Origin of the sequence: Ochrobactrum sp. MYb379, from assembly GCF_037479515.1 — a bacterium.
Classification (GTDB): Bacteria; Pseudomonadota; Alphaproteobacteria; order Rhizobiales; family Rhizobiaceae; genus Brucella.
The window spans coordinates 170462-285804 of sequence record NZ_JBBGYW010000001.1 but is presented as its reverse complement, the minus strand read 5'-3'; the positions used below and the strand labels follow the sequence as shown (position 1 = coordinate 285804).

Below are 115343 nucleotides of genomic sequence, written 5' to 3'. Positions count from 1 at the left end.
CCCACTTCGAATCGCCCTGAAGAACAGCTGGTCCGAGTGGCTCTTTTGAAATGATTTCTGGTAGAACGACATGATCGTCAGGATTTGCCAGTGTCAAACGAATTGAATAAAGGCCCGACTGATCAGTCGTGTAAGCATCGCAACGGCCAGAGTCATAGGCAGAGTTTGCTTCTTCAACCTTTTCGAAAACGACCGGATTATATTCCATCTTATTGGCGCGGAAATAATCGGCCATATTCAATTCAGTTGTTGTGCCTGCCTGAACGCAGATCGACGCGCCGGATAGCTGAAGCGCTGAATTGATGCCAGAAAGCTTCTTTGAATTAATCATGAAGCCTTGGCCGTCGTAATAATTGATGCCGGGGAAATCGAGGCCCAGCGATGTATCGCGACTGATCGTTGCCGTTGTATTACGAACCAGGACATCCACTTCGCCTGATTGCAGCGCTGTGAAACGTTCCTTCGCATTTAACGGCGTAAACTTTACCTTGGTGGGATCACCAAAAATCGCAGAAGCAATTGCACGGCAATAGTCGACATCGAAACCCGACCAATCACCTTTGTCGTTTGGGGCAGCAAATCCGAGCAAGCCGGTATTAACACCGCACTGCAGGAAGCCCTTGCCCTTAATATCGCTCAGCTTATCAGCAGATGCCCCTGAAGCTGCGCCGAGCAACGCCGCCACACCCAATACCCCTGTCAAAACTGTATTTTTCATCTGGCCTGCAACCTTTTTTATGTTCCCTGAGATCGCCAGAAAATATTCCGAGCGCCTCTGTTGCTTTATTTTTAGCAATAAGTTGAAAAAATAAGAGCTTAGCTCCTCCCCCAACCTATGCATTACGCAGACTGCCGCTCACCCGAAGCCGTTATCGGCTTTCTATATTTTATAGGTCAGCGATGCCTGTCGCCTTCACAGCCCTATCGAAGGCGAAATTTTGGCTTTGGTCAAGCGATTAACGTTGAGGAAAAAGTCTGAACGACAAAAATAACCAGTTCTAACACGCGCGTTTTTACATGATTTCCCAATTTTCGGGTAATGCTATTCAATGAGATGAACAGCATTATCCATAAAATTATCTTCTGTAAAATATACATATATATCAATGCATTATCGATATAATGACTCTATATCATTTAGGTCAGGAATCATAATTTTAGCTATTTCAGATGCACGGCATCAACTTATCATCTTCTAGCGAAAAAATAATATTTCGCGTCGCCATAAAGCGAGCAACCCACCATGTCGCGATGAAGCCAATTGCCAGTCCGGCAACGACATCGGTCGGATAATGTGCGCCTGCTGCGAGCCTGCTGATAACAAAAAGCAGGCAAACGGGAACCGTTAGAAATCGCCATCTTGGCAAGAAAATCCATAGCGATACGAGCATGATACCCGCCATCATTGAGTGCCCCGAAGGGAAGCTTTCATAGGAATGTTCACCGCGAAAAGGCGCGAAATACGCAGAACCTAAGTCATTCAGCAGCAACGGACGTGCACGTCCAATGACCAGTTTGCCGATTTCTGTTGGAAAGCTTCCAACAACGATTGAGGCCAGAACCAGCGTTGCCCAGCTATGAAAACGAACGAGCGTCTCATGTGCGACAAGACGCATGGATGGGGAAAGCAGAAAAACAGTCCCTAACCAGACGATAATCGCCACACCGAGCCATACGAGTGTGCGAATCAAATCGGTAATGGTTCGAAGAATCTCCATAAGAAAGAAATCGCTGTTCATTGCCGACCGAATGATCTGTGCATCCCAAATATGAAGCACCAGAAGTACAAAAGGCATCAAAACGACAATCGCTGTCATTTCCATTGTCCAGCTCGATGGCGCTCCGGGATAGGCAGGTTTTACGAGCGCCTTTATCAGTTCTAATGCCGCGCGGGCCGGATAGAAAATCGTGTTTACGGCCTTACGCTCATTCAAATCGGGCATACCGGGATTACACTTCCTCTGGTTTACATTATCACTGTTACAAAGCTGCATATTGCATCCGCAACATGCGGGCCTTATCCAACTAAATAGGATCATCCATCAAAGCGGACACGAAACCTGTTTTTGCAAATTTGATCAGCAAACTTGCAGAAATCTCCGAAAGAGATTTGATGGATCAGCATGCAACATGGCCTGGAGGCAATTTCGTGACTAACAAACAGGACAAGACAGAAAAGCTGGGCATAAACACGCGTTTGACACGCGATGGCTATAATCCACGCGATTATCACGGCTTTATCAATCCACCCGTTGTGCGCGCTTCCACAGTGCTTTTCCCGGATGCCCAGACGATGGCAACTGGCAATCAAAAATATACCTATGGTACGCGTGGAACGCCGACCAGCGAAGCATTGTGCAAAGCTATCGATGCACTGGAAGGCTCAGCAGGAACTGTTTGTGTACCATCCGGTCTTGCAGCTGTCACAGTTCCGCTGCTCGGCTTTTTATCGCCTGGCGATCACGCGCTGTTTGTCGATTCGATCTACAATCCGACCCGTCATTTTGCCGATACCATCCTCAAGCGCATGGGGATTGAAGTCGAATATTACGATCCCGAAATCGGTGCGGGTATAGAAGCACTCATGCGCCCCAACACCAAAGTGGTGTTCACCGAATCGCCTGCCTCCAACACGTTCGAAATTCAGGATATTCCAGCCATTGTCGCAGCCGCACATCAGGCTGGCGCTATTGTCATGCTGGACAACACATGGGCGACGCCGCTTTACTTTAAGCCGTTGGATTTTGGCGTCGACATCAGCATTCATGCTTCCACAAAATACCCTTCCGGTCATGCAGACATTCTGTTCGGGACGATTTCCGCCAATGAAAAATGCTGGCCACAGCTGCTTGAGACCCACGGCACGCTCGGTCTTTGTGCGGCCCCTGACGATGCCTATCAAATCTTGCGCGGTCTGCGCACGATGGGCGTTCGTCTCGAACATCATCGCAAAAGTGCGCTCGAAGTTGCCCATTGGCTCGAAAGCCATCCAGCAGTTGACCGCGTTTTGCACCCTGCCCTCGAAAGCCATCCCGGTCATGAGCTCTGGAAACGTGATTTCAAAGGCTCATCAGGTGTCTTCGCTTTTGTTTTGAAGACTGGTTCGCGAAGCCAAGCACATGCTTTTTTGAATTCGCTTGAAATTTTCGGCCTTGGCTATTCATGGGGCGGATATGAGAGCCTCGCAAATGAAGTTGGGCTGAAAGACCGCACCGTCGCTAAGGGCGATTATCCGGGTCCTGTTATTCGCTTGCAGATTGGCCTTGAAGATGTGCCAGACCTGATTGCGGATCTGGAAAAAGGCTTTGCAGCGATCTGATTTCGCTCTGAACTCAGTGAAACTGAAACCCATCGCAGTCCACATTGGCTGCGATGGGTTTTTATTAGATATTACTGGATATTAATCTATAATTTGCGGGCAATCTTAGCGGATTATCGGCTTCCCTCACCGCACGAAACATTTATACTTGCGGCCATCGGCAATGGAAAATGGCTTAGGTCAGTGCAATTTTGTAACTTTATCAGAAATCAATTCAGCTTTTTTCTGAAAGCTCTCATTGCGCTTTTTGTCCTGACTTTGTCACTGATCCCAGCGAATGCACAGGATGCACCACTGCGACAGGTCAAAGTTGGCGTCTATGTCAGCGAACCTTTCGTCATCAAAGAGGGTGACACCTATAACGGCATGGCTGTCGATCTCTGGCGCGACATCGGCACGCGCCTTGGATTGGTTTCGCAATTTGTCGAATATCCAAATTACAATGAACTTGTGAAAGCCGTTTCTGAAAATCAGGTTGATGCGGCAGTAACCAATCTCACGATCACGGAAAGCCGTGCAGAAGTCGTGGATTTTACGCATCCCTGGTTCGATGCCGGGTTACGTATCTTGATTCATACCGAGGCCGGAAATGGATGGGATGACCTCATCGGTGGGCTTGAGAATGCCGGACACCTTGCAACATATGCATGGATTGGCATTGTTATTTTGATCGCCACGATCGCTCTCACTCTTTTTGATAGACGGTTCGACGAGCACTTCCCACGCCGTTGGGTAGAGGGACTCTCCGAGAGCTTTTATCATGTCGTTTCACTTGCAACGTCGGGGAAAAGTTCGCGCAAAAACCTGTTCGGTTGGGCGGGTCGAATATGGCAGGCGTTCTGGCTGGTTTTCGGTATTGCCGTGGTAGCCTATGTCACGTCATCGGTCACAAGCGTCATGACAGTTACGCATATCAACAACAAAATCAATAATTTGGCAGATCTGCAAAACAAAACTGTTGGTGTGCGTACCGGTAGCATTGCGCAACAGCTGCTTACATCCCGATCCATTTCCACCGTCACCTTTGACCACCTGCCAGAGGCCGTTTCTGCGCTCACAAATGATGAGATTTCAGCGATAGTTGGCGACAGTCCGGTCCTGGAATATTACGCTCATAAAAATCCGGATGAACCCGTCGAAATGGTTGGTAACACGTTCAGCCCCGACAAATATGGCTTTGCTTTTCCAAGACACAGCGATCTCGTAAAACCAGCTTCAGTGGCGATCATCAGCCTTCAGGAGAATGAGACCTTGCATGCCTTGAAAGTGAAGTATTTCGGGCCGGAAGAATGAGCTAGAAATGAAGTCTAGCGCTTTTGTGAGCGCCTTCACTTGTCCATTTCGCTTGTGCGTAAAATACGATAAAGAACCAGCCAGCTAATTACATTCTGACTTCAGGTGTGTTTTACACCAAAGGATACTGCCATGATGAACTGGGTTTTTGTATTGCAAGGCGTTATTGCTATCGGCCTCGCTGGGCTCGCCATTGCTGTTATTGTGCGTCATCGCAAATCCAAATAGATTTCATACACAACGGAACTTACTTCCCCTGTTCATCGTTTATTAACCAATGAAGTTGTTCAGGAGAACCCGGATGAAACTTACGTTCAAAGCGGCACTCATAGCCTTGGGTGTATTCTCCGCAGGCGCCGCTCAAGCAGCAAACGCAATCGTCACAACAAGTCTTAATGTGCGAACTGGCCCCGGAACGGGCTATGCCTCTCTGGGAAGCATTCCAAGCAGAGCCCCTGTGAATGTGCAAGGCTGCACATCGGGCTATGGATGGTGCCAAGTCAGCTATGGCGGCCTTAATGGTTGGGCGTCCTCGCGCTACCTCGCAATGCGTGAGGGTGGCAGCAATGCATCGTCCGATGATTTTAGCCGCAACGCAGCGCTTATCGGTATTCCGCTTATTGCTGGCCTAGCTATTGGCGCTGCGGTCAACGATCGAAACGACCGTTGGGACCGTCGTGACTACAACCGTCGACATTGGAATCGTGGGGATCGTGGCCGCTGGGATCGCAACAGAAACTGGGACCGTGGTCGTCATTGGGACCGCCCACGCGGAAACTGGGATCGCCCTCACCGTGACCGTGGTCAAAGGTGGAGATCAAATTCCAGCGATCGTGGGAATGGCCCACGAGGACATTAAACACACGCTAAAACAAAACGCCGCGTAATCCGCGGCGTTTTTTCAATTCTGAATGATGTAGTTTCGATAAGAGCCATTCGCGAACGCGCAATAGCTTTTTGAACTCTAAAAATTACGAGTTTGAACTTTTGAACTTTAATGACGCTAAGTCATTGTTTTGATGGCGATCCCGACTGGATTCGAACCAGTGACCTACGGCTTAGAAGGCCGGTGCTCTATCCAGCTGAGCTACGGGACCTCACCATCAGAAACCGGCCATAGCACAAAGCATAAGGCCGGGAAAAGCTGTTAATGCGTCCAAGGCTGTGGACGATAGAAGCTAAAATTATCCGAATAGGACACTTTACGACGCGCCACTTCATGCGGCTCAATCACGCGATAAGCGATGCCATTGCGGGTAGCATATTCAATCGCATCTTCGCGACTGTCAAAAGACAGGCGAACCTGGCTCTTCATATCACCGGAAGAGGTGTAGCCCATGAGCGGCTCGACCTTGCGAGCGCTTTCTGGTTCATATTCCAGAAGCCAGTTATCCGTTTTGGCTTTACCAGACTGCATCGCTGTCTTAGCTGGACGGTAAATACGTGCAACCATTTGAAGAACCTTGATCTATATTCTTAAGCCCAGTGACGGGCAGTAATTTCAACAAGGGAATAGTTCACGCGCCATACCATGTCAACGCGATAAAGGCGCACGTCACAGCATAGAGATGCGACATTGTTACTTCACAAATTGTCTTGAAAAATGGTCGGAGTGGAGAGATTCGAACTCCCGACCCTCTGGTCCCAAACCAGATGCGCTACCAGGCTGCGCTACACTCCGATGCTTTGTAAGCGGCTCTTCCCTAGATAATCAGCGAACATAAAGCAAGTGCTAAAAGGAAAATCTCGAATCTTTATTCACACACAGCTTGTTACGGGCCTTTGCTAACATTTCAACATGCGTCAGGAACCAACAATCCGCTTAAGCGTTTTAACTGCATCGTTAGAATTTCAGGAGTTCCAGAGTGAATCGCAACGGTCTTTATCTTATTATTGGTGCTCTTATTGTCGTCGTGGCGGGTTTTGCAATTTACACCTATCAGGAAGAAACCAAGCCTTCCGGTATCGAAATGAAAATTGGTGAAGGCGGCGTTTCCATTGAGGAGAACTAATCCTTTAGCATGAGAAATATGCGTCAACGTGGCGAAAAGTTGTGAGTCTAAATCGGTTGTAAACATATAAACCGATTAAGATTTCAAATGCTTACGGTTTGTGATGCAACGATTCTTTGCACTCCATGTTATTTGCCTGCCAAGCCAATGGAGGATTGCATGGACATCCAGACTTCAGATGCACTTTATCGCCGCCACGAAAATGAGTGGGCCGCAATTCGAAATGCGTTGCAGCAAAAAGAAGCCAGTGAGAAACGCGTCACTTCTGCTTCGAGCGTAAGTTTTTCGACGGAAAAGCCATCCGTACAGGAATAGATTAATTTAACACTTTCATTCAAAAACGCCGCATTAGCGGCGTTTTTTATTGGCCGAACAACGCCATGAAATCTTAAATTCAAGAAAATTCATTTGGGATTTTGTTACTGTCCGCTACTTTCTCCATATTGAAACAATTTCATCACCTTAGGATCAGGAAATGTCAGAGAAAAAAGTAGCAATCATCACAGCAGGCGGCAGTGGTATGGGTGCAGCCTCTGCCCGGCGTCTGGCCGCAGACGGCTTTGCTGTCGCCATCCTTTCATCGTCGGGTAAAGGTGAAGCCTTGGCCAAAGAGCTGGGTGGCATCGGCGTTACCGGCTCTAATCAATCAGTTGATGATCTCAAAAAGCTTGTCGATCTGACAGTCGAAAAATGGGGCCGTATTGATACGCTTGTTAACAGTGCAGGCCACGGACCCCGCGCACCGATTCTCGATATTACTGATGAAGACTGGCACAAAGGTCTGGACACCTATTTCCTGAATGTCGTGCGCCCTAGCCGCCTCGTGGTGCCTTATATGCAAAAGCAGAAATCCGGTACGATCATCAACATCTCGTCCGCATGGGCATTTGAGCCGAGCTCGATGTTCCCAACATCAGCTGTATTCCGTGCTGGCCTTGCTTCGTTCACCAAGGTATTTGCAGATACCTATGCCGCGGACAACATCCGCATGAACAACGTGCTTCCAGGCTGGATCGACAGCCTCCCCGCAACCGAAGAGCGCCGTGACAGCGTGCCGTTGCAGCGCTATGGCAAAAGCGAGGAAATCGCTGCTACTGTCGCTTTTCTTGCGTCAGAAGGCGCTGCCTACATTACGGGCCAGAACCTGCGCGTGGATGGCGGCCTCACGCGTTCCGTCTGATATTAAGCCCCGGTAACCAAATGCCAAGGAAGACATATTAGTGTCTTCCTGTAGCGATTCGGACAGGGGACAAGACATATGGCAACACGGAAACGGAGTTCCCGCCCTGCAAAACGCTCTACCGGGCGTTCGACCAGAGGCAAGGGTAATTCAGGTTCATCCGCGCCAATTCTGGCACTTGGCGCCATTCTTGCGCTGGGTGCGTTCAGCCTGTGGGCCACGGCACAGCATAAAAGCCCACAAGCTGCATTCACTGCGCTCTTTCAGCGACCTGCGGCGAAAGCCACTCCATCTGCTCCTGACAGAACCGAAGCCAGACAATCTGTCGAGAGAAAGTCTCCCGCTAAGGATTATGCTGGCGCCATTGGACCTGTCCCGCGCCCCGCAGTTGCTGTTGCGCCCACGCAATCTAAGCCTGTTCAGCAAGCCGCTATTCAAGCTCCAAAGCCACCGATGCCAACGCAAAAAATAGCGCCTCCGCCGCCACCTCCGGCGTCTGCACGCGCACTGCCGATGCCACCGCGCGGCACAAATACAGCAGCGCATTCGCCGTCTGTGATTTATGCCCGGACGAAACTCACCATTCATAAGAATGCGTGGGATAAATCACCCGCTATCGGTACGGTCGAAAGCGGACGCGAAATGCGCTCCTATGGTAAGACTGGCAAGTGGCATCGTGTCGTCGTTCCATCAACCAATATGATTGGCTGGGTGCATGAAGACGAGTTGCGCGGTGGCCGTAATAAGCCAGATACTGCACAAGTGATGACAACGGGCTCAATTGCAAAGAAGTCAGAACCAGCAACACCTGCACAGGTTCTGACACAGAAGGCTCGCATTCAGCCACCAATGGCCGTGGGGCAGAAAAACTAATTCTCTCGAGCGGCCTTTGCCATAGCAGCGATTTGCGTATCACCCCGCAGATATTTGAATCCAATCGCAGTCAATGACGACGTGTCGGCGACCATGTCGCCGAACAATTGCTCATAGAGCGTTTTTCTGCCGACCAGCGTCAGCAATGCCTTCATTATAAAAGCTGGGACAGGAAGCAGCCTTTGAGGACGGCCCAGCGCTTCGCGGACTTTTGAAACCAGTTCGCGGGTTGAACGTGGTTCCGGCTCGGCAAGATGAAAGATTTTACCCGACACATGATCCGATTGCGCTGTGGTGAGAAATACGAGCGCGCGCGCAACATTCTCAAGCGAGACAAAGCTGCGCCGATTATTGGCCAAACCAAACGGCAGCGGCAAAGCTGTGTCACAGAGTTTCATCAAAGCACGTAGATTGGCACGCGCATCTGGTCCGTACACGAGCACTGGCCGCGCAATCACCACTTCTATGCCCGTCATGATTAGCAGCGCAGATTCTGCTCTTGCTTTGGCACGACCATAATTATCGCGCGGTGATAAAGGCATATCCGGTGTCAGCGGCGATGGATTGCCTGCAACTGTGTAAATTGTCGACACGAAGATGAAACGACGAACACCGGATTGCTTCGCTCTCTCTGCAAGCGCAATGGTCAGACGGTGGTTAACCGCATCAAATTCATCCGCCTGCGGGCGTTCGGCGCCAGTTCGATGCGCCAGAGCAGCGCAATGAATAACAACATCAATGTCAGAAAAATCCGGATCAGCCAGATCATGCCGCGAAAGCGCGACGACCTCATGTCCCTCGCCCATCAACTGCTGAACAACAGCGCCACCGATAAATCCACTGGCTCCGGTGACAGCTACCTTCATGCCTTATCATGACCAGTTTCTGATAAAACCTGTGCAGCGAGCGTGCGGGTGATACGGGTCTTTTGCTCCATCGCCACGCTATCAAGGCGATCAACAATTTGGATCGCAGACAAAAGCGAACGCTCAATACGGCTGACCAGATAGCTCACAACATGCGGCTCGACACTGATCTGACGATCCGCAAAAAGCTTGTGAATGACGCCGCCAAGCAACATATCGTCCGGCTCTGCAATTTCTACAACCGTTGCTGCCTTAAGCCGCGATGCAAGATCGGGAAGTTTGACTTTCCAATTGGCTGGCAAAAGACGCGATGTCATTAACAGCGATGGTCCCGGACCAAGCGCTGCATTCTGACGAACACTATTGATGAGGTGAAACAGGCCCGTTTCATCAAAACGCGCACCACCGATATTATCAATCAGTACAGGATATTCCGCAGCACCATGGATCACACTCTCGCTGATTGATTTTGGATCAGCCAATAGCGCGCCTGTAGCGTCACGCCAGACTTCCGCCAGATGTGTTTTGCCCGCACCTGTCGGACCAGCCAAAATAACAACCGGCGCAACCCAGTGAGGCCAGCGATCAATAAGGTCTACCGCCGCGCGATTTGACCCCGTGACCATAATGTCCTCACGGTGATAACCGGGCTGATGCTCAAGAGCGAGCGGAATCTGACGCGGTGCGTCACTCATCGCTTGCTCCTGAAAATCTCACCCGGTTACGTTTTAATTTCATTTCTCTTTGCCTGCATTATCGCCAGCTTCGATCAGCAGCCCCTCATCGGGTTCAGAGCGCTTATAAACCGGATCGTACATCGGAGAATGGAGATAGCGATTAAGCGCAAAACGCACAAGCACCCCTACTGCTGCCGCGGCAGGCACCGCAACCAGCATTCCGGTGAAGCCAAACAGGGAACCGAAGGCGAACAGAGCAAACATAAGCCATACCGGATGCAGCCCTACGGACGAGCCAACGAGCTTCGGCTGCAGGATATTTCCTTCCACAAATTGACCCAGGAAAAACACGCCTGCGACAGCGACAATCATGATCCAATCCGGCCAGAACTGCACCAGTGCAACACCGATTGCGAGTGCCAGTCCGACGAAGGAACCAATATAGGGAATAAAGCTGATAAGACCGGCAAAAAAGCCTATCAGCAGGCCGAAATTAAGTCCCGTTAAGGTCAGGCCAATGGCATAATAAGTGCCAAGAATGAGGCACAAAGTACCTTGCCCTCGAACGAAGCCGGCAACTGCTGCATCCATGTCACGCGCAATACCGCGAACGGTGTAAAGCTGCTTGCGTGGAACCCATGAATCGATACGGTCAACCATGCGATCCCAGTCGAGAAGCATGTAGAACGCAACCACCGGCGTAACGATGAAAAGACCCGCAATATCAATCAGAGATTTCCCCGAATTCCACAGGGACTGAAGCAATGTGGATAGAAAACCAGCCCCTTGCTGAAGCAGCGCGCTGAGGTTTTCCTGAATGACAGAGCTATCAATGCCGATGTAGCGCTTGAGCCATTGCGAGTTTTCATTCGCCATAAGCGCTTGGAGCTGGGAGATATAATCCGGCAGCTTAGAAATGAAATCGACAAGCTGGGTCGCAAGGATCGGAATGATGATCATCAAGCCAACGACGAGTATCATTAAGAAAAGTAGCAAAATAAGAATGGTTGCAGCTAACCGCGAAAGCCCCAGTTTCTCTAGCCTGTCCGCAACAGGATCAAGGAAATAGGCCAGCGCCATACCCGCCACGAAAGGCAGCAATACCGGGCTAAAAACGACCAGAAACAACAGGAATACGATCAGTGTTCCAGTCCAGAACATAGCCTGACGACGCACGCCCGATCCTGTGAAGCCGCCGACTTCCACATTGACGTGAATATCACCATCACGCGCTACAGCTTCGGATTGCTGTATCGACTTGCTCGCTGTATCGCTCGTTTTCGCGCTTAGGGCCGCGGGTTTCTTGACCATGATAATCCATTCTCTGCAAAGACAGGCCGGTAGCACTATTTGATCATATAGCTATATTACTATTTTTGAACGATGGCTGAGAAAGATAGTCGGGCCAACGCACAAACAATGCAATGCACATGCGACAGACAAGTTCCAGTGCAAACGGGTGTGGTGACTATAAATCCTCACGGCAGCAATTTTCCGCAGATTCCTGCGCTGTTTTGCGCTTTTCCGGCACTGTGGCCTTGCAGCATAAGCAATCTCATGTCATTGCGCCCTTAAACATCCACTCCCAGTTTCAGGAGCAGGTCATGACCGTTGAAAATAACTCCACCCAAAAAAATGGACTGACCTATGCGGAGGCCGGTGTCGATATTGATGCGGGCAATCTGATGGTCGACAAGATCAAGCCGCTGGTTCGCTCAACACGTCGTCCCGGCGCTGATGGCGAAATAGGCGGCTTTGGTGGCCTGTTTGATTTGAAAGCCGCAGGCTTTACCGATCCTGTACTCGTCGCCGCCAATGACGGCGTCGGCACCAAGCTCAAAATTGCTATCGATGCAGATAAACACGACACTGTCGGTATCGACCTCGTCGCAATGTGCGTCAACGATCTTGTCGTTCAGGGTGCAGAACCACTGTTCTTCCTCGATTATTTCGCAACCGGCAAGCTCTCACCTGATCAGGGTGTGGCTATCGTTTCGGGTATTGCAGAAGGCTGTTTGCAAGCTGGTTGCGCGCTGATCGGCGGTGAAACCGCTGAGATGCCGGGCATGTATCGCGATGGCGATTATGACCTTGCAGGTTTTGCTGTTGGTGCAGCTGAGCGCAATCGTTTGCTCCCACAGGGCGATATTGCTGAAGGCGACGTCATTCTTGGTCTTTCGTCATCGGGCGTTCACTCTAACGGCTTCTCGCTTGTGCGCCGCATTGTTGAAATTTCCGGCCTTGGCTGGAAATCCGATGCACCTTTCGCAGAAGGCAAGACACTCGGCGAAGCGCTGCTGACACCGACCCGTATTTATGTGAAGCCGTTGCTTGCCGCGATTAAAGCGTCTAACGGCATCAAGGCGCTTGCACATATCACTGGCGGCGGTTTCCCGGACAATATCCCGCGCGTTCTGCCGGAAGGTCTTGCAGCCGAAGTTAATCTCGATGCAATCGATGTTCCGGCCGTATTCTCATGGCTTGCTAAGACCGGTGGCGTCGAACCGCTCGAAATGCTGCGCACGTTCAATTGCGGGATTGGCATGATTGCCGTTGTCTCACCAGACAAGGTTGATGAAGTGGTCGCGGCTCTGGCCAACGAAGGCGAAAACGTCGTCACGCTCGGTCGCATGGTTAAGCGCGAAGGCGAAGGCGTCGTTTATCAGGGTACGCTGAAACTATGAACCGCAAGCGGGTCGTCATTTTCATCTCGGGCGGCGGCTCCAATATGGAGGCGCTGATCCGTGCTGCTCAGACACCCGATTTTCCAGCTGAGATCGTTTCGGTTTTCTCTGATAAGTTAGATGCGGGCGGACTGTCCAAAGCCCAAGCCGCTGGCATTGCAACGCAAGTGTTTAGCCGTAAAGATTATGCCTCCAAGGATGCACATGAAGATGCAATCCTTGAGGCGCTTGCGCTGCTGAACCCGGATATTATCTGCCTTGCAGGTTATATGCGGCTGTTGTCGGCTAAGTTTATTGCACCTTACGAGGGTCGCATCCTCAATATCCACCCTTCTCTGCTGCCGCTTTTTGCTGGCCTGCACACGCATCAGCGTGCGCTTGATGCTGGCATGAAACTCGCTGGCTGCACCGTGCACCTGGTGACGGAAGGCATGGATGAAGGCCCCATTCTCGCACAAGCTGCCGTCCCCGTTATTGATGGCGACACGGAAAGCACGCTTGCCGCGCGCGTCTTGAAGACAGAGCATAAGCTTTACGCGCTTGCGCTTAGCAAGTTTGCCAGTGGCGACGCAGAAACTGGCTTGTCGCAGGATGCTATGGTTATCAGCGCATAGCTTTTCGCGATACATAAGCGGCAATTTCATCACACCCTAATTTTTTTGTTAACAAAACTTTAATTCTCGCGAAAATGCCCTAATTGAGGTTCGTAAGGGAAGCTGCTTCGGCAGCCCTTGAGATTCGCATAAGCGTTTCTTCCAGTATGTGTTTATTTTTAGAGGACAAAATCATGTCTCTCCGTTTTTCGACTTCCTTCCTGTCGGTCATGGCTGTTGGTTCAGCTATCGCGATGACTGCTCCTGCCATTGCTGCGGATTATGTCGCTTCGCCTTCATCGGCGCGCACACAGCCGCGCTCCGAAGTCGGTACGCTTTCCTGCGAGCTTTCACCTGCGATCGGTGTGATCATCGGTAGTCAGCAAGATGTTGATTGCGTGTTCAAGCCAGTTCGCGGTCAAGGACCAGTAGAACGCTACACCGGCAACATCACCAAGCTCGGCGTTGATGTCGGCTTTGTAAATGGTGGACAGCTTGCATGGGCCGTTTGGGCTCCAACCGTTCGTCCAGAAGGCGCGTTGAAGGGCCGCTATGTCGGCGCATCAGCAAATGCTGCTATCGGCATTGGTGCTGGCACCAACATTCTGACCGGCGGTTCGTGGAAGACAATTTCGCTTCAGCCGATCTCGTTGCAGGGCCAGAAAGGTCTTAATGCAGCTGTTGGTCTTTCAAAGCTCAAGCTTAACTACGCAGGCTAATTCAGCTCTATAAATTCAAAGCCCGCGCCGAACGTAAATTCGGCGCGGGCTTCGTTTTAGATATTTAACGCGCATCTTTCCTGAAAACCGATTCTCACTTTTCAGGATGCGCTTCAAGCGACTTTTCTCACCCAGATTTTCGTGTCGTGAACCGCCAAGCCACCATAAGGGGCGGCAGGCTCAGCACCGATCAGAGTATTAATCCCCTCACCGCGCTCAAATGTCGAATTTGGGAAAATACCCTCAGACACAACAACACCGCGCTTTTGACCAGCGCGCAGCACGGCGTGAAGAACTACTTCGCCGCGATGGTTGCCGATTTCAATCCGCTCACCATCCGTAATATCAAGTTGAGCCGCATCATCGGGATGAATGAGAAGCTCTGGCCTAATTTCTTTGGCGAGCGACGTTGCGGTTTCGGCAAATGTAGAGTTCAGGAAATTATGCGCTGGTGACGTTGCAAGGCGGAAAGGATGCTCAGCATCCACTGCCTCGATTACATTCCAGTGGTCCGGAAACTCGGGCATGTTGTGATGTGGACCTTGCAAGCCCATCACTTCCGGCGGCTTATTGGGTGATGGACTGCCCGTCCAATCCGGTTTGAAACGGAACTTGCCATCGGGCCATTTGAAACCATTGATATAATGCGCTTCTTCAAAAGGCGGCTGCAAATCAACAAACCGCTTTTCTTTGAGTTCATCGAAATGCGGAAGATCGCTATTGGCGTTCATATTGTCGATCAGCGTACGCTCATCGACGTTAAAGCCAGGCAGATGTGCAACGCCCAAGCGCTCAGCAAGTTCGTTGATGACAAAGATGTTCGGACGCGCTTCGGCTAGTGGTTCAATCAGCTTTGGACCAAGGACTACATGCTGCTGTCCGCCGCCGCGATAAATATCATCATGTTCGAGAAACGTGGTCGCTGGCAGCACCACATCAGCCATTTTGGCCGTATCAGTCATAAACTGCTCATGCACGGCGACAAACAAGTCTTCACGGGCAAAGCCTTTGCGCACAAGGCGCTGCTCCGGCGTCACATTCATCGGATTGGTGTTCTGGATAAGCATCGCCATGACAGGCGCGCCACCATAAAGTGCTTCGCTGTCGCCAGTCAGAATGCGCCCAATCTTCGACTGATCAAGGAAACGCAGGGTCTTATCCTGCATCGCAGTTCCTTCGATCTCGCGCTTATCCATCTTGAAGATGCCGGAGTTCGAATGAAACGCTCCGCCGCCTTCATGCAGAAACGCGCCTGTCACGCAGGCGATAGACGCTGCGGCATGCATACTCACCGCACCATTACGCTGGCGTGTGAAACCGTAGCCGAGGCGGAAATAAGTGCGCTTGGTCTTGCCAACCAGATGCGCAAAAGCTTCGATTTCCTCGACACTCAAGCCGGTAATTTCTGCAGCCCATTCCGGCGTGCGGGTTGCAAGATGCGCTTCTAGCCCTTTTGGATCGTCCGTATAGCGGTTGAGATAATCCCAATCCGCAAGGCCATCACGAAACAGCACATGCATGACGGCACAGGCAAAAGCGCCATCTGTGCCGGGTTTCAGCACAATGCCCATATCTGCCTGTCGCACAGTCGCATTGGCGTATATGTCAATAACGACGATCTTCGCACCATGATCTTTGCGCGCCCGCACGGCATGGGTCATCACATTGACCTGTGTCGCGGCGGCATTGGTTCCCCAGATGACAACGACGTCAGCCTTTGCCATCTCGCGCGGATCCGGGCCGGTCAGACTGCCAGTCCCCGCAAAATAGCCGGTCCAAGCCATATTGGTACAGAAACTGTCGAATTGATTAGAATAGCGCTTGGCATAACGCAGACGGTTGATCGAATCGCGCTGCACGAGCCCCATCGTCCCAGCGTAATAATACGGCCAAACGCTTTCGCTGCCATGTTTCTCTTCAGCTCTGAGAAAGCGTTCAGCGATGAGGTCAAGCGCCGCTTCCCATGATGCCTGTTTCCACTCGCCGTCACCCTTGCGACCAGTTCGAATAAGCGGATGCTTCAAACGATCGGGATGATGAACACGCTCGGCATAGCGCGCGACCTTGGCGCAGATAACACCAGCGGTGTAGCTGTTGTCTTTCGCACCGCGCACACGACCGATGGTGCGCTCATCCAGCAGCTCAATATCGAGCGCGCAAGTGGATGGGCAATCATGCGGACAGGCGGAATGTCCAATGGTGATATTTGTTTTGGGGGACGTCTGGCTCATAATGTTTTTTTAGCGCAAGCGAAGTTCGGCAGAAACGAATTTCTGACGATTTGACCCGCCTGCGACGAAATAGATTTTTATGAAAGTCGCAAAGTGATCGCGCCCAAGACAATGAGCCCCGCAGCCATAAAACGCGGCAAGCCGACTTTCTCTTTGAGAATGAAAGCGGAAATCAGAATGCCAAACAGAATTGCTGTCTCTCTGAGCGCCGCGACAACCGCAATTGGCGCCATGGTCATCGCCCAAAGAGCAAGACCATAGGACAGCAAAGTGCCTAAACCGCCGATCAGCGATGGTCGCCAATGGTTGCGAATATATTGGATAAAGCGATCCGGCTCGCGATAAAGCGCCCAGCATCCAAGCGGAAAGGCATTTATCAAAAACAGCCAGAGCGTATAGGATAAGGTGTGGCCAGATGCACGCACGCCGACACCGTCGATAATGGTGTAGGCTGCGATAAAACCGGCATTGGCGAGCGCCAGCAACGCCGTCTTGCTCGAAGTGCCGCCATTGCGTCGACGGGCCTCAAGCGCCATAGCAAGCACGCCCGCGCAAATCAGAACGATGCCGAGCCAACTCCCCCAACCCATCGCCTCGCCGATGAGCGGAAAGCTGACAATTGCCACCAGCAAAGGCGGCGTTCCGCGCATGATCGGATAGGCTTCGCTCATGTCGCCCGATTTATAAGCAGCTGCGACCAGCGACATGTAGAATATCTGCGTGATTGTCGACAGCCCGATAAACTTCCAACTCGATGGATGTGGCAGCGGTAAAAACGGCAGGAAAAACAACGCTATGAGCCCAGCGGCTCCGACCACGCAAGCGGCGGCAAAAAACTTGTCACTGCCCCCCTTAACGATAGCGTTCCAGCTCGCATGAAAAAATGCGCCACAAAGGACAATCAGCAGGACAGTACCGGACATAGAAGACACGACTCGGACAAGAGCAGATGATGACAGTTATATGTCACATTTGATTGAAGAGAGATATTGCCGAAAACGATGAGGCGTGAAACAAGCGCAGACATGAATTATCGTCACGCCTATCACGCCGGAAACTTTGCCGATGTCGTCAAGCACGTCATACTTTCCCGCATTATTGAATATCTAAAGCGCAAGGACCAAGCTTTTCGCGTGGTCGATACCCATGCGGGGATCGGCCTTTATGATCTGCGTGGTATTGAAGCTGAAAAGACAGACGAATGGAGCGGTGGTATCCGCCGCGTGATCGACGCTGTCGAAAAAAGTGAAATCCCGCCACAGGCAATCGAACTGCTTCAGCCCTATCTTGAAGCTGTGCGTGCGGTTAATCCCAAAGGTGGACTGCGGCATTATCCTGGATCGCCACTTCTCACGCGCCATCTTTTGCGCAAGCAGGATCGTCTTTCGGCAATCGAACTGCATCCCCAAGATGCGAAAAAGCTGTCCAAGCTGTTTGATGGTGACTACCAGGCGCGTGTGATTGAGCTTGATGGCTGGCTGTCGCTTGGTGCGCATATGCCGCCAAAAGAAAAACGCGGCGTTGTTCTGGTTGATCCACCATTTGAGATTGCGGGAGAATTTGATCGTCTCGTCGATGGTTTGGTGAAAGCCTATAAGCGGTTTCCCGGCGGAACCTACGCTTTTTGGTATCCGATCAAAGATCGGCGGGAGGTTGAGCGTTTTGCAAGGCAACTGCGCGAGACAGAAATTCCGAAGATTATGCGGATTGAACTTTCGATTCGCGCACCTTCCCTTGAACCACGCCTTGATGGGACAGGAATGATTGTCGTCAATCCGCCCTACACACTCGAAAGTGAGATGCAAATCCTGCTTCCCTGCCTTACCAAATTGCTTAGCGAAGAAAAGGGAGGCAATTTCAGCATGCAATGGATACGTGGTGAAGCGGATCGCACTTGACCGTCGCCCCTTGCTGAATGAAACTGCATCTAAGCAAATTTAATGAAACGAGCTTCGTGCTCGAATTGTGAGACAGGATAAACACATGCAACGCAAGTTGGATCGCATCGGACAGTTTTCTCGGGCAGCACTTCTCGCTGCATCGGTTCTTCCTCTGACGCTCGCTTCTATGCCTGCAAGCGCTGCCGATTATCTGAGATCTGCACCAGTGGCGATTGGCGATGCCGGTCTTTGCAATCAGCAGAGCGTTTTGCGTCGCGTGGTTTCTGATTTTGGATATCAGGTTCGTCATGTTCCACACCTGCCGCAGGTTGGTATTTCGGCGATGAGCGATGTTCGCCTCACCCGTTATGAACCGAAGAACAATTCAGCTCAGATTGAACGTACTTATTGTAAGGCAACAGCCGTTCTGAGCGATGGTCAGTACCGTCCGGTCTGGTACATGGTTGAAGAAGGTCAGGGCTTTGCCGGTGTTGGCAGCAATGTCGAATTCTGCGTCGATGGTTTCGACCGCTGGTACGTGTTTGACGCAAGCTGCCGCGTTCTGCGTTGATCACCGCGATGTTGCGTAAACTGGCGGCGATTTCAGCCGCCATTCTTACAGCTTCTTTCGCAGCGCTACCCGTAATGGCGCAAGACCGGGGCGATAGCCACCCCGGCAATTTCGATTTCTATGTGTTGTCGCTGTCGTGGTCACCAAGCTATTGTGCGTTGGAAGGACCACGCGCGAACAAACAGCAATGTGGCACAACCCGGCCATATGGTTTTGTTGTTCACGGTCTTTGGCCGCAAAATGAATGGGGTTATCCTGCTAATTGTCAGTTCGACAATACGCGCAGCCGAGGCAGCTTTGTCCCTCGGCCAATCGTCTCAAGCGTTTCCGACATTATGCCCTCAACTGGTTTGGTTGCGCACCAATGGCGCAAACATGGAAGCTGCACTGGCCTCACCCAAAATGATTATTTCGCAACCGTTCGCCAGGGCTATAAGCGCGTAAATATTCCGCCAAGCCTTCGTAATCTGACTTCCAGCAGACGCGTCGACCCGATGCTGGTGGAAAAAGCATTTGTTACAGCCAATCCCGGAATGAAGCCTGACGGCATATCGGTTTCCTGCAAGAGCAACTATCTTCAGGAAGTTCGAATCTGCATGACAAAGGATCTCAAATTCCGCGCATGTGAACAGATCGATGCGAATGCGTGCCGCAGCCGTTCGGTTATGCTGCCAGCAGCAAGATAATCCTAAACCTCAGGAATAATTATGACCCAGATTCTTTATTCGCCCGCCTCGCCCTACAGCGCCAAGGTGCGCATGGCTGCGGCCTACGCCGACATTCCATTTGAAAGCGTGATTGTGACCACATCGGCTGAACCCGAGAATTTGGTCAATGCCAATCCGCTTGGCAAAATACCAACGTTGATTACCGACGATGGTAAATCGGTTTTCGACAGCCGTGCGATCATGCAGTATCTCAATCGCATTTCTGGAAACAAGATTTTTCCACGCAATGCTGAAAAGCGTACTGACGCGGAACGTTATGAAGCAATTGCTGATGGTCTGTCCGATGTTTTGCTGGCCCATGTTTACGAGCGTCGTGCGCGCCCAGAAGAAAAAGTGCATCAGCCATGGCTCGATCTTCAATGGCGTAAGGCAGAACGCGCACTCGATCTTCTGAATGAAGCTCCGCCGCGTCTTGCTGGCAAACTTCACGGCGGTCATTTGGCTGTGGCAGCAACACTCAGCTACCTCAACTTGCGCTTTGAGGGCAAATGGGAACGCGGTCGCCCAAAGCTCAAGCGTTGGATGAAGCGGTTTGAAGAACTGCATCCAGAATTGGTCAAGCTTTTACCGCAGGGCTAAAAATTCAGACAATAAAAAAACCGGGCAGTTTCCTGCCCGGTTTTTTTTGTTCAATTACACAGTAATTAGAACTTGTAGCCAAGACCAACGCGGATGTCCTGCGTGTCGAGCTTGTCACGAACTGTCGTGCCACCAAGATCGTAGTTCTTGTTGCCGAACTGGGTGTAGCGGTATTCTACGCGACCAAGAATGTTCTCGGTCAGCTTAGCTTCCATACCAACGCCAGCTGTCCAACCAACGCGGAACTTGCTTTCGTCATCGTTGTTGCCCGAAAGCTTAACCTGCGAACCAGCAACACCTGCGGTGATGTATGGCAGAACTGGGTTCATGTCGTAACCTAGACGGCCACGGAGCGAGCCTTCAAAGCCCTGCTTAACTTCAAGACCGTCACGGGACTTCTTAGCTGCTGAGTAACCTGCGTCACCTTCAACACCATATACGAACTGATCCTGCTGGAAGTTCCAGCCAGCGTATGCGCCACCCTTCCAGTCGTCAGGCTTGACAGTGATGTTGCCGCCAGGAAGTTCGTTCTTCGACTTGTTCCAGCCGTAGCCGAGGTACAGACCAGTGTAACCACCAGCCCAGCTGTACTGTGGAGCCATTTCAACTGGAGCAGGAACAGGAGGCTGTTCCATGATTGCGTCAGCTGCGAAAGCAGTTGCAGAGAACGGCAGCAGCGCAGCCGAGGCGATTACGAGAGACTTAAGAGTGCGCATTGCATTCTCCTTCATTAAATTACCTTTAGCGCGGTCCCTTATCGGGCGGGCAGCAACTTGGGGAGTAGTCGACCCATGCCGCGCTGACACGAAGACATATCGGGGATAATTGCGGCACGATCTGCTCCGTGGTGTGGAGAGAACCTGTCGAGAACATGGCAAAATTGCGATGTTGCATTCTGGCAACGGTCTCCTATCAGCCCTATATAAATGAGGAGGCTTGAGGTAATTGGAACTTCACAGGACGCTCGCAAACTGAAACCACTGAATTTGCTAGCTTTTTGTCAGTAGCATCTGTCAGGCCCTCTATTTTCCGCTATATTTTTCCGGCAAAATGGCATGAATAACGATAATGAATCACGATAAGAAAGTGTTTACCCTGTTGGAAACTCCGCAAACCATTTCGCTTGCAAACTGCCCTGTTCTTGTGACCGGCGGTGCTCGACGCATAGGAAAAGCGATCGTTCAGGATTTAGCAGCGCAGGGCTTTCCAGTAGCGGTTCATTGCAATCGCTCTGTTAAAGACGGCGAACAACTTGTGGCGGAAATCATTGCAAATGGTGGAAAAGCCTGTGTTGTGAAGGCTGATCTGGCAGACGAAAACGATGTGCGCGGATTGGTACAGCAGGCATCAACACAGCTTGGACCGATTCGTCTGCTTGTTAACAACGCATCACTCTTTGAAGACGACCGGGTTGGCACTCTTGATATGCAACTTTGGGATCGCCATTTTGCTATTCATCTTAAGACGCCGGTTATGCTTGCTGAGGAAATGGCAAAAGCGTTGCCAAATAATCTGGACGGGCTTGTTATAAACGTGATCGACCAGCGCGTCTGGAAGCTCAATCCGCAGTTTTTCTCTTATACGCTTTCAAAGACTGCGCTTTGGAACGCGACCAAGACACTCGCACAGGCGCTTGCGCCTCGCATCCGTGTTAATGCTATTGCCCCCGGCCCCACTTTGCCGAGCGAACGCCAAAATGTGGAAGACTTTGAATTGCAGGTCAGCCGTTTACCGTTGCAACGTGCGCCGGACCTGTCGGAATTTGGACGCACTATTCGCTACTTCTGGGAAAGCCGCTCCGTAACAGGCCAAATGATCGCTCTTGATGGCGGTCAGCATCTGGCATGGGAGACGCCCGATATAGCAGGAATTAAAGAATGACCACACCACGCAAGTTCAATGATGATGCTTCTTCGCAATTGCTCTCGGATAGTGAGCAGGATGTGACAGATATTATCATGGATGGTGCGGATATCGACGATGACGATTCTTTAGATGAGACGCCCGCTGTCGCTTCGGCGGCTGATTCTATTCAGTGGGATTCATCAGACGGTTTGCCGGATACAACAGGCTTAAGCGGCGCAGACATTATCAGCGCTTTCGTCAAGCACCTGCCGAACAATCCAGGCGTTTATCGTATGTTCAACAGCGCTGGCGACGTGTTGTATGTCGGCAAGGCCCGGAGCTTGAAAAAGCGTGTTTCCAATTATGCGCGAGGTATCGGGCATTCGAACCGCATCACCCGCATGATCGGTGAAACGGTGACAATGGAGTTTGTTGTCACGCGAACAGAGATAGAAGCGCTGCTTCTCGAAGCGAATCTCATCAAGCGCTTGCGGCCTCGCTTTAATGTTTTGCTGCGTGACGACAAATCGTTTCCGTACATTCTGCTGACTGGCGGGCATCGTGCGCCTGGCATTTTTAAGCATCGCGGCGCGCGCACGCGTAAAGGTGAGTTTTTCGGGCCATTTGCATCCGGCGGGGCCGTCACACGAACCATTAATGCGCTTCAGCGCGCCTTTCTATTGCGTACCTGTACTGATTCGGTTTTTGAAACCCGCACCCGCCCCTGCTTGCTTTATCAAATCAAGCGTTGCTCGGGGCCGTGCACACATGAAGTCAGCGACGAGGACTACGCAGAGTTAGTCGATGAAGCAAAAGCCTTTCTTTCTGGTAAGAGCCAAAAGGTGAAAGACCACCTCGCGGCAGCGATGCAAGCAGCATCGGCCGATCTCGATTTCGAACATGCGGCTGTCTATCGTGATCGTCTTTCAGCTCTGTCTCATGTTCAATCACATCAGGGAATCAACCCTCAGACCGTTGAGGAAGCCGACGTCTTTGCCATTTATCAAGATGGCGGCATGACGTGCATTCAGGTCTTCTTTTTTCGCACGGGACAAAACTGGGGCAATCGCGCTTATTTTCCGAAAGCAGACAGTTCGCTTAGCGCTGCTGAAGTGCTCGGCGCGTTCCTGTCGCAATTCTACGATGACAAACCTTGCCCAAAACTCATTCTTCTATCGGAAGGTATTGAGGACCAGGAATTGCTCGGAGAAGCACTTTCATCGCGTGCGGGCTACCGTGTGCATGTCAATGTTCCACAACGCGGCGAGAAGAAAGAGCTCACCGATCATGCTTTGACCAATGCGCGCGAAGCACTGGGGCGCCGCTTGGCGGAAACATCGTCGCAAACACGCTTGCTCAAGGGACTTGCCGAAGCTTTCGAACTGCCCGCGGTTCCCCGTCGTATCGAAGTTTATGATAACTCGCACATCATGGGAACGAATGCTGTCGGCGGCATGATCGTGGCCGGGCCGGAAGGCTTTGTCAAAAATCAATATCGCAAATTCAATATCAAATCGACGGACATTACGCCCGGCGATGATTTTGGCATGATGCGGGAAGTGATTGAACGGCGCTTTTCGAGGCTGGTCAAAGAGCATGGTGAGCCAGAGCCCACAGGCGATATCGAAAGCAGTGATGCATTCCCGGCGTGGCCAGATCTTATTCTGATCGATGGCGGTCAGGGACAGGTTGGTACTGTCAGGCAGATTTTGGGCGAACTCGGCATCAGCCATCTTGTAACGGCCATCGGCATCGCAAAGGGTGTTGATCGTGAAGCTGGTCGCGAACGCTTTTTCATTGAAGGCAAATCACCTTTCACATTGCCGCCACGTGATCCAGTACTCTACTTCATCCAGCGCATGCGCGACGAAGCACATCGTTTTGCTATCGGCACACATCGTGCGAAGCGAAAGAAAGATTTCGTAGCCAATCCTCTTGATGAGATTTCGGGAATCGGCCCGTCGCGTAAGCGCGCTTTGCTTCTTCATTTCGGAACCGCGAAAGCAGTTTCGAGAGCCGCCATTGAAGATCTTATGCAGATCGAAGGCATTTCAGAAGCCATGGCCAAGACCATTCACGATCATTTTCATGATCGATGACGTAATTTTGTCTGGGTTTGAGAGAGTAATTCTCCACAGGCGTCATTACGTCCATAAAGATCACATGAGCAGGTGTTGATTTTCTTAGTCATCCCTGATGTTGTGCACCAGCAACGAATACGGCGGTACAATGCGGAAAAATCACACTCTCTCCCTACCAAACATGCTGACTTACGCACGGATTATTGCCGTGCCGCTTGTCGTTCTGTGTTTCTTTGTGGAGGGAAGCCTTCAATCGAGTGATAATTCGCGTTGGGCCGCACTTGCGATTTTTGCAATCGCCAGCATTACAGATTTCTTCGATGGCTATCTCGCACGCATCTGGCAGCAAACCTCTACTATTGGCCGCATGCTCGATCCGATTGCCGATAAGCTTCTGGTTTCAGCCTGCCTTTTGCTTTTGGCAGCGGACGGTACAATTGCAGGATGGACACTCTGGGCTGCGATCATCATTCTTTGCCGGGAGGTACTGGTCTCTGGTCTGCGTGAATACCTCGCTGAGCTGAAAGTCAGTGTACCTGTCTCACGATTGGCAAAGTGGAAGACCGCAGCACAAATGGTTGCTTTGTCCTTCTTGCTCGCTGGTCCGGCTGGCGAAAAAATTCTGCCGTACACGACTGAAATCGGGATCGTGCTGCTCTGGATTTCTGCGATCCTGACGCTTTACACCGGCTGGGACTATTTCCGCGCTGGCCTCAAGCACGTCATGGACTAACATCATGCGTGTGAACCTCGTCTATTTTGCTTGGGTGCGGGAAAAAATCGGCAAGGGTGAGGAAGTGATTGAGCTTCCACGCCAGACGATCAGCGTCGGTGACCTCATTACTCATCTGAAAACGCTCGGCGACGAATATGAGGCTGCATTCGAGCATGAAAACGTCATTCGTGCTGCCATCAATCAAGAACATGCCGAACATGATGAACTCATTCAAGACGGCAATGAGGTCGCGCTTTTCCCGCCTATGACAGGCGGATAATATGACCCGGAACGAAGACTGGCCCCTCTTCATTCGCGTACAAAGTGAAGACTTCGAGATTGCCGAGGAAATCAGCAAGCTTAGTCAGGGACGCACGGACATAGGCGCTATCGTCAGCTTTACGGGCCTTTGCCGCGATGAAGGTGGTAAGTTATCTGCGCTTGAACTTGAACATTACCCAGGCATGGCTGAAGCGGCAATTCGGCGCATTGCTGAAGAAGCCATCACGCGGTGGTCTTTATCCGGCATGTCTATTATTCATCGCTACGGACTCATAAAGCCCGGAGAAAACATCGTTCTTGTTGTGACCGCGTCATCTCATCGACAGGCCGCATTTGAGGCCGCCTCATTCCTTATGGACTTTATGAAAACTGATGCGCCATTCTGGAAACGAGAGCATTTACTCGACGGCAATACGGGTGGTTGGGTCGAATCGAAGGCAACGGACGACCAAAGCCGCGATCGCTGGCAGAAGCGCTGAATAAAGCAAACACTCTGGCAAGATGTCGCAGATAAAACTCTTTTTCGCATACAAAGAATTTCTCGGCTTTAATTTAATGTCGAATTAACTATTTAACCCCCTAAAATATAAGCTAATTTAGGGGGTACATTTTTGAACCGCCATAATTTTCACATGAAGCGGCGCTTAATGTCTGACTCATAAATCATAGTGTCTTTGAAGCAGGCCCTACTGACGCGTTTTAAAGAATGTCAGAACCTGAAGTCACACGTGGTAAGAATGCGGAGAACGAAAGTTTCGAATTTGGCAATGCTCAAAGGACTGACGAAAACACTTTCAATCGTAGCGGCGCTGACTGCGGGCATTGGCATGCTCGGCGGGGCTGCCATGTTTGTGACAACGTCGATGCCGACTGCTAGTATTGCTGCTGAAAAGACAATCAGCGGCAAGGTTATGTATCGTGAGCGCATTGCACTTCCTCCAGAAGCGCACCTGATCGTGCAGCTTACAGATGTGTCCCTTGCTGATGCACCGTCAAAGATTATTGCTGAAACGACGGTCGATACTTTGCAGGGTGTGCCGATCCCTTTCGCGATCAGCTTTGACACAGACGAGATTGAACCAAGCCATACTTATGCTTTGCAGGCACGCATCGTCGCCGGTGATACATTGTGGTTTGTGAATGATGAGCGCTATTCGATTGACCCGAAGAAGCCTGATGATTCCATCGAAATTAAAGTCGTGATGGTTCGCAAAAGTTCCGATGAAACAATCGCTATTGGAATTGAAGGCAAAGATTGGCTCGCAGAAGATATCCAGGGCGGCGGCGTTGTCGATACTGCGCAGACCACACTTCTGGTCGACTCTGACGGCACTGTCAGCGGTTCAGGCGGATGCAACCGCTTCATGAGCAAAGCGACAATCTCCGGCAGCAACATCTCCTTTGCCGAGATTGGCTCGACCTATATGCAATGCCCGCCTGCCCTGATGAATCAGGAACGCAAGTTCCTCGATATTCTCGGTAAGACGCGCTCATATAAAATGGATGCTGGAAAGCTTGTCTTGATTGATGAAGGCGGCGACGAATTAGCAAGACTGGCTCAAAGCCTGTAACGCTTTCAAATATCGCATACAAAAAAGCCCGGTCTCGCGACCGGGCTTTTTCAATTCATCTATCAGCAATTAGCCGACGATTTCGGTGCCGGAGAACCAGTAAGCGATTTCTTCAGCAGCGGTTTCAGGAGCATCCGAACCGTGAACCGAATTTTCGCCGATCGACAGAGCGAATTCCTTACGGATCGTGCCAGCGTCTGCGTTTGCAGGGTTGGTCGCGCCCATGACTTCACGGTTCTTGAGAATGGCGTTTTCGCCTTCGAGAACCTGAACGATTGTTGGGCCAGACGACATGGATTCAACCAGTTCACCAAAGAAAGGACGTTCTTTGTGGACAGCGTAGAAGCCTTCAGCTTCACGGGTGCTCATCCAAACGCGCTTGGAAGCAACAACACGCAGACCAGCTTCTTCAAGCTTGGTGGTGATCGCGCCGGTCAGGTTGCGGCGAGTTGCGTCAGGCTTGATCATGGAGAAAGTACGTTCGATTGCCATTATGACACCTTGTATGATGGAAAATTTGGAAAGTGAGGCTCTATAGCGTTGATAGGCCCGATTGCCAAGGGGCAGCGCCCTTGGGTAAGTCGCTTATCAGCTTGAGACGACAGAAAATTGACTGCATAGATGGATAATTCGATTCCAATGCGGGGACTCATGGAACAGCACTTTCAGATGTTTGCCTATTACAATCGCTGGGCCAATGAGTTGCTGTATTCCGCAGCAGCCGATTTGAGCGATGTGGATTACCGCCTCGATCTCGGCCTTTTTTTCGGATCAATCCATCGAACCTTTAATCATCTTCTCGTCACAGATCGCATCTGGATGAAACGTTTCACCGGCGAAGGCGACCATCCGAACCAGCTTGATGCCATTATAACCGACGATTTCATCAAACTGCGTGATTTGCGTCGTGCCGAAGATATGCGCATCTGCAAATATATTGAAAGCATGAATGCCGAACGGCTTGCGGGCCGGTTTACATATATGACAGCAACTAATGTGCGAACCATCAGCCAGCGGGTTGCGCCAGCACTTGGTCATCTGTTCAATCATCAGACGCACCATCGCGGACAAATCCATGCTGCATTCACACGTCTAAGTGCGGATGCACCTTCGCTTGATCTTATTCAGTTTCAGCGTAGCGAAGCGGGACGCCGCTTCGCCTGATATTCAATCAGTTGATACTTGCGCAAATATTGGAAGCCGTGCAAAAGCCTTCTCACCATGCTTATTCTTGATGATATCTCTGTACGCATTGCCGGACGCCTTCTGATCGACCACGCCAGTGTCACACTGCCAGCGGGATCGAAGACGGGTTTCGTTGGCCGTAACGGCACCGGAAAATCCACACTTTTCCGCGTGATAACCGGTGATCTTGCGTCGGAAGGCGGCAGCATATCGTTGCCGAAGAATACGCGTATCGGTCAGGTGGCACAGGAAGCTCCCGGCACCGAAGATGCGCTGATTGAAATCGTTATGAAGGCCGACAAGGAACGCGCAGCGCTGCTTGAAGAGGCAGAAACTGCGACTGATCCGCATCGTATTGCCGAAATTCATACACGCCTTGCTGATATCAATGCCCACTCTGCGGAAGCGCGCGCAGGCGCGATCCTGTCAGGTCTGGGCTTTAATGCCGAAGCCCAACGCCGTCCGGCATCTGCCTTCTCCGGCGGCTGGCGTATGCGTGTGGCGCTCGCTGCTGTGTTGTTCTCCGAACCTGATTTACTGCTGCTTGACGAACCGACCAACTATCTCGATCTTGAAGGTGTGTTATGGCTGGTCGACTATGTGAAGCGCTATCCGCACACTGTCATCATCATCAGCCATGATCGCGATCTGCTGAACTCTGCCACCTCATCAATCATGCATCTCGATCAGAAGAAAATCAGCTTCTGGCGTGGTAATTATGATCAGTTTGAGCGGCAGCGCCATGAGATGCTTGAGCTTCAGCAAAAGGCTCACGCCAAGCAGGAAGCGCATCGCAAGCATATGGAATCTTTTGTCGAGCGATTCCGTGCGAAGGCCACCAAGGCCCGTCAGGCGCAGTCGCGCATGAAAGCTTTGGAAAAGCTGAAACCGATTGAGCTTTATGTTGAAAGCAATGTGCAGCCGTTCCGCTTTCCTGACGCTGACAAAAAGACCGCATCACCCGTCATAGCGCTCGATAACGCAGATGTAGGCTATGTTCCCGGCAAGCCGGTACTGCGCAACGTGACGCTGCGCATCGACAATGATGATCGCATTGCACTGCTTGGTTCCAATGGTAACGGTAAATCGACGCTGGCAAAACTGATTGCCGGACGCTTGCAGCCCGAAAAAGGCTCACTGACGCTTTCGCCAAGCCTCAAAGTCGCATTCTTTGCGCAGCATCAGATGGATGATCTGATCCCGGAAGACAACGCCATTGAGCATGTGCGTAAGCTTATGCCGGGTGAGTTGGAAGCGAAGGTTCGCGCACGCGTCGCCCAGATGGGACTTTCGACCGAGAAAATGCTGACACCTGCCAGAGACCTCTCTGGTGGCGAAAAAGCGCGGCTTCTGATGGGTCTTGCGACCTTCCATGGGCCAAACCTGCTGATCCTCGACGAACCTACCAACCACCTTGATATTGATAGTCGCGAAGAACTGGTTCACGCGCTCAATGATTTCAACGGCGCAGTAATTCTGATTGCGCATGATCGCCACTTGATCGAAGCCACGATGGAGCGACTGTGGCTGGTGCGTGAAGGTGGCGTCAAAGCGTTCGACGGTGATCTGGATGAATATCGTCAGATTGTTCTCGCCGATGCTAAGGGCGATCAGGTTTCAGAACGTGAAGAAGGTCCGAAGGTCAACAAGGCTGAGCAGCGCAAACTCGCTGCACAGAAGCGCGAAACATTCGCGCCCTTGCTCAAAAAGATCAAGGAAACCGAGAGCTTGATTCAGAAACTGCAGAAACAGATTCAGACATCAATGGCTCAGTTGGAAGATCCTGCTCTTTACGAGAAGGAACCGCAAAAAGCGATCCGTATCAATAAAGATATGAGCGATGCAAAATCAGCGCTCGCAGATGCGGAAGACAAATGGCTCGAAATGTCTTCCGAATATGAAGAAGCAATGGCTGAATAGTACCCAGAGCGCCGATCTGATTTTATCAGATCGGCGCTCTCAATGTTTGTTTTGACGCACATCTTGGTCCGAAAACCGCTTCACACTTTTCGGGATGTGCTCTAATCAACCCGGCGGCGAATGCGGGTCCGCATCAACGCGTAAACACCAAGCACACCAAGAATGAGGCCTATCGTTGTATAGGTCTCGTCTGCTTCTTCGGCCCCGCGCCGCAGCACAAGATCAACCTTTGAAAGTTGCAGACCATCCGTATTGCCTTGAACGGCACGGAAGGAATAAGTGCCAGACAATACGGGATCAATATCACCGGCGCTTTGGCGCAAAATGCTGCCATCCTGCGGGCGATCTGTATTGATCGAACTGCTGTTCGAAGCGAAATCCATCCCCTGCGAAAGAACAGGGAAACCGTTGCGGCTGACAGCAAGTGTTATTGCTGAACGACGTTCGGCTGGCACATAGCCCGGCAGTGGCGTTGCATCAAGAAAGATGCGCACGGGCGCGTCGCTTGCTTCAAGTTTGATTTCTTGCGTGATGAAACCAGCCTGACGGCTTTCAAGGATAGGCCAGCGACCAATTTCATCACCGGTAAAATGGCGCATATACCAAGGATAGCCCAACGCAATACTGAAACCTGCGATAATCATTGCAACGAATAGCGCGCGCATCAGGCCTTACGCTCCCAACGACGATCTGGTGTCTGTTGCCAGTAGGTCAAATCGTGGTTCTCCGTCTTAAACGACTTCCACTGCGCCCGCGCATGTTCGAGCTGTTCCTGATTGTGCCCGTCAAACATCACAACCAAACGCTCATAAGTATCAACCTGATCAAGTGAAGCACCCTCTACAAGAAAACGGACAGTGGCGCTGTTCGAGTTTTCCTGCGTGGTGGTCAGCAAAACCGGCTGCTGCTCAGGATATGGCTCCTGATCCGTCCCATGTGCGACGAATGACGTATCGGAAAACGTCCAGAGCAGACTGTCCAGCGAATCGCGCCTCTCGTCCGTGACTGCCTGAATAGTCACACGCCAGCCACGTGTCAGCGAACGCTCAACAAGCCCCGGCAGAGCTTCATCGAGCGTCGATTCAGTCAGGTGATAAAAGAGGATTTCAGCCATGCGCTCTCTTTAGATCATTCACTGTGGCGAAGAAAGTGATTCACCTCTTCGCCACAACGCATTGTTTCTGAATCAAATTCAGCTTTCGAAATTATCGCGAACCAACCGGTCAAGAAGACGAACGCCATAACCGGACGCCCAAGACTGGCTATATTCGTTGGTTGGCGACCCCATTGCTGTACCGGCAACATCGAGATGCGCCCAAGGTGTGTCGCCGACAAAACGCTTGAGGAACTGCGCGGCGGTAATCGAGCCTGCATGGCGACCAGAGCTGTTCTTCATGTCGGCAAACTTGGAATCGATCATCTTGTCGTATTCCTTGCCCATCGGCATACGCCACAGCTTTTCACCTGTCGCCTGACCAGCATCGTAAAGCTGGTCTGCCAATTCATCATCATTGGAAAAGAGGCCTGCATGATGCGTGCCAAGAGCCACGAGAATAGCGCCCGTCAGCGTTGCGAGGTTGATAATGAACTGCGGCTTGAAGCGGTCATTGGTATAATAAAGCGCATCAGCGAGTACGAGACGGCCTTCGGCATCAGTGTTGATGACTTCAATTGTCTGACCAGACATTGAGGTAACAATATCGCCCGGACGCTGTGCATTGCCGTCTGGCATGTTTTCAACAAGGCCAATCACACCAATGGCGTTGACCTTTGCCTTTCGTCCTGCGAGCGCACGCATCAGGCCTGTAACAGCCGCAGCGCCGCCCATGTCACCCTTCATTTCTTCCATGCCACCGGCAGGCTTGATCGAGATGCCGCCGGTGTCGAAGGTCACACCTTTGCCAACGAAGGCAACCGGCTTTTCTTTAGCCTTCGCGCCCTGCCATTCCATGATAACGAGACGTGGCGGACGCGGCGATCCCTGCGAAACGCCCAAAAGCGAGCCCATACCGAGCTTCTTCATTTCCTTTTCGCCAAGAATTTCGACCTTCACGCCCAGCTTTTCAAGCTTTTCGGCTTCTTCCGCAAATTCTACAGGGCCAAGGACATTGGCTGGTTCGTTAACAAGATCGCGTGCCTTGAGAACACCATCGGCAACAGCCTCGGCAACTTCAAGCGCCTTCTTTGCGCTGTGAGTGTCAGCCACGTGAATATGAACCTTGGCAGCATGCTTTGGTTCACCATTTTCTTCATTCTTACGTGTCTTGTAGCGATTAAATTCGTAAGAGCGCAGGATCATACCAAGCGCGACGTCGGCTGCTTCATCACCCGCAATTGTCGTTTCAGGCAGAGCCAGCGTCACTGTTGCGCGCTCAGATTTACCGATTCGCGAGAATGCCGCACCGCCGATTTTGATCCAGTCGTCATTGCCAAGTTCGCCAGGCTCTCCCGCACCAACCAGCACAATCTTATCGATACCGCCTTCAGACGTTTCAATTGCCTCTGCAGTTTTACCAAGAGCGCCTGAAAAGCCGGAAACCTCGATTATCCGAGCGATCTTATCAGCGCCACCAACTGCCAGCCCCGCCTCTTCCGCAAAGCCTCCACCTTTGGCAACCAAAACGATGCTTACGCCTTTTTGCGGTGCTGAAAATTCATTGAAGGAAAAAGAAGGGCGTTTCGACATAACAACTCCAAACAAGCCTGATTTTAAGATGACACGATTGTGTCGCGACTTTTCCCTACTCATGTGAGACGAATATGGCGAAACAGCAAGGGTATTGCGTCATCAAAATCAGTTTTACGTTAACTCCGGTGAAAACGTGCAGATTACAACTCTGGAACTATCTGTCTCATGGCCAAAGCGTTCAGCTTTAATTATTAAGTCCCCAAATCAGGCTAGCGCTGGCATCCGCCAGAAATCTTTAGTAATCTGTTAACCAAATTTCTTCGGCTAATTTTAGCCATCTGCTATTACGCTAGATTTTAATTACGAGCATTGTTTCTATCGGGACAGGCTCCTTCAACGGAACCGGGATGTAAACTCCGCCTATGAAATTGATTGAGTTGTACATCCTGCGCCGCGTGGCGGTCATGTTCTTCGCGGTGCTGGGTGCCGCGGTGGGCATTACGTGGACAGTACAAGTGCTGCAACGCGTCGACTTCTTAACGACGAGCGGCCAGTCTATCCAAACGATCATTCAATTCAGTTCGCTTCTTATTCCATCTGCAATCCCACTGGTCATGCCATTTGCGCTGATTATCGCGATCACGCAGACGCTTTCGACAATGAATCAGGATTCCGAACTCGTCGTTATCAATGCATCAGGCGCGCCACGCAGCGCGGTCATGCGACCAATCTTGTTGCTTGCAGCAATTATCTCACTCGTTTCATTTATTGTTGCGAACTATGTCGATCCCTATGCGCGCATGAACATGCGCGCGATGATTGCCAATGCGAGCGCAGACATGCTCAATGTCGTGGTACAGGAAGGTAACTTCCGCAAGCTCTCTGATAATCTCTATATTCAGATTGCAGAACGCCGCGCAGATGGAAGCATTGGCGGTCTGTTTATCGCGGATTCCCGCGACCCTAATCTCGACCTGATTTATTACGCATCGGACGGTAACATTGCCAGCACACCGGCGGGCGACATGCTTCTGATGAAGGACGGCGAAGTTCAGCGACGTGATGTTTCAGACGGCACTGTTTCAATAATCAAGTTCAATTCATACGCATTCGACCTTAGCCAGTTTACATCTGCTGGCGATGATTTCGTGATTTATGCAAAGGATCGCCCCCTCTCCTACCTGCTTAATCCCGATCCAAACGATCCAATCTTGCAAACGCGGCCGCTACGCTACAAAGCCGAATTGCATCGTCGTTTATCAGAATGGCTATACCCAATCGTTTTTGCGATGATTGCACTCGCTTTCGCTGGAGATTCGCGTTCTCACCGCGAGGCAAGAGTATCGGCGTCTTTCTCCGCGATCAGCACCGCTTTGCTCGTCTATTGGGCAGGCTATTTTTCGGCTGACCGCGCAGATAAAGACGAAACCTACATAGTAATTATGTATCTGGTGCCTGTTGGCGTAATCCTCATGACGGGCTTTGCCCTCGTTACAGGTCGGCGCATAGGCATTCCTGATAAATGGAATGATCGTGTTCTCGATGGTGCGGCGCACATCAGAAATCAAATCACAAACGCATATAACCGTGTTCTTGGGCGGTTTCGCGGAGATGCAGGAGGTCAAGCATGATTGGCTGGACACTCGGGCGTTATTTCTTCGTGCGCTATGTGCAGATTACGTTCTATTTTCTTCTCGGTATGTTTGCGCTGGCTTTGCTGCTCGATTTTACCGAAAATGCTAGCAAGCTTGCAAATCTCCCCGGCTATTCGGTGTGGATGGCGCTCGGCATCTCTGCGATGCGCGTTCCTTTTGTAATGCAACAAATGATTCCGTTCGTCGCTTTGTTTTCTGCAATGGCGACATTGATATCGCTCAACCGGAAATACGAATTGGTTGTTGCGCGCTCGGTTGGTGTATCGGCATGGCAATTCCTTCTGCCTGCGTGTTTCGGCGCATTGCTTTTTGGTTTGGCGACCATATTCATTCTCAATCCTTTTGCAGCCTATGGTTTCTCCAAGGCTGATGCGATCGCGTCCAATTGGAAAAATGGCAAAGTCACCGACGTCTCGGCGCTTCGAGATCCGTGGTTTCGACAAAAGACGGATGAAGGCGAAACGATCATTGGTGCGAAAAACATTCTTGATCGCGGCGCAACGCTTGCTGATGCGACATTCATTCAATTCGACGACAAGAAGAAAATCAAAGACCGCTTTGATGCTCGCATTGCGAAGCTCAAGGATGGTTATTGGGAACTGACAGACGTCACTCAATTCTCGCGCGGTGCGGAACCGCGCAAATTGGAGAGCAGCCAAATTCCAACGCAACTGCGTCCGGAATATGTGGAAGAAAAGCTTGCCTCCCCTGACACAATTCCTTTTACGCAACTGCGTCATAAGATCGAAGTTGCGCGCTCTTTCGGTTATTCGGCAAACGCATTTGACATGCAATACCAGTCACTTCTGGCATTGCCAGCACTGCTGATGGCAATGACACTCATTGCTGCAACAGTGTCGTTAAAATTTGTGCGATTTGGTCAGTCCGGAGCGATGATTCTGGGTGGCGTTGTCGCTGGCTTCATGCTTTATGTCGTTTCGGTCTTGGTGAAGGCTTTCGGGAATGCGGGATTCGTTCCGCCCTTCGTTGCCGCATGGGTTCCAGTTGTTATTGCAACATTTTTTGGTATCTCCTTTTTGTTGCATAAGGAGGATGGTTAGTGGGTTCGAGTAACGCCCGCATGGTTCTGCCCCACACGTTCACGCGTCTTGCACGCGGGACAGCCTTGGCGTGCGCCCTTGCTATACCTTTTATTTCAGTTGCAGTTTTCCCCTCGCAGGTTCATGCGCAGGATTCTTTGGGAGCCAATTACCAGAGCGATCCTAACGCGCGTATGCTGATGCAGGCGGATGAACTCGTCTATGATCGCGATGCAAACGTCGTTACCGCTCAGGGTAAAGTTCGCATTGAGTATGATGGTAATCGCCTCGTTGCAGATCAGGTGACCTATAATCAGCAGACCCGTCGCATGACTGCGACTGGTAATGTTGAAATAGTCGAACGTGACGGCAATAAGATTTACTCCGACCATCTCGACGTAACAGACAGTTTCCGTGATGGCTTTGTGAACGGCCTTCGCGTTGAGACAACTGATAATACTCGCTTTGCTGCTGAAAGCGCCGAGCGTAGCAATGGTGAAATCACCACATTTAACAATGGTGTCTACACCGCTTGTCAAGCTTGTGAAAAAGACCCAGACAAGCCTGTACTTTGGCAGATTAAAGCTCGTAAAATCATCTGGAATAGCGCGACAAAAACCGTGCGCTTTGAGCGGGGTAAGTTCGAGCTTTTCGGGATGCCGCTGGCATATTTCCCGTCGTTCGAGATGGCTGACCCAACAGTTAAGCGCAAAAGCGGCTTTCTGTTTCCGGGCTTTGCCTACAAGGATGACCTTGGTTTCGGTATCAAGAACTCGTATTTCTGGGCGCTTGCACCGAATTACGATCTGACGCTTTCAACCACTGCTTACACAAAGCAGGGCTTCCTCACACAGGCTGAATGGCGTCACCGCCTCGAAAACGGAACCTACAATCTTCAGATCGCAGGCATTCATCAGATGAAGCCTGGCGAATTCGACGCTGATACGATTGATCGCGATGAAAAAAATCGCGGCATGATAGCATCGAAGGGTGATTTTGATATCAATGCGCGCTGGCAGGCTGGCTGGAATATTATGGCCCAGACTGACCGTAACTTCAGCCGTACTTACGGTCTGACAGATTACGCTGCACAAACGCAGGTATCTAATATCTATTTGCGTGGCGTTAATAATCGCAATTACTTCGATCTCAATTTCTATCGCTTCAATGTGCAGGAATCTTATCCAATCACATCAGCTTACAGCGATGTGGAAATGCATTCGAAGCAGCCTTGGGTTTTTCCAAGTCTTGACTACTCCTACACTGCGCCTGAATCCGTTTATGGCGGTGAGCTGAACTTCACGGCTAACTTGCAGGCGCTTTACCGCAAGAATGCAAATTATGCTTATACATATAGGAACGGTATCCGATCGCTGCCGGATTACCCACGTATTCCCGGCTTTAGCGGAACCAATACGCGTCTGACAGGTGAAGTTGAGTGGAAGCGCACGATCATAACAGATGCAGGTCTGGTGATTACGCCTTTGCTCGCACTTCGCGCCGATGCAATCAGTGTAAACACTAACTTTGACCCGGCAGTTGCTGGTTTCACCGATGCAGTTGTTAAATCCGAAGCGCTGCGCGCGATGGCGACAGCTGGCCTTGAATTGCGTTGGCCGATCTTGTTCTCAAGCACAAGTTCAACGCATATTCTCGAACCGATCGCACAGATATATGCGCGTAACAACGAACGCTATGCAGGCCAGCTTCCGAACGAAGATGCGCAAAGCTTCGTCTTTGATGCCACCAATCTCTTTTCGCGCGACAAGTTTTCCGGCTATGATCGCGTTGAAGGTGGCACACGAGCTAATTTTGGCTTGCGCTATTCCGGCAGCTTCGAAAACAGCGATTGGAATCTTTACGCGCTTGGCGGACAGTCCATTCAGCTCGGCGGCGTAAACTCTTATGGCACGAGTGACTTCGTCAATGTCGGCGCAGATTCTGGCTTGGAAGATGCTCGTTCCGACTATGTCGGCATGATCGGCACATCAAACTCAACCGGATTTGCACTCGCTGCACGCGGTCGCTTCGATAAAGACGATCTCAACATTAAGCGCGGTGAACTCGAAGCCCAGCAAAACTGGTCCCGTGTTGGCGTTTCTGCCCGTTACGCCTACATTGCACCGCAGCCTGCTTACGGCTACTCGGAGCTTCGTCAGGAAGTTGGTGGAACAGCCACGCTTAAGATCAACGAAAACTGGCGTACTTTCGGTTCAGGCACCTATGATATGGTTTCTGACACGCTTGTTCGCGGTTCTGCCGGTCTTGCATATGATGATGAGTGCTTCACCTACTCAATGGCTTATGTTCAGACGCGAAATCCCGGCGAGAGTAAAGCGTCGCACAGCGTAGGCTTTAATATATCGTTCCGTACATTGGGTGATATTGGCAGCGGATCGCAGTCATTCTAAACAAAAGTAAAACCGGAATTGATTAAATCATTTCCGGTTTTTTTACATTTTGATTGCCCGCCATTTACTCGCATACAGCCAATTTTAATCAATTTTATTGCGTTAATAGTCGCGCTATTGCCCGTAAAATGCGTGAGGGTCATTGTTTCGCCGTACTGCCTCATTTATACAGTCATCATAATGTGATTGGCTTTTGATTGAGACTGTCTGAGCAAGACAGAACCTTTGAAGCATATCACTATGGCACATCCGGCGAGCTATGCATTGCCGACCTGAAGGAAATCGGGAAAGACAGATGATGTTTGCAAAACCTCTTTTCGCTACCATGATGGGCGCCGCTGTTTGTTTGACGGCGCTTGGAACGGGTGCGAGTCTGAGTCCGGCACTCGCCGCATCAAACTCGGCTGAGGCTAAAGTCATTGTATCCGGTAATGCAATTACCAATGGTGACATTCAACGTCGTGCAAACTTTCTTAAGTTGCAGCGCAAGGGCGGCAATCTTAATCAGACAGCCCGCCAAGAGCTGACGGATGAAATGCTCAAGCGCATTGAGATGAAAACACGCGGCATTAACATTTCCGATAAGGAAGTCGATGAAGCCTATGCGGGTTTTGCAACGCGTAACAATATGAGCGTTACCCAGCTTAATCAGGTTATGAATCAGGCTGGCATTACGCCTGATCACTTCAAGAAATACATCATGGTTCAGATGGGATGGGGCCGTCTTGTCAGCGCTCGCTTCCGTGCAACCGGCATGGTGAGTGAGCAAGACGCTGTTCAGCGCATGCTGAAAGAGGGCGGAAAGAAACCGAGTGCAACCGAATATCAGTTGCAGCAAGTTATCTTTGTTGTACCCAATGCAAAGCGCTCCCCAGCTCTATTGGCAAAACGTCGTCAGGAAGCGAATGCACTGCGCTCACGCATTCAAAGCTGTGATACGACGCGTCAGTTGACCAAAGGCATGATCGACGTAACGGTGCGCGACCTTGGGCGTATTATCGAGCAGCAGCTTCCGGGTGAATGGGCGAAGGATGTGAAAGCAACCAGCCCTAACCGTGCAACACCGCCACGCGATACCGAAAAAGGCGTTGAAATTCTCACAGTCTGCGGAACACGTAAGGTTTCTGATGATCGTGTAGCGCAGCTCGTTTTCTCCATGGAAGGCACTGATTCTGCCGATGGTCAGGAGAAGAAGGCTGATGCGTTAAGCAAGAAGTATGTTGAAGAGCTTCGCGAGAAAGCAAGCATCGTCAATCGCTAAGCTTCGATGTCGCTCATGTTTCGGCAAGCGCTGAGTGCTTAATTCGAGGGGGCTTTTGCCCCCTTATTTCATCAACTGAGATATAAGTCATGACCACGCAATCAGTTGCTCCGCTCGCACTCAGCATTGGCGACCCCTCAGGTGTTGGAGCTGACGTTGCTCTTACCGCATGGTTGCAGCGAGAAGAGCTTTACCTGCCACCGTTTTTACTGATTGCCGATCCGGAACAACTTACTGCCCGAGCGCAGCACCTTGGCCTGAATGTGCCATTGGGTGAAATCAGCAAACCAGCCGAAGCTTTCGATATTTTCGATACTAAGCTGCCTGTTTTGCCGCTTAAAAACAAACACAGTGAAAGTCCCGGCAAGCCGCTGCCCGAAAATGCAGCTGGCGTTATTGAAGCAATAGAACGGGCCGTTGAACTGACGTTAAAAGGTGAGACATCAGCAGTAGTCACCAGCCCGATTGCCAAGAAACCGCTCTATGATGCTGGCTTCAAACATCCCGGCCATACGGAATTCCTTGCTGAGCTTGCAAGCAAACATCTCGGGCGCACTGTCATCCCTGTGATGATGCTAGCTGGTCCCGAACTGCGTGCCGTACCAGTTACCATCCATATTCCGCTTGCAGATGTGCCGCGCTTGCTGACCAAGGATGATATTCTGGAGGTGGCTTATATCACCGCACAAGAGTTGACGGATCGCTTTGGTATTAGCGCCCCTCGCCTTGCGATTTCCGGCCTTAATCCTCATGCAGGTGAAGGCGGAGCGCTTGGCAAAGAAGACGACGCAATCATTCGACCAGCGGTCGAAGAATTACAGCGCGAGGGCATCAATGCATGGGGTCCGCTGCCAGCCGACACCATGTTCCATGCACCAGCACGTGCGACCTATGACGTTGCGATTTGTATGTATCATGATCAGGCACTTATCCCGGCCAAAGCGCTTGCCTTTGACGAGACAGTCAATGTTACGCTTGGGCTTCCCTTCATCCGAACATCGCCGGATCATGGGACAGCCTTCGATATTGCTGGAAAGGGCATTGCCCGTCCTGATAGTCTCATCGCATCAATCAGACTGGCGCAGGAACTCGCAGAAAACGAAGCTAGGCGGAAATCATGAGTATCGACAATCTTCCGCCATTGCGTGAGGTCATTGAACGGCACGATCTGATGCCGAAAAAGTCACTCGGACAGAACTTTCTGTTCGACCTTAATTTAACATCTAAAATTGCGCGTCAGGCAGGCAACCTTCAGGATCAGCCGGTTATCGAAGTTGGCCCGGGTCCAGGTGGCCTGACCCGTGCTTTGCTTGCTCAAGGTGCTATCGTTACCGCGATTGAACGCGATGAACGCTGTCTTGATGCACTCGCCGAAATTGAAGCGCATTATCCGGGGCGGTTACGCGTAATTTCCGGCGATGCGCTCGAACAGGATTTCAAGGCATTATTTCCTGAAGGTCCAAAGCCGCGGATCGTCGCTAACCTGCCCTATAATGTTGGCACACAATTGCTGATTAACTGGCTTTTGACTGAACCATGGCCACCGTTTTATTCCTCAATGACGCTCATGTTCCAGCGTGAAGTGGGTGAGCGTATTGTGGCTGCACCGGGCACCGACCATTATGGACGCCTCGGTGTTCTCGCAGGCTGGCGCACGCATTCACGAATTGCTTTTGATGTGCCGCCTCAAGCGTTTACCCCACCGCCGAAAGTGATGTCGTCGGTTGTGCATATTTCGCCACGCGAAGAGCTCTTACCGTGTCGTGCAGATGCGCTCGGTCAGATTACTCAGGCTGCGTTTGGGCAGCGCCGCAAAATGCTGCGTCAAAGCCTGAAACCCGTTGGCGGTACAGAACTGTTGGAAAAGACGGGGATCGACGGCACACGCCGCGCAGAGACGTTAAGTGTCGAAGAATTCGTTGCTCTGGCGAATGCCTACCGGCCTGTATGATTTAATCCATCTTTGGCGTCACTTGCTATTGGCGCCAAATTCATCTGTTTGAAAACTTTATCGACGTGATCCATCTCCGAGCGGAAACTGGACATGGACGAACCTGTCAGCTTTTCACCTGCATTCAGCTGAGCTTTGAGTGGATCAACATACTGATCACCGACTTTAAGCTCGTAATAGAGATGCGGACCTGTCGAATAGCCGGTTGAGCCGACATAGGCGATCACCTCACCTTGCTTCACATGTTGACCCGTTTTCAGGCCTTTGGCTTCGCCGGACAGATGTGCATATGTGGTGCTATAGCCACCCTGATGACGAATACGTACATATTTGCCATAGCCCTTTTGTGACGAAATCAGTTCCACAACGCCATCACCCGCAGCAACGATCGGCGAGCCAATCGGCGCATCATAATCAACGCCATTGTGGTGTTTACGGACATGCAAAACTGGATGCACTCGCCAGCCAAATCCATCATTCAGACGGCCATTTGGCAAAGGCTTATGCATCAGATATTTCGTCATCGAGGAACCATCCTCGTTGAAATAATCCGCGTTTCCCTCAACCTCATGCCGGTACAGTCGCTTGGCACGGCCATTGGTATTAAACTCGACAAATACCAGTTCTGGATCGGTATCGACGCTCTCACGGAACAGAAGATCGATCTTATCGACCCCGTTGCTGCCCTTCTGAAGAGACACGTTATTTTCGGCCGCGAGCTTTTTCACATCATCCGCGACCGCACGCGGCGCACCAGCTGCAATAAGCTGCGACTGAACAGACCCGTCATTTCGCGCTTTAGTAGACTTACGCGATGCCGAGAGCATAGCATCATGTGAAAGGCGTGCAAAAAGCCGCTGATTATCATTGGCGCGGAAAACACCATCGTCTGTTCGCCCGTAAACGGAATCAGACGAACTGCCATGTCTGAACCGCGCCATGGTGATATGTGCTGGCTTTCCGGAAGACTGATCGAGAAGCAAAACGAGATTATCACCGGGGCGAAGCTCCTTTCGCCCTAACGCCTGCTCGAGATGTGCAGCATCCTCGGCAGCAATATCGGCTGCCTGCATGAGAACCCCCACCTTCTCGCGCGACTGTGGAGCAAGAATGATTTCGTGCACTTTTGGATGAGGTATATCCGCTGGCTTGGCAAAACTTACATTCAGCGGCACGCCTTTCTGATTGGCGAGCGTTGATATTTTATCTGCCGGATCAGCGGCTTCATTGCTGTTCTCTTTGACTTGTGTCGAGGCCAGATTACGCAGACCCTGCCCGCTCGGACCACTTTTCAGATCAAGGATGACATGCTGATAGGTGAAGAGTGTCGCCTCACCGTCATCCGTGCCTTCAGCAATATCGATGCGCTTAGCAATGCGTTGGTTTTCATCAACTTCGTTTTGTGGAACCAGTCGCGCTTCTTTCTTAGCCGCATGGCTGTGCACAAGCGAGGCTGGATCAACCATGATCGGTTGCGAAGCATGTCCGTGACGCACAAGGCCTGCCGTTATCAACGCCATTGCACCACCTGCAAGAAGTGTTGCTGACGCAAGCGCAATGCACGCACGACGGTGTGTGTGAATTGAAAAACGGACGCGTTCTAAGGGCTTGAGTACGAGATGAGAAAGAGGTGCAAGTTTGGTGTGCTCACCCAAAACAGCTTGATGCGTGTCATCAGACCGGACCCTAAGATCTGGCGATACAACAACATGAATCTGCTTATCTCTGCGGGCAGTGCGAAACAGCATGCAGTGAACGGCTCCAAATTCCATCTGAAATGACAAACGGACCAGAGGGCCAGAGCGCGGCTAAATTATGGCTCCGGCGGACATAATCCACCGGAGATAACAGCACGAACACTCAAGTTAAATTTATCAGGCGCTGGCGCGCGCCTTGCGATGTGCCGACAAAGACGACCAGGTGTAAATAATCAGGCCAATCCAGATCAACACGAAAGCCACCAACTGCGCAGGCGAGAATGGTTCGTGGAAAATGAAAATCGCGAAGATGAACAATAGCGTCGGTGTCAAATACTGCATCAGGCCGAGCGTTGTATAACGCAGCAGCTTGGCTCCACCCGCATAGAGGATCAGCGGAATCGCGGTAAATGGCCCAGCCAGCAACAGCAACGAAACATCCGATGCAGCACCTGAGAAGAAATGATCCTGCCCGTTCACCAGCAGCCAGATAACATAGCCCATCGCTGGAACTGAAAGAATAACGACTTCGAGCGTAAAGCCCTGCAAAGGCGGCATTGGCAAGGATTTGCGGAAGAACCCATAAAGACCAAATGTTACTGGCAGAACCAGCGAAACCCACGGAAGGCCACCAGCATTAAAGGTGAGAACCAGCACCGCCAAGAAGGCAAAGCCAACGGCAATATATTGCACTTTTGTCAGGCGCTCACCGAGAAACAGGCCACCCAAAACCACGTTGAACAACGGATTGATGTAATAGCCAAGTGCCGCACCGATGATCTGATCATGAGCAACTGCCCAGACATAAACACACCAGTTAATGGTGATAAGGGATGCGGTGAGTGCTGCCATGGCAAGCATGCGTGGCTTGCGAAGCGTATCAAGGATTGCACGGAATTGACCGATAAAAACCAGCAAAATAGCTGCAACTGGCACCGACCAGATCACGCGATGCGCGACAATTTCAAATGCTGGCAGATGCGATAAAGCTTTGAGATAGAACGGCAAAATAGCCCAAAGACCATAAGCGCCCATAGCCATCATGAAGCCGCGGCTTCCGTCTGAAAGCTGGCCTCCAGATAAGGTCTGCTCGCTCATTTCCATCTCCGCATTAAGAAATTACTCGGAAAAGCGATAGGCTTTTCCGAGTTGGTCAAACTGCTATGCGCCGATCAATCCATAAAATCTATTCAATTATACTGATCAAAGCATCAATCTTGGTGAACGCAGTAGCTTATTCAGCCGCTACCAGGCCGGCCAAAGAACGGTTCTTCATCAGCTTATAATTGACCGAATCCATCAGCGCCTGAAACGATGCATCGATAATGTTGTCGGACACGCCAACGGTACGCCAGCGCGCACCAGTGGCGTCGCCGGATTCAATCAGAACACGGGTGATAGCCGCTGTACCGCCATTGAGGATACGCACCTTGAAATCCACCAGTTCAAGATCTTCGATCTCGTCCTGATAGCGCCCCAAATCCTTGCGTAACGCAATATCGAGCGCGTTGACAGGGCCATGGCCTTCCGCGACCGACATATGCATTTCGCCATCAACCTCCACTTTGACCACGGCTTCCGACATGGTTTTCAATGCGCCATTGGCATCAAAGCGGCGCTCAACGAGACAGCGAAAAGAATCGACTTTGAAAAACTCAGGCTGCGGCGCGAGCATATTGCGTGCCAAAAGTTCAAAACTCGCATCCGCACCTTCATAGGCATAGCCTTCGGCCTCACGCTCTTTAACCAGCGAAATCAGCGTATCGAGCCGGGCATCATTCTTAGCGACGCGAACGCCAAGGCGCTCCAATTCAGCGATGAAGTTCGATTTGCCGCCTTGATCTGACACCATAACGCGGCGGCGGTTTCCCACCGTTTCAGGAGGAACATGCTCATAGGTCTGCGGGTCTTTAAGCAATGCTGACGCATGAATGCCCGCCTTGGTCGCAAAGGCGGAAGTGCCGGTATAAGGCGCCTGCTCTACAGGCGAGCGATTGAGAATATCATCAAAAGCACGCGAAATGCGGGTAATGGCTTTCAAGGCATCCGGCTTAACACCCAACTCAAAGCGATCAGCCCAATAAGGCTTCAATGCCAGCGTCGGGATCAATGAAACGAGGTTTGCATTGCCGCAACGCTCTCCAATTCCATTCAGCGTTCCCTGCACATGGCGCACACCGGCGTCAATTGCCGCAAGCGAAACCGCGACAGCCTGTTCGGTGTCATTATGTGCATGGATGCCGAGGCTTTCACCCGGGACGATAGCCTTCACCACATTGATAATGTCGGCAACTTCCGATGGCTGGGTGCCACCATTGGTATCGCACAGTACCACCCAGCGCGCCCCCGCTTCATAAGCCGCCTTTGCGCAAGCCAATGCATATTCCGGATTGGCCTTATAACCATCGAAGAAATGTTCGCAATCAACCAGCGCCTCACGACCAGCCATACGAACAGCGGTCACCGATGCGGTAATCGATTCCAGATTTTCTTCATTGGTGCAGCCAAGTGCGATCCGCACATGATAATCCCAGCTTTTGGCAACAAAACACACGGCATCACTCGTAGCTTGCAGAAGCGCTGTCAGCCCCGGATCATTAGAAGCAGAAACGCCAGCGCGTTTGGTCATGCCGAAAGCAGCAAATTTCGCATGCGACGTCTGCCGTTTTTGGAAAAAGGCCGTATCTGTCGGATTTGCACCCGGATAGCCACCTTCGACATAATCCACGCCCAGCTCTTCAAGCAAAATGACAATCGCTTTTTTGTCTTCGACCGAGAAATCAACGCCGGGGGTTTGTTGTCCATCCCGCAAAGTCGTGTCGTAGATATAGATGCGTTCGCGTGCCATTTTGCCTGCCTGTCGGTGGGTATATGCCGTGATAATTTATGGCTTTTTAGTTTTCAGTGTCGTGGTCAGGGTGCTGGTAAGACACCATCGTTTTTACAAACTCGATACTTTCCTCATCACGCTCGGTTTCAAAACCGGGTAATTTTGCGAGGTCATCGACATAGGGCAGCTTGACTTCAACGCCCCATTGAACCGTCGGTTCGATCTCTTCTGGTGCATCGAAAGCGCCTATAGAAAGCGCCACGCCATCCGGCGCCTCGTATGTAAGCGGGGTTCCGCATTCAGGGCAGAATCCGCGCTTCACGTGATTGGACGACTGAAAACGCTTTGGCTCATTGCGGGTCCAGATGAGCTTTGCCTTGCCCACTGAGACCAGCGGCGCATAGAAATTGCCAAAGGCTTTCTGACACATGCGGCAATGACAGATGGATGCTGAGCCGAGAGCGCCCTCAACATGAAAGCGCACTGCACCACACTGGCATCCCCCGCTATAGAGCGGCTTATTATCAAGCGTCATGGCTTCCTCCCAGAAACTAAACGATCGTCAGCTTACCACTTCCCATGTCGTGATGCGTTCGCCGGTGGCAGGATCCTTGCCATCCTTCAACTGCACACCCTGCTCCAAAAGCTCATCGCGAATACGATCCGCCTCTGCCCAGTTTTTATCAGCAATTACCTGCAAACGTTCCGCAATCAGTGTTTCAATCGCTGCTGTATCGACATCTGCTTTTGCGAACACCGGCACATCCTGCTCAGTCACAAAATATGGATCAAACAGGCCCAAAAGTGCCATGCCCTCGCCCAAAGCTGCGCTATCCTTAGCCTTGAATGCCTTGCGCAGCGCTGTGATTGCTAGCCACGTGTTAACATCGTCAGACAGTGCTTCTTCAACTTCACTGAGTGCAGAAAGCTCAGACGGTACCGCAAAGCTCGTGTCACGGAGCAACTCATACCAGCGACGCAGTTCTTCTGCAGATTCTGCCAGACGTTGCGCCGTCCAGTTGATCGGCTCGCGATAATGCGTTTGCAGCATCGAAAGACGGGCAGAAAGTCCAACCCAGCGGTCGCGCGCATCCTTGTCGTCCCAAATCCCAATCTGCGGCAAACCATCATTCAACACATCGCGAATGGTGATGAAGTTGCCGAGAGACTTCGACATCTTCTGTCCTTCGACCTGAAGAAAGCCGTTATGCATCCAGATATTGGCCATGCGCTCGGTGCCAAAAGCACTGCAAGATTGCGCAAGCTCATTTTCATGATGCGGAAAGACGAGATCGATACCGCCGCCATGAATGTCGAACTGGTTTTTATAGGGATCGTCGCATTTTAAACCACCGCCAAAAGGAGCCAGCAGCTTCGCCATAGACATGGCAGAGCACTCAATATGCCAACCTGGACGGCCCAGTGTTTCAATTCCTGCTGGTGAAGCCCAGCCCGGCTCGCCATTACGCGATGGTTTCCAGAGCACAAAATCCATCTCGTCGCGCTTGTAAGAAGCGACATCGACGCGCGCGCCTGCCAGCATTTCATCGAATGGACGATGGGAAAGTGCGCCATAGCGTGCGCCGCCCAAAGCATTCATCGCCGATGGTGAAAACAGCACATGCTCATCAGCAACATAGGCCACGCCACGTTCGATGAGTTTCTCGATCATATTACGCATATCATCAAGGTGTTCGGTCGCACGCGGTTGGCTCGACGGCTCAAGATTGCCCAGGGCTTTAATGTCGGCCTGAAACTGATTGTTCGTGCCTTCGGTTACGCGACCAATTGCTTCATTGAGCGGCAGATCAGGATATTCACTCGCGGCACGTGCGTTGATCTTGTCATCAACGTCGGTGACGTTACGCGCATACGTGACCTTTTCCACGCCATAGACATGACGCAGCAGGCGAAACAGCACGTCAAAGACGATAACCGGACGGGCATTGCCGATATGGGCAAAGTCATAAACTGTTGGTCCGCAGACATACATGCGCACATTATTCGCATCGATGGGGATGAAATCCTCCTTCGTGCGGGTTGCAGTATTGTACAGACGTAGTTGCGGCGCATCAGCCATGTTATTTCCCCAAAAGACCTGAAAATACGGGCACGAAAGACCGCAGCCGTCTGGCCGGGGCGTTATCATCCTGTCTTATTTTTAGGGGAGACGAAAACGGCCGGGCCAGCAAGCTGCTAGCCAATAATAATCGAACCAGTACAAATGATCGTGGTCGGCGTTTTCATGCGGCTACTTATCCTTATCGGACGCTAGGCCGTCAAGAGGCTAGACCCAAAATCTCTGTGACATTTTTACAACTTCGCAAAGTACTAATGTAAGTTAACCGGAATTCCCTAAAACCGGCTCCAAACAGCCTTCATTCCGTCCCAATCAATCACAAAATAGTGAGCGTAATTTGGAAGAGGATGGAACAATGCCTAAAAATGAACTGCAACCACGACAAGACAAGCTCATTGACCAGTATCGTGCGATCGGACCGGCCGTTCTGGTTGCAGCCTTGATGAACAAAAATGCGCGGGCAAACGAAACGCGCCGCCCAAGCAACAGCAACTCAATACTAGCTGTTAAAAAAGCGGACTAACAGGCTTAGGCCGATCAGTGTCATAACGACGCCGATGATACAGTCCAGCGCGCGCCAGGCAGCCGGTTTTGCGAAAATTGGCTGCAAAAGGCGCGCCCCATAGCCGAGCGCAAAAAACCACGTAAACGAGGCTATGACTGCACCGGCACCGTATGCAGCGCGGGCTTCGTCGTGAAAGCGAGCGGAAAGACTTCCGAGCAGCACAACCGTATCCAGATAAACATGCGGATTGAGAAATGTCAGCGCCAAACAGGTAGCGACCGCCGCCTTAAGGTTGACACTACCGCTTGATTTTACCTGCATTGCTTCAGGATGAAATGCACGGCGAAAAGCAACCGACGCATACCAAAACAGAAAAGCCGCACCAGCAAGCGTTACAAATGAAATGAGCATTGGTGACTGGGCAATCAGCGTTCCGAGACCTGCCACACCTGCGATGATCAAAATCGCATCCGATAGCGCGCAAATCAGACAGAGAATGAATACGTGCTGCCGCAACAATCCCTGCCGCAGAATGAATGCGTTTTGTGCTCCAATCGCGATGATGAGAGACGCACCAAGGAAAAAGCCCGAGAAAGCTGCTGATAACACGTTGTTTTCCTGAAAATAGAATCAGAACATTGACAATTGACCGTCGGATTTTTCATCCGGATCAATCTTCTTCTTACCTGTTTTAGGTACGCGTGCAATGTCCAATACCTCTTCGACGCGGGTTTGGACATCAGGTGACGTATTGGCGACTTTGTTGACCCTATCAGACACCGGAATGGCTTCGAAAAAGTCATCCTGAACTGGCCGCATAATGTCGGCAACATCGCGCGGAAGCAAAGTCTTGCAGTTAAGCCAGCGAGCATAATCTTCAGGCTTCACCACCACAGGCATGCGTTCGTGGATCGGACGCAAGAGAGCATTGGCGCCTGTGGTGAGAATGCCTGCGGTATCGATTTGCGAACCGTCTGCACTGCTCCACGTCTCGACCAGCGCGCCAAAAGCAACAATGCCGCCGTTGCGCGGCCTGATCCAATAGGCCTGCGCCTTGTTCTTTCCCTCACGCCGCCATTCATAAAATCCGGAAGCGGGAATCAGCGCGCGCCGATGATTGAGCGCTGCGCGGAAAGAATTTTTCTCAGCCGCCGTCTCAGAGCGAATATTGAACACAAGGTGCCAGTCATTCGGGTCTTTCACCCATGACGGCACAAATCCCCAGCGCACCAGCATGCCGGTTCGGTCAGGCCTGTTACTTCCCTGCGGCGGTGTTTCTCCTGCCAGAACGGACAAGATCGGCTGGGTCGGCGCAATATTATAGCGCGGCGGAAAGTCTTCATCGATCATTGCACCGAGCAATGCTTCGACTTCCTCGCGGTTTGCAGTCAAAGAAAAACGTCCACACATAGCGGCCATGTTCAGACTTTTGCATGATTGGTCAAGTGCGCTTTGCGGTTGCCAAAACAAGCTGGTCGGATCATATCTTGCATATGGTCACAGTTCCCGTCATTCCCGCTCCGCTTCAAATTCATGGCGTTTCGCTGATCTGTCGGCGCGACGGTCGTTTTTTGCTGGTTGAACGTGGAAAAGAGCCTTGGAAGGGCTGGCTGGCCTTCCCCGGTGGGGGCATAGAAGCCGGCGAAACGCCCGAAGAAGCAGCGCACCGGGAACTAAAAGAGGAAACCGCACTCAGTGCTGGCTCGCTAAGTCATGTAATTACAGTTGATCTGGCACTTGAGGGCAAAGCCTATGCAAAGAGCTATTTCCTCTCGGTCTATCGCGCTTTCGATATTTCGGGCGTTGAACAGGCTGGTGATGATGCTGCAGCCATCCACTGGCTGACGATTGATGAAATGGCAGAAGCTAACGTAACCGACAGCACGGTGGATGTTGCACGCTCGGTGGCGGAAGAAGAAGACCAACTCAGCTATTGATCAGCAGCGCATCTTGAAGTGGCCATGTTTGCGAGCAAAAAGGCGGTCTGAAAGAAGGGTTTAAGTTTGAGAAGCAACACGCTTTCGCTGATCGTAATCAGTTTATGGCTGGGTATGGCTTCCCCGGCCCTTGCTGCGCAAAACACTCCTTATGAAGGCAAAATGCAAAGACTGGCAGAGGTGCTTGGTTCACTGCACTATCTGCGCAATCTGTGCGGAGAAACCAGCAATGAGTGGCGCGAACGCATGGACGCGATCATTGCCACTGAAAAGCCTGATGAGAGCGAACGCGTTCGGCTTATTTCAAGCTTTAACCATGGCTATCGCGCCTTCAGCAACAATTATCTACGCTGCACGCCCTCCGCACTTGCGGCGATTGATCGCTATATGAAAGAGGGAGAAAGCTTGTCTAACGAGCTTATCTCGCGCTATGGAAATTAACCAATTCTTCAGTCTTATGCGGATGGACTGCAAATGCCTCATTTAAATCCGCAGTAATCTGTTAACACTGTCTTAAATGATAGGAAGGCCGCACAAGTGTTCGTGCTCCCGATTTCGGTGAGAGGTCATTTGAAGAGCCAGAAGGGCGCAAGCCGGGATGAAACCAATGGATTATATGCCAGCCGATCTGGACGAGATGATCGCCCGCGAAAAAAAGCTTGTGGCGATTGAATACCAGAATGAGGCTTGGGCGGATGGCATTTCCGAAGGCATTGAGCCTGAGATTCTAGCCGAAGCAGCTTTTACGACAGCGCTTACAGAGCTTATGCGCGAGGCCGGTGAAGATTCGGCCCTCGAACTAATCGAGAAAATGCGCGAACAGATTATCGCCGGTACATTCCTGCCGCAGCGGGTGTTGCAGTAATTCGCACGTCGATAGAGCAAGCAGTTGCTCTATCTCATTCCTTTTACGCATATCGTTACCGGAAAACCGGTTCCCACTTTTCCGCGACATGCTCTGGGCGGGAAGTCATAAACCCGCTCCCATACCCTGCGGAACTGCCTTGTCGAGGCAAAGCCCGAGCGTTCCGCAACACTCTCCATATCCAAACCAGAATTCGCCAGCATTTCGCGGGCGAGGCTTATTTTCAGCCTGTTTGCATAATCTGTGACACTCATCCCAGCATGTTCATTGAACAAGCGCGACAGATTGCGTGGACTTGCGCCACTGGCCTCAGCCAATTTTTCAACAGACCAGTTTTCTGCCGGATTTCCAGTAATCGCATCCTGCGCACGATGCACAACCGGGTGCATGTGATTGCGGCCTTCAAGCCATGGTGAAAGCTGCGGATCATTGCCACTACGGCGCAGATAAACCACCAGATAACGCGCCACCGACAATGCAAGTGCATGCCCTGCCATCTCAGCCACAATATGCAGCATGAGATCAATGCCTGCGGTAATTCCGGCACTTGTCAGCCTGTCGCGATCTTCCACAAACAGCCGGTTTTGCAACACGCGTGACGTCGGCGCTAATCGGTGCAGTTCCTCAATCGCCATATGATGGGTTGTGCACTCATAGCCTTCAAGCAGTCCCGCACGCGCTGCAAGCAACGCGCCGGAACAGATGGAAACCAGCTTTACACCGAGGCGAATTGTACGGCGCAACCAGCTGACAATTTGCGCCTCCAGAATTGCGTCATCGTCGCGGCTAGTGACAGCACCGCCCATCGGCACATCGGCAGAACCCGAAATGACGACAAGCGCATCATCGGGCAAGGCTTCTGGCAGCGGTGAAATATTGGCAACTGACAGCCCTATCGAACTCGTGACCTCTTCAGATGGACCGATATAGTGCACATCAAACTGTATGGCGCTTTGTTCGAGATTAGCCTTGCGTAAAACCTCTATCGGTCCCGCCACGTCGAGCAAAAGCGTGCGCGGCGGGATAACGACAAACACGGGAATAGTTTTCAGACTGTCAGCGGATTGGTTCATGCAGCCTTCTGTTCAGCAATGCCTTCAAGAGCCTGCTCTACTGTTGCAATACGGGCAAAACGACCTGCGAGAACAAGCTCTGTGCGTGCACGAATTTCCGCTGCACTCCATTCGTGTCCATTCACATCCGTCATTGGAAATGTCAGCGTTGCCTCGCCTACAAAATCAACATCGAAACCAAGATCGGATGCCTGACGCGTGGTGGTCTCACAGCACTGTTCAGTCCGGATACCGGAAACAATAACCCGCCTAATGCCTCTGGAGATGAGCCAGACATCAAGGTCTGTGCCGACCAGCGCACTATGACGGCGCTTTCGAAAGGTCGCATCGGGTTCATAGGCAATGGGTGCGAGTGTTTTCACATTGCCCGATTCTTCCGAAAACGGGCCGCTATCCTCGACGTGAAAAATCTGCACAACCGGTATGCCCTTGCGCTTGGCACCGTCAATCAGCGCCTGTTGCCGCTCAATATAAGCGGCAACCTCTTCATCGCGGTAATATGGACGATGACGGAAAGATTCCTGAACATCGACAACCAGCAGTGCAGTATCATTAGCGGACATTTCACGCTCCATGTAAAACTATACAAGGAGACGATAGCGCCTGCAATATAAGCTGAAAGCCCCACCTCGGACAAAGATGGGACATTTCACGCCAAAGCATTATCCGCGTGGCGGCAATGCTTCCAGAAACTCGACGGGCTCACCGTTGTTCGGGTTGATGATTTCTGCTTCCCACATAACCTTGATCCCGCGCACAAAAGTGCCAACCGGCCAGCCGGTGACAGTCTTGCCATGATAAGGCGTCCAGCCAGCTTTAGAGCCTGCCTGCTCATGGGTGATCGTTTCGCGGCGCTTCATATCAACGATTGTCAGATCAGCATCATAACCAACGGCGATACGCCCCTTGCGTGCCATACCGAAAATGCGGTTCGGGCCGTGGCTCGACAGATCGACAAAGCGCTCCAGCGAAAGCTTACCGGCATTGACATGATCAAGCATGATCGGCACCAGCGTCTGAACACCGGTCATACCGGATGGTGATGCAGGATAAGGCTTCTGCTTTTCTTCAAGCGTATGCGGCGCATGATCAGAACCGAGAACATCGACAATGCCCTGATCAATGCCTTTCCAGATACCGTCACGATGGCGCTTGTCGCGCACAGGCGGGTTCATCTGGATAAGGTTGCCAAGCGTTGCATATTCATCTGCTGACAATGTGAGGTGATGCGGGGTGGCTTCGCAGGTTGCCACGTCTTTGTGACCCTGAAGGAAGTCGATTTCTTCGGCAGTTGAAATATGCAGCACATGGATGCGTGCGCCGGTTTCCCGCGCAATCCGCACCAGACGTTCGGTGCATTGCAGTGCCGCAATCTCGTCACGCCAAACAGGATGGCTCGACGGATCACCTGCCACACGCAGGCCTTCTCGTTCTTTCAGACGAAACTCATCTTCGGAATGAAACGCCGCACGACGGCGCGTGTTCTTGAGAATTGAGCGAACACCATCATCGTCCTCAACCAGCAGATCGCCGGTTGATGAACCCATGAAGACCTTGATACCAGCCGCCCCCGGCAAGCGTTCAAGTTCAGCTACGTCTTTTGCATTGTCACGCGTGCCGCCGACCCAGAAGGCAAAATCGCAATGCATACGATGACGGCCACGACGAATCTTGTCTTCCAGCGTTTCAGCAGTGGTTGTCAGCGGCTTGGTATTCGGCATTTCAAACACCGAGGTCACGCCGCCAAGAACGGCAGCCAGCGAACCGGTTTCCAAATCTTCCTTGTGTTCAAGACCCGGCTCACGGAAATGCACCTGACTATCAACCACACCCGGCAGGATATGCAGGCCGGTACAGTCAATCACTTCACCCGCAGAATTTGCTGACAGAGAACCAATTGCCTCTATGCGCCCATTACGAATGCCAATGTCGCGCTGACCGGTGCCGTCATGATTGACGATGGTTGCACCTTTCAGGATCGTATCGAACGTATGGGCCATTGTTGTCTCCTGCTGGCTTGATGGGGCTTGCGAGCGTCTTCAATGCGGCTTACGTAACGATGATTATAAAGGCAAGGAAGAAGCGATGGCGACGGTAGCGGAAACGATCAATCTTTCCAACAGAGCACTGGTTCACATCACAGGCGAAGATGCGGAAAAATTCGTGCAGGCTGTGATTACTACCAATCTGGACAAGCTCGGTGCCGACGACCTGAAGCCCGGTGCATTGCTGGCACCACAAGGCAAAATCATGTTCGACTTCCTTGTTTCGCGCATTGAAAATGGGCTTCGGTTTGATATGACCGCAAGCATTGCCGCTGATTTTGCCAAGCGTATGACACTCTATCGCTTGCGCGCCAAAGCAGAAATTACCCAATCACCAGAATCACTTGTGAGCGTTTTCTGGGGGAGTGATTCAGATTCCTCAGAAAGCGATTCAATTAAGCACGATTCACGGTTTCCAGCAGAACTGCATGTTACCCGCGTTTATGGACAGGCAGGTGAAATCGGCGACGAAAGTGCATGGATAGCACTTCGTGCCGAATATGGCATTGCCGAAGGCGAAGTCGATTTTGCCTATAATGACGTGTTTCCGCATGACGTTAATTTCGACCAGACGGGCGGCGTAACGTTTCCAAAAGGCTGCTTCATCGGACAGGAAGTTGTCTCACGTATGCAACATCGCGGCACGCCGCGGCGACGTGTGCTGATCACCAAATCTGATGCGCGCCTTCCCGCAATGGGTACGCCGGTTACAGTCGGCGGACGCGATATCGGAACACTTGGTAGTTCCTCCGGCAAGATCGGTCTGGCACTTGTTCGCATTGATCGGGTGAAGGATGCGATTGATTCCGGCACACCAATTCTGGCCGGTGAAATCGAAATCAGGTTAGAGCTGCCACCGCATGTGCGCTTCACATTCCCAACCGCTGACACGGACAAAGCCTGATGGCAGCAGTAGATCGTTCATCGGGACAAGAACGGGCATGGCAGCGTATGTTATCGGGACGCAGGCTAGACCTGCTTGATCCCTCGCCGCTTGATGTTGAGATTACAGACATCGCACATGGTCTCGCACGAGTCGCCCGCTGGAACGGGCAGACCGTGGGCGAGCACGCCTATTCCGTAGCCCAACACTCAATGCTGGTTGAGCAGATTTTCAACCGGCTTGTCCCTGATGCAAGCATTGAATGGCAGATGTTGACCCTTCTGCATGACGCGCCTGAATATGTGATCGGCGACATGATTTCACCGTTCAAGGCGGTTATGGGTGGCAATTACAAACTCATTGAAGACCGGCTCGAACGCGCAATTCATGTCCGCTTTTCATTGCCTGCTTCGATTTCTGCATCGCTCAAAAAGCTGATCAAACGCGCTGATAAAGTCGCAGCCTATTTCGAGGCAACAAGGCTTGCAGGGTTTAGCGAAGCGGAAGCCACCAAGTATTTTGGTCGTCCACGCGGCTTTGATCCTGCCGGGCTTGAACTGACACCACGTCCGACCCAGGATGTGCAGAACGATTTTCTGGCGCGTTTTGCTTTGCTGGAACAGGCGAGAAGAGGATAGGCTTTGGCTTATATCGTCGTCAGTCCGGTATCGAAGCTTGAAGCGCAGATTGCACTGCATCAGCCAAGTCATATCGTAACGCTCAGCAGTCACCCCTTGCCTGCCCTGCCCGGTGAGGCAGAGAGGCTCAGTCTGCTATTCAACGACATTACAGAACCACGCGACGGGCTAACTATGCCCAATGAAGGCCACGTCAGAGCGTTGCTGGTTTTTGCATCAAAATGGGGCCACGGCGATCGCGCAAAGCCACTGCTGATCCATTGCTATGCCGGTGTTTCGCGTTCAACTGCAAGTGCTTACATTATAGCCTTGGCGCTTGATCCCAACCTTGACGAAACAGCACTTGCACAAAAGTTGCGGGAACTTTCACCCTCAGCAACACCCAATATACAGCTTATTTCGCTTGCAGATGATATGCTTGGAAGGGATGGCCGTATGGTTGCCGCGATTAAGGCAATCGGACGCGGGCAGGAAGCCTTTGAAGGCGAAGTGTTCAGCCTGCCTCTTGCAGACTGACTATGCGCGATATGGCATTGAGAAAGCCGCCACGTGAATCCGGCGGCGTCTGCGCGCGCGGCTCCCACACATGCCGCAGGAAGAAAAAGCCGGTCATTCTGAATGCATCATTGAGATCATCGTAACAAGATGCGCGCAACGCGGTGTTGTTGACGAAAGCTGGAAGCGGCAGCATTTTGTCTGCCCATGGCGCACCAGCGTCACCACAGACTGCGCGACCCGATTTAGGCGATACATAAATCAGATTTTCGCGAACACCTGTTGCAGCACATTCTTTTAGATCAAGGCCAAAGCCCAGCTCTTCAAGCATCATGACTTCGAAACGCAGCAGCAATTCACCCGAGGCAAGCGGATCGTCAAAGTGCTCGATAATAAGGCGAAGCGTTTCGTACAGACCACCATGCGCATCACGCTCAGGCAGCAATCGCAAGTGAGAAGCGGCAAGCTGGATACCATAGAGTGCGACTGGCGTCTCGATCAGACGCGCTGCAGCAAAGCCCAGCGGCTCGATGGTGAATGAGCCCATATGCTCATCCAGTCTTGCCCACCACGTCAGATCGACATGATTGCCGGGTTGCAGCAGAGGCTGCATGCGGCGGGATCGCCCGCCGCGCACCATACCCATATGACGGCCATGTTCACGGGTCATCACTTCGACAATGGCGCTTGTCTCGCCATGTCGTCGTGTGCCGAGAATTATGCCCTCATCGCGCCATTCCATGGGTAAATGTTTACCAGACTCTCAATTTGCGCATGATTAAAAAGAAAGTCAGAGACTTTCCGAATTATGCGCGGCGATCACGCCATTCCATATCTTCTTTGGTCTCGATTATTTCGGGAAAGCGAGGCCCATTTCACGATAACGCTCAGGATCATTGCCCCAGTTTTCGCGTACTTTCACAAACAGAAACAAATGCGCATTCTGCTCAAGAATCGCACTGATCTCTTTGCGTGCAGACTGTCCAATTGCCTTGATGGTTTCGCCCTTGTGACCAAGCACAATCTTCTTCTGGCTTTCCCGCTCGACATAAATGACCTGCTCGATACGCACCGAGCCATCTTTGCGTTCTTCCCAGCTTTCGGTTTCAACCGTAGAGGAATAAGGCAATTCTTCATGCAAGCGCAGATAAAGCTTTTCGCGCGTAATTTCCGCCGCGAGTTGACGCATCGGCATGTCAGAAATCTGGTCTTCCGGGTAATACCAAGGACCATTTGGAACAGTTTCTGCCAAAAACGCTGCAAGGTCTTTACAGCCGGACCCATTGAGCGCCGAGATCATAAAGGTTTTGTCGAAGGCAACGATTTCATTGGCCTTCTGCGACAACTCAAGCAGCTTAGGCGGATCAACGCGATCGACCTTGTTGAGTACCAGCACTTTTTTCTGACGCACATTGGCCATGCTTTCGAGCAGCGCTTGCGCGTTCTCGTTCAGACTACCCTGCGCATCAAGAATAACGAGAATGATGTCAGCATCCTTTGCGCCACCCCATGCAGTCGTGACCATGGCGCGGTCGAGCCTGCGCTTCGGACGGAAAATACCGGGTGTGTCGACGAGTACAATCTGTGCCTGATCATGGATAAAGATACCACGTACCAGCGCACGGGTTGTCTGGACCTTATGCGTGACGATGGAAACCTTGGTGCCCACCAGCTGGTTAACCAGCGTGGATTTTCCGGCATTTGGCGCTCCAATCAGCGCCACAAAGCCAGAACGGGTCTGCCCGGTTTCATTTTCGCCGTTTGCCGGCATCGTCGGAGTATTCATTTCGTATCCTTTTGTGAGCCTTCTCGCTTATCATCAATGCGAGAGCCTCAATTTTGTTTGCGCAATTCCGAACGGAAACTGGTCCCCACTTTCGCTGGAATTACTCTTCTCATGGTGTTGGCATAGATTGGGCTTCGCCCAAACCAATTTGCCAGCGCGACAAACCCGCATAAGTCGCTGTTAGTCTGATTATAGCTGAATTTTATTCAAATGAATGCTGAATTTCGCATTAGTTGGAGCTGTCACGCTTCCAGACAGATTCTCTGTAAAGCATCGCTTCAGCCGCACTTTGCTCGGCAATGCGCTTGGAGCGCCCCTCGCCAGTTTCAGCTTTAAACCCCTTGACCGAAACCTCAACCGTAAATGAGGGATCATGGTCCGGGCCAGTACGACTCAAAATATTGTAGGTTGGGTGCACATTGCCCTGCTGGTGTGCCCATTCCTGTAACTCTGTCTTCGCATCGCGTCGCGCTGCACCAGTCTCCAACGAGCGTTTTTGCCAATAGCGGTTAATGAATCCGCGTGCAGCTTCTAACCCGCCATCCAGATAAATCGTTGCTATAATTGCTTCGACAACATCAGCACGCACATTGAGCAATCGCTGATGATTCAGCGATTTAATGTCTGAACCTGTATGAATGAGATCTGCTAGCTTGATTTCATCGGCAATTGCAGCACAGGTCTCAGCATTGACCAATGCATTCAGACGCACGGACATTTCGCCTTCTGGCGCATCGGGAAATGCATTAAAAAGCATTTCGGCAACCACAAGACCGAGCACACGGTCGCCGAGAAACTCCAGTCGTTCATAATTGGCGCGCGATGGTGCCTGTACGCTGGAATGCGTGAGCGCACGCTCAAGCCGTTTCAGATTAAGAAAACGGTGACCTGTCCGCTCCTCAAGAATCAGTGCTGCTTTATCTGTGGAGACCATTTCAGTTTCCGGTTACCGCAGTGTGCGGCTCACCACTTACCCAAGTGAAAAGACGGCTGAAACGTACGTCAGACGGCCATTTCCAGATTTCGAGCGGGCTTGCCTTATCGGCAATCGAGAAGAAGATGATATTGGCGCGACCGACCAGGTTTTCGTAAGGCACGTAGCCAACACCAAAACGGCTGTCGAGCGAGTTATCGCGATTATCACCCATCATAAAATAATGACCGGCAGGCACTTCGAATACGCGGGTATCATCACCAATAGAATTTGGTGCGAGGTCAAGCGTGTCGTAAGTCACACCATTTGGCAGGGTTTCGCGATAGACCTCAACCGGACGATTAACTTCCGTCACATCCGGATTATCAATGGTACCTACGCGGTCGCGCTTAACAGCAACATCATTGATATAAAGCACGCCGCCGCGCATCTGCACGCGGTCACCCGGAAGGCCAATCACGCGTTTGATATAGTCAATATTGGTGTCGCTTGGCAGCTTGAAAACCACAACGTCGCCGCGCTTGGGTTCTGCACCCCAGATTCGACCGTTGAAGAGGTCGAGGCCAAAAGGCAGTGAATAGCGCGAATAGCCATAGGCATATTTCGACACAAACAGATAATCGCCTTCCAGTAGCGTCGGGCGCATTGAGCCGGACGGAATACTGAATGGCTGGAAAAGCAGGCTGCGGATAACCAGCGCCAGCAGCAGCGCCTGGACGATAACGCTGATGGTTTCGCCAATGCCACCCGATTTTTTAGTTTCACTTTTGCTGGACACGCTCATTGTATCTCCGCTTGCCGATGTGCGATCTAATAACGAGTATAATTGCTTGAAGCAATCCGCTCACCATTACCTCGCACGATTATGAGCAGGAGTTTACCTGACACAATCGCAATTGTTTTGGCGTATGCTGCTATCGCGCAACATGCACTATTCTGTTTCTGAAAGGGCTTCGATAATCACGAAGGCCTGCGCGAGAGGAAAATCATCGGTAATTGTCAGATGTATGGCGGCGCGCTTGCCTGCTGGCAACAAGCGTTGCAATTGCTCCGCCGCACCACCAGTCAGTTTCATAGTCGGCTTGCCTGAAGGTGTGTTGACCACACCCATATCACGCCAGAAAACGCCGTTGGAAAGTCCGGTACCAAGTGCTTTGGAACAGGCTTCCTTGGCGGCAAAACGCTTAGCATAAGATGCAGCGCGTTGTTTGCGGGCCTCTGATTTCGCCTGTTCAACCTCTGTAAAAACACGCTGGATAAAACGATCACCATGTTTTTCGAGGGTCTTTTCAACGCGGCGAATATCAATGAGATCGCTGCCAATGCCGATAATCATATTTTCTGCGGCTCCCGCTTGCTAGCCATGTTATGTTTTGCGGCGAGCCGCTCAAGCTTGCGTCGACGAAATGCAGTGACCGCAAACCGTGTGACGAAATAGGCAATCACAGCAAAAATGGCTCCAAGGATTGTCGATCCGAACAGCATAGGCTTTAGCAAAGGCGTCCAGACTTCACCGAACTTCATTGTTTGCAACGCATGACCGAGATGTAACGGCGGTGCGCTTTGAATGTCTCCGCTGATCACAAAGCGGCCAAGTTCGTAAGTGCTGCCCCAGATGAACGGAAGCGTCAGTGGATTGGCAAGCGTAGTACCAAGTGCAGCGGCAGCAATGTTTCCGGCAAGAAAATAAGCCAGAACAATCGCTATAATGAGATGAAAGCCGAAAAACGGTGTGAAAGCCGAAAAGACGCCAACAGCCAACCCAGCAGCAACTGCATGGGGTGACGCTGTAATGCGCAGCACACGCTTGCCGCCATACTTAAACGAGCGGGCAAAAGAGCGACGTGGCCACACCAGCGTTCTAAGACGCTCGCGGCGGGTCGGAGGATTTCGGCGTTGAAACAACATGGCTTCTCATACTGCGCTCGATGCATTGAGACAATTGTTATTATTCAACCATCGCGGAAGACAGTTTATCACGTTCTTCAACAGACGCCGCATGCATACGCGGTAAATAGAACTTCGGCGATACACCCAGCATACGGCGAAACATTGTCGTAAAGGCAGACACACTGTCATATCCGAGATCAAGCGCCACGCTTGTTACCGCCTCGCCTTCCGTCAAACGAGGAACGGCTGCAAAAAGGCAGGCCTGCTGACGCCAGACTGAAAGGCTGACACCGGTCTCGCGCTGAAAATGACGCGTAAAAGAGCGTCTGCTCATCGCCATTTTATCCGCCCAATCATCGATTGTCGCGCGCGCGCGAGGTGCTTTTACAAACTGACGGCAGAGATTTTGCAACCGCACATCTGCAGGAAAGGGTAAACCAAGGGATCTTTGCGGTAATGTATGCAAGTCTCGCAGGATCAGTTCGATCACCAGAGCGTTACGACTTTCCGGCTCGGGAATACTGTCGGAGGCGGTCGCATCGATAATAAGACACCGCATCAGATCAGTCATGCCCACCACATGCAGATAATCCGGCACACCTGAAATCGCATCGACGGCTATATAGATTGAACGCATCAGCACATCGCCGATAATTTCGACCGAATGCTTTACGCCCGCAGGAATCCACATCGCATGATCGCCGGGAATCATCCAGCGTCCGGCGTCAGTGGTCACCAGCACCACACCATGGGAAGCGCTTAAAAGCTGCGCCCGGCTGTGGCTGTGCTGCGGAACAAAATAGCCATCGGGATATTTTGTCGGCAGTGCAATGACCGGCCCGCCAAGATTTTCCAGCATGGTTATACGCTGTTCGTGGAACCTTTGCAGGTCCTCATTACCCATCAGCAATGATTGTGGCGGCGATTTCGGCTTCATCTGCTTTGGCCCACTCTCGAAAGTAATGGACCAAATCACGAAAGCAGGCGCGAAACAATATGATTATTAGATGGTCAGGTTAGAAATATTCGAAAACATGCGAATTTGTTTTCTGAGCTGACCTCACAACTTTGCGGGAAAAGCCCGTTCCAAATTATCTTCGGAGTAGGACTATGAGCACGAGTGCTGCCGAGCAGCCATCAAACAGTGCGGCGAACAATACGGTTCTCGCCATTATTCTGGCCACAAGCATGGGCCATTTCCTCAACGACATGATGCAGTCGCTGCTTCCAGCGATTTATCCAATGTTGAAGGATAATTACAGCCTATCATTCTGGCAGATTGGCTTGCTCACATTTACCTTTCAGGTGACCGCTTCGATCCTACAGCCTATCGTTGGCATTTATACAGATCGTCGTCCGATGCCTTACTCATTGCCTTTTGGCATGGGCTGCACACTGGTTGGTCTAATCTTGCTTGCATCGGCACATCACTACACCTTCCTGCTTCTTGGCGCTGCATTCATTGGCTTCGGTTCGTCGGTATTCCATCCTGAAGCCGCACGTGTGGCACGTCTGGCCTCAGGCGGACGCCATGGTTTCGCGCAGTCAATGTTTCAGGTGGGTGGCAATTTCGGCTCGTCGATCGGACCGTTGCTTGCAGCTTTCATCGTGCTGCCCTTCGGTCAGTCCAGTGTATCGTGGTTTTCAATTGCGGCACTGATTGGTATGGCGCTGCTCTGGTATGTCGGCAACTGGTACAACCAGCACAATATTGCAAATAGAAGCAAACCAAAGGCCGACACGACGCTGCCATTGCCACGCAAGACCGTAATCATGGCGATCTCGGTGCTCGCCATGCTGATCTTCACCAAATACGTCTATATGGCTAGCCTCACCAGCTATTACACCTTCTATACGATCAGCCATTTTGGTGTGACCGTTCAGGGATCGCAGTTGCTGCTTTTCTTGTTCCTTGGTGCAGTTGCAGCCGGAACGATTGTTGGTGGCCCTATCGGTGATAAGATCGGCACACGCACCGTGATCTGGGTATCGATCCTCGGTATCGTGCCTTTCACACTGGCTTTGCCTTATGCAAATCTGGAAGTGACAGCGGTTCTGACGATCATTATCGGCTTTGTGTTGGCTTCGGCTTTCCCGGCAATCATTGTCTTTGCGCAAGAACTGTTACCCGGACGCGTTGGTATGGTCTCAGGATTGTTCTTTGGGCTGGCATTTGGTGTGGCAGGTATTGCTGCAGCACTTCTCGGAATTGTTGCAGACCGCACAAGCATCGAGTTTGTCTATAAGATTTGCTCGTATCTTCCGCTGCTCGGCCTGTTAACAATCTTCCTGCCGAAAATGCAGAAGGCCCGATAAAGCAAAGCCTAGAAAAAGTGGAGCACCGCTCATCCCCCAACGAACGGTGCTCCTGAGCCACTGACCTTTTGACGGCCCGGTGCAGCGGCAGCTATGAAATAGAGGATTATCAACTCTATTTCTTTGTTCTGGCGCATGTTGCGATATTATTTGCAACATGCGCATATTCTTCTTCACACGGCGAAACTGAAGCCGTGCATCGTTTCTCTGCGAAACTCATCAAATGTTGCAGCAACGAGCCGGATCAGCGGTTTGCCGTGTTCTGTCGCAGTGATGACACCGTTCTGCACTTCCACCAGCCCATCAGCCACCAGCGGACGCAACAGAGCTAATTCGTCAGAAAATTCTACGCCCGGTGCAGCCATATTGAGATCAACGCGGAAGTTACACATCAGTGCTGTAATAATTCCAGCGCGCTGACGATCACTGTCTCGCATCGTATAGCCCCGCACCGTGGCAAAATCCCCCGCCCCAACACGTTTGCTGTATTGCCCCACATCAGAAATATTCTGCGTATATCCCCCCGGATATTGCGAAATGGACGACGGGCCAAAACCAATCAGCGTATTGCAACGATCTGTCGTATAGCCCTGAAAATTACGATGCAGCGTGCCATTTTCAGCCGCAATGGCCAGCGTATCATCTGGCAAAGCAAAGTGGTCGATACCAACGGCCTGATAGCCGTGACGGATAAAGCTTTCAGCTACAGCACTTGCCTGTGCAAAACGTTCATCTGCATCGGGCAGAATGCTTTCATCAATCAATCGCTGATTGGCACGGCGCTGCGGCAGATGCGCATAGCCGAAACAGGCAATGCGATCCGGCTTCATTTCCATCACACGTTCACAAGTCTCACGCAGACTGGTTACAGTCTGGAGCGGCAGACCATAAATCAGATCAAAGTTAAGCCTGTTGATACCGACTTCGCGAAGCAGCATTGCGGCTCTGGCAACAGTTTCAATAGGCTGCACACGGCCGATAGCCATCTGCACATCAGCATTAACATCCTGCACGCCAAGACTTGCGCGGTTAACACCCATCAATGACAAGGTCTTTGCCAGAATTGGATTGACCGTCCGCGGATCAAGCTCAATCGCATGTTCCATATCGGAATGGAAATCAAACGCCAAAGCAAGGGCTGCCATAATGCGTTTGAACTGCGTTGCATGCAGAATTGAAGGAGTGCCCCCACCCCAATGTAAATGCACGACCTGCGGCCGAGCCGTCAGGCTTGCACTTACAGTTTCGATCTCACTCAAAAGAGCGGTCACGAAATTCTCGATAACATCCTCGCGGACGGCCATTTTTGAATGGCAGCCACAATAGTGGCAAATCTCTTTGCAGTACGGCACATGGATATAAAGCGAAACGCTTTCTTCCGGGCCGATTTGGCGCAACCAGCGTTTTGTGCTGTCTGCGGTAGTCGGGGTGAAATCTACAGCTGTTGGAAACGAAGTGTAGCGAGGAACGGCCAGCGCCGCATAACGTCTTATCGTATCTTCATGCATGATGGTCGCGCTCCCCGCTCCTGACGATCTGGCGAGAGCTTCTCACCTTTACGCGCGCTGGACGAAGACGGGCATTCTGCTGGGCAAGCAGACATGATGCGGCAAGGAAGCCCACACACATGACAGCGGATATGATTATTGCCAGCCACAACGACACCTGATCACCTCGTTATCATTGGACAGCGGTAAAATACGCTGCCTCAACTTGCACGATCAGATGTAGAGGGCATTCCGGCAACCTTCATTGATTTAAATCAACGAAACACAAACTAAGAAGTTGGGATCAAATATTTTCTGGATCGATGCCCGCCACCGATGCAAGCGAACGTCTGGAGAGTATCTCGACTGTATTTGAATCGATCAGCTGTATGAGACCCTGCGTTTTCAGCTTGGTGAAGCTGCGGCTGACTGTTTCAATTGTCAAACCGAGGTAATCCGCAATATCAGTACGGTTCATCGAAAGATGAACCAGGTTCATCTTGCCCCCGCGCTTTTCGGATCTAGCGGCAAGAACGAGAAGAAAGCTCGCAAGCTTTTCCACCGGCGCAAGACGACCGAGAACCAGTTGATTATCGCGTGCGGTGCGCAACGCTTCTCGCGTCATCTGATAGAGACGCTCTTTCAGCCTTGGAAACCTATCCATCAAACCATCCATTTCCTTTGTTGAAAATGCACAAAGGACAGATGGGGTAACCGCTTCAGCCGATTGAGAGTAAACCTCATCATCAGCAAGGCCAAGATAATCTCCCGGAACGAGGAAACCTGCAATCTGACGACGACCATCTGGCAAAGAGGTATAAATCCGCAGCATTCCCGACGTGAGGCTGAAAACGCGGCGTTTCGGATCGCCCTCCTCGACCAGCATCTCATTGGCGTCGAGCTTCTTGGACGTCATGATAGCTTCAAGCGCACCCAGATCGCCATCATCAAGCGCAGAGCAGACGGCCATGCGGCGTACATCGCAATCAACGCAAACGCCACACGGAGCCCTGTAAGGGGATTTTTGATCGAAAATAAGCGGGGCAACAGCCACAGCAAGTTCCTAGATTGGGGGATGAGCATATCTGCGCTCGTCCCCCTAAATTAAGGGTGACAAACAAATACCGCAAAGCGCAATTTCGACGCAGGGTGTAAATTACACCACGTTGCGTCGGAATTACTGAGAAAAATGCTTAAATATTACGGCTACCCGGCTTTATTGCAGGGATTGCAGCCAGTTCTGGCGGCAGATTGTCAGCCGAATAGGCTGGCACTTCATATTCAGCAAGCGCGATAAGCTTCGTTCCGACGTCGGCCTTGCCTGCCGAACGATCAACGATACAGGCAGCAGCTACCACTTCAATGCCAATATCCTTCATGCAATCGATGGTTTCGCGAATCGACAGGCCAGTTGTGACGATGTCTTCCACGATTACGACACGCGAGCCTTTTGGCACGTCGAAGCGACGCAAACGGAACGTGCCGTTCTCACGTTCGACCCAAACAGATGGCACACCCAGATGGCGCGAGGTTTCGTATGACGGAATAAGGCCGCCAATCGCCGGACCGACCACATAGTCGATCTGTCCAAGATCGCTTGCCTTGATTTTTTCCGCTAGTGCCTTGCAAAGCTTCTCAGTCTTATCGGCATGCATGAAAACGCGTGCTTTCTGCAAAAACACAGGACTCCGAAGGCCAGAAGTCAGAATAAAATGGCCTTCAAGAATTGCTCCCGCTTCGCGGAAAACACCAAGAACGTCTTCAGTTTTCATTTTGCCTATCCATTCACACGTGTTGCGCCGCTGACGCTCGTGCTTTCCTTCAATTGAGAAATGATGCGGTTGAGATGTTTAAGATCCCACACTTCAACGTCAATAATCATTTCAGTAAAATCAGGTGCTGTTCGCACCATTGAGAGATTATGAATATTCGCATCATTTGCGGCTGCGATCTGCGCAATTTCTGCAAGAGACCCCGGAGAATTGATTGCAGAGACGCTGATGCGTGCAGGGAAGCGTTCATGCATGCTCTCATCAATATCCCAGCGCACGTCGATCCAACGCTCTGGTTGGTCGTCATATGCCGTTAATGCAGGTGACTGGATTGGGTAGATCGTAATACCTGCACCGGGCTGCATGATGCCGACAATGCGATCACCCGGAACCGCACCTTCCGGAGCAAAGCGCACCGGCAAATCCGAATTTGTACCGCGAATTGGCACTGCCTTGCGTTTCGGCTTCTCACCTACGTCTGCTTTGGCATCATGCGCACCTTCCGAACCTTCTGGCACCTTGAAGATCATGCCCGCGGCATTCTGAATATTAAACCAGCCTTTTTCGCCGGTTTTCGCAGGACTATTCTGTGTGGTGACGCGCGTATCCTGATAATCGGGATAAACTGCCTTCACAACGTCTGTCGAAGGAAGCTCACCGCGACCGACTGCGGCCAGAACATCCTCAACCTCTTTGCGTGCCAATCGTGGCAAGCCCGGTTTAAGTATATCTTTGCTGAACGGTTTACCGGCGCGTTCAAAAGCACGTTCCAAAATACGCATGCCAAGACCGGAATACTGTTTGCGAACAGCCGAACGCGTTGCACGACGGATAGCCGCACGCGCTTTACCGGTCGCGACAAGAGATTCCCATGCGGCAGGCGGCACCTGAGCCTTGGAGCGAATGATGTCGACTTCATCACCGTTTTTCAGCTCAGTCATCAAAGGCATGATGCGGCCATTAACCTTTGCACCAACGCAACTGTCACCGATATCCGTGTGAACGGCATAGGCAAAATCGATTGGCGTTGCGCCGCGTGGCAAAGCAATAAGCCTGCCCTTCGGCGTGAAGCAAAAGACCTGATCCTGAAACAGTTCCAGCTTGGTATGCTCCAGAAACTCTTCCGGGTTGTCACCCTCAGAAAGCTGCTCGATAGTCTGGCGCAACCATGCGTAAGCATTGGTCTCTGTCGAGATCTGATGCGGATTGCTGGCGCTGCCTCGATCTTTATAAATAGAATGGGCGGCAACACCGAATTCTGCAATTTCATCCATAACACGCGTGCGAATTTGCAGTTCGATACGCTGGCGTGAAGGACCGATAATTGTGGTATGCAGCGAACGATAATCGTTTTGTTTTGGCGTAGAAATATAATCTTTAAACCTGCCCGGAACCATCGACCAGGTCGTATGGATTAAGCCAAGTGCGCGATAGCAATCCTGCGTCGATTCAACCATAACACGGAAACCGAAAATATCGGAAAGCTGCTCAAACGACAGCCCCTTAGTTTCCATCTTACGGAAAACCGACCATGGCTTCTTCTGGCGACTTTTAACACTCGCCTTAATGCCATTTTTCTGAAAAATCTCAGAGAGATCCTCTTCAATCTTCTGCAAAAGCCCACGGTTTTTCTCGAGAAGTTCCGCAAGTCTATCAGTAACTGCGCGCCACGCATCCGGGTTAATATAGCGGAATGCTAGCTCTTCAAGCTCTTCACGCGTGTCCTGCATACCCATGCGGCCAGCGAGCGGCGCATAAATATCCATCGTTTCTTCAGCAATGCGCAGGCGCTTATCTTCACGCATAACGCCAAGCGTACGCATGTTATGCAAGCGATCAGCGAGCTTGACCAGAAGCACGCGCACGTCTTCTGAGATCGCGAGAAGGAGCTTACGCAGGTTCTCGGCCTGTACGGCCTTTTTAGAGACCAGATCTAGCTTTTTAAGCTTGGTAAGACCATCAACGAGCTTTCCAATTTCTGGTCCAAAAAGCTGATCTATTTCCTGCCGCGTCGCAGTCGTGTCTTCAATCGTGTCGTGCAGCAGCGCAATCGCAATCGTTGCTTCATCCAGATGCATATCTGTGAGAATAGCTGCGACTTCCAGAGGATGAGAAAAATACGGGTCGCCGGATGCGCGCTTCTGACTGCCGTGCTTCTGCATGGCATAAACATATGCCTTATTAAGAAGCGCCTCATTCACGTCAGGCTTGTATCGCTGCACACGCTCCACAAGCTCATATTGGCGCATCATTTACAGAAACTCCTCACATCACACGCATAAACAGCGGTCATTCTGACCAGAACTCGCTAAAAAATAGAATATTTTGCAAGTTTCTGAACCTGCTTTCTGAAAACAGGCTTAATTTTCAGGCGAATTCATAGCCGAAAGCGCATAGCTGTGACTTAAAAGCCCCAACATCGCTATTCAGGTAGATAAAAATATGCGCCGCAGCCTCATCGGCTACAGCGCACAAAACATTGGGTAACAGACAGACGATTAGAAGTCGTCGTTCTTCTCAGGTGCAACAAGACCTTCGATACCAGCAAGAAGCTCTTCTTCCGACATACGGTCGAAAGTGACAACATCGTCTTCACCAGCTTCAGCAATGCCTTCAGCCAGAGCCTCTGAAGCGTCAGCGATCAGAGCAGGTGCAGCAGCTTCTGGCTCATCAACTTCAACATGCTTCTGAAGCGAGTGGATCAGGTCCTCTTTAAGATCATCTGGCGAAAGTGTTTCGTCAGCGATTTCACGCAGAGCAACGACAGGATTCTTGTCATTATCACGATCGATCGTGATCTGAGCACCCTGGGAGATCTGTCGTGCACGGTGACCGGCCAGAAGAACCAGTTCAAAACGGTTCTCGACCTTATCTACGCAGTCCTCAACGGTGACGCGGGCCATAGGCGGTCCCTTTCATCTCTTAAAACTATAACGAATTTTCCTTCGACATAACGCTTGTGCGATGAAATTTCAAGCAAAAGCGCATATGGCGTTCTTTTAGATTTAAAACCTAGGTTTTTCGTTGAAAATTCATCAATCTGTCTGACAAATACACAGCATGGCTCAAATCGGAACAATAGATTTTCGACGTTTTCGAATTGCTTTAAGAAAATATCTCGCATAGGTAATTGAGTTATAGCAAATAACAACCATTGGTTGCTTGTTTTTCTACAATATCCCCGTAGAACGCAATAAAGGTCATTTGTAAAAATGAATTCATTCGCCGTTTAAGAAACAAATCTGAATACGCGGTCGCAGGCCCACTCCCCCAATCGACCGCAGAGTGGATATATTGCACGATGTTCGATTCTCGTGAAAAAATTGCGCTATTTATTGACGGTGCAAATTTATACGCTGCTTCAAAGACACTCGGTTTCGATATTGATTACCGCAAACTTTTGAAAGCATTCCAGAAACGCGGTTATCTGCTTCGTGCTTATTATTATACCGCTCTGGTTGAGGATCAGGAATATTCGTCGATTCGTCCGCTCATCGACTGGCTTGATTACAACGGCTATAAGGTCGTTACCAAAGCAGCAAAAGAATTTACGGACTCTACGGGGCGCCGCAAGGTGAAGGGCAACATGGACATCGAGCTCACCGTCGATGCCATGCAGTTGACCGATACCGTCGATCATTTTGTTATTTTCTCGGGCGATGGTGATTTCCGGTCGCTGGCTGAAGCGCTGCAGCGTAAGGGTCGTAAAGTTTCAGTAGTCTCAACGCTGACCACTCAGCCTGCGATGATCTCTGACGAACTACGCCGCCAGGCTGATCATTTTATCGATCTCGTATCGCTAAAGGCAGAAATTGGTCGCGACCCATCCGAGCGTCCGCAGCAGGCACGTCGTCAGGATGACGATCAAGACGACGACTATTGACGACAATGATTGTACAGTTCATGCAGGGCTATGATTTTTGAACCCTCTCCAAACTGTACAATCTGTCCAAGGCTTCATGCCTTTCTTGAAGAGTGGCGGCGCAAAGAGCCTGAATGGCACAATGCGCCGGTTTCACCGTTTCTCCCCCCGCACGATGACGATGTACAGCTTCTGATTGTAGGCTTGGCTCCCGGTTTACGGGGTGCAAACCGTACAGGGCGTCCTTTTACGGGTGATTATGCAGGCGAGCTTCTTTATAGTACATTATGCGAGTTTGGCTTTGCTACCGGCAAATTTGAAGCCAGACCCGATGATAGTCTAAGGCTCGTCGATGCAGGCATTGTGAATGCCGTGCGATGCGTTCCACCCGAAAACAAACCAGTCGGCAGTGAAATCAACAATTGCCGTCAGTTTTTCAGCCCTCTGCTCACACATTTCAAGAATTTACACGCAGTTGTAACTCTCGGCACCATCGCACACCAGTCAACTGTGCGCGCTATGGGGGCGCCAGTTTCGCGTCATCCTTTCGGACACAACAAAGAGACTGACATTGGTGACCTGCGTATATTTTCGAGTTACCATTGCTCGCGGTACAACACGAATACCGGGAAACTGACCGACCCCATGTTCAGAGATGTTTTCAGAAATGTCCGTGCATATCTGAATAAAAAAAGCGCCTGAAGGCGCTTTTTTCAAATCAGCTTATCAGCCGCGATCCCGTAACAAACGTGACTTCTCGCGATTCCAATCGCGCTGTTTTTCAGTTTCGCGCTTGTCATGATTTTTCTTACCGCGCGCAACACCGATTTCGAGTTTTGCCCGACCCCGATCATTGAAATACAATTTCAATGGAACAACGGTCATGCCTTCGCGGGACACGGACTGGAAAATCCGCGACATTTCACGCCGACTGATCAGAAGCTTTCGCAAGCGTCGCGGCTCGTGATTAAACCGATTTCCCTGCGTATATTCCGGAATGTATGAATTAATCAGCCAGAACTCGCCATTCTCAAAGCTAGCATAGCTTTCAGCAATATTGGCCTGATTGGCACGCAGCGATTTAACTTCAGTGCCTGTCAAAACCAGACCGGCCTCAAGCGTATCGGTAATCTCAAAATTGTAGCGCGCTTTGCGGTTTTCAGCGACCATCTTGCGTGCAGGAGAGTTTTTCGGCTTGTTCATAATGGCACCATATAATGCGCATTGCCGGAAATGAAAACGCTCTCGCACATGCGAGAGCGTAAAAATCAATCAACCGGGCAAAATTATCAGCCTCAATTCACGAGACCAGCGTGTTTCATAGCTTCGTCAATCTTTTGAGCCGTAGCTGCTTCGATTGTAACCATCGGAGAACGCAGAACGTTTTGAACGCGACCAACGCGTGACAAGGCATATTTTGGACCAGACGGATTCGGTTCAATGAACAGTGCCTTGTGCAGCGGCATCAGGCGATCTTGCAATTCCAGCGCCTTTGCATAATCGCCAGCCTGGCAAGCATCCTGAAACTCCGCGCAAAGACGTGGCGCAATATTGGAGGTCACGGAGATACAGCCAACGCCGCCATGCGCGTTGAAACCAAGCGCTGTCGCGTCTTCTCCGGACAACTGGATGAAGTCCTTGCCACATGTCAGACGCTGTTCAGAAACGCGTTCGATTTTGCCTGTCGCATCCTTCACGCCAATAATGTTCTTGTGATCTCGCACAAGCGCACCCATAGTTTCTGGAGACATATCGACAATCGAGCGACCCGGAATATTATAAATGATGAGCGGGATGGATATCGAGCGCGCTACCTGAGAGAAATGCTCGTATAGGCCACGCTGGTTTGGCTTATTATAATAAGGTGTCACGACCAGAACGGCATCAGCACCGGCCTTTTCAGCATGCTGGGCAAGCTCAATTGCTTCAACGGTATTATTCGAGCCTGCCCCTGCAATAACCGGCACACGGCCAGCTGCAACCTCAATGCAAACCTCAATAACGCGCTTATGCTCATCATGGGAAAGAGTTGGCGTTTCGCCGGTGGTGCCGACAGGAACCAGGCCTTTGGTGCCTTCTTCAATCTGCCAGTTCACGAAGTCACGAAAGGCTTTCTCGTCGAACGCTCCTTCACTATCGAATGGCGTGACAAGTGCAGTAATCGAGCCTTTCAGCATCAGTGAACTCCTGAGAAATAGAGACGATCCTCACGTTGTAATCCTGACATAAAAACATATCAGAATGGCCGTAAGGCGATGCACCATAGTCTCGGAGTTGAAATCCGGCAAGCGGGGGGGCGGCGCAAATCTGCTTTCAAATGACAGTTTTAAGAAAAAACTTGGCGGACTTCGCTTGGATGGCTAACCCCGACGCATCGAAGCACAGCATGACAGACAATCTGTCATTCAAGTGAAAATATAACTCTTTATTAACCAATGCTTCACGCATCAGGATCATAGTCTTTGACAGACAAACGCATCCACTGATCAGGCTTATAAAAGCCCGATTTGAAAAATAATTTACTCGCAATAACGCATATTATTCTCGTTAGATCCTGTGTAAGAAAAATTTGGATATGTCATTAAAGCAAAGAATGCTCAGCTCGAGCGGATTGATTATTGCTACCTCGCTTTTTGCGGGACATCTGGGCGCAGCCTATGCGCAATCATCTTTGCCGACCGATATTCCAACTCCGCTTGCGCGCCCATTTGCCCCTTCGGCTTCACATGAATCCCCTATTAATCTGGTCACACCAAGAGCACGACCTGCCACGCCGGACCCGGTTATTACTTCGTCGTTCAGTCGCGTTGAGAACCCTGCAGCAATCAGTGGAACCCTGAAAACGGGTCTTGATGCGCTCTACTCTCGCGATGTCGTTGGCGCGATTGCCTATCGTAACGGCATGACAAAAGGTTCGCTCGACCGCCAAATTTTGACGTGGTCGATAGCAACTTCAGGTGTAAGTGGTGTGCCAAGTTCCGAAATTTCAGCAGCAGCAGCCGAACTTCCTGGCTGGCCCGGAATGAGTGCTTTGCGTCGCAATTCAGAACGTGCACTTTTCAAAGAAGACGCGCCTGCGTCAACGGTTATCGCGACTTTCGGCAATACGCAGCCACAGACTACTGAAGGCATGATTGCACTTGCTCGCGCTCACATGACCAATGGCAACAAAACAAAAGCACATCAGCTGCTGGCGCCATGGTGGGCGAAAGAGCGCCTCTCTGCTGAAGATGAAGCAAGAGTTCTTAAAGAGTTTTCTAGCATTCTGACGCGCGACGATCACCAGCGTCGTCTTTTGCGCTCATTATATAATGATCGTTTACAGTCGGCAAAACTTCTGTCGGGTCCAGCTCAAGCGCAGTCGCTTTACAACGCTTTTACTGCCCTCTCACAAAAATCTCCGAATACTGCCAAGGCTATCGCTGATGTCGATAAGTCATGGCACTCGAACCCTGTCTATACATTCTTGCAGATACGCTATCTGCGCCGTGCCGACCGTTTTGATGACGCCACTGCTCTCATGCTTAAGGCCCCTAAAGATGCTTCGTCTTTGGTTGATCCTGATGCCTGGTGGGTTGAGCGCCGCATTCTCTCGCGCGAACTTCTGGATATAAATAAGCCTCAGCTCGCTTACAGGCTTGTGGCAGCGCATGCCGCAGAATCACCGACAATGGCTGCGGAAGCGGAATTTCATGCCGGTTGGTATGCGCTGCGCTCGCTCAAGCAGCCGAAACTTGCAGCTCCGCATTTCGCAAAAATTGCCGAGATTTCCTCGCGGCCCATTTCTGCATCTCGTGCCTATTATTGGCTTGGTCGTGCGGCCGAAGCTGGTGCAGGTGGCGACGCAACGGGATATTACCGTCGTTCAGCACATTTCGGCACAACTTTCTACGGACAGCTTTCTGCAGCCCGCTTAAACGAAAAAGCACCAGAACTGGCTTATCCAAAGCCTTCAGATGCCGAGCGCATACGCTTTTCGGGCCGCCCTGCAGTGCACGCCATCAGGCGTCTGGAGCAGATTGGCTATGGCAATCGTGCGACAGCACTTTACACGCAACTCTCACAAGAGTTGAACAGCGTTGGAGAGTTGGCACTTCTTGCGGTGATGGCAGAGAAAAACGAAAACCATTATCTCGCATTGCGCATCGGAAAAAATGCCGCATTCCGTGGACTAGATGTCGGAGCGCTGTCGCATCCTGTTGGTGCTATTCCTGCCAATGCGAATATTAGTGGCTCAGGCAAAGCGCTTGCCTATGCAATTGCGCGTCAGGAAAGCGAGTTTAATATCGGTGCTGTTTCAAAAGCTGGCGCACGGGGCTTGCTTCAATTGATGCCAGCAACAGCAAAAAGCGTCGCTACACGCAATGGCATGGCCTATTCAGATCAAAGACTTACGAGTGACGCAGCTTACAATGCAACGCTCGGAGCACATTTCCTTGGCGAACAGCTTGATCGCTTCAACGGCTCTTATGTATTGACCTTCGCAGGCTATAATGCCGGTCCACGCAGGGCGAGTGAATGGGTTGAACAATATGGCGATCCACGTGGGAAAACGATCGAAGAGGTTGTCGACTGGATCGAGCGAATCCCGTACTCTGAGACGCGCAATTATGTTCAGCGTGTTATGGAAAACTATGAAGTTTATAAAGCACGCCTTACAGGCAGCGCCGATATCAAAACGGATTTGATTTCTGGGAGACGATAAAGACAGAGCTTAAAACATCTATGCTGTTTTCAGCAGAATGTTTTAAGCCTGTTTCTTCTTTGGACTCGCAGGAGACTTTGTTTTTGTCGCAGGTTTCTTGGGCTTCGCCGTGCGCTTGGTAGCACTGGTAGATACGGCCTCAACCAGTTTACCCGCCTGCCCTATCCAATCTTCACGCGTCACGCGACCTGCAAAGCCAATGTTGCGCTCAACCCAGCCCGCCTGATCGAGACTCCATTGTGCTATCTGCGCGTAATGAAAAATACCAAGCTGGTGGAGTTGAGCTTCGATTGCGTTGCCAATGCCGCTAATTACCGTCAGAGCATCGGGCTTACCGCGCAACGGTGAATCCAACAATTCGGGCTTGTCGGTTTCAACTGGGACGACAACAACCTCTTCGACTGATGCTTCCTCAACCTGCTCCAGAGCGGTAGGACGCTCGTCTATCATCTCTTCTTCAACTGGTGAAACAGCTACCTCGGCCTGTTTCACCTCAGGCTCTTCAGCCACCGCTTCCTTGACTGCCGCAACCGGCTCTGGCTTCTCATCCAATGCTGGTGTCGAGAGCGCTGCCGCAATGACGATATCTTCCTGAATTTTTTCAGCAGATTTTCTGCCTTTAAGCAGGCGACCCAAAATGCAGCCAATTACAAAAGCAACGGCAATAAGTATCGCCAATTGAACAATCAACATCGGCATTAAGGTTTCCTCTTACTCTACGCATCTGCACGCGGCTTCAACCACGGCAATCAATAAAACGCTGCGCAATTCACCCAACGACCACTCACTTAGAAGCCGTCAGCCACCCAACTGCCAATCCAATCACGCCCGATAACAAAAGTACGGGCCAAAACATCTCTGCAAGATAAAGCATTTAAAACTCGCCTGACAATCGATCCGAAGCACTTTCCTTATATACAGGAAAGGCACCGAAGCCTCCGCTGTCAATCAGACAATGCGAAGAAACAGGGGATGAAAGGGTTTAATGGCACAACACGATCAGAACTTCGCAATATTGGAGCTGGCCAAGGTCAATCCGTAGGGCAATGTCGCATTCAATTCGGTATTTAGAGCATTCAGAGCGCTCTCATCTCGGACTTTCCCTTTAACCGAAAGTGCGGCTTCGGATATTTCAATTTCTGCATCGGTCATCTTTTTCGCTAGATCAATCGCGAAAATTACGCGCTGTTCAAATTCGGGTTGCGCACCGCGGGCAAGCGCCATTTGATCATCCACAAGCGTGCCTGAACCGATTGATTCTGCCGCATTCATAATGGCATCGCGCATGGCGTTATCAGGAATATATCCCGACAGTATAATCCCCTCACCGCTTTGGGTGAGCTTGAAAACATACGGGCTGGCAGCTTGAAGAACCGTCGTTAGATCTGAAAAGTCACCAATACCCCGAAGCTTCTGCACGACATGAACGGCTGCACTTTGTGATTCTGGATCAGGCGCCATGCCTTTGAGCACAACATCACGACCATCAACATCGAAACCTGTCCAGACATAAGGCGAAAGCACTTGCGCCGTTCGCGTGCTGATATCGGCTTCAACCCTATCCGCACCAAACCAGAGCGCCATGGATGTCAGCGCCGCAGTCCATGTCAAAGCTGGCCAGAACCATTTCAGCATAAATCCATATCTCCGATGCAAAATCACGTGTGATTTATAGCATCAAAAGAACTGCCTTGCCCGAAAATTCAAGGGCGTAAGCCACATTTCAAAACTCAAGACAACAAAAAACCCGACAGCGAAGCTGCCGGGTTTCCTGTAACCAATCCGTTAGGATTAGAACGAACGCTGGAAGCGAACCATACCCTGCCAAGCGTCCTGGCCCTTGAGAACCGACTTGTCGTCGTTCCACTTGGTGTAGGAAACTTCTGGAGTAATGGTGAAGCCTGGAACCAGTTCGTAAGCTACGTTTGCAGTAGCTGCGAAGGTTTCTGCCTTTTCGTAAGCGAGCTGAACGTTGAAGGTAGCCTTTTCGGTTGCCTTGAACTTCGCGCCGCCCCAAACAGCCCAATCGCCACCCCAGGTGCCGTAGAAGCTGTCGATTGCACGGATGCCACGGAACTGGCCGTTTGCATCTGTGAAGCCGTAGTAGTTGTCGTCGTTCGACTTGTAGCCGCCCTGTACCCATACGGAGAACTGGTCAGTTACGTTTACGTCGAGGCGAACCTTACCAGCCCACTCTTCGTTACGTGCGTCGTAAGCTGCAACACCGGCGATCGAACCCCAACCCTGAGCATACTTCAGGCCACCAACAACATGTGGTGTGTAGTCGTCGATAGTTACGTCGAAGTCAGCGTCGCCGTTGCCACCCTGTTCAAGAGCAATAACAGCCGAGAAGCCGTTGCCGCCACTGAAGGTGTAGCTGATTGCGTTTGTGCGGTAACCGCCAGCAAGGATCACGTCATCGTTGATGACGTCGCCGAGGTAACCAGGGAAGGTTACGAATGCGGATTCATCGAGACCAACGCGCAGGCCGCCAAGCTGGATGTAGCCGTAACGCAGAGTGCCGGTCGAACCCGAATCTTCACCGTTCTGGTACTGGAAGCGAAGTTCCGAATAGGTCTTCAGCGTGCCAAGTTCGGTTTCCGAAGCTGTCGAGAAACGAAGCGAGAAGCGTGTCAAGAAGTCGTAAGTGTCACGATCTTTGCCGCCCGACTGCGCCAAAGCGATGCTGCCGTCTGGGGTACGAGTAAGACCACCACCACGGTAGTAAACGTCGTCGCCGCCCTTAACGTCTGCACGAACGTAGCCGTGGATGCGCAGGCAGGTTTCGGTGCCTGGAATGTAGAAGTAGCCAGCGCCGTATGCATCGCAAACGCGGACGTATTCAACTGCTTCTGGCTCTGGAGCGACGATTGCGTCTGCTGCCTGAGCGCCGGTAGCTGCAACGAGAGCTGCAGCGGAGCCGAGGAGAAGGCTCTTGATGTTCATTTCTGACCTCCAGTCAAAGTTGTAAATGGGTCTGGGCATTCTGATTTGGCTGAAGGACAACCTGTCCCCATCCCCTGATGAAAAAGTCGCCCCGAAGCGCTCCTTCTTCTGGATGTGAAGATACTCGCCAACTTTTTGAGTTCAACAACGAATATCGCGAACCGGCATTAATTGGGAGCTATACAAGACGGTTGTTGCAGAAATGACACGAAATTGCCCGTATCTAATACAAAAATTAATGCTTTATTAGCATTTATGAACACCCGTTAACCCGTCTTAACGATTGAAAACGCGTGTTTTTTGGAATTTCTAAGGCACCAGATCGACGAATGCATCAATTGAAACGGATTCTGTCTCAAATCAGGCGCCCAGTTTATCAAAGCGGGCAAACCTTACACATTCGCAGCGAATCTCTGGGCAAGCTTTACACGCTGACCACAACAGAAATACCCAACGGAACACCGAGAAAACGGACTTATTCACAAGCCCCTATAGAATAATGCATATATTTTCCTGATAAATTTGCACTTAGCCCCTCAAATCACTTGAAATGATGAAGCGTACCGGCTATCTCGCCCTTATTGGAGAGGTGGCCGAGAGGTCGAAGGCGCTCCCCTGCTAAGGGAGTAGACCCGGAAGGGTCTCGTGGGTTCGAATCCCATCCTCTCCTCCATTACCAAATCATCCAAAATAATCGAATTTTGCTGTTTTCGACGCTGAATAGGGCGTCCGAACTTCGTTTATCTTTGATTTAATTTTTCTGACTTTTTCAGTTTCAAAATTTGCGATTCAATTAAGCTATTGAATAAACACTGTTTTTCGACTTTCAGCCGATTCTTGACTGGAGGTCAGAAATGAACATCAAGAGCCTTCTCCTCGGCTCCGCTGCAGCTCTCGTTGCAGCATCCGGCGCTCAGGCAGCAGACGCAATCGTCGCTCCAGAGCCAGAAGCAGTTGAATACGTCCGCGTTTGCGATGCATACGGCGCTGGCTACTTCTACATTCCAGGCACTGAAACCTGCCTGCGCATCCACGGCTACGTTCGTGCAGACGTTAAGGGCGGCGACGACGTGTATTATCGCGGCGCTGGCCTTACCCGTAACGCAGACGGCTCATTGGCTTATGCAGCCAAAAACGGCAAAGACCGCGACACTTACGACTTCCTGACCCGCTTCACGCTGCGCACGTCAACAGCTTCGGAAACCGAACTCGGTACTTTGAAGACGTACACAGAAACCCGCTTCAACTATAAGAATGGTGGCGATTCCGGCACTTCGCTGAACTTCGCTTACATTCAGCTCGGCGGCCTGCGCGTTGGTCTCGATGAATCCGCGTTCCTAACCTTCACTGGTTACCTCGGCGACGTTATCAACGATGACGTGATTTCCGCTGGTGGCTACCGCACCAACGCAATCAGCTACACCTTCACTGGCGGCAATGGCTTCTCGGCTATCATCGCTCTTGAACAGGGTAACAATGACGACGTCGACTTCGATGGAGTTATTACTGATTACACACCACATATCGTTGGTGGCCTGAAGTATGCTCAGGGCTGGGGCTCGATCGCTGGCGCAGCAGCTTACGACTCGGTTAACGAAGAGTGGATGGGCAAGGTTCGTCTCGACGTAAATGTAACCGAACAGTTCTCCGTATGGGTACAGGGCGCTTACAAGTCGAACAAAGATTACTACGCTCACTATGACGCAAACGGCGATCTCGTTTTTGATGGCGGCAGCTCGACATACCGCGGCGTTCGCGCAATCGATAGCTTCTACGGCACTTGGGGCGGCGATTGGGCTGTTTGGGGTGGCGCGAAGTTTGTAGCAAGCGAAAAAGCTACCTTCAACATTCAGGCTGCTTGGGAAGATGCCGGCACTTTTGCAGCTACTGCAAACGTAGCTTATCAGCTGGTTCCAGGCTTCACAATTACTCCAGAAGTTTCCTACACCAAGTGGAACGACGACAAGTCGGTTCTCAAGGGTCAGGACGCTTGGCAGGGTATGGTTCGCTTCCAGCGTTCGTTCTAATCAGAACAAAACGATATGCCTGACGCCGCTAGGGGACCTACGGCGTCAGGTTCATTTTAATTGTTCACGAACGTAATCGATATGCTTACTCAAGATGGGGATTTTGGGTGGGCGCCACTGAGTGAATACGAGAATAGAATGGGGGCAAACAGATCTTTTAGAGGGTCGTAATATGTCTCCACATAAAATTAGCTTACTTATCTTGTGTTTCTGTAATTATTTAATTATGTGTGTTTCCCATAAAAAATATGGGGGCATGCTATGATCGTCGTTGGGGGAACGAAGATCGATAGTGGTGATACATACACACCAGTTATCGATTATAATCTCGAATATACATCCATCAGAAGCCAGAAGCATAGAATTGTAGAACAATTCACTCTGGCAGAGCTGGCTGGTAAGTATATCAACATTCTCTGGGATGATGGGTCACACAAGTATAATGTGAAGTCTTTTCTCGGTGAGATCGATGAAATCCTGAAAGGCATGCGCTTTTCTGGGTTTGATCAAGCGATGCTCGACTCTGTCATTGGTACGCTTCGTGAGCGCGGTAACAGCAATGCAACCATCAATCGTAAGATGGCTGCATTAAGTAAGCTGCTGCGGAAGGCGCACAAAATGGGGGATATCTACAGCCTGCCGGAATTTGTTCGGCAGAAAGAGCGAGCAGGACGCATTCGCTTCTTAGAATATGAAGAAGAAAAGCGTCTCTTTGCTGCGGTTAAGTCACGCTGCGAAGATAGTTATCGTCTTTCAATTTTCCTCGTCGATACCGGCTGTCGCCTCGGCGAAGCTATTGGCCTGACCTGGAATGACATTCAGGAACATCGCACCACTTTTTGGTTCACCAAATCCAACCGAAGCCGGACAGTACCTCTGACAAAACGTGCAAAAAAGGCAACAGTCATTGAGCATGATCGCCTTAAGGGGCCCTTCTCAATGCTCAATCAGGTTCGTTTCCGTCAGATTTGGAACGAAGCCAAAATCGAAGTTGGCCTCGGCACAGATGATCAAGTTGTTCCACATATTTTGCGTCATACCTGCGCGTCGCGTTTGGTCCGTGGCGGAATTGATATTCGTCGTGTGCAGATGTGGCTCGGTCATCAAACTTTGCAGATGACCATGCGCTACGCTCATCTTGCTACACACGATCTTGATTCCTGCGTTAAAGTTCTCGAAGTGCACTGATGCAAGCTGTTGAGTTAAGACGGATTTCGCGAATGTGCGCGAAATCGGGGTGGCCTTTTAAATAAAGTTTTTAGTATCCTCAGAGCACCGCAGCCGGTGGGTTATCTGTACTTCACGAGCGATACAGACAAACAATAAACCCTTTACGACCATATGCATTCATTAATCTACGACACACTGCAGCCTGACGTGCCATCAAATAACTGAGCGATGATATTTCCTAGACTGGCAGTATGGTGAAAGATGACACAAGTTGCTAAGCCTGAGTTATCTTACATCGGGCGCAGATGTGCAAACCTGTTCCATCTAACCGCTTAAGCGGAGCGAGTTTGCCACTTCGGTCCCATCAGACACATTGACCGGAAGCATAATGACATCGCCTCGTCTCACACCACTTGTTGAAAGCCTTCCCTCCACCGTCCCTTTTGTTGGCCCAGAGACTCTCGAATTGCAGCGTGGAAAACCCTTCACTGCTCGAATTGGTGCAAACGAAAGCAGCTTTGGTCCTGCGCCTTCTGTCATTGAAGCAATGAAGCAGGAGGCATCTGAAGTATGGAAATATGGCGACCCAGAGAATTATGCTCTGCGCCACGCGATTGCCGCACATCATGGTGTGAAGCCAGAAAACATTATGCCGGGTGCCGGTGTGGATGCTCTGTTGGGCCTCGTTGTCCGTCAATATGTCCAGCAAGGCGACAAAGTAATCAATTCACTCGGCGGCTATCCGACATTTAACTATCACGTTTCAGGTTTTGGCGGCACTTTGCTAACTGTGCCTTACAATCAGGACAGGCCTGATCTCGATGCACTCATCGAGAAAGCGAAGCAGGAAAATCCGGCTCTGCTCTACATCGCAAACCCCGACAATCCGATGGGTACATGGCACGACGGTTCGGATATTCAGTCATTCATTGAACGACTACCTGAAACTACGATGCTGATTCTCGATGAGGCCTATTGCGAGACCGGCCCCGCTTCTGCGTTTCCGCCATTTGAACTGGCCCGGCCAAACGTCCTTCGGATGCGCACTTTCTCAAAGGCTTACGGGCTTGCGGGCATTCGCGTTGGTTACGTAGTGGGTAATGAGAATGCGATCAGCGCTTTCAACAAAATCCGCGATCATTTTGCAGTTAATCGGATTGCACAAGCGGCCGCTATCGCGGCACTAAAGGATCAGGATTATCTGAACGACGTTGTAGCTAAAATCCACGCGGGCCGTGATCGCATTGCAAAGATCGCAGTGAAACACGGATTAAAGCCAATCCCTTCGGCCACCAATTTCGTGACAATTGATTGCGGTCACGATGGCGCTTTTGCAACCGCTATCCTGAACGGCCTGATTGAACGAGACATTTTCGTCCGCAAGCCCGGCGCGCCAGTTCTTGACCGCTGTATTCGGGTGAGTGTCGGCATCAAGGAGCAATTGGATATGTTTGAAGCAGCACTTCCAGACGCAATCCTCGATGCGCAAAAAAGCCTATAGCAAATTTAAAACCATTCCAACGCACGTTCTGAATTACTGCGGAGATTATTATGTCAAACCAACTCAACGCCCAGACACGTAATCCGGTGTTCGGTACGCTTGCAGGCCTGTGTGGTGGACTGGCTATTGCTGCTTATGCAGGAGCCGCACACGGCGGTGAAAACCACTTGAGTGCCATAGCCCCCCTTTTGCTTGGCCATGCCCCTGCTCTCTTAGTTCTGTCATTGATTGTCCCCAATAGCCGCGTGGCAAGCATTGGCGGCGCCATACTCCTCGCAGGACTGGCACTGTTTTGCGGAGACCTCTTCATGCGCGACATGGCCGGAAGCAGACTATTTCCAATGGCAGCACCAACAGGCGGCAGCCTGATGATTCTCGGCTGGCTCATTGTTGGAGTAAGCAGTTGGTTCAAACGAAGCTGATTGCTTAAAGTAAACTTACAAAAAAGGCCTTGCAGGTTTGCAAGGCCTTTTCTCTAAAACGGTGTAAGTTCAAACCGACTTATAAGCCGTCCCAGATCTGGTTTATGAATTTCCCTTCAGTCGTGCATTGCAAAGGCTGTAATAACCGCCACCCTTCTGGACCCATTTAAGGCCGCCAAGCGCATTGGCATCTTTCGCCGCATGATACTGCTCAAGGCAAGTGTGCATGCGAGCCTTACCGGGCGATTCGCTGGAGAACTTGGCTGAAACAGCAGTCGGAAACTTCATGCCCTTTGGTGCCGCAACAGTAGGAGCGGCTGGCTCTGAATTGCCATCCGTTGTCAGGGCGACAGCGTCAGCACCTGGACCGCATTCAGCCTTGCGGAAATCATTCCATTTTGCGCCACCGTCAGTACCTGCATCTTTAGCAGCCTGATATTTTGTGCTGCACTGCTTCATTGTCAGGCCTTTGGCAGCATCATCGGCGGCTGGAGCCGCCGCATTTTTGGCAGGCGCAGCAGCCTTCTTTGCAGGAGCCGCTGGCGCTGCCGCAGCATCATCCCCGCACTGCGTCTTACGGAAATCGTTCCACTTAACATCACCAAGTGTCCCGGCATCTTTGGCCGACTGATACTTCGCGCTACACTCTTTCATCGTCAGCGCGCTGGCTTGTGTTGAAAAAGCAAAAGCAGATGCGCCCAGAATGAATGCGGTCCCAGCCAAAGCTGCAATGGTACGAATAGACATCTCGTCGCTCCCTGTCGAATACGGACTATTGTTTACGATAGTTATTACTCGATTATCGTTTAAAGCGGCCATACAAAACTTCGGGTCTTCTTTGCCCTTCTTCAAACCTTCCGAACGTCAAATTCGCTATCAATATTGATACTCGGCAAGTTGACTGTCAATCACTCGATTAATATTACCATTCTCTATAATACAAAATTTCTAAACGTCATTCTTAGCGCGTTACAACGGCTCATCGAACATAAGTAAACCTACAGTAATTATAATTATTTGTCTCAATATTATTGCAATAGAGTTAAAACCAGGAATTCGTCACCATGATTAAGAGAGTAATGATATTTGGCGGCGCAGGCTCAGGAAAGTCCACTCTGGCCCGTTCTCTCGGAAAAATAAGCGGCCTCCCGGTCGTTCACATCGATACGATTTACTGGCTACCCAATTGGACAATGCGCCCACGCGAAGAAATAGGACGTTTGACCACGGAAATTGCAAATCGAGATGAATGGATCTTCGAAGGCAACCATAGTGAAACAATGGCATATCGCGCAGAACGTGCTGATATGCTCATCTTTTTGGATATTTCGACACCGAGACGCCTCTGGCGAATCGTCGCCCGAACATTTCGCTATTTCGGAAATTCACGTCCAGACATGGCCGAAGGATGCAAAGAGCGCTTGGACTGGGAATTTCTCAATTTCGCAGCAAACTATCGGACCAATGGCCGCTTTCGTGCACTCGCTTTTACGGAAAAGGCACCATCGCATCTTTCGAAGCACCATTTACGCAGTCCGGCAGAGGTGAAACAGTTTCTTGCCAAAACCGAATACGAAATAATCCAAAATAATTCGAAGACATAAGCGCGATAAAATCAAAAAACGGGACGTAAAATAACAATATTGCTAGCAGTGCAGCAACATTCGCCAGATGCTATATTGGGAGCGTCTCCCAAGACATGGCGCTGGTCATTGGCATTCAAACAATCAAATCAGCGAAAATATATGCAGATAAGTGCTGGGGTTCGCTCTGGTCGTTTCATCAATTCGTTCAGTTTTTCGCAGCTTTGGAGTTGATCGTGTCAAATAGTGTCTCCCCACTTGTCGATACTACCAGCCTAATCACGCCGGATCGGCATCGCCTTTATGAAGATGCGATTGCAATGCTCATTGGCACCTCATTCATCGCGTTGGGCATAACCCTTTATAGCCAGGCTACACTGATGACTGGCAGCACCGCTGGAATCGCGTTGCTTATCCAGTATGCCACCGGCATCGGCTTTGGCGCGCTCTATTTTGTGATCAATCTGCCGTTCTATTATTTTGCAGCGAAACGGATGGGCTGGGCATTTACGGTCAGAACATTCATCGCGGTTGCTATGATGTCGCTCTTCGCCAAAATCATACCCATGTGCGTTGATTTCAGCTCAATCAACCCGCTGTTTGCAGCACTGATGGGCGGCACACTTATGGGGATGGGTGTTCTCGCCCTTTTCCGCCACCGATCGGGCGTCGGCGGTGTGAACATTCTGGCGCTTTATTTGCAAGATGCCTATGGCATTCGCGCCGGCTGGTTCCAGCTAGCACTCGACGTTATTATTATGCTTGGTTCCCTGTTCTTTATTCCTTGGGAAAACATGCTGTTATCGCTGGCCGGTGCCGTGGCTATGAATGTCATCATCGCGATCAATCATAAACCGGGGCGCTATCTCGGTATAAGTTAAACAAAAAGCCGCCTCACCGGGCGGCTGTTGTTTAAGTTTTGAACAGCCTCAGTGTGCTGTCATCCATTCGCGAGCACTGCGAAGCGCTGCAGCAAGTTCTGTCTTGCTCATGGTTGCAGCAACCTGATTGCGCATACGCTCGGCTTTCTGATTACCGCGAATTGCTGCGATATTGAGCCATTTATGCGCTTCAACCACATCAATCTCACAGTCCCGGCCAACCGCATATTTCAATCCCATTTCTAAAAGAATGCGATCCTGCGAACCCGCTTTGCTCTGCTGTGTAATGCTCTGAAACTGCGTCATTTTCATTGTCCCTGTTAAATCCCGAGAACCGTCCGCTCTTTGTTTCTGAGACTGGCTTTCACCGTCCCGGAACTGTCGGATCTGTCGTTCCGTTCATGATGTTGAGATTACGCAACAGAGTTAAAATGCACGTTAAACCAGATGCTTAACAACGCGACAACAAAATCCCAACAAGGAGTAAACTTCGGATTTTGTTAAACATCCAAGCTCAATGAATTGCAGCATTTTTCCAAATTGGCGGATTTTTCATCCACAGCACTTAGAAACCAGATGATAACCATGGTGCAGATTGGCTTCGTTTAGAACGTGGCTAGCAACGAATATAGCGCCTGCAATTATACCTCTTTCGCATCACTCCAAATTCGATTACGTTTACGTTTGCGTAAGTTTTCTGCAAGGCAATGTGCCTTGCCGCATTTTGGGAGGAATGCATGATCCGTAATTTTGTGATGGGACTGACTGCTGCCGTTGCTCTGACAGCAACCCTCGCTGCACCAGCTTTTGCTGACGAAGCCATTGTTGGAACGTGGAAGCGACCGAACGGCACAATCATCAGCTATGCAGCCTGTGCTGGTGGCAAATATTGCGGCACGGTTCAGACAGGCGAATATAAGGGCAAATCGATCGGTTCGATGGCAGGCAAAGACGGCAGCTATAAAGGCGAGGTCAACAAGCTTGACGAAGGCAAGACCTATACCGGAAAAGCCAGCGTCAAAGGCAACACGCTTTCGCTCTCCGGCTGCGTTATGGGCGGATTGATCTGCAAAAGCGAAAGCCTCACGAGGCAGTAATATTAATAAAAAGGCGGCCTCTCAGCCGCCTTTTTTAATTACCTGGCTTTTTGGCCAAAGAGCACCTTCTGCTCTTCTTCCTTGTTTGCGGAAGCCATTGCGCGTTCGCGCTCTTCTTTTCCAACCACAAGACCACGTTGCACTGCAGGTCGTGCGTTCATGGTTTCATGCCAGCGCTTGAGGTTTGGGAAATCTTCAAGCTTCTGCTCAAAGTTTTTGTAAGCGTTAATCCAGCCTATGCTTGCCATATCAGCGATGGAATATTCACCTGCGATATAGTCTTTGCCTTCAAGCTGACGATCAAGAACCCCGTAAAGGCGATTGACCTCATTGGTATAGCGATCAATGCCATACTGCACCTTCTCCGGTGCATAAATGCGGAAATGTCCAGCTTGACCTGACATCGGCCCAAGCCCACCCATCTGCCACATCAGCCATTCGTCGACGGCTACGCGCTTGCGTTCATCGGCAGGGTAGAATTTGCCGAATTTACGTCCGAGATATTGAAGAATTGCACCCGATTCAAAGACCGAGATCGGCTCGCCGCCCGGACCTTCTGGATCAACAATAGCGGGCATGCGATTGTTCGGTGCGATTTTGAGGAAATCTGGCTGAAACTGATCACCCTTACCGATATTCACATATTTGACCTCATAAGGAACGCCGAGTTCCTCCAGCATAATGCTGACTTTGAAGCCATTCGGTGTCGGCCAATAGTAAAGTTCAATCGGTTTTATCTGCTCGGCCATAGGTCGCATCTCCCGCTTTCTTGGCTTTGTCGATTATTACAATGCGAGCTAACATAAGCGCCGCGAATTGCGACACAAGGGCGAACCGACCAAGTTAATGAAACATCAATATTTTTGAACGCTGCATGAATAAGGCTCTCAGGAACAGTTCAGCAACTCGCCTTAAAATAATATCTTATAACCAAAGACCCATCATAGAGGGAAGTATGCTGCTAAGACGCACAACCATCGTATGCATGATGATCGCTGGCTTTGCGATTGTTGCAGGGCTTTTTGTTGATCGCAAACAACATGTTTATCGGGATCAGCCAATGACTGGAAATGTCACCGTAACGCATCTCGGCAGCAGCCACGCGAAAGCACACATCTAAGGAATGACCGAAAGCTGCGACACAAGTAATCTCATTTAAACAGAGACATGCGCGTGTCATTGATTTTGTTATACTGAGCCATGACACAGCGAATCGAACAGCCATTTCTCAACGAAATTAAAACGCCTCCGTTTATGGAGCCGCAAGTTTTTACCGATGCAGGCGCGGCGGTTGTCGCGCTTCGCAAGCTTTATGATCGCAATACCGCGTTTCTCCGCACTGCTTTTGAGCAGTTGGCAAAGGGAGAAGTCCGACCTCAGCGATATCGCGCTTTTTACCCCGAAATCTGCCTGTCGACATCAAGCTTTGCTCATGTTGATACACGTCTGGCGTTTGGCCATGTCTCCATGCCCGGCGATTATTCGGCAACCATCACGCGACCTGACCTTTTCGAGCACTATTTAAATGAACAAATCCGCCTGTTGATGCGCAATCATGGTGTGACTGTCACGGTGCGGGAATCAGCAACGCCAATTCCGATCCATTTCGCGTTCATGGAAGGCACTTACGTTGAGGCATCAGTTGCCAATGCCTTCACGCATCCGATGCGCGACCTGTTCGATGTACCAGATCTGGCCACAACCAATGACAAGATCGTCAATGCCGATCTTGATCCTTTGCCCGGTGAGCCGATGCCGCTCGCACCTTTTACAGCTCAGCGTGTTGACTATTCGCTGCATCGCCTCTCGCATTACACTGCGACAAGCCCTAAGCATTTTCAAAATTTCGTTCTGTTCACAAATTACCAATTCTATATGGACGAGTTCTGCGCCTATGCGCGCAAGCTGATGGCAGATGGCGGCGGCGGGTATGATAGCTTTGTCGAGCCGGGCAATGCGATAACTCTTGCCGGTGAAACGGCGCCGAGCACCGGAATTGCATTGCAACGCATGCCGCAAATGCCAGCCTATCATCTGCAGCGCAAGGATCATTCCGGCATCACGATGATCAATATTGGTGTGGGTCCGTCCAATGCCAAAACCATAACCGACCATGTTGCCGTGCTGCGTCCACATGCATGGCTGATGCTGGGGCATTGCGCTGGCCTACGTAACAGCCAGCAACTCGGTGATTATGTGTTGGCTCATGCCTATATGCGTGAAGACCATGTCCTTGATGATGATCTTCCTGCATGGGTGCCACTGCCAGCGCTTGCAGAAATTCAGGTCGCTCTTGAAGAAGCTGTTGAAGAGGTCACCGGCCTCGAAGGCTACGATCTCAAGCGCATCATGCGAACAGGCACAGTTGCGACGATCGATAATCGTAACTGGGAACTGCGCGATCAGCGCGGCCCTGTTCAGCGTCTTTCTCAGGCGCGGGCGGTAGCGCTTGACATGGAATCGGCCACGATTGCGGCCAATGGCTTCCGCTTCCGCGTGCCATACGGCACTCTGCTCTGTGTTTCTGATAAGCCATTGCACGGCGAGCTGAAACTGCCCGGCATGGCGACAGAATTCTACAAACGGCAAGTCGCCCAGCATCTACAAATTGGTATTCGTGCGATGGAGAAGATCGCTGCAATGCCAGATGAGCGACTGCATTCACGCAAGCTCAGAAGCTTTTACGAAACGGCTTTCCAATAAAAACAAAGATGCCGGAAGCCCTGCTTTCGGCATCATCATCACGCCGTAATCAGCCGCTATTCGCAAATAATGTCAAAACGCCGCGAAACTCTTGCTTTTATCCTGCTGATCAGTGCTGTTCTGGTATCAGTACCGCTTGTGCTTGGATTCCTTGGATCAGCACATCCGGCGTTCGACTCTTTAGCGCATTTCAGGTCATATCTCGCAATCCTGATGGGATTGCTGGCGCTGCCGCTTTTGTATACAGCAATGCGGCGTGAAGCTTTGATGATCCTGCTGTTTGCGATCCTCGCTTTCAGCACAACACTTGGTGCGGCACGCAATCTGCTGGATGGTTCATCAGCAGCGCGGGCTAATGTGCCAACTGGCGGGGCACGTTATAGTCTTGTGCAAATCAATCTGCGCTATAACAATCCTGAACCCAAGCGCGTCTTGCAAATGGTTGCGCAGGCAAAGCCTGATGTGATCGCTTATCAGGAAGCTGGCTTAGGCTGGGCGATGTGGATCGATATTCTCAAAGGCACCTACCCTTATCACTTTGAATGCCGCAAAGAAGGCAGCAATATGGGCCTGGGTATTTTATCCCGTCGTCCGTTCAGTGAAGGCAGTGCGCAGACATGCCTTGGCGATAACCGCCTTGCAATGACCTCAATTGATTTCAGCGGCACGCCAGTCAATGTTGCATCCTATCATGCTGTGCTTCCATGGCCGTATGGTCAGGCACCGATCATCAATAAGCTGGTGCCGGAATTGCAGAAATTCGACGACCCTTCCGTTATTGCAGGTGATTTCAACGCAACACCCTGGAGCAATGCAGTTCATCAGATAGAAAACGCTTCCGGCACAAAAGCAATGACCGGCATTGGCGGATCATGGCTACCGCAAAGCCTGCCGATGAAACTAGCGGCTTATATAGGCCTCCCAATTGACCAAATTCTCGTAAGTCCTGAAATCGAAGCGCCTGTCGCAGCAACGCTTGAAGAAGTTGGCTCCGATCACCTACCTGTCAGGCTTGAGTTTTCAGTTCCAATGCCTGTTCGGCCAGATGCCGACGAGCCTGAGACACAGTCGGTAATGCTGCAGTAAAAAGGCGGTTTGAAGCCGCCTTTTTCAATCACATATTTACATATGCCGGACTCTCGCCGACATTTTTCTCTACGGCGGACGATGCGGACAAAGTTCCTGTAAACATTACATGTTTACATAAAAGGTCCTTCGCCGACATTTTTCTTTACGGCGGACGAGACGGACACAGTTCCTGTAAACATTACATGTTTACATAAACCGGTCCTTCGCCGCCTTGTGGCGGAACCCAGTTGATATTCTGGTTCGGGTCTTTGATGTCGCAAGTTTTGCAATGCACGCAGTTCTGCGCATTGATCACAAAGCGCACATCCTTAGCCTGCGGATCAGCAGCTGAATTTCCATCAGCATCCACCCACTCGTAAACACCTGCTGGGCAGTAGCGTGTCGATGGACCTGCAAAAACATCATGCTCCGATGTCTGTTGCAGCTTCATGTCGGCAACCTGCAAATGCACTGGCTCGTTTTCGTCGTGATTGGTGTTGGACAAGAACACCGACGACAAACGATCAAAAGTCAAAACGCCATCCGGTTTTGGATAGTCAATCTTCTTGTGCTTTGCTGCTGGCTCAAGGCTCTGCGCATCGGTTTTGCCATGCTTGAGCGTACCAAAGAATGAGAGGCCAAACAGCTGGTTGGTCCACATATCGAGACCACCAAGCGCAACACCAACAACCGTTCCGAGCTTCGACCAGAGCGGCTTGACGTTGCGGACCCGCTTGAGGTCTTTGCCAATGGCGCTGTCGCGCCAGCTGTTCTCAATCTCAATCGGCTCATCATTTGCGCGACCAGCGGCCAATGCCTCTGCGATTTTATCGGCGGCGAGAATGCCCGACAGAACCGCATTGTGGCTGCCCTTGATGCGCGGAACATTGACGAAACCAGCGGAACAGCCGATCAGTGCGCCACCCGGGAAGGACAGCTTCGGCACGGACTGGAATCCGCCTTCGGTGATTGCACGTGCGCCATAAGAAAGGCGCTTACCACCTTCAAACGTATCGCGGATCGCCGGATGCGTCTTGAAACGCTGAAATTCCTCAAATGGCGACAAATATGGGTTCTTGTAGTTGAGATGCAGCACAAAGCCGACCGCAACCATATTGTCTTCAAGGTGATAAAGGAACGAGCCACCGCCGGTCTTCATATCAAGCGGCCAGCCGAATGAATGCTGAACCAGCCCAGCCTTATGCTTGGATGGATCAACCTGCCAGAGTTCCTTGAGGCCAATACCGAACTTGGCCGGCTCACGACCTTCATCAAGTTTGAACTTGGTAATCAGTTCTTTGGCAAGCGAGCCACGCGCACCTTCGCCAATAAGCACATATTTGCCGAGCAAAGCCATGCCGCGCGTATAGTTCGGACCATGCGTGCCATCACGCTCGACGCCCATATCGCCGGTAGCAACACCAATCACTGCGCCTTCATCATTGTAGAGCACTTCGGTGGCAGCAAAGCCCGGATAGATTTCAACACCAAGCTCTTCCGCCTTCGTGCCAAGCCAGCGGCAGACATTGCCAAGCGAAACAATGTAATTGCCATGATTGTTCATCAGTGGCGGCATGGCAAAGTTTGGCAGACGTACTGAACCCGCAGGGCCAAGCAACATGAAGTGATCGGCGGTTACAGGCGTTTTGAAGGGATGCCCCTCCTCTTCACGCCAGCCCGGTAGAAGCTGATCAATACCACTTGGATCGACAACCGCACCTGACAGAATATGCGCGCCGACTTCCCCGCCCTTTTCAAGAACAACGACCGAAAGCTCTGGATTAATTTGTTTGAAACGGATAGCCGCAGCAAGGCCAGCAGGGCCTGCGCCAACAATCACAACATCAAATTCCATGCTCTCGCGTTCGGGAAGCTCAACCACTTCAGACATTCGTGCCTCCGTCATATTTACATTTTCCCCTCACTATTTCAGCGCGGGCAATGCATCCAGTTGTTTTTGCTCATGAACCTATCGCAATTGTCGATAACCAACGACAATGACCAGTCCGTTCCCATATTGGTTCTACCCTCTCGCAGAGTTAGGGACTGTCGCATATGCGTCCAATTGTCCAAAAACCCCGCAAATTCGGCATTATAATATTTACCTTAACGTAAACGTCAATTTTTTTCTCTCTGAAATTTAGATTTGGGCCATTCTGCCGCAACAGGCTTTTTTGCCTGCACAAGATCACTTTAAAGCGGAAAGCGAAGACCTGCTCTTGCATTCAGCGCCAAAATTCGTCACCTCATTTATTGAGGTACAAGAATGAACAATGATCATGAATTGCTGGATATGGAAGGCTTGCTACGCTTTTACGCGGAAGCAGGCATCGACATGCCGCTTTCAGAAACACCCATTGATCGTTTTGCTGCACCAGCACCTACGATGGCACGCATGCAAGACGCGCCTTCTCCTGCTGCACAAAGTTCACGACCAGAGCGCTCGCAACAACCACGCGCAGCGATAGCGCCTTCCCCATCCAGCCGACCCGTTCAGGCAGCGTCAGACGTTCCGGACAATAGCCAGATAGAGCTTGCACGTGCCGCCGCATCGCAAGCCAATTCATTGGAAGAGCTGCGCGAGGCACTCGCCGGTTTCGACGGTTGCAATCTTAAATCAACAGCTAAAAACTTGTGTTTTGCAGATGGCGATCCATCGTCCGACATCATGTTTATTGGTGAAGCTCCGGGGCGAGATGATGACATGGAAGGACTACCTTTCATGGGCAAGCCCGGACAGCTTCTCAATCGCATGATTGAGGCTATCGGTTTCAAACGCGAGAACGTTTACATCGCCAATACAATTGCCTGGAGACCACCGGGCAACCGCGCACCGACACCGCTTGAATCAGAGCTTTGCCGGCCTTTCATTGAGCGACAGATTGAACTTGCCGCTCCTAAGTTGATTGTAGCGCTTGGCGGCCCTGCAAGTAAAACACTGACGGGATCGGGAGAAACCATTTTGCGGCTGCGTGGTAACTGGAACATCCATAGGACCGCATCAGGTGCAGAAATTGCTGTTATGCCAACGCTGCATCCTGAATATCTCTTGCGTATGCCTGCTCAAAAGCGCTTTGCATGGCGCGATTTTCTAGCCGTTAAAATGAAACTGGCAGAGCTAAAAGCTTAGTCTTTTTCATTATGTGGCCAGCGTCTAGCGACGTCTGTCACTAACATGCCGCAAACATACTTTATTCCGCCGCTTGCACTATATCTGTCGTCAACAGTGATTGTTACAGTGTCTGGGGGAGTTTGTTATGGCCGGTCAGCTTTTGCCGATTGCAGCACTGCTAGCGAGCACATTTTTGATGCTGCTTGCCGGTGGACTTGCCGGTATTTTGCTGCCTATTCGTGGCGGTCTTGAAGGCTGGTCCACAACCACAATCGGCTGGATGGGAACGACCTATGCGCTTGCTTTTACCATCGGCTGCATAGTCATCCCTCATTTGGTTAGGCGCGTCGGACATGTGCGCGTTTTCTCAGCCTTGCTGACACTGCTTTCAATCGCGTTGCTACTGCATTCATTGATCGTAAGCCCTTATGCGTGGATGATATTTCGTGGCATCGCCGGATTTTCGCTGGCTGGTTCTTATATGATCATCGAAAGCTGGTTGAATGAGCGTGTTACCAATGAATCGCGCGGCCGCGTCTTCTCAATCTATATGATCATCACCATGCTTGGCCTGATGTGCGGCCAATATATTCTTCCATTTGGCGACGCAACAACGCAGACGCTCTTCATCATCTGCGCAATTATCTACGCCAGCGCTTTGCTGCCGACTGCACTGTCCAGTGCGCAGTCCCCAAATCCGCTGACGCAGGTTAAGCTTGACTTGAAAGGCCTTTATCGTCGCTCCCCTGCGGCGGCAGTTGGATCATTTATTGCTGGGATCGTCGCAGGCACGTGGAGCTTTCTCGCTGCAATTTACGGCGGCATGAACGGGCTTTCGACATTCGGCATTGCGACAATGCTGGCATGCGCCATGATCGGCGGGGTTATTTTTCAGTATCCACTCGGACGTGCTTCTGATGTCGTGGATCGCCGCTACGTAATGGTAGTAGCGGGCGCAATTGGGTTCACCATTTCACTGATTATGCTTATTGCACACCCCACGTCGCCTTATGCACTCTATACGATGATGTTCCTGTTCGGCTCCGTCATCTATCCGATTTATAGCCTCAACGTCGCTCACGCGAATGACTATGCTGATGCGAGCGAATTTGTAAAAGTTTCGAGCGGGTTGCTCATTATTTACGGAGCAGGCAGCGTGATTGGCCCTGCCATATCAGGACCGCTTATGGACCTGATGGGTGCTTCGGGCTTTTTTGTCATCATGGCGGTCGCTTATGCGGTCTATGGACTGCATGCGCTTTGGCGCATCCGTCGCTTCGAGCGCCCAGCGGTCAGCGATCAGAAAACAGAATTCAAAATCTATACGCCGGACGGGCAGCCTACGCCCGAAACCATGCAGCTTGACCCACGTTCAGAAGCAACACCCGGCCAGGCTTGACGTTCACTGTGTTTGCTGTGGTGTATTTGTCTTATGAGGAGCAAGCGCCAACTGATGCTCGCGATAAATAATGTAGCCGCCAGCGCTCATCACAATCGCGCTGCCGAACAGCATTTCCAGTGTTGGAACATCGCCAAAAAAGAAAAAACCGATGCCAAGACCTAGCAGCATTGATGTGTATTCGAAAGGCGCAATGGTGCTCATAGGTGCATGGCGATAGCACTCAGTCAAAAGAATTTGCGCCACGCCTCCAGCGACACCTGCTGCAATCAGCATCGCGAATTGCGGTCCGCTTGGCATAACCCAGCCAAATGGAATACTGACCAGAGAAATAACGGTTGCTGAGATCGAAAAGTAAATAACAACTGTCGATGTTTTTTCTGTCTGAACGAGACGACGCACGAGCATCATTGCAAAAGCGGCCATGATTGCTCCGCCGAGCGCCGCGAGTGCACCCATCGCCTCATTATGTCCCACCTGACCTTCTGCAAACAGCGTCATACGGGGCCATATAATGATCAGAACACCAAAGAGCCCAATCACCACGGCACTCCAGCGATACATTCTGACAACTTCATGCAGAATGACGGCACCCAACACCACAGCAATAAGCGGAGACGCGTAGTTGATTGCGATTGCTTCGGGCAAAGGCAGTTTGGTCAGAGCGTAGAAGCTCAGCGTCATAGCTCCAACGCCCACCATGCCGCGCCAGAAATGGCTGAAACCATGTCGTGTTTGAAGAATACCTGATACCTGACCACGCACTGCAAAATAGACGAGGATGGCTAATACCGCGAAAAATGAACGGAAAAAGATCAATTGCCCAAGGGGAATTCCGTCTGCAGCTTTGAGCAGCGTCGACATGCCGACAAACACAGCAACCGAAGCAACTTTGAGGCTAATGCCAAGCATTGGGTTGTTTTGAAGCAGATCAGGTTCAGCCGTTTCATTCGGCTGAACATTTGCGGAGGCCGCGTCCTGGGGGGACTTCACAACGCAATTCCTTAAACGGGAGATAGGAGACTAAGGCGGGATAGGAACTTCAACACCTCATCCATAGGCCCGTTCTCTATAAAGTACCAGCACGCAAAGGATGTTGCTGGTAAAATTATTTCGCCAATTAGCTTTTCTTGTCGTTTGCTAAAAAGCCGGATACGACTCGTGCATCAGAGTGATCACAGAGAAGAGTTTCGCAATGCGTACTGAAACCGGCCAGACATTCCGCCTCGAAGATTATCGCCCAACGCCTTACGCTATTCCCGAAACGAAACTCGATTTCACCCTTGAGCCAGAAAAAACGATTGTCCGCGCAGAACTCGTTATCGAGCGCCGCGAGGGAACAGTTGCAGGCACGCCGCTTGTTCTCGATGGTGATGAACTGAAACTTGTCAGCATTCGCCTTGATGGCAAAGTTCTCAACAATAACAGATATTCGGCCACACCAGACAGATTGGAAATCACGGACCTGCCAGAGGCTGAACGCTTTACACTGGAAATCATCACGGAAGTTAATCCCACAACCAATCGTCAGCTTTCGGGTCTCTATCGTTCAAGCAATGTCTATTGCACACAATGCGAAGCAGAAGGCTTTCGGCGTATAACCTATTATTATGATCGCCCTGATGTGCTCTCCATCTATACGGTCAGCCTCAACGCCGAAAAAACAGCAGCACCAATATTGCTCGCGAACGGCAATCCTGTTCAGCAGGGTGTCGTTTCAGGCAACCCTGATAGGCATTTTGCAATCTGGCATGACCCGCATCCCAAGCCGTCATATCTGTTCGCGCTTGTCGCAGGCTCGCTCGATGTTGTGACAGACAATTTCACGACGCAATCTGGCCGCGCGGTGGATCTCGCCATCTATGTTGAGCATGGGAAGAAAGAACGCGCCCTCTATGCCATGGATGCACTGAAGCGTTCGATGCGCTGGGATGAGGAGAAGTTCGGTCGCGAATACGATCTGGATATTTTCAATATCGTCGCGGTTTCCGATTTCAACATGGGCGCCATGGAAAATAAGGGCCTGAATGTCTTTAACGACAAATATGTGCTGGCCGATCCTGAAACCGCGACGGATGTCGATTATGCGGGGATCGAAGCAGTCATTGCGCATGAATATTTCCATAACTGGACCGGTAATCGCATCACCTGCCGCGACTGGTTCCAGCTTTGCCTTAAAGAAGGCCTGACCGTTTATCGTGACCATGAGTTTTCAGCCGATGAGCGCTCGCGGCCTGTGAAGCGCATTGCTGAGGTGAAAATTCTTAAGGCGCAACAGTTTCCAGAGGACAGCGGTCCGCTCTCGCATCCTGTGCGCCCACGCGAATATAGCGAGATCAATAACTTCTACACGGCAACTGTTTACGAAAAAGGCTCTGAAGTGGTGCGGATGATCCGCACCATCATTGGGCCAGATCTTTTCCGTAAAGGAATGGATCTTTATTTTGAGCGCCACGACGGCGATGCGGCAACGATTGAAGATTTTATCAAGGTCTTTGCCGATGTCTCAGGACAAGATTTTTCACAGTTCGCGCTCTGGTATGATCAGTCAGGCACACCGAAGGTCGAAACAAGTTTCGATTTCGATGCCGTAAACGAAACCTACACCATCAATTTCACGCAATCACTTGCCCCTACTCCCGGTCAGCCAGTGAAGAAGCCAATGCATATCCCAGTCGTTTTTGGTCTGTTAGGTTCTAACGGCAAGGATATGGAAGCTTCGTCTGTGGAAGGGGGCGAGGTGCATGACGGCATCATCCATCTGCATAGCGCTACCGAAACTATAATCTTCAAAGGCATTAAAGAGCGCCCTGTCCCGTCGTTGCTGCGTGGCTTCTCGGCACCAGTTAATCTGGTCTCGCCGCTTACGGCAGAAGATCGGGCCTTTCTCGCGCTCAATGACAGTGACCCGGTAGCACGCTGGCAGGCGCTGACTGTTATTTTCACACAGGCGCTGCTTGAAGGTGCAAAACGCTTACGTGGCGGACATGCACCCGAAACCGACGAGAAGATCATCACGCTTGCCGGTAAGATTGCCACTGACGAAACACTCGACGCCGCCTTCCGCGCTTTGTGCCTGACCTTGCCTACCGAAAGCGATATTGCGCGCGAAATGGGTGAAAATGTTGATCCGGATGCTATCTTTGCAAGCCGCGATCATCTGATTGCAGCAATCGGATCGGCCTACGCGAAAGAATTTGTAGCGCTTTACACCAGCTTGCAACAAGACGGCGCTTTCTCCCCTGATGCTCAATCGGCAGGCAAGCGCGCGTTACGCAACGTACTGGTTGATTATCTTAGCCGTCATGAAAACAGCCCAGCACGCGCAGCACAGCAATTTGCGCATAGTGACAACATGACAGACCGAGCGGCGGCACTCAGCGTGCTGGTGCATCGGTTCGGTGACAGCCATGAAGCGCTCGACGCACTCGCATCCTTTGAGAAGCGTTTCGGTGATGACGGTCTAGTCATGGACAAGTGGTTTATCGTGCAGGCAACGCGTCCGGGTGAGAAAGCGCTTGAAGCCGTTCGTACACTGACAAAAGACAAACTGCTTTCGTTCGACAATCCAAACCGCGTGCGTGCATTGATCGGTGCCTTTTCGGCCAGCAACCCGACAGGGTACAATCGCAAAGATGGCGCTGCTTATGATTTCTTTGCCGACATTGTTCTGGCAATTGATCCTGAGAACCCGCAGCTTGCGGCCCGTCTTCTGACTGCCTTGCGGTCATGGCGTTCACTGGAGGATACACGTCGTGAACATGCACGCGCCGCTCTTGCTCGTATTTCCGGTACGCAAAAGCTCTCGACCGATCTGCGCGACATCGTTGATCGCACGCTGGCTTGATTCGCGAATCGGCTAAATGGCTCTATGATTCGAAAACCCGGCCTTGAATTGGGCCGGGGTTGTTGATTTTGGTTATATTGAAGCAAAGTCGCATAAATACTGAAAAAGCTTACGGCTTTCATGAGTCTTTTCATGGTGTTAGATGCGCGACCTCTCAAATTGATTCCGCTTAACAGTTTGAGATTCAATAGAAAATCAGAATGGCAAATGCGGTAATTTACTTCTCATTAACGAATTCACTGGACAGCACGAATCACTTTTGATTCATTAGCCTTGTTCGGAGATGGCGTATTCCGAAACATTTCGAGTAGAGATTTCAGTTCACACAGTTCCGGGCGGACAGCGCTTAAAGCGTTTCTGGAACTGTTTCGACATATATGAGGGGCTTTAAATGGCGAGCACCGACGCGTATAGCGCGACGGCGGAGAGCAAACGCGACTCCGGCGGCAAGCGAAAGAAAGGCAGACTGTCAGGTCATGCCAAGCTTCTCGCAGGCCCTGCTTATGGAAAATTTATAGCCGTGGAACCAGCATTGCGCCGTCTTGTTCCTGCTCTCATTGTCATCTTTCTAGTCATACTCGGTGTGGCGCGTGTTTTCTCCATGCTGTCATGGCGCGAAGACATTGAGCTCCAGCACAAGGCCGCTCTGTCTGCTGCAACGGCTAATCTGGCGCAGATGATCGAGCGCGCCGCAAATGGTACGCAGGCTGGCGCGCAAATGTCGCCCAAAGATCTTGATAATACGGTTGCCGAATTTCGCTCGCGCGGGCTGTCATCCAGCGGCATGACTGTCGCTCTGGTCAATGACGATTCCGTCATTGTCACCGCATCCGGCCCTGCAACAGATATAGTCGGCAAACGCGCCGATGATATTTTCAGTGACATTCAACCGCTCTTCATGTTTGCAGAGCGTGCGGGCGTACTCACAATCGTAATGAACGGCGAAGTTGCTTTCGGCACGGTTTCAAAGCCGATTACCGTTCCCTATGCGATTATTGCGGCAGAACCCGAAAGCACGATATTCGCCGAGTGGAAGCGTGCGGTTTCTCTGAACGTGACACTGTTTGCCGGCACCACCGGCGTGATGTTCGCCATTCTCTACGCCTATTTCAGTCAGGCAGCGCGGGCGCGTGAAGCGGACGATCTTTCCGGCCAAATTCAGCGCCGTATCGATATGGCGCTAGCGCGTGGCCGTGGCGGTCTCTGGGATTGGGATATGGCACGTGGACGCATTTATTGGTCGCGCTCCATGTATGAAATGCTGGGCTATGAAGCCCAGGATGCCGTTCTCGCGTTTGGCGATGTGTCAGCAATCATAAACCCCGAAGACGGTGATCTCTATTCGATTGCTGAACAGGCAGCGGCTGGCGACATATCGCATGTGGACCGCGTATTCCGTATGCGACATGCCGACGGTTCTTGGGTCTGGATGCGCGTTCGTGCTGAAATTGCCGCAGAAAATGAACTGCATCTTGTCGGCATTGCGTTTGATGTCAGCGAACAGCACCGCTTCGCACAGCAGACGGCAGAGGCCGATATGCGGATCCGCGAAGCCATCGAAAATATTTCGGAAGCCTTCGTTCTTTGGGATGCTAATAACCGTCTGGTGATGGCTAACTCCAAGTTCAGCGAATATGCTGGCCTTCCAGTCTGGACATTAAAGCCGGGTGTACCGCGTAATGAAGTGGACGCGCATACCCGCCCATTCAGCTTCGAGCGCCGTATGGCGAATGAGCATAACCGTGCAGGCGGTCAAACGTTTGAACGCCAACTAAGCGATGGCCGCTGGCTACAGGTCAACGAACGCCGCACGCAAGACGGTGGCCTTGTTTCGATTGCAACCGACATTACGCAGATCAAGCAGCATCAGGAACGTCTGGTGGATAGTGAACGACGCCTGATGGCAACCATTCACGATCTGTCGATTGCGCGTAAAGGCGAGCGTGACCGTGTGCGTGAACTTTCAGAACTCGCGCGCAAATATGGTCAAGAAAAAGAGCGCGCGGAGGCAGCTAACCGCTCGAAATCTGAGTTCCTCGCCAACATGTCTCATGAGTTGCGCACGCCGCTCAATGCGATCATCGGCTTCTCGGAAATGATACAGGCTGGCACATTCGGGCCACTCGGTTCGGATCGCTATGAAGAATATATCAATGATATTCACACCAGTGGTAACTTCCTGCTCAACGTTATCAATGACATTCTCGACATGTCAAAGATTGAAGCTGGTCACTTCTCGCTTGACCGCGAAGAAATTGATCTCTGCCCGCTGATCAAAGAAACTGTGCGCATGATTTCGCTGCAGGCCGATGAGAAGAACATCACGGTCGAAACGCGGATCGAAGATGCCATGCAGCTCAACGCAGATCGCCGTGCGGTGAAGCAGGTGCTGATCAATCTGCTGTCCAATGCGGTGAAGTTCACTTCGCATAACGGCCATATAACCGTCCGTGCTCGCAAGACTGGTTCAGCACTATTCATGACCATTCAAGATACTGGCGTTGGCATTCCAAAATCAGCGCTGAAGAAAATCGGCCAGCCATTCGAGCAGGTGGAAAACCAGTTCACCAAGACACATAGTGGTTCTGGTCTTGGCCTTGCGATCACCCGTTCGCTCGCGGAGTTGCATGGCGGCTGGCTGCGTATTCGCTCAACCGAGGGCGTGGGGACAGTGGTTGCGGTCTGTATTCCAGACCGCAAGCAATGGGCTGCAACCATTCCCGGCACAGCAATTCACGCTGCCTGATTAGAGCGTGTCGTTATCAGAAACCGGCTCCAACTTTTCCGCGACATGCTTTAGCCAATAAGGTTGTCGAAGCTCGCCCGGACATTGGCGGCGAGCTCGCTGATGTGGTGTTCAACGCGCTTAATGTCCGGCAATTCAGCAGCACGGCAGAGAAGATCAACCATTCCAGGGATGAATTCTTCGCGCGTCGCATCACTTCCAAGACAAAGCCGGATCGTCTGGCTAAGATTGGTGTAGAAGCGATGCGCTTGCACGAGATCATCGATTGTCTTCGGATCAGCAAATGAAGAATCAAGACCAGCCAACACATCCTCCGTTGCCAACGGCCTTGGATGTTTTGTCACTTTTCCGATCAGCACAGCGAACTGCGCGATAAATTCCAGATCGACGATGCCTCCCGGTTTCAGCTTGAAATCCCAGTCGTCACGCGGCGGCTTTTCCTCGTAAATGAGATCGCGCATTTCGCGCACGTCTTTGGCAATCTTTTGCGTGTCAATTTTACTTGATAAGACCTCGTCAATTTCATCCCGGATGAAATCACTGAACTCCGTATCGCCATGGATAGGGCGCGCACGCGTCAGCGCCATATGCTCCCATGTCCATGCCTCGCTACGCTGATATTTACCAAAAGATTCGATATGAGTCGCAACTGGACCTTTATTCCCCGATGGGCGCAATCGCATATCGACTTCGTAAAGCACGCCTTCTGCTGTTGGAGCGGACAAAGCTGCAATGAGACGCTGTGTCAAACGAATATAATATTGCGAAGCAGCCAGCGGCTTTTCACCTTCAGAATAATCCGCATCCTGATCATGGTCATAAAGCAGGATCAGATCGACGTCAGAGCCAGCGGTCAGTTCTCGGCTACCAAGTTTGCCCATAGCAAGCACAACAACCTTAGCACCCTTCACCTTGCCATGACGGCGCTGTAGTTCGGATTCGACCGCTTCAAAGGCCTTTCCGATCATAAGCTCCGCCAGATCAGAGAAAGCCCGCCCTGCCCGCACACCATCGATGGCACTGGTTAGCAAGCGAATACCGATCAAAAAACGATGCTCGGCTGCAAAAATCCGAAGACGATCAAGCACCTCTTCATAATCGCTTGCAGATCCAAGAAATGCGCGCAGACGTTCTTCCAGATAATTGCGCGTTGGCATTTCCGAGAAAATTGCCGGATCAAGAAGGCCGTCAAAGACATGAGGGTTGCGCGTGATCACCTCGGCCAGCCGCGGGGCCGCACTCATAATCATCACAAGCAGATTGAGCAGACGCGGATTGGATTGAAGCAGGCTGAAAAGCTGAATGCCGGAAGGCAGGCCTTGCAAGAACCCATCAAAGCGCAGAAGCGACTCGTCCGCACGTTTGGTTGCAGCAAAAGCTTGCAACAGGGCTGGCGTCAGCTCGGTGAGACGTTCTCGCGCTTCGGCTGACTGCGTGGCGCGATAGCGGCCAAAATGCCATGTCCGGATGACCCGACATATATCGCTGGGCCGCTCATAGCCCATAGAGGCCAGCGTTTCCAATGTTCCCGGATCGTCTACGTCGCCGGTGAAAACCAGATTGCCGCTTGATGCTCCGAGTTCAGGCGCTTGCTCGAACAATGCCGCATAGTGCTTTTCAACAATCTTGAGCGCTGACAGAAAAACGTCAGAAAACTCTGCCGGATCGCTATAACCCATCATATGCGCGACACGTGCAAAGCCTTCATCGTCTTCCGGCAAAATATGCGTCTGCTCATCTGCAATCATCTGGATGCGGTGCTCAACATCACGAAGGAAATAATAATCCTTGCCGAGTGCATCACGTGCCTTTTGCGTGATCCAGCCGCGTTCAGCAAGCCGTCCAAGCATCGGAACAGTCTGATTGCCGCGCAATTCAGGAAAGCGACCACCCGCAATCAATTGTTGCGTCTGCACGAAAAATTCGATCTCACGGATACCGCCACGCCCAAGCTTCACATTATGTCCGCGTACGGCAATATCGCCATGGCCTTTATGCGCATGTATCTGTCGCTTGATCGAATGCACATCGGCAATCGCCGCATAATCGAGATATTTGCGCCAGACATAGGGTGCCAGTTCTGCCAAAACTTGCAGACCAGATTCACGATCACCTGCCACCGGACGCGCCTTGATCATAGCAGCGCGTTCCCAGTTCTGCCCGCGCCCTTCATAATAATGAAGGGCTGCACCGACCGGAATTGCCAACGGTGTCGATCCCGGATCAGGGCGCAAGCGCAGATCAACACGGAAGACATAGCCGTCGGCAGTGCGATCTTGCAAAATGCGCACGAGACGCCGCGTCATGCGTGAGAACGTATCGACGCATTCATAGGGATCGATGATTGCCGGACGTTCGGAATCGATGAAAACAATCAAATCAATATCAGATGAATAATTCAGCTCGCGGGCACCAAACTTGCCCATGCCAAGTACGATCCAGCCACTACCCTTTTCAGGATCGTTGCGGTCCACAAGTTTAATCTTGCCAGCACTATCAGCCTCACGAAGAAGAAAGCGGATTGCAGCTCCGGTGCAGGCTTCCGCTAGATCAGTCAGCCAGCCAGTCGTTGCTTCTGTATTAAATATCTGTGCCAGATCACAAAGGGCAATGAGCACATGCGCCTCTCGCTTTCGGTGACGCAGGCTGGTCATCAAAGCGGCTTCGGTGATGCCTTCTTCTATGCCCGAGCTAGAAATGTTTGAGAGAATATATGTGAGTGCAGTTTCAGGTGGACTGGATGTAATCCTGTCAAGGATGCTTGGGTGACTGATCAATGACTCGCGGAGAAAAGGAGAAAGATCGAGCACCGCTGCGAGAAAGCTCTGTGCTTTTTCATTGCGCAAAAGCTCGACAACCTGGCTCAGTTCTTCGCTCTGTGCCCGCTCTGACAGGTCAGCCAGATACCCACGTGCTCTTTCGGGATCGAGCGGCGCCAGCGCACAAAGGTTACGGTCAAAAAAGAGTGCCTTTGTGTCGCCAGCTGCCATGATACCCTCAGCATTCAATATAAAACTAGGCGTCTTTCGGCAAAGGGAACTCCAATACGGCACGCAGGCCCGGCCCATTGTCTTCAAGACGCAGAGCGCCACCGTGCAATTTCATCACTGCCTTGGCAAGACTTAAACCAAGTCCGGAACCCGGCTGTGTACGGCTTTCTTCAAGACGAACAAAACGCTCGGTTGCTTGCTCGCGTTTATCTTCCGGTATGCCGGGACCGTTATCGGCCACGACAATGCGCACCCATTGCGGATCACGTTCCATTAAGAGTGTTACGGCGGCAGACTTCTCGCTGCTCAGAGCATATTTGATAGCATTGTCGACAAGGTTTGAAACCGTCTGGCCCACGAGCTCACGATTAATGCGCAGCGGCACATCATCAAGTGTACCGAGCGTAAGTTGAACACCTGCATCTTCGGCTACCGGCTCGTACATTTCGGCCACATCGCGAACAATCGGAGCAACCGGCATATCATCGAGATTTTCTGATGAGTAACCGGCTTCGAGCCGCGAGATCATCAATATCGCGCTGAATGTACGGATCAGTTGATCGGATTCTCCAATAATATCTTCAAGCGCTTCGCGATATTCCGGCCCAGCCTTCTTGCCAGACAACGCTTCCTCCGCACGATTACGAAGTCGCGTGAGCGGCGTTTTGAGATCATGCGCGATATTGTCGGAGACCTGTTTTAAGCCTTCGTTCAGCTCAAGAATGCGCCCAAGCATAACGTTCAGATTACCGGAAAGCCGGTCAAACTCATCGCCCGAGCCGTTAACAGGCAACCGGCCCGTCAGATCACCATCCATGATGCGCTGCGAGGCACGTGACATATCATCGATGCGCTTCAGCGCACGACGGCCCACAAAGAACCAAATCAGCAGCGCACCAACGCCCATAATACCAAGCGCCAGCATCAGCGAACTTCGGACAAGATCACGGAAGCGTTCAGGTTCGCCAAGGTCACGCCCCACCAGCAAGCGCATGCCATTTGGCAGAGCGATTACCACGGCGATGGCACGATGCTCGGTTTCAGTACCTTGTTCGCCGTAGCGACGATATTTAAAGGCGCGCTCAACGATGCCGTCCGTGTCCAGTACGCCGGGTTCCACACCTTCGACGTTACCAGAAAGGATACGTCCTGACTGATCCGCAACCAGATAAAGATAAGCGCCCGGCTGACGCGAACGATAGTCAATTGTCCGCACAAGCTGCGGAATGCCGCCTCGCGAATAGGCTTTGCCGATACTTGCAACTTCCTCGCCCAACGCTTCCTGCGTCTGACTATTGATGATCGAAGCCGACAGATTGGTCATGTAAAAGACCAGAGCAACCGCGCCCACGGCAAACAACAGTAGATAAAGCGTGGAGAGGCGTGCGGCAGTTGTCCGCATGAGCGCAGAAAAACGGCCCATCATTCAACCTTAGTGCTTGCAGCGGCTTTTGCTTTTGCGGCTTTCAACATATATCCAGCACCCCGCACGGTGTGCAGAAGCGGACCGTCAAAGCCTTTTTCAATCTTCGAACGAAGTCGGGAAATATGTACGTCGATCACATTGGTCTGCGGGTCGAAATGATAATCCCACACGTTTTCGAGCAGCATCGTACGGGTAACCACCTGCCCTGCATGACGCATCAGATATTCAAGCAGGCGAAATTCGCGCGGCTGGAGGGTTATATCCACATTCTGCCTGCGCGCGGTATGTGCAAGGCGGTCCAGCTCCAGATCGCCTACACGATAAATCGTATCGGCCTCGCGCGGACTTGAGCGACGCTGCAAAACTTCAACACGCGCCAGAAGCTCGGAAAAAGCATAGGGTTTGGTCAGATAATCATCGCCACCCGCACGCAAGCCTGTCACGCGGTCATCAACTTCGCCCAGCGCGGAAAGAATAAGAACCGGCGTCTCCATGCCTTTTGCACGCAGGCCCGCAACGACTGAAAGTCCGTCGCGCTTTGGCAACATGCGATCAACGACCAGCACGTCATAATTGCCATGTTCCGCAAGTGCGTAACCCGTCTCTCCATCACCCGCAATGTCGGCAGAATGGCCAGCCTCACTGAAGGCTTTCTCAAGATAGCGGGCCGCTTCGCGGTCATCTTCAATAACGAGAATTTTCATGGCTCTACCCCACAGCAAGCGACGACGATTGTAAAAACAATAAGTTGTCAGGGAAAATGAAGCAATGGCAGGCGGGTTATCCGCCTGCCATTTTGTTTCGATACACTAATCAACCAGAAGCTTCAGGCTTATTCCTGATCGATTGGCAGAGCTACGAAGCGGCTCTGATCCTCGTTCTGGAGCTGCAACAGCACAGCCTTGCGACCAGCCTTAGAGGCTTCGGCAATCGCCTTATCGATGTCTTTCGCACTCTTAACGACCTGATTGTTAACACTTACAATCGTTTCACCAGTGCGAATGCCACGATCAGCAGCGTCGCTGTCAGGATCAACATTGGTGATCACAACGCCATCACCATCTTCAGAAGGTGTGACCGTCAGGCCGTAGGAGTCGAGAGCCTCGCCCTGCTCTGTATCACCGGAGCCAGACTTGCTGCTATCGGCCTTGCCTGCATCCTGCGGCATCGCACCGATGGTAACGTCGATCTCTTCTGCCTTACCCTTGCGCCATATGGTCAGAGCAGCCTTTTCACCTGGTACAATATTGCCAACCTTGCGGGCCAGATCGCGTGGGTCCTGAACTGTTTCACCATTCACGGCCGTGATCACATCACCAGCCTTGATACCTGCCTTCACAGCAGGACCGTCAGCCTGTGGCGCGGATACAAGTGCTCCTTTTTCTTCAGCCAGACCAAGCGAAGCAGCAATATCCTTATTAACCGGCTGAATCTGAACACCAATCCAGCCACGCTCGACCGAACCCTTCTTGATCAGCTGATCAACGACCTGCTTGGCAGTCGAAGCTGGAATAGCAAACGCGATGCCAACACTGCCGCCCGAAGGCGAGAAGATTGCAGTATTGATACCAATCACTTCACCGGACTGGTCAAAAGTTGGACCACCGGAGTTACCCTTATTTACGGCCGCATCGATCTGGATAAAGTCATCATACAGGCTCGCACCGATATCGCGACCACGCGCCGACACAATACCGGAGGTTACAGTGCCACCAAGACCAAACGGATTACCAACAGCTACAACCCAGTCACCAACGCGGATCTTGCTGTCATCGCCGAGCTTCACATAAGTGAACTTCTGCTTTGGCTGATCAACTTTCAAAACAGCAAGGTCAGTACGCGGATCAGTACCAATCAGCTTTGCGTCAATTTCGGTGCCATCATCAAGAACAACGCTGTAAGCATCGCCATCGGAAACGACGTGATTGTTGGTCACAAGATAACCGTCTTCCGAGATGAAGAAGCCAGAGCCCTGTGCGAAAGGACGTTCATGACCCGGACGCGCCTTTGGACCCTTGCCTGGACGACGACCTTCAGGACGTGCATCACCACGCGGTTCCATACCAAAATCGCGGAAGAAACGCTTCAGAGGGTGACCGTCTGGCAGCTGATCAAAGCCCGGAGGGGTCTGCATCTGCTGGCCACGGCTATCGGCCTCCTGCACATCCTTCTTGACGCGAACACTGACAACTGCTGGACGAACTTTTTCGACGAGGTCTGCAAAGCCAGCCTGATGGGGTGCATTGACGCTCACCGCATCAGCACGGGCATTTTCCATAACACCCATTGGACCGGTCGCGACAAACGCACCAGCGAGTGCTGCGGACAGCGCTATTGCTGCAACGCCCTTACGATACTTGGAAGTAATGATCTTCGACATCTGGCTCTCCTTACAAGAAGCAATCCGGGGCTGGTCCTCTTGGGCGGCACCGACCCTGTTAATCCGTTATGATGTTAAGATAGTCAGCGCTACCTTACCGCTCAATTTCCGGAAAATGAAAGTTTTGTAAGGTTTGAAAGCCAACCAAATTGCTATTTATCGTCGAGAAGACGGGAAAGCTCGGCTTTTTCGCCATCAGACAACGGCTTTTGGACATCAGGAACCGCATTTCGTCGGCGGAAAGCAATCATTAAAGCAATGCCACCAAACAGAAGTACCATTACAGGAAAGCCCCATAGAATCGCAGTTTGTGCATTGAAGCGTGGCTTTAAGAGAACAAACTCGCCATAGCGGTCGACAACAAAATCAACGACCTGCTTATCAGAATCGCCAGATGTCAAACGTTCTCGCACCAGAATACGCAAATCACGCGCGAGTTCAGCATTGGAATCGTCGATTGATTCGTTCTGGCAAACCATGCAGCGCAGCTCTGACGAGATTTGTCGGGCACGCTTTTCAAGCTGCGGATCAGGAAGAACTTCGTCCGGATTAACAGCGAAAGCGCTGGATATCTGAAACGTCAGAAAAAGCGTTAGTAAAACCGTGACGAACTTTTTCGTAATCCTCATATGGTCGCCCCCGCCTCTTTCGACGATGGCTTTCGCGCTTTGGACGGAGCACCAACACGAAGGCGGCGATCGGCAAGTGAGAAGATTGCACCAATCATCATCACCAGCGCGCCATACCAAATCAGCGTTACATGTGGCTTCCACCATATGCGCACAACGATAGAGCCATCACCCGGTTCATCGCCAAGAGCCACATAGACCTGACTAAACCAGAGCGTCTTGATGCCGGATTCTGTCGTTGGCATCTGTCGGGCCGGGAAGAAACGCTTTGACGAGTGGACAATACCAAGATCATGATTTGAAGAATCGAAAAGCGTAAAGTCGCCTCGATTTTCAGTGAAATTTGATCCAGTCAGCGGGCGCATACCTTCAAAACGCAACGAATAATCCGCTGCCTTCGTCGTGTCGCCCGGACGCATCACCAGAACGTTTTCTGTGCCATAGGTGGTCACACTGACGATCCCGAGTAGCGTGACACCAAGACCGATATGGGCAAGTGCGGTGCCGAAAACCGAACGCGGAAGACCTTTAAAGCGTGACAGCGCTTTGACAGCCGAAACTTTGCCAATGCCTGCTTTTAGCCACAGGTCGGTAAGGCTTCCGACAATCAGCCATACGGCAAGACCAACACCCATCGCAGCCAGCACCGAATGAGAATTGCTCTGCCAGAGAACAATACCGACCGTAATAAGTGCCAGCGCAAAAGCCGCCATTAGTCGTTGTGCAACGCCGTAAAGATCACCACGCTTCCAAGCAAGCAATGGTCCAAACGGCACAGCCATAAGCAGTGGGATCATCAACGGGCCAAAGGTCATGTTGAAGAAAGGCGCGCCGACCGAAATCTTTTCGCCGGTGAGCACTTCGAGCAACAGGGGATAGAGTGTGCCAATGAGAACTGTCGCCGCAGCAGTGGTGAGGAACAGATTATTAAAGACCAGCGCACCTTCGCGAGAAATTGGCTGAAACAATCCACCTGATGACAGGCTTTGGACGCGCAATGCAAAGAGTGACAGCGACCCGCCGATAAATATGGCGAGAATAGCAAGGATGAACAGTCCGCGCCCCGGATCGGTTGCGAAACTATGCACGGAGGTCAATACGCCCGAACGGACAAGGAATGTTCCGAGCAAAGAAAGCGAGAACGTCAGGATCGCAAGCAGAACTGTCCAGATTTTAAGCGCCGAGCGCTTTTCCATAACGATTGCCGAGTGCAGCAGCGCGGTGCCAACTAGCCAAGGCATGAAGGATGCGTTCTCCACCGGATCCCAGAACCACCAGCCACCCCAGCCAAGCTCATAATAGGCCCAGTACGAACCCATTGCGATGCCGCCAGTGAGAAACATCCATGCGACCAGCGCCCAAGGGCGAACCCAGCGCGCCCATGCGGCATCCAAACGCCCTTCTATGAGCGCTGCAACAGCGAAAGAGAAGCAAACGGAAAAGCCGACATAGCCAAGATAGAGCAGCGGCGGATGGATCGCGAGACCAATATCCTGCAAGATCGGATTGAGATCACCACCTTCAAGCGGTGCAGGAATAATACGTGTGAACGGATTGGACGTAAAAATGATGAACGCCAGAAATGCCGTCCCTATCCAACCCTGAACGCCAAGAACATTCGCGCGCAGAGTTTCCGGCAAATTGCCAGAAAACGCAGCCACGAGTGCGCTGAAGAAGCTGAGAATCAGCACCCAAAGCAGCATGGAGCCTTCATGATTGCCCCATACGCCGGTGATCTTATAAAGCATCGGCTTTTGCGAATGCGAGTTCTCGACCACGTTCAGCACCGAAAAATCGGAAACGACGTAAGCGAGTGTCAGCACAGCAAATGAAAAAGCAATCAGCGCGAAAACTGCAAGTGTTGTCGGAACGGCAACGCCCATAAGCTGCATGTCTCTGCGCTGCGCGCCAACCACGGGCACGATGGACTGAACCACTGACAAAGCCAGTGCCAGAACGAGCGCGAAATGACCAATCTCGACATTCATAGGCTTTTTCCAGTTCCCATCATTTACCTTCCCAAACGCCCTTCTTTTTCAGGCTGTCGGCGAGGTCTTTCGGGACATAATTTTCATCATGTTTTGCAAGGACGCTGTCGGCGCGAAAAATACCGTCGGGTTCAAAACGGCCTTCTGCAACAACGCCCTGCCCTTCTCTGAACAAGTCAGGGGCAATGCCTTCAAAAACGACTTTGACCGTCTTGATTGTATCGGTGACCGTGAAACGAAGCTCACTACCCTCACGCACAACCGAGCCTTCTTCGACAAGACCACCCAGCCGGAAACGCGCGCCAGACGCAATTTCTTGTTCCGTCAGATCGGCAGGGGTTCGGAAAAAGCGAATATCCTGACTGAAGGCCATGAGCATAAGACCGACAGCAATTGCCAGCACGACCAGAGCGCCACCAATCAGCATCAGTCGCTTACGCTTCCTGCGGCTGACGGTGCGGGCCAGATTGCCCGCTGACTTTATGTTGCGTCCATTGCCTTCTGCGGTCGCACTCATTGCGTTGCGCTCCCTGCTTCCAAACCAAGTCCTGCTGCAAAATTTTTAAGCTCAACTTGCTGCTCGCTATCGAGTGCAGCCGCACCACGCTTCAGCGCATCGGCGGCTGCATCACGACGATCAAGGATCATGTAAGAGCGCACAAGACGCTTCCAGCCTTCCAGATCAGCGCCGTTTTCACGCAGGCTTTCATCGAGCCGCTGAACCATGCCTTCAACCATTGCCTGACGGTCTTCCGCATTCATAGAAGCGGCGGCATCGACGTCCTCAGTGGTTGGTCCCTTCGCGGGTGAAGATGACGAATTGGCCGAATCATGGATAAAGGCAATTGCCTTCTCAATCTGCGAGCGCCAAGGCGCGTCGGCAGGACCATTATCGAGAAGGGTTTGCAAGCGCTTCACAGCCCCCTCTGAATTACCATCCTGCAACTCACCCTGCGCGAGATAATATTGCGGGCGAATATCGTCCGTGTTCAATGCTGTCGCTTTGTTGAAAAGGCCTTCGGCTTCAGCCGTTACAGGACCACCAGACACAGCGATCAGCGCTTCACCAAGGCCGAGGACCCGTGGGAAATTTTCGCCTTCAAGCCTGATCGCTGAACGATAGGCATTGACTGCATCGTTGCCGCGACCAATGCGCAGATAAATTGGTGCCAATACATCCCAGCCACGCGCGTCATTTGGATTTTGCGCCAGATGCGCTTCAGCGCGGGCGATCAACTCGTCAACGGAGCTATTTTGCGGACTATTTTCCAATCGCGCGGCCAATGGCATCGACGGCATATCAGGCGCACCAAAAATCGGATAAACACCCCATGCGATCAAAGGAACCGACAACACCGATGCAAAGGCCACGATACGCCCTGAACGCGCCTTTTTTAAACTTGAAACGGCTTCTGAGTTACTTTTCTCAGCATTGAGAATACGGCGGGATATTTCAATGCACGCCTGCTCTGCACTCGGCGCGTCGATCATGCCGCGCGCAGCATCGGCCTCGACCTCACGCAACTGGTCGCGATACACTTCCAGATCATTTTTTTCAGGGGGCAAAAATTCCTGCTTGTTCCGAGTAAGCGGTAACAAAACAATCATTGTAGCTGCAAAAGTCAGCGCGGCGGCAGTCAACCAGAATTCCATGGCTGAGACTTAATCCCGGTCGGCATAAAAACCAACTCGAACAGTGCCGAATCCGGGTAACTAGGGCAATTCGCCGCAAAGCAATCATCGTAAAATGCGGCTTTTCAAGCATGCCCGTGCATAGAGGAAATAATAGCGATGCGCCTTGCGCATATCTAAGTAAAACGACTCACATCTTTTCAAAAAAATTATGTCAGAGGCGTCCAGCTTCCATCCGCATTACGGCAAGCTGTACCACGCGCGCTTTGCGGCGCACCAGCTATTGTGAAACTGTGCGTATATTGACGGCAATTCTGCGACCCGACCTGATAAGGCTGCGCGGCTGTTACATCACCAGATGTAGAAGCACCACCGCTCCATGAAACGACCTTACCCGCCGGCGAATATTCAAGTGCACGATATTCTGCTTCAAGCGCTTTTTTACGATCAGCCGCAGTCAATTGCCCAACGGAACTGCCAAGCAGGCCGTTACCTAACGACGCAAGAAGGTCCGGGCGCGTTTCTGTCTTTGAAGAAAGTCCGCCAATTGACGTCAGCCCACCGCCCTTGCCGCCGCTAGATGTTCCACAGGCAGAAAGCGTAAGCGCGATAGACGCGATCAAAAGCGGAGCAGAAAACCTAGAAACCATCATCATAATAAACCGGCCTTCATAAAGATGAGCATGCATATTATCGCAAAATGCAGCTGTCATCCTAACCTTGTAGTGAGCCTTGCGGCAAAAACAACTCTCAATCTTCAGTCAGCGGCAACACAACGCGTACAGCAAGTCCACCCATATTGCTTTTTGCAAGATGCAAACTTCCACCATATTCACGCACAGTATCCTGAACGATTGCCAAACCAAGACCGGTGCCGGGCTTGGTTTCGTCGACACGATTACCCCGCTTTAATGCCGCCTCTATTTTGTCTGGAGCAAGGCCCGGGCCATCGTCCTCAATCAAAATCTCAAACTGACGTTTCACATCTACCGTTGTTCGGAGCGTGATTTTTATACGCTTACGCCCCCACTTACCCGCATTTTCGAGAAGATTGCCAACGATCTCTTCCAAGTCTTCCTTTTCACCAGCAAAGACTGCACCCGGCAAAGCGTTCTTAAAACTGAGATTGAAAGACGGATTGAGTTTGACCGTCACCCGCTCCATGCGCTCCAGAACTGGCGTCACCGGCGTTCTGAACACAACGCTATCGCGCTGCGCTGCAATGCGTGCGCGTTGCAGATAATGCTGTATCTGCACTTGCATCGCTTCGCTTTGTTCAAGAATGACGCGCCCCTGCTCACCGCCCATGCTTCGCGCTTCATTGGCAAGAACTGAAAGCGGCGTTTTCAGCGAATGCGCGAGATTGCCAACCTGCGTTCGCGAACGCTCGACAATACGACGGTTGTTTTCAATCAGTGCATTCATTTCTTTGGCAAGTGGAGCAATTTCTATGGGCAGTGACGTATCTAATTTTGCTGAGCGCCCTTCGCGAATGTCCGCAAGTGCCTGACGCACCTTGTCGAGCGGACGGAGTCCAAACAGAATAATTCCAGCATTGATGAAGACACTGCCAAGGCCAAAAATCGCAAGGTAAAAAGCGAGCTTTCTCCGGAAGTCCGAAATTTCACTGATGACTTCACTTAGATTGCCCATCACGCGAAAGCGCGCAACACGATTATCATTATCCAGAACGACTTCGGTTTCGACAATGTAAAGCTCTTCGCCGTTCAACCCCGGCAAAGTGTAGCTACGCATGAAAGAGCTGTCGAAAGGCACCTGCGATACCGGGATTTCTGGAACGAGGCGCCCAATTGACGATAGAGATTGCAGTTTGCCGCTTACATTTTTGGAAATAGGATCAACAGACCAGTACCAACCAGAAAGCGGACTGGAATAGCGCAATTCGCCCAGTTCCGGACGCCCCTGAAGGGTGCCATCTGGCGTTATGCTGACCGCGCCAACGAGACTGAACAGATGGGCCGTCAGCAATCGCTCGAAATTGTTACGCGCCGCATCACCATAAAGTGTGCTGATAAGCGTTGCCACGACGACAAGTGCGATAATGACCCACAGCGTCGAAAGCGTAACAACGCGGATAGCCAGCGAACGCAAAGGGGGGAAAACGCGAAGAAGCTTCAGTTCCCGCTCCCTTTCACATCTCCCTGCCCATCAGACCGCATACGATAGCCCATGCCACGCACGGTTTCGATCAGATCAACGCCCATTTTCTTACGAAGACGACCGACAAAAACTTCAATCGTATTAGAATCGCGGTCGAAGTCCTGATCGTACAAATGCTCGACCAGCTCGGTCCGCGATACCACCTCATCCATATGATGCATGAGATAAGACAGCAGGCGATATTCGTGCGATGTCAGCTTGAGTGCTACACCATCGACACTGGCCTTTGAGGTCTTAGTATCAAGATGAAGCGTACCACAAACCAGCTCAGAAGATGCATGTCCTGCCGCGCGTCGGATGAGCGCGCGCAATCGCGCCATGACTTCTTCGATATGAAATGGCTTCGCGACATAATCGTCTGCGCCAGCATCTATACCAGCGACTTTATCGCTCCACCGATCGCGTGCGGTCAGCATGAGAACTGGCATTGCACGACCATCACGCCGCCAGCGTTCGACGACGCTGATACCGTCCATCTGTGGCAGACCTATATCGAGGACCACCGCATCATAAGGTTCGGTGTCACCAAGATGATGACCTTCCTCACCGTCGAACGCGCTGTCTACGACATAGCCTGCGCTCGCCATCGCATCAGAAAGCTGCCTGTTGAGATCTTTATCGTCTTCAACGATCAGAATACGCAAGCCATATTCCCTTGCTTAATGCCGTAGCAAAGCCGCTTATTGTGCGGGTACGGCCACTTCAACGCGACGCGGACGTTCGCCATCACGTCCTGGTATAAGTACCACGACCACACACATGGCTCGGCCATTTTGCGTTGTCGGCGTTGATTTAGCCAACTGGCCGCCCTGCGAGGCAGCCACTTGCTCGCCAACTGCCGCGCAATCAGCGGCGGCAACGACAAAGACGTTTGACTTTTGAGGCATCGTAATTGGTAGGGCACCGGCACTGACCGGCAACAGACCAATGCTAACGGCCAGAAGCGCGAAAATTTTGAGAGCAGGGTTCTGTTTCATCATGTCCCTTATATAGCGCCTGTCAGCTGAACGATGCATGAACGATACACTCCGCCGAAGGACACAAAGGAAATTAAGCCCATAAAA

General features: G+C 51.3%; 110 protein-coding genes and 3 tRNA genes (1 of these 113 cut by a window edge). 54 read left to right on the top strand and 59 right to left on the bottom strand.

All coding sequences use genetic code 11. The annotated features are described in order from the left end of the window. Nucleotides 1-718 carry the 5' portion of an amino acid ABC transporter substrate-binding protein gene (locus WH356_RS01455; protein ID WP_339508305.1) on the bottom strand. 314 nt of this gene lie to the left of the window's left edge, so the window shows 718 of its 1032 coding nt (coding positions 1-718); the start codon lies at nt 716-718; the stop codon falls past the left edge of the window. 448 nt (nt 719-1166) lie between these two features. Next, nucleotides 1167-1943 (bottom strand): lipid A 1-phosphatase LpxE, encoded by a 777-nt coding sequence (gene lpxE / locus WH356_RS01450; RefSeq protein WP_339508303.1) that lies wholly within the window; start codon nt 1941-1943, stop codon nt 1167-1169. A gap of 170 nt (nt 1944-2113) precedes the next feature. Between lpxE and WH356_RS01445 the strand changes: the two genes are divergently transcribed. The 3 genes from WH356_RS01445 to WH356_RS01435 all read left to right on the top strand — a co-directional run bounded on the left by WH356_RS01445 (nt 2114) and on the right by WH356_RS01435 (nt 5471). Beyond that, the gene (locus tag WH356_RS01445; protein ID WP_421565270.1) at nt 2114-3319 is read left to right on the top strand and encodes a cystathionine beta-lyase; all 1206 of its coding nucleotides are present in this window, start codon (nt 2114-2116) and stop codon (nt 3317-3319) included. Nucleotides 3320-3577: 258 nt separating this feature from the next. Next, nucleotides 3578-4612 carry a transporter substrate-binding domain-containing protein gene (locus tag WH356_RS01440; RefSeq protein WP_339508299.1) on the top strand — a complete coding sequence of 345 codons (1035 nt, stop codon included), beginning with the start codon at nt 3578-3580 and terminating at the stop codon, nt 4610-4612. Between the two features lie 301 nt (nt 4613-4913). Beyond that, entirely contained in the window at nt 4914-5471 is a 558-nt protein-coding gene (locus WH356_RS01435; RefSeq protein ID WP_339508297.1) for an SH3 domain-containing protein, read from the top strand. 161 nt (nt 5472-5632) lie between these two features. Here the strand turns inward: WH356_RS01435 and WH356_RS01430 are convergent. The 3 genes from WH356_RS01430 to WH356_RS01420 form a co-directional block, all read right to left on the bottom strand. Beyond that, a tRNA-Arg gene (locus WH356_RS01430) sits at nt 5633-5709 on the bottom strand. Nucleotides 5710-5759: 50 nt separating this feature from the next. Further along, nucleotides 5760-6065 (bottom strand): ETC complex I subunit, encoded by a 306-nt coding sequence (locus WH356_RS01425; RefSeq protein ID WP_339508296.1) that lies wholly within the window; start codon nt 6063-6065, stop codon nt 5760-5762. 151 nt (nt 6066-6216) lie between these two features. Then, nucleotides 6217-6293, bottom strand: a tRNA-Pro gene (locus tag WH356_RS01420). Between the two features lie 184 nt (nt 6294-6477). Here WH356_RS01420 and WH356_RS01415 point away from each other — a divergent pair. The 4 genes from WH356_RS01415 (at nt 6478) to WH356_RS01400 (ending at nt 8677) form a co-directional block, all read left to right on the top strand. After that, nucleotides 6478-6624: a hypothetical protein gene (locus WH356_RS01415; RefSeq protein ID WP_094507300.1), complete on the top strand. Its 147-nt coding sequence runs from the start codon at nt 6478-6480 to the stop codon at nt 6622-6624. Between the two features lie 159 nt (nt 6625-6783). Next, entirely contained in the window at nt 6784-6939 is a 156-nt protein-coding gene (locus tag WH356_RS01410) for a hypothetical protein (RefSeq protein ID WP_339508291.1), read from the top strand. A 160-nt stretch (nt 6940-7099) separates the two neighbouring features. Continuing rightward, complete coding sequence (locus tag WH356_RS01405; RefSeq protein WP_339508290.1) at nt 7100-7804, top strand: SDR family oxidoreductase; 705 nt, start codon at nt 7100-7102, stop codon at nt 7802-7804. Between the two features lie 78 nt (nt 7805-7882). Continuing rightward, complete coding sequence (locus WH356_RS01400; protein WP_339508289.1) at nt 7883-8677, top strand: hypothetical protein; 795 nt, start codon at nt 7883-7885, stop codon at nt 8675-8677. Here the strand turns inward: WH356_RS01400 and WH356_RS01395 are convergent. Genes WH356_RS01395 through WH356_RS01385 form a run of 3 tightly spaced genes read right to left on the bottom strand, consistent with a single transcriptional unit; the run spans nt 8674 to nt 11531 of the window. Continuing rightward, the gene (locus WH356_RS01395) at nt 8674-9543 is read right to left on the bottom strand and encodes an NAD-dependent epimerase/dehydratase family protein (protein ID WP_339508287.1); all 870 of its coding nucleotides are present in this window, start codon (nt 9541-9543) and stop codon (nt 8674-8676) included. The genes WH356_RS01400 and WH356_RS01395 overlap by 4 nt on opposite strands. Further along, the gene (hdaA, locus tag WH356_RS01390; protein ID WP_339508285.1) at nt 9540-10238 is read right to left on the bottom strand and encodes a DnaA regulatory inactivator HdaA; all 699 of its coding nucleotides are present in this window, start codon (nt 10236-10238) and stop codon (nt 9540-9542) included. Before hdaA ends, WH356_RS01395 begins: the two co-directional genes overlap by 4 nt. Nucleotides 10239-10277: 39 nt before the next feature. Further along, the gene (locus WH356_RS01385; protein WP_445253608.1) at nt 10278-11531 is read right to left on the bottom strand and encodes an AI-2E family transporter; all 1254 of its coding nucleotides are present in this window, start codon (nt 11529-11531) and stop codon (nt 10278-10280) included. 293 nt (nt 11532-11824) lie between these two features. Between WH356_RS01385 and purM the strand changes: the two genes are divergently transcribed. The 3 genes from purM (at nt 11825) to WH356_RS01370 (ending at nt 14216) form a co-directional block, all read left to right on the top strand. Then, nucleotides 11825-12904, top strand: a complete 1080-nt coding sequence (purM, locus tag WH356_RS01380; RefSeq protein WP_339508283.1) for a phosphoribosylformylglycinamidine cyclo-ligase — start codon at nt 11825-11827, stop codon at nt 12902-12904. Beyond that, on the top strand, nt 12901-13518 hold the full coding sequence (gene purN, locus WH356_RS01375) for a phosphoribosylglycinamide formyltransferase (protein WP_339508282.1): 618 nt from the start codon (nt 12901-12903) through the stop codon (nt 13516-13518). The genes purM and purN overlap by 4 nt, the downstream gene beginning before the upstream one ends. A 173-nt stretch (nt 13519-13691) precedes the next feature. Then, nucleotides 13692-14216, top strand: a complete 525-nt coding sequence (locus WH356_RS01370; protein WP_339508281.1) for a DUF992 domain-containing protein — start codon at nt 13692-13694, stop codon at nt 14214-14216. Nucleotides 14217-14329: 113 nt separating this feature from the next. Here WH356_RS01370 and WH356_RS01365 read toward each other — a convergent pair whose 3' ends face one another. After that, entirely contained in the window at nt 14330-16447 is a 2118-nt protein-coding gene (locus WH356_RS01365) for a molybdopterin oxidoreductase family protein (protein WP_339508280.1), read from the bottom strand. A 77-nt stretch (nt 16448-16524) separates the two neighbouring features. Continuing rightward, nucleotides 16525-17370, bottom strand: coding sequence for a DMT family transporter (locus tag WH356_RS01360; RefSeq protein WP_339508279.1), 846 nt, complete (start codon nt 17368-17370; stop codon nt 16525-16527). 102 nt (nt 17371-17472) lie between these two features. On the opposite strand from WH356_RS01360, the gene WH356_RS01355 reads away from it, so the two are divergent. The 4 genes from WH356_RS01355 to WH356_RS01340 all read left to right on the top strand — a co-directional run bounded on the left by WH356_RS01355 (nt 17473) and on the right by WH356_RS01340 (nt 20205). Further along, entirely contained in the window at nt 17473-18345 is an 873-nt protein-coding gene (locus WH356_RS01355) for a 23S rRNA (adenine(2030)-N(6))-methyltransferase RlmJ (RefSeq protein WP_339508911.1), read from the top strand. Nucleotides 18346-18430: 85 nt separating this feature from the next. Continuing rightward, complete coding sequence (locus tag WH356_RS01350) at nt 18431-18898, top strand: phage portal protein (protein ID WP_339508278.1); 468 nt, start codon at nt 18431-18433, stop codon at nt 18896-18898. Between the two features lie 8 nt (nt 18899-18906). Beyond that, nucleotides 18907-19584: a ribonuclease T2 family protein gene (locus WH356_RS01345; protein ID WP_339508276.1), complete on the top strand. Its 678-nt coding sequence runs from the start codon at nt 18907-18909 to the stop codon at nt 19582-19584. Nucleotides 19585-19605: 21 nt separating this feature from the next. Continuing rightward, nucleotides 19606-20205, top strand: a complete 600-nt coding sequence (locus WH356_RS01340; RefSeq protein ID WP_339508275.1) for a glutathione S-transferase — start codon at nt 19606-19608, stop codon at nt 20203-20205. A gap of 65 nt (nt 20206-20270) precedes the next feature. Here WH356_RS01340 and omp25 read toward each other — a convergent pair whose 3' ends face one another. Further along, nucleotides 20271-20921, bottom strand: coding sequence for an outer membrane protein Omp25 (omp25, locus tag WH356_RS01335; RefSeq protein WP_339508274.1), 651 nt, complete (start codon nt 20919-20921; stop codon nt 20271-20273). A 352-nt stretch (nt 20922-21273) separates the two neighbouring features. On the opposite strand from omp25, the gene WH356_RS01330 reads away from it, so the two are divergent. The 6 genes from WH356_RS01330 (at nt 21274) to WH356_RS01305 (ending at nt 26699) form a co-directional block, all read left to right on the top strand. Then, complete coding sequence (locus WH356_RS01330) at nt 21274-22086, top strand: SDR family oxidoreductase (protein ID WP_339508273.1); 813 nt, start codon at nt 21274-21276, stop codon at nt 22084-22086. Further along, the gene (uvrC, locus tag WH356_RS01325; protein ID WP_339508272.1) at nt 22083-24149 is read left to right on the top strand and encodes an excinuclease ABC subunit UvrC; all 2067 of its coding nucleotides are present in this window, start codon (nt 22083-22085) and stop codon (nt 24147-24149) included. The genes WH356_RS01330 and uvrC overlap by 4 nt, the downstream gene beginning before the upstream one ends. Nucleotides 24150-24279: 130 nt before the next feature. Beyond that, nucleotides 24280-24864 (top strand): CDP-diacylglycerol--glycerol-3-phosphate 3-phosphatidyltransferase, encoded by a 585-nt coding sequence (gene pgsA, locus WH356_RS01320; RefSeq protein WP_339508271.1) that lies wholly within the window; start codon nt 24280-24282, stop codon nt 24862-24864. A gap of 4 nt (nt 24865-24868) precedes the next feature. Next, complete coding sequence (moaD, locus tag WH356_RS01315; RefSeq protein ID WP_339508269.1) at nt 24869-25126, top strand: molybdopterin converting factor subunit 1; 258 nt, start codon at nt 24869-24871, stop codon at nt 25124-25126. A gap of 1 nt (nt 25127) precedes the next feature. After that, nucleotides 25128-25607, top strand: a complete 480-nt coding sequence (locus WH356_RS01310) for a molybdenum cofactor biosynthesis protein MoaE (protein WP_339508268.1) — start codon at nt 25128-25130, stop codon at nt 25605-25607. A gap of 288 nt (nt 25608-25895) precedes the next feature. Beyond that, on the top strand, nt 25896-26699 hold the full coding sequence (locus tag WH356_RS01305; protein WP_339508910.1) for a YbaY family lipoprotein: 804 nt from the start codon (nt 25896-25898) through the stop codon (nt 26697-26699). Between the two features lie 69 nt (nt 26700-26768). Here the strand turns inward: WH356_RS01305 and ndk are convergent, their stop codons facing one another. Next, entirely contained in the window at nt 26769-27191 is a 423-nt protein-coding gene (ndk, locus tag WH356_RS01300; protein ID WP_094506874.1) for a nucleoside-diphosphate kinase, read from the bottom strand. 159 nt (nt 27192-27350) lie between these two features. On the opposite strand from ndk, the gene WH356_RS01295 reads away from it, so the two are divergent. Continuing rightward, the gene (locus WH356_RS01295; RefSeq protein WP_339508261.1) at nt 27351-27863 is read left to right on the top strand and encodes a DinB family protein; all 513 of its coding nucleotides are present in this window, start codon (nt 27351-27353) and stop codon (nt 27861-27863) included. Nucleotides 27864-27920: 57 nt separating this feature from the next. Next, nucleotides 27921-29804, top strand: coding sequence for an ABC-F family ATP-binding cassette domain-containing protein (locus tag WH356_RS01290; RefSeq protein WP_339508259.1), 1884 nt, complete (start codon nt 27921-27923; stop codon nt 29802-29804). A gap of 101 nt (nt 29805-29905) precedes the next feature. Here WH356_RS01290 and bspB read toward each other — a convergent pair whose 3' ends face one another. The 3 genes from bspB to WH356_RS01275 form a co-directional block, all read right to left on the bottom strand. Further along, on the bottom strand, nt 29906-30469 hold the full coding sequence (bspB, locus tag WH356_RS01285) for a type IV secretion system effector BspB (protein WP_339508257.1): 564 nt from the start codon (nt 30467-30469) through the stop codon (nt 29906-29908). Then, a complete protein-coding gene (locus WH356_RS01280; protein ID WP_339508255.1) occupies nt 30469-30918 on the bottom strand; it encodes a DNA polymerase III subunit chi in 450 nt (149 codons plus the stop codon). Before WH356_RS01280 ends, bspB begins: the two co-directional genes overlap by 1 nt. A gap of 78 nt (nt 30919-30996) precedes the next feature. Further along, entirely contained in the window at nt 30997-32490 is a 1494-nt protein-coding gene (locus tag WH356_RS01275) for a leucyl aminopeptidase (RefSeq protein ID WP_339508253.1), read from the bottom strand. A 365-nt stretch (nt 32491-32855) separates the two neighbouring features. On the opposite strand from WH356_RS01275, the gene lptF reads away from it, so the two are divergent. From lptF to rsmA, 6 genes are all read left to right on the top strand, one after another. Then, on the top strand, nt 32856-34064 hold the full coding sequence (gene lptF, locus WH356_RS01270) for an LPS export ABC transporter permease LptF (RefSeq protein ID WP_339508251.1): 1209 nt from the start codon (nt 32856-32858) through the stop codon (nt 34062-34064). Further along, nucleotides 34061-35149 carry an LPS export ABC transporter permease LptG gene (lptG, locus tag WH356_RS01265; RefSeq protein ID WP_339508249.1) on the top strand — a complete coding sequence of 363 codons (1089 nt, stop codon included), beginning with the start codon at nt 34061-34063 and terminating at the stop codon, nt 35147-35149. Before lptF ends, lptG begins: the two co-directional genes overlap by 4 nt. A gap of 20 nt (nt 35150-35169) precedes the next feature. Continuing rightward, a complete protein-coding gene (locus tag WH356_RS01260; protein WP_339508909.1) occupies nt 35170-37539 on the top strand; it encodes an LPS-assembly protein LptD in 2370 nt (789 codons plus the stop codon). Between the two features lie 295 nt (nt 37540-37834). Beyond that, a complete protein-coding gene (locus tag WH356_RS01255; RefSeq protein ID WP_339508247.1) occupies nt 37835-38800 on the top strand; it encodes a peptidylprolyl isomerase in 966 nt (321 codons plus the stop codon). 89 nt (nt 38801-38889) lie between these two features. Continuing rightward, on the top strand, nt 38890-39921 hold the full coding sequence (gene pdxA, locus WH356_RS01250; RefSeq protein WP_339508245.1) for a 4-hydroxythreonine-4-phosphate dehydrogenase PdxA: 1032 nt from the start codon (nt 38890-38892) through the stop codon (nt 39919-39921). After that, the gene (rsmA, locus tag WH356_RS01245; RefSeq protein ID WP_339508243.1) at nt 39918-40751 is read left to right on the top strand and encodes a 16S rRNA (adenine(1518)-N(6)/adenine(1519)-N(6))-dimethyltransferase RsmA; all 834 of its coding nucleotides are present in this window, start codon (nt 39918-39920) and stop codon (nt 40749-40751) included. The genes pdxA and rsmA overlap by 4 nt, the downstream gene beginning before the upstream one ends. Here rsmA and WH356_RS01240 read toward each other — a convergent pair. From WH356_RS01240 to cysS, 5 genes are all read right to left on the bottom strand, one after another. After that, nucleotides 40736-42499 (bottom strand): M23 family metallopeptidase, encoded by a 1764-nt coding sequence (locus tag WH356_RS01240; protein ID WP_339508241.1) that lies wholly within the window; start codon nt 42497-42499, stop codon nt 40736-40738. The genes rsmA and WH356_RS01240 overlap by 16 nt on opposite strands. A 126-nt stretch (nt 42500-42625) precedes the next feature. Further along, nucleotides 42626-43546 carry an EamA family transporter RarD gene (gene rarD / locus WH356_RS01235; protein WP_339508239.1) on the bottom strand — a complete coding sequence of 307 codons (921 nt, stop codon included), beginning with the start codon at nt 43544-43546 and terminating at the stop codon, nt 42626-42628. A gap of 136 nt (nt 43547-43682) precedes the next feature. Next, nucleotides 43683-45296, bottom strand: coding sequence for a citramalate synthase (gene cimA / locus WH356_RS01230; protein ID WP_339508238.1), 1614 nt, complete (start codon nt 45294-45296; stop codon nt 43683-43685). A 46-nt stretch (nt 45297-45342) separates the two neighbouring features. Continuing rightward, nucleotides 45343-45813: a GFA family protein gene (locus WH356_RS01225; protein WP_339508236.1), complete on the bottom strand. Its 471-nt coding sequence runs from the start codon at nt 45811-45813 to the stop codon at nt 45343-45345. Between the two features lie 27 nt (nt 45814-45840). Further along, nucleotides 45841-47358, bottom strand: a complete 1518-nt coding sequence (gene cysS, locus WH356_RS01220; RefSeq protein WP_339508234.1) for a cysteine--tRNA ligase — start codon at nt 47356-47358, stop codon at nt 45841-45843. 355 nt (nt 47359-47713) lie between these two features. Here cysS and WH356_RS01215 point away from each other — a divergent pair, with 355 nt between their 5' ends. Further along, nucleotides 47714-47881 carry a hydrolase gene (locus tag WH356_RS01215; RefSeq protein WP_339508233.1) on the top strand — a complete coding sequence of 56 codons (168 nt, stop codon included), beginning with the start codon at nt 47714-47716 and terminating at the stop codon, nt 47879-47881. Here the strand turns inward: WH356_RS01215 and WH356_RS01210 are convergent. Continuing rightward, nucleotides 47858-48472: a LysE/ArgO family amino acid transporter gene (locus WH356_RS01210; protein ID WP_339508231.1), complete on the bottom strand. Its 615-nt coding sequence runs from the start codon at nt 48470-48472 to the stop codon at nt 47858-47860. The genes WH356_RS01215 and WH356_RS01210 overlap by 24 nt on opposite strands. 21 nt (nt 48473-48493) lie before the next feature. After that, the gene (locus WH356_RS01205) at nt 48494-49273 is read right to left on the bottom strand and encodes an SOS response-associated peptidase (protein ID WP_339508908.1); all 780 of its coding nucleotides are present in this window, start codon (nt 49271-49273) and stop codon (nt 48494-48496) included. Nucleotides 49274-49356: 83 nt separating this feature from the next. Here WH356_RS01205 and WH356_RS01200 point away from each other — a divergent pair, with 83 nt between their 5' ends. The 3 genes from WH356_RS01200 (at nt 49357) to WH356_RS01190 (ending at nt 50665) form a co-directional block, all read left to right on the top strand. After that, the gene (locus WH356_RS01200; RefSeq protein ID WP_339508907.1) at nt 49357-49800 is read left to right on the top strand and encodes an NUDIX hydrolase; all 444 of its coding nucleotides are present in this window, start codon (nt 49357-49359) and stop codon (nt 49798-49800) included. 114 nt (nt 49801-49914) lie between these two features. After that, nucleotides 49915-50241 carry a TIGR02301 family protein gene (locus tag WH356_RS01195; RefSeq protein WP_339508906.1) on the top strand — a complete coding sequence of 109 codons (327 nt, stop codon included), beginning with the start codon at nt 49915-49917 and terminating at the stop codon, nt 50239-50241. A 166-nt stretch (nt 50242-50407) separates the two neighbouring features. Next, a complete protein-coding gene (locus WH356_RS01190; protein WP_339508229.1) occupies nt 50408-50665 on the top strand; it encodes a hypothetical protein in 258 nt (85 codons plus the stop codon). A 29-nt stretch (nt 50666-50694) separates the two neighbouring features. Here the strand turns inward: WH356_RS01190 and WH356_RS01185 are convergent, their stop codons facing one another. From WH356_RS01185 to WH356_RS01175, 3 genes are all read right to left on the bottom strand, one after another. Then, on the bottom strand, nt 50695-51738 hold the full coding sequence (locus WH356_RS01185; protein ID WP_339508228.1) for a GlxA family transcriptional regulator: 1044 nt from the start codon (nt 51736-51738) through the stop codon (nt 50695-50697). Further along, a complete protein-coding gene (locus tag WH356_RS01180; RefSeq protein ID WP_339508226.1) occupies nt 51735-52301 on the bottom strand; it encodes an isochorismatase family protein in 567 nt (188 codons plus the stop codon). The genes WH356_RS01185 and WH356_RS01180 overlap by 4 nt, the downstream gene beginning before the upstream one ends. Before the next feature lie 99 nt (nt 52302-52400). Then, a complete protein-coding gene (locus WH356_RS01175) occupies nt 52401-53738 on the bottom strand; it encodes a dihydroorotase (RefSeq protein ID WP_339508225.1) in 1338 nt (445 codons plus the stop codon). An 85-nt stretch (nt 53739-53823) separates the two neighbouring features. Here WH356_RS01175 and ygfZ point away from each other — a divergent pair, with 85 nt between their 5' ends. From ygfZ to WH356_RS01160, 3 genes are read left to right on the top strand one after another with little or no spacing between them, the layout of a single operon-like run. After that, the gene (gene ygfZ, locus WH356_RS01170; protein ID WP_339508223.1) at nt 53824-54687 is read left to right on the top strand and encodes a CAF17-like 4Fe-4S cluster assembly/insertion protein YgfZ; all 864 of its coding nucleotides are present in this window, start codon (nt 53824-53826) and stop codon (nt 54685-54687) included. Continuing rightward, the gene (locus WH356_RS01165) at nt 54687-55304 is read left to right on the top strand and encodes an HD family hydrolase (RefSeq protein ID WP_339508221.1); all 618 of its coding nucleotides are present in this window, start codon (nt 54687-54689) and stop codon (nt 55302-55304) included. Before ygfZ ends, WH356_RS01165 begins: the two co-directional genes overlap by 1 nt. 3 nt (nt 55305-55307) lie before the next feature. After that, nucleotides 55308-55820 carry a tyrosine phosphatase family protein gene (locus WH356_RS01160; RefSeq protein ID WP_339508219.1) on the top strand — a complete coding sequence of 171 codons (513 nt, stop codon included), beginning with the start codon at nt 55308-55310 and terminating at the stop codon, nt 55818-55820. Here WH356_RS01160 and recO read toward each other — a convergent pair. The 7 genes from recO to WH356_RS01125 form a co-directional block, all read right to left on the bottom strand. Then, nucleotides 55798-56541, bottom strand: coding sequence for a DNA repair protein RecO (recO, locus tag WH356_RS01155; RefSeq protein WP_339508217.1), 744 nt, complete (start codon nt 56539-56541; stop codon nt 55798-55800). The two genes, WH356_RS01160 and recO, sit on opposite strands and share 23 nt — an antisense overlap. Nucleotides 56542-56649: 108 nt before the next feature. Beyond that, nucleotides 56650-57585 carry a GTPase Era gene (era, locus tag WH356_RS01150; RefSeq protein WP_339508215.1) on the bottom strand — a complete coding sequence of 312 codons (936 nt, stop codon included), beginning with the start codon at nt 57583-57585 and terminating at the stop codon, nt 56650-56652. A gap of 229 nt (nt 57586-57814) precedes the next feature. Continuing rightward, a complete protein-coding gene (rnc, locus tag WH356_RS01145; protein WP_339508214.1) occupies nt 57815-58519 on the bottom strand; it encodes a ribonuclease III in 705 nt (234 codons plus the stop codon). 1 nt (nt 58520) lies between these two features. Continuing rightward, nucleotides 58521-59303, bottom strand: coding sequence for a signal peptidase I (gene lepB, locus WH356_RS01140; protein WP_339508212.1), 783 nt, complete (start codon nt 59301-59303; stop codon nt 58521-58523). A 147-nt stretch (nt 59304-59450) separates the two neighbouring features. Further along, a complete protein-coding gene (gene acpS, locus WH356_RS01135) occupies nt 59451-59855 on the bottom strand; it encodes a holo-ACP synthase (RefSeq protein ID WP_339508210.1) in 405 nt (134 codons plus the stop codon). Further along, entirely contained in the window at nt 59852-60427 is a 576-nt protein-coding gene (bspA, locus tag WH356_RS01130) for a type IV secretion system effector BspA (RefSeq protein ID WP_339508208.1), read from the bottom strand. Before bspA ends, acpS begins: the two co-directional genes overlap by 4 nt. A gap of 40 nt (nt 60428-60467) precedes the next feature. Then, nucleotides 60468-61346 carry an AraC family transcriptional regulator gene (locus WH356_RS01125; RefSeq protein WP_421565279.1) on the bottom strand — a complete coding sequence of 293 codons (879 nt, stop codon included), beginning with the start codon at nt 61344-61346 and terminating at the stop codon, nt 60468-60470. Nucleotides 61347-61519: 173 nt separating this feature from the next. Here WH356_RS01125 and WH356_RS01120 point away from each other — a divergent pair, with 173 nt between their 5' ends. Then, nucleotides 61520-62725, top strand: a complete 1206-nt coding sequence (locus tag WH356_RS01120) for an MFS transporter (protein ID WP_339508206.1) — start codon at nt 61520-61522, stop codon at nt 62723-62725. 173 nt (nt 62726-62898) lie between these two features. On the opposite strand, the gene hemN is transcribed toward WH356_RS01120, so the two are convergent. The 5 genes from hemN to rpoZ form a co-directional block, all read right to left on the bottom strand. Then, nucleotides 62899-64233 (bottom strand): oxygen-independent coproporphyrinogen III oxidase, encoded by a 1335-nt coding sequence (gene hemN / locus WH356_RS01115; RefSeq protein WP_339508204.1) that lies wholly within the window; start codon nt 64231-64233, stop codon nt 62899-62901. A gap of 283 nt (nt 64234-64516) precedes the next feature. Beyond that, a complete protein-coding gene (locus tag WH356_RS01110; protein WP_339508202.1) occupies nt 64517-65182 on the bottom strand; it encodes a helix-turn-helix domain-containing protein in 666 nt (221 codons plus the stop codon). 223 nt (nt 65183-65405) lie between these two features. Further along, nucleotides 65406-65984 carry an orotate phosphoribosyltransferase gene (gene pyrE / locus WH356_RS01105; RefSeq protein ID WP_339508201.1) on the bottom strand — a complete coding sequence of 193 codons (579 nt, stop codon included), beginning with the start codon at nt 65982-65984 and terminating at the stop codon, nt 65406-65408. A gap of 5 nt (nt 65985-65989) precedes the next feature. Next, on the bottom strand, nt 65990-68236 hold the full coding sequence (locus WH356_RS01100) for a RelA/SpoT family protein (protein WP_339508199.1): 2247 nt from the start codon (nt 68234-68236) through the stop codon (nt 65990-65992). 246 nt (nt 68237-68482) lie between these two features. After that, on the bottom strand, nt 68483-68887 hold the full coding sequence (gene rpoZ / locus WH356_RS01095) for a DNA-directed RNA polymerase subunit omega (protein ID WP_339508197.1): 405 nt from the start codon (nt 68885-68887) through the stop codon (nt 68483-68485). Nucleotides 68888-69285: 398 nt separating this feature from the next. On the opposite strand from rpoZ, the gene WH356_RS01090 reads away from it, so the two are divergent. Further along, nucleotides 69286-69867: a LabA-like NYN domain-containing protein gene (locus tag WH356_RS01090; protein ID WP_339508196.1), complete on the top strand. Its 582-nt coding sequence runs from the start codon at nt 69286-69288 to the stop codon at nt 69865-69867. Nucleotides 69868-69897: 30 nt separating this feature from the next. Continuing rightward, nucleotides 69898-70548: a uracil-DNA glycosylase gene (locus WH356_RS01085; protein WP_339508195.1), complete on the top strand. Its 651-nt coding sequence runs from the start codon at nt 69898-69900 to the stop codon at nt 70546-70548. 24 nt (nt 70549-70572) lie between these two features. On the opposite strand, the gene smpB is transcribed toward WH356_RS01085, so the two are convergent. Then, nucleotides 70573-71049: an SsrA-binding protein SmpB gene (smpB, locus tag WH356_RS01080; RefSeq protein WP_310010628.1), complete on the bottom strand. Its 477-nt coding sequence runs from the start codon at nt 71047-71049 to the stop codon at nt 70573-70575. 92 nt (nt 71050-71141) lie between these two features. After that, nucleotides 71142-72023 carry a 4-hydroxy-tetrahydrodipicolinate synthase gene (gene dapA / locus WH356_RS01075; protein WP_339508194.1) on the bottom strand — a complete coding sequence of 294 codons (882 nt, stop codon included), beginning with the start codon at nt 72021-72023 and terminating at the stop codon, nt 71142-71144. Nucleotides 72024-72439: 416 nt separating this feature from the next. Here dapA and WH356_RS01070 point away from each other — a divergent pair, with 416 nt between their 5' ends. After that, a complete protein-coding gene (locus WH356_RS01070) occupies nt 72440-74551 on the top strand; it encodes a lytic transglycosylase domain-containing protein (RefSeq protein ID WP_339508192.1) in 2112 nt (703 codons plus the stop codon). Between the two features lie 42 nt (nt 74552-74593). Here WH356_RS01070 and WH356_RS01065 read toward each other — a convergent pair whose 3' ends face one another. The 3 genes from WH356_RS01065 to WH356_RS01055 all read right to left on the bottom strand — a co-directional run bounded on the left by WH356_RS01065 (nt 74594) and on the right by WH356_RS01055 (nt 77497). Next, nucleotides 74594-75250 (bottom strand): endonuclease, encoded by a 657-nt coding sequence (locus WH356_RS01065; RefSeq protein WP_339508190.1) that lies wholly within the window; start codon nt 75248-75250, stop codon nt 74594-74596. A gap of 300 nt (nt 75251-75550) precedes the next feature. Beyond that, nucleotides 75551-76186, bottom strand: coding sequence for a BON domain-containing protein (locus WH356_RS01060; RefSeq protein WP_339508189.1), 636 nt, complete (start codon nt 76184-76186; stop codon nt 75551-75553). Nucleotides 76187-76342: 156 nt separating this feature from the next. Continuing rightward, nucleotides 76343-77497 (bottom strand): porin, encoded by a 1155-nt coding sequence (locus WH356_RS01055; protein ID WP_339508187.1) that lies wholly within the window; start codon nt 77495-77497, stop codon nt 76343-76345. A gap of 583 nt (nt 77498-78080) precedes the next feature. Here WH356_RS01055 and WH356_RS01050 point away from each other — a divergent pair. The 5 genes from WH356_RS01050 (at nt 78081) to WH356_RS01030 (ending at nt 82617) form a co-directional block, all read left to right on the top strand. Further along, nucleotides 78081-78170, top strand: a tRNA-Ser gene (locus tag WH356_RS01050). Between the two features lie 181 nt (nt 78171-78351). Beyond that, nucleotides 78352-79524 (top strand): porin, encoded by a 1173-nt coding sequence (locus WH356_RS01045; RefSeq protein ID WP_339508185.1) that lies wholly within the window; start codon nt 78352-78354, stop codon nt 79522-79524. Nucleotides 79525-79785: 261 nt separating this feature from the next. After that, nucleotides 79786-80712: a tyrosine-type recombinase/integrase gene (locus WH356_RS01040; RefSeq protein WP_339508183.1), complete on the top strand. Its 927-nt coding sequence runs from the start codon at nt 79786-79788 to the stop codon at nt 80710-80712. A gap of 370 nt (nt 80713-81082) precedes the next feature. Next, nucleotides 81083-82195 (top strand): pyridoxal phosphate-dependent aminotransferase, encoded by a 1113-nt coding sequence (locus tag WH356_RS01035; protein WP_339508182.1) that lies wholly within the window; start codon nt 81083-81085, stop codon nt 82193-82195. Nucleotides 82196-82245: 50 nt separating this feature from the next. After that, on the top strand, nt 82246-82617 hold the full coding sequence (locus WH356_RS01030; RefSeq protein ID WP_339508180.1) for a DUF423 domain-containing protein: 372 nt from the start codon (nt 82246-82248) through the stop codon (nt 82615-82617). 102 nt (nt 82618-82719) lie between these two features. Here WH356_RS01030 and WH356_RS01025 read toward each other — a convergent pair whose 3' ends face one another. Then, complete coding sequence (locus tag WH356_RS01025) at nt 82720-83364, bottom strand: antifreeze protein (protein ID WP_339508178.1); 645 nt, start codon at nt 83362-83364, stop codon at nt 82720-82722. Nucleotides 83365-83696: 332 nt separating this feature from the next. On the opposite strand from WH356_RS01025, the gene WH356_RS01020 reads away from it, so the two are divergent. Together WH356_RS01020 and WH356_RS01015 are read left to right on the top strand one after the other, a co-directional pair. Then, entirely contained in the window at nt 83697-84221 is a 525-nt protein-coding gene (locus WH356_RS01020) for a DNA topology modulation protein FlaR (protein WP_339508176.1), read from the top strand. 299 nt (nt 84222-84520) lie between these two features. Beyond that, entirely contained in the window at nt 84521-85081 is a 561-nt protein-coding gene (locus WH356_RS01015) for a YitT family protein (protein ID WP_339508904.1), read from the top strand. A gap of 48 nt (nt 85082-85129) precedes the next feature. On the opposite strand, the gene WH356_RS01010 is transcribed toward WH356_RS01015, so the two are convergent. Beyond that, the gene (locus WH356_RS01010) at nt 85130-85387 is read right to left on the bottom strand and encodes a sel1 repeat family protein (RefSeq protein ID WP_339508174.1); all 258 of its coding nucleotides are present in this window, start codon (nt 85385-85387) and stop codon (nt 85130-85132) included. A gap of 449 nt (nt 85388-85836) precedes the next feature. Here WH356_RS01010 and WH356_RS01005 point away from each other — a divergent pair, with 449 nt between their 5' ends. Further along, nucleotides 85837-86178, top strand: a complete 342-nt coding sequence (locus WH356_RS01005; RefSeq protein WP_445253614.1) for a DUF2147 domain-containing protein — start codon at nt 85837-85839, stop codon at nt 86176-86178. Nucleotides 86179-86216: 38 nt separating this feature from the next. Here the strand turns inward: WH356_RS01005 and WH356_RS01000 are convergent, their stop codons facing one another. Beyond that, on the bottom strand, nt 86217-86927 hold the full coding sequence (locus WH356_RS01000) for a glutathione binding-like protein (protein ID WP_339508170.1): 711 nt from the start codon (nt 86925-86927) through the stop codon (nt 86217-86219). Between the two features lie 206 nt (nt 86928-87133). Between WH356_RS01000 and WH356_RS00995 the strand changes: the two genes are divergently transcribed. The 3 genes from WH356_RS00995 (at nt 87134) to WH356_RS00985 (ending at nt 89967) form a co-directional block, all read left to right on the top strand. Further along, the gene (locus tag WH356_RS00995) at nt 87134-87298 is read left to right on the top strand and encodes a hypothetical protein (protein ID WP_339508168.1); all 165 of its coding nucleotides are present in this window, start codon (nt 87134-87136) and stop codon (nt 87296-87298) included. Between the two features lie 80 nt (nt 87299-87378). Then, nucleotides 87379-88881, top strand: a complete 1503-nt coding sequence (locus WH356_RS00990; protein ID WP_339508166.1) for an AMP nucleosidase — start codon at nt 87379-87381, stop codon at nt 88879-88881. Nucleotides 88882-88950: 69 nt separating this feature from the next. Continuing rightward, nucleotides 88951-89967, top strand: a complete 1017-nt coding sequence (locus tag WH356_RS00985; RefSeq protein WP_339508164.1) for an endonuclease/exonuclease/phosphatase family protein — start codon at nt 88951-88953, stop codon at nt 89965-89967. 181 nt (nt 89968-90148) lie between these two features. Here the strand turns inward: WH356_RS00985 and WH356_RS00980 are convergent, their stop codons facing one another. Then, the gene (locus WH356_RS00980) at nt 90149-91840 is read right to left on the bottom strand and encodes an electron transfer flavoprotein-ubiquinone oxidoreductase (protein WP_339508162.1); all 1692 of its coding nucleotides are present in this window, start codon (nt 91838-91840) and stop codon (nt 90149-90151) included. Between the two features lie 375 nt (nt 91841-92215). Here WH356_RS00980 and WH356_RS00975 point away from each other — a divergent pair, with 375 nt between their 5' ends. Beyond that, complete coding sequence (locus WH356_RS00975) at nt 92216-93079, top strand: uracil-DNA glycosylase (RefSeq protein WP_339508161.1); 864 nt, start codon at nt 92216-92218, stop codon at nt 93077-93079. Between the two features lie 127 nt (nt 93080-93206). After that, the gene (locus WH356_RS00970) at nt 93207-94460 is read left to right on the top strand and encodes an MFS transporter (RefSeq protein WP_339508160.1); all 1254 of its coding nucleotides are present in this window, start codon (nt 93207-93209) and stop codon (nt 94458-94460) included. 3 nt (nt 94461-94463) lie between these two features. On the opposite strand, the gene WH356_RS00965 is transcribed toward WH356_RS00970, so the two are convergent. Continuing rightward, on the bottom strand, nt 94464-95372 hold the full coding sequence (locus tag WH356_RS00965) for a DMT family transporter (RefSeq protein ID WP_339508903.1): 909 nt from the start codon (nt 95370-95372) through the stop codon (nt 94464-94466). Nucleotides 95373-95655: 283 nt separating this feature from the next. On the opposite strand from WH356_RS00965, the gene pepN reads away from it, so the two are divergent. Further along, the gene (gene pepN, locus WH356_RS00960) at nt 95656-98307 is read left to right on the top strand and encodes an aminopeptidase N (RefSeq protein WP_339508158.1); all 2652 of its coding nucleotides are present in this window, start codon (nt 95656-95658) and stop codon (nt 98305-98307) included. 391 nt (nt 98308-98698) lie between these two features. Further along, entirely contained in the window at nt 98699-101053 is a 2355-nt protein-coding gene (locus WH356_RS00955) for a PAS domain-containing sensor histidine kinase (RefSeq protein WP_339508157.1), read from the top strand. Nucleotides 101054-101103: 50 nt separating this feature from the next. Here the strand turns inward: WH356_RS00955 and WH356_RS00950 are convergent, their stop codons facing one another. The 12 genes from WH356_RS00950 to WH356_RS00895 form a co-directional block, all read right to left on the bottom strand. Then, nucleotides 101104-104043 (bottom strand): bifunctional [glutamine synthetase] adenylyltransferase/[glutamine synthetase]-adenylyl-L-tyrosine phosphorylase, encoded by a 2940-nt coding sequence (locus WH356_RS00950; protein WP_339508156.1) that lies wholly within the window; start codon nt 104041-104043, stop codon nt 101104-101106. A 25-nt stretch (nt 104044-104068) separates the two neighbouring features. After that, nucleotides 104069-105469 (bottom strand): sensor histidine kinase, encoded by a 1401-nt coding sequence (locus tag WH356_RS00945; RefSeq protein WP_339508155.1) that lies wholly within the window; start codon nt 105467-105469, stop codon nt 104069-104071. Further along, nucleotides 105466-106173: a response regulator transcription factor gene (locus WH356_RS00940; protein WP_339508154.1), complete on the bottom strand. Its 708-nt coding sequence runs from the start codon at nt 106171-106173 to the stop codon at nt 105466-105468. The genes WH356_RS00945 and WH356_RS00940 overlap by 4 nt, the downstream gene beginning before the upstream one ends. A 128-nt stretch (nt 106174-106301) precedes the next feature. After that, the gene (locus WH356_RS00935; RefSeq protein WP_339508153.1) at nt 106302-107849 is read right to left on the bottom strand and encodes a Do family serine endopeptidase; all 1548 of its coding nucleotides are present in this window, start codon (nt 107847-107849) and stop codon (nt 106302-106304) included. 152 nt (nt 107850-108001) lie between these two features. Further along, nucleotides 108002-108478 carry a cytochrome c-type biogenesis protein gene (locus WH356_RS00930; RefSeq protein WP_339508152.1) on the bottom strand — a complete coding sequence of 159 codons (477 nt, stop codon included), beginning with the start codon at nt 108476-108478 and terminating at the stop codon, nt 108002-108004. Beyond that, nucleotides 108475-110466: a heme lyase CcmF/NrfE family subunit gene (locus WH356_RS00925; RefSeq protein ID WP_339508151.1), complete on the bottom strand. Its 1992-nt coding sequence runs from the start codon at nt 110464-110466 to the stop codon at nt 108475-108477. The genes WH356_RS00930 and WH356_RS00925 overlap by 4 nt, the downstream gene beginning before the upstream one ends. 19 nt (nt 110467-110485) lie before the next feature. Then, on the bottom strand, nt 110486-110983 hold the full coding sequence (gene ccmE / locus WH356_RS00920) for a cytochrome c maturation protein CcmE (protein WP_339508150.1): 498 nt from the start codon (nt 110981-110983) through the stop codon (nt 110486-110488). After that, a complete protein-coding gene (ccmI, locus tag WH356_RS00915; RefSeq protein WP_339508148.1) occupies nt 110980-112119 on the bottom strand; it encodes a c-type cytochrome biogenesis protein CcmI in 1140 nt (379 codons plus the stop codon). The genes ccmE and ccmI overlap by 4 nt, the downstream gene beginning before the upstream one ends. A 188-nt stretch (nt 112120-112307) precedes the next feature. Next, nucleotides 112308-112754 (bottom strand): hypothetical protein, encoded by a 447-nt coding sequence (locus tag WH356_RS00910; protein ID WP_339508146.1) that lies wholly within the window; start codon nt 112752-112754, stop codon nt 112308-112310. 94 nt (nt 112755-112848) lie between these two features. Further along, on the bottom strand, nt 112849-114159 hold the full coding sequence (locus WH356_RS00905) for an ATP-binding protein (RefSeq protein ID WP_339508902.1): 1311 nt from the start codon (nt 114157-114159) through the stop codon (nt 112849-112851). Between the two features lie 74 nt (nt 114160-114233). Further along, a complete protein-coding gene (locus WH356_RS00900) occupies nt 114234-114923 on the bottom strand; it encodes a response regulator transcription factor (RefSeq protein WP_339508144.1) in 690 nt (229 codons plus the stop codon). A gap of 36 nt (nt 114924-114959) precedes the next feature. Then, nucleotides 114960-115256 (bottom strand): hypothetical protein, encoded by a 297-nt coding sequence (locus tag WH356_RS00895; protein ID WP_339508901.1) that lies wholly within the window; start codon nt 115254-115256, stop codon nt 114960-114962. Between the last annotated feature and the right edge of the window lie 87 nt (nt 115257-115343).

Excerpts from the sequence above, each read along its gene's own strand:
- WH356_RS01090 (WP_339508196.1), top strand. The coding sequence starts at position 69,286 with ATGTTCGATTCTCGTGAAAAAATTGCGCTATTTATTGACGGTGCAAAT.
- WH356_RS01225 (WP_339508236.1), bottom strand. The coding sequence starts at position 45,813 with ATGACGCTTGATAATAAGCCGCTCTATAGCGGGGGATGCCAGTGTGGT.
- pepN (WP_339508158.1), top strand. The coding sequence starts at position 95,656 with ATGCGTACTGAAACCGGCCAGACATTCCGCCTCGAAGATTATCGCCCA.
- WH356_RS01240 (WP_339508241.1), bottom strand. The coding sequence starts at position 42,499 with ATGCTGTTTCGCACTGCCCGCAGAGATAAGCAGATTCATGTTGTTGTA.
- WH356_RS01400 (WP_339508289.1), top strand. The coding sequence starts at position 7,883 with ATGGCAACACGGAAACGGAGTTCCCGCCCTGCAAAACGCTCTACCGGG.
- rpoZ (WP_339508197.1), bottom strand. The coding sequence starts at position 68,887 with ATGGCCCGCGTCACCGTTGAGGACTGCGTAGATAAGGTCGAGAACCGT.
- WH356_RS01410 (WP_339508291.1), top strand. The coding sequence starts at position 6,784 with ATGGACATCCAGACTTCAGATGCACTTTATCGCCGCCACGAAAATGAG.
- purN (WP_339508282.1), top strand. The coding sequence starts at position 12,901 with ATGAACCGCAAGCGGGTCGTCATTTTCATCTCGGGCGGCGGCTCCAAT.
- WH356_RS01190 (WP_339508229.1), top strand. The coding sequence starts at position 50,408 with ATGGATTATATGCCAGCCGATCTGGACGAGATGATCGCCCGCGAAAAA.
- bspB (WP_339508257.1), bottom strand. The coding sequence starts at position 30,469 with ATGCGCGCGCTATTCGTTGCAATGATTATCGCAGGTTTCAGTATTGCG.
- cysS (WP_339508234.1), bottom strand. The coding sequence starts at position 47,358 with ATGGCTGATGCGCCGCAACTACGTCTGTACAATACTGCAACCCGCACG.
- recO (WP_339508217.1), bottom strand. The coding sequence starts at position 56,541 with ATGGAATGGCGCGATGAGGGCATAATTCTCGGCACACGACGACATGGC.
- WH356_RS01110 (WP_339508202.1), bottom strand. The coding sequence starts at position 65,182 with ATGGCCGTCTGCTCTGCGCTTGATGATGGCGATCTGGGTGCGCTTGAA.
- WH356_RS01125 (WP_421565279.1), bottom strand. The coding sequence starts at position 61,346 with ATGAAGCCGAAATCGCCGCCACAATCATTGCTGATGGGTAATGAGGAC.
- WH356_RS01290 (WP_339508259.1), top strand. The coding sequence starts at position 27,921 with ATGCTTATTCTTGATGATATCTCTGTACGCATTGCCGGACGCCTTCTG.
- WH356_RS01340 (WP_339508275.1), top strand. The coding sequence starts at position 19,606 with ATGACCCAGATTCTTTATTCGCCCGCCTCGCCCTACAGCGCCAAGGTG.
- WH356_RS01295 (WP_339508261.1), top strand. The coding sequence starts at position 27,351 with ATGGAACAGCACTTTCAGATGTTTGCCTATTACAATCGCTGGGCCAAT.
- WH356_RS01120 (WP_339508206.1), top strand. The coding sequence starts at position 61,520 with ATGAGCACGAGTGCTGCCGAGCAGCCATCAAACAGTGCGGCGAACAAT.
- WH356_RS01255 (WP_339508247.1), top strand. The coding sequence starts at position 37,835 with ATGATGTTTGCAAAACCTCTTTTCGCTACCATGATGGGCGCCGCTGTT.
- WH356_RS01045 (WP_339508185.1), top strand. The coding sequence starts at position 78,352 with ATGAACATCAAGAGCCTTCTCCTCGGCTCCGCTGCAGCTCTCGTTGCA.
- WH356_RS01085 (WP_339508195.1), top strand. The coding sequence starts at position 69,898 with ATGATTTTTGAACCCTCTCCAAACTGTACAATCTGTCCAAGGCTTCAT.
- lpxE (WP_339508303.1), bottom strand. The coding sequence starts at position 1,943 with ATGCCCGATTTGAATGAGCGTAAGGCCGTAAACACGATTTTCTATCCG.
- WH356_RS01205 (WP_339508908.1), bottom strand. The coding sequence starts at position 49,273 with ATGTGTGGACGTTTTTCTTTGACTGCAAACCGCGAGGAAGTCGAAGCA.
- moaD (WP_339508269.1), top strand. The coding sequence starts at position 24,869 with ATGCGTGTGAACCTCGTCTATTTTGCTTGGGTGCGGGAAAAAATCGGC.
- pgsA (WP_339508271.1), top strand. The coding sequence starts at position 24,280 with ATGCGGAAAAATCACACTCTCTCCCTACCAAACATGCTGACTTACGCA.
- WH356_RS00965 (WP_339508903.1), bottom strand. The coding sequence starts at position 95,372 with ATGCTTGGCATTAGCCTCAAAGTTGCTTCGGTTGCTGTGTTTGTCGGC.
- WH356_RS01025 (WP_339508178.1), bottom strand. The coding sequence starts at position 83,364 with ATGTCTATTCGTACCATTGCAGCTTTGGCTGGGACCGCATTCATTCTG.
- WH356_RS00950 (WP_339508156.1), bottom strand. The coding sequence starts at position 104,043 with ATGGCAGCTGGCGACACAAAGGCACTCTTTTTTGACCGTAACCTTTGT.
- WH356_RS01065 (WP_339508190.1), bottom strand. The coding sequence starts at position 75,250 with ATGCCGATGTTGATTGTTCAATTGGCGATACTTATTGCCGTTGCTTTT.
- uvrC (WP_339508272.1), top strand. The coding sequence starts at position 22,083 with ATGACCACACCACGCAAGTTCAATGATGATGCTTCTTCGCAATTGCTC.
- WH356_RS00935 (WP_339508153.1), bottom strand. The coding sequence starts at position 107,849 with ATGTCGAAGATCATTACTTCCAAGTATCGTAAGGGCGTTGCAGCAATA.
- smpB (WP_310010628.1), bottom strand. The coding sequence starts at position 71,049 with ATGAACAAGCCGAAAAACTCTCCTGCACGCAAGATGGTCGCTGAAAAC.
- bspA (WP_339508208.1), bottom strand. The coding sequence starts at position 60,427 with ATGTTGTTTCAACGCCGAAATCCTCCGACCCGCCGCGAGCGTCTTAGA.
- pdxA (WP_339508245.1), top strand. The coding sequence starts at position 38,890 with ATGACCACGCAATCAGTTGCTCCGCTCGCACTCAGCATTGGCGACCCC.
- WH356_RS00990 (WP_339508166.1), top strand. The coding sequence starts at position 87,379 with ATGACACAGCGAATCGAACAGCCATTTCTCAACGAAATTAAAACGCCT.
- WH356_RS00980 (WP_339508162.1), bottom strand. The coding sequence starts at position 91,840 with ATGTCTGAAGTGGTTGAGCTTCCCGAACGCGAGAGCATGGAATTTGAT.
- cimA (WP_339508238.1), bottom strand. The coding sequence starts at position 45,296 with ATGGCACGCGAACGCATCTATATCTACGACACGACTTTGCGGGATGGA.
- WH356_RS01215 (WP_339508233.1), top strand. The coding sequence starts at position 47,714 with ATGCCTAAAAATGAACTGCAACCACGACAAGACAAGCTCATTGACCAG.
- rsmA (WP_339508243.1), top strand. The coding sequence starts at position 39,918 with ATGAGTATCGACAATCTTCCGCCATTGCGTGAGGTCATTGAACGGCAC.
- WH356_RS01355 (WP_339508911.1), top strand. The coding sequence starts at position 17,473 with ATGAATTATCGTCACGCCTATCACGCCGGAAACTTTGCCGATGTCGTC.
- WH356_RS01195 (WP_339508906.1), top strand. The coding sequence starts at position 49,915 with ATGGCTTCCCCGGCCCTTGCTGCGCAAAACACTCCTTATGAAGGCAAA.
- WH356_RS01005 (WP_445253614.1), top strand. The coding sequence starts at position 85,837 with ATGGGACTGACTGCTGCCGTTGCTCTGACAGCAACCCTCGCTGCACCA.
- rarD (WP_339508239.1), bottom strand. The coding sequence starts at position 43,546 with ATGAGCGAGCAGACCTTATCTGGAGGCCAGCTTTCAGACGGAAGCCGC.
- WH356_RS01435 (WP_339508297.1), top strand. The coding sequence starts at position 4,914 with ATGAAACTTACGTTCAAAGCGGCACTCATAGCCTTGGGTGTATTCTCC.
- WH356_RS01175 (WP_339508225.1), bottom strand. The coding sequence starts at position 53,738 with ATGGCCCATACGTTCGATACGATCCTGAAAGGTGCAACCATCGTCAAT.
- lepB (WP_339508212.1), bottom strand. The coding sequence starts at position 59,303 with ATGAGCGTGTCCAGCAAAAGTGAAACTAAAAAATCGGGTGGCATTGGC.
- lptF (WP_339508251.1), top strand. The coding sequence starts at position 32,856 with ATGAAATTGATTGAGTTGTACATCCTGCGCCGCGTGGCGGTCATGTTC.
- WH356_RS00945 (WP_339508155.1), bottom strand. The coding sequence starts at position 105,469 with ATGATGGGCCGTTTTTCTGCGCTCATGCGGACAACTGCCGCACGCCTC.
- WH356_RS00955 (WP_339508157.1), top strand. The coding sequence starts at position 98,699 with ATGGCGAGCACCGACGCGTATAGCGCGACGGCGGAGAGCAAACGCGAC.
- omp25 (WP_339508274.1), bottom strand. The coding sequence starts at position 20,921 with ATGCGCACTCTTAAGTCTCTCGTAATCGCCTCGGCTGCGCTGCTGCCG.
- WH356_RS01425 (WP_339508296.1), bottom strand. The coding sequence starts at position 6,065 with ATGGTTGCACGTATTTACCGTCCAGCTAAGACAGCGATGCAGTCTGGT.
- WH356_RS01200 (WP_339508907.1), top strand. The coding sequence starts at position 49,357 with ATGGTCACAGTTCCCGTCATTCCCGCTCCGCTTCAAATTCATGGCGTT.
- WH356_RS01350 (WP_339508278.1), top strand. The coding sequence starts at position 18,431 with ATGCAACGCAAGTTGGATCGCATCGGACAGTTTTCTCGGGCAGCACTT.
- WH356_RS01330 (WP_339508273.1), top strand. The coding sequence starts at position 21,274 with ATGAATCACGATAAGAAAGTGTTTACCCTGTTGGAAACTCCGCAAACC.
- WH356_RS01185 (WP_339508228.1), bottom strand. The coding sequence starts at position 51,738 with ATGAACCAATCCGCTGACAGTCTGAAAACTATTCCCGTGTTTGTCGTT.
- acpS (WP_339508210.1), bottom strand. The coding sequence starts at position 59,855 with ATGATTATCGGCATTGGCAGCGATCTCATTGATATTCGCCGCGTTGAA.
- pyrE (WP_339508201.1), bottom strand. The coding sequence starts at position 65,984 with ATGAAAACTGAAGACGTTCTTGGTGTTTTCCGCGAAGCGGGAGCAATT.
- WH356_RS01405 (WP_339508290.1), top strand. The coding sequence starts at position 7,100 with ATGTCAGAGAAAAAAGTAGCAATCATCACAGCAGGCGGCAGTGGTATG.
- hdaA (WP_339508285.1), bottom strand. The coding sequence starts at position 10,238 with ATGAGTGACGCACCGCGTCAGATTCCGCTCGCTCTTGAGCATCAGCCC.
- WH356_RS01445 (WP_421565270.1), top strand. The coding sequence starts at position 2,114 with ATGGATCAGCATGCAACATGGCCTGGAGGCAATTTCGTGACTAACAAA.
- era (WP_339508215.1), bottom strand. The coding sequence starts at position 57,585 with ATGAATACTCCGACGATGCCGGCAAACGGCGAAAATGAAACCGGGCAG.
- WH356_RS01020 (WP_339508176.1), top strand. The coding sequence starts at position 83,697 with ATGATATTTGGCGGCGCAGGCTCAGGAAAGTCCACTCTGGCCCGTTCT.
- WH356_RS01070 (WP_339508192.1), top strand. The coding sequence starts at position 72,440 with ATGCTCAGCTCGAGCGGATTGATTATTGCTACCTCGCTTTTTGCGGGA.
- WH356_RS00970 (WP_339508160.1), top strand. The coding sequence starts at position 93,207 with ATGGCCGGTCAGCTTTTGCCGATTGCAGCACTGCTAGCGAGCACATTT.
- WH356_RS01035 (WP_339508182.1), top strand. The coding sequence starts at position 81,083 with ATGACATCGCCTCGTCTCACACCACTTGTTGAAAGCCTTCCCTCCACC.
- WH356_RS01385 (WP_445253608.1), bottom strand. The coding sequence starts at position 11,531 with ATGGTCAAGAAACCCGCGGCCCTAAGCGCGAAAACGAGCGATACAGCG.
- WH356_RS00910 (WP_339508146.1), bottom strand. The coding sequence starts at position 112,754 with ATGATGATGGTTTCTAGGTTTTCTGCTCCGCTTTTGATCGCGTCTATC.
- dapA (WP_339508194.1), bottom strand. The coding sequence starts at position 72,023 with ATGCTGAAAGGCTCGATTACTGCACTTGTCACGCCATTCGATAGTGAA.
- WH356_RS01040 (WP_339508183.1), top strand. The coding sequence starts at position 79,786 with ATGATCGTCGTTGGGGGAACGAAGATCGATAGTGGTGATACATACACA.
- WH356_RS00975 (WP_339508161.1), top strand. The coding sequence starts at position 92,216 with ATGAACAATGATCATGAATTGCTGGATATGGAAGGCTTGCTACGCTTT.
- WH356_RS01305 (WP_339508910.1), top strand. The coding sequence starts at position 25,896 with ATGCTCAAAGGACTGACGAAAACACTTTCAATCGTAGCGGCGCTGACT.
- WH356_RS01030 (WP_339508180.1), top strand. The coding sequence starts at position 82,246 with ATGTCAAACCAACTCAACGCCCAGACACGTAATCCGGTGTTCGGTACG.
- WH356_RS01060 (WP_339508189.1), bottom strand. The coding sequence starts at position 76,186 with ATGCTGAAATGGTTCTGGCCAGCTTTGACATGGACTGCGGCGCTGACA.
- WH356_RS01280 (WP_339508255.1), bottom strand. The coding sequence starts at position 30,918 with ATGGCTGAAATCCTCTTTTATCACCTGACTGAATCGACGCTCGATGAA.
- WH356_RS01100 (WP_339508199.1), bottom strand. The coding sequence starts at position 68,236 with ATGATGCGCCAATATGAGCTTGTGGAGCGTGTGCAGCGATACAAGCCT.
- WH356_RS00995 (WP_339508168.1), top strand. The coding sequence starts at position 87,134 with ATGCTGCTAAGACGCACAACCATCGTATGCATGATGATCGCTGGCTTT.
- WH356_RS00985 (WP_339508164.1), top strand. The coding sequence starts at position 88,951 with ATGTCAAAACGCCGCGAAACTCTTGCTTTTATCCTGCTGATCAGTGCT.
- WH356_RS01370 (WP_339508281.1), top strand. The coding sequence starts at position 13,692 with ATGTCTCTCCGTTTTTCGACTTCCTTCCTGTCGGTCATGGCTGTTGGT.
- rnc (WP_339508214.1), bottom strand. The coding sequence starts at position 58,519 with ATGGTCTCCACAGATAAAGCAGCACTGATTCTTGAGGAGCGGACAGGT.
- lptG (WP_339508249.1), top strand. The coding sequence starts at position 34,061 with ATGATTGGCTGGACACTCGGGCGTTATTTCTTCGTGCGCTATGTGCAG.
- WH356_RS01345 (WP_339508276.1), top strand. The coding sequence starts at position 18,907 with ATGTTGCGTAAACTGGCGGCGATTTCAGCCGCCATTCTTACAGCTTCT.
- ndk (WP_094506874.1), bottom strand. The coding sequence starts at position 27,191 with ATGGCAATCGAACGTACTTTCTCCATGATCAAGCCTGACGCAACTCGC.
- WH356_RS00925 (WP_339508151.1), bottom strand. The coding sequence starts at position 110,466 with ATGAATGTCGAGATTGGTCATTTCGCGCTCGTTCTGGCACTGGCTTTG.
- ccmI (WP_339508148.1), bottom strand. The coding sequence starts at position 112,119 with ATGGAATTCTGGTTGACTGCCGCCGCGCTGACTTTTGCAGCTACAATG.
- ccmE (WP_339508150.1), bottom strand. The coding sequence starts at position 110,983 with ATGAGTGCGACCGCAGAAGGCAATGGACGCAACATAAAGTCAGCGGGC.
- WH356_RS00940 (WP_339508154.1), bottom strand. The coding sequence starts at position 106,173 with ATGAAAATTCTCGTTATTGAAGATGACCGCGAAGCGGCCCGCTATCTT.
- WH356_RS01180 (WP_339508226.1), bottom strand. The coding sequence starts at position 52,301 with ATGTCCGCTAATGATACTGCACTGCTGGTTGTCGATGTTCAGGAATCT.
- WH356_RS01055 (WP_339508187.1), bottom strand. The coding sequence starts at position 77,497 with ATGAACATCAAGAGCCTTCTCCTCGGCTCCGCTGCAGCTCTCGTTGCA.
- WH356_RS01365 (WP_339508280.1), bottom strand. The coding sequence starts at position 16,447 with ATGAGCCAGACGTCCCCCAAAACAAATATCACCATTGGACATTCCGCC.
- WH356_RS01010 (WP_339508174.1), bottom strand. The coding sequence starts at position 85,387 with ATGACGCAGTTTCAGAGCATTACACAGCAGAGCAAAGCGGGTTCGCAG.
- purM (WP_339508283.1), top strand. The coding sequence starts at position 11,825 with ATGACCGTTGAAAATAACTCCACCCAAAAAAATGGACTGACCTATGCG.
- WH356_RS01395 (WP_339508287.1), bottom strand. The coding sequence starts at position 9,543 with ATGAAGGTAGCTGTCACCGGAGCCAGTGGATTTATCGGTGGCGCTGTT.
- WH356_RS00930 (WP_339508152.1), bottom strand. The coding sequence starts at position 108,478 with ATGAGGATTACGAAAAAGTTCGTCACGGTTTTACTAACGCTTTTTCTG.
- WH356_RS01260 (WP_339508909.1), top strand. The coding sequence starts at position 35,170 with ATGGTTCTGCCCCACACGTTCACGCGTCTTGCACGCGGGACAGCCTTG.
- WH356_RS01015 (WP_339508904.1), top strand. The coding sequence starts at position 84,521 with ATGCTCATTGGCACCTCATTCATCGCGTTGGGCATAACCCTTTATAGC.
- WH356_RS01360 (WP_339508279.1), bottom strand. The coding sequence starts at position 17,370 with ATGTCCGGTACTGTCCTGCTGATTGTCCTTTGTGGCGCATTTTTTCAT.
- WH356_RS00895 (WP_339508901.1), bottom strand. The coding sequence starts at position 115,256 with ATGAAACAGAACCCTGCTCTCAAAATTTTCGCGCTTCTGGCCGTTAGC.
- WH356_RS01165 (WP_339508221.1), top strand. The coding sequence starts at position 54,687 with ATGGCAGCAGTAGATCGTTCATCGGGACAAGAACGGGCATGGCAGCGT.
- hemN (WP_339508204.1), bottom strand. The coding sequence starts at position 64,233 with ATGCATGAAGATACGATAAGACGTTATGCGGCGCTGGCCGTTCCTCGC.
- WH356_RS01275 (WP_339508253.1), bottom strand. The coding sequence starts at position 32,490 with ATGTCGAAACGCCCTTCTTTTTCCTTCAATGAATTTTCAGCACCGCAA.
- WH356_RS01000 (WP_339508170.1), bottom strand. The coding sequence starts at position 86,927 with ATGGCCGAGCAGATAAAACCGATTGAACTTTACTATTGGCCGACACCG.
- WH356_RS01310 (WP_339508268.1), top strand. The coding sequence starts at position 25,128 with ATGACCCGGAACGAAGACTGGCCCCTCTTCATTCGCGTACAAAGTGAA.
- ygfZ (WP_339508223.1), top strand. The coding sequence starts at position 53,824 with ATGGCGACGGTAGCGGAAACGATCAATCTTTCCAACAGAGCACTGGTT.